The organism is Ruegeria sp. BHSB056 (genome assembly GCF_059613305.1).
In genome coordinates this window covers 1-84,798 of sequence record NZ_JBXWSG010000005.1, presented here as the reverse complement: position 1 = coordinate 84,798, position 84,798 = coordinate 1, and the positions used below count along the sequence as shown (strand labels likewise).

The window sequence follows — 84,798 nt, the reverse complement described above, 5'->3', positions numbered from 1 at the left end:
GACGCATATTCTGTTGCAAGCAGGTGTGGGCGGTTTGGCTGGAGCTGTTGCGGCTTATGCGCGAAAAACCTGGGGCGACGCACCGAAGATCGTTGTGGTTGAACCCGAAGTGGCACCTGCGTTGCAGGCCAGCATAGCTGCCGGAGAATGTGTTTTCGCGGATGGCCCGGACAGCATCATGGGGCGTCTGGATTGCAAGGAACCGTCGTTGATCGCGTTAAACGGATTGGCCCGCGATGCAGACCTGTTCCTGACCCTTTCAGATGACGATGTGGCAGCAAAGCTTGACGCGATGGCTAAGATCGGGCTGGCCACCACGGCATCCGGTGGGGCAGGCCTTGCGGCGGTTATGAACGAAACCGCACGGAATGCCATGGGGATCGACGAACACTCACGCGTGTTATGCTTTCTGTCGGAGATCGCGGAATGAGAGGGTTCGATCAGGCAGAGTTCGAGGCGCGCACCAAACGCGCGCAGGAGCCGATGGGAGCCGCGGATTTGTCGGCGCTGCTGCTGACGGCGGACAATGACTTACATTATGTTACCGGCTATCTGACCCGATTTTGGGAAGGCCCAACCCGACCATTGAACGGATGCGCGTCGTTCTCGGTGCGCGTCGCATCACCGGAGATCAGGGTATCCTCCGCCGGTTGCGCATGGTCAAATCTGAGGCTGAAATTGCCATGACCCAAACAGCCTGTGATATTGCCGGACGCGCCTTCACCCGCGTGTCCGAGATGGCCCGAGCCGGGGTGCCTCTGAACACGGTTTTTCGCCGCTTCCAGATGCTCTGCCTTGAGGAAGGGGCCGATTGGGTGCCGTATCTTGCAGGCGGGGCAGAGCAGGGTGGCAAAATGATGTAATGCCACCTGCAACTTCCGCACCGCTGGACCTTGGCGATGTACTTATGCCGGATACAAGTCTGGTTTGGGATGGGTATTTCAGTGATTTTGATCGCAATTGGTCTGATCGTGTTACAAACCGATGAAACGTTGGAGCCTGAGTTCAGCTCGTATTTTTTTGGACCGCAAATATCCAATCTAGGTAACGCGTATTCCCAGCGGGATTGAGGTGACGACGGAAAGCCTTGCGGAAATGGAGAGGGCACTGCCAGCTGCCGCCGGATTGCTGCCCAGTGCGCGACCTTATCGCGTGGTCGGATACGGGTGCACGTCTGCAAGCTCGGTTATCGGGTCCGACCGTGTGGCAGAACTTGTCAAGCAGACCTGTCAGGCTGCTGAGGTTACAAACCCTTTGCGTGCTGCTTTGGCCTGTGCGCGACACTTGGATGTTTCGAAATTCGCGCTGCTGTCGTCCTATATTGAAGAAGTAAACGTACCCCTGCGCCGGGCATTTGCCCAAGGCGGAGTGGAGATGGATGTTTTTGGGACATTCGGGGAATCAGAAGAGGCCAAAGTTGTTCGGATTTCGGTGCAATCCGTCATCGACGCCGCCACGAAACTGGGCTCGGACCCGTCGGTTGATGCGGTTTTTCTGAGTTGCACAAACCTTCGCACGCAAAAGGCTATTCCCGAGATACGCGCACGGATTGGCAAGCCAGTTTTGTCGAGTAATCAAAGGCTTGCGTGGCATATGCGTGTTCTGAACGATACCTGATGAGATATTATGTCCGGATATTGTACAACAAAACCGGAATTCATTGTTGCAATGTGAACATCGCTTGGTCTTAACTGTCGGATACAGATCAATGAAATCCGCAGAAGACGGGTAATCATTTGACGTAACAGGGGGTCTTGTGGCCGATACAACGAACGACGCCGCGTTTGTCGAATTCCAACGCGTACAGAAGTCTTATGACGGCGAGAACCTCGTCGTAAAAGACCTAAACCTTGCAATGCCCAAAGGTGAGTTTCTGACAATGCTTGGGCCGTCAGGCTCGGGCAAGACGACTTGCCTTATGATGCTCGCCGGATTTGAAACTGCCACACATGGCGAAATCCTTCTGGGCGGCAAGCCCATCAACAATATCCCACCTCACAAGCGCGGTATTGGAATGGTTTTTCAGAATTACGCTTTGTTCCCGCATATGACGGTGGCCGAAAACCTCTCGTTTCCACTGGAAGTCCGTAAACTGGGCAAGTCGGAGCGGGATGAAAAGGTCAAGCGCGCTCTGGACATGGTTCAGATGGGTGCCTTTGGTGGCCGACGTCCCGCTCAGCTTTCGGGGGGACAACAACAGCGGATAGCTCTGGCACGTGCCTTGGTATTCGAACCCGAGCTGGTCTTGATGGACGAGCCATTGGGGGCATTGGACAAGCAGCTGCGTGAACATATGCAGTTCGAAATCACGCGTCTGGCCCATGAGCTTGGGATCACAACAGTCTACGTGACCCACGACCAGACCGAAGCACTGACCATGTCGGATCGTGTGGCCGTCTTCGACGATGGCCGCATTCAACAGCTGGCGCCGCCTGATCAGCTTTATGAAGAGCCGGAAAACAGTTTCGTCGCGCAATTCATTGGTGAAAACAATACGTTGGAAGGTGTTGTTAAATCAATCGATGGCAACACTTGCGTCGTACGCCTGGATGATGGCTCGGAAATCGACGCTGTTCCGATCAACGTCCACAAGGCAGGCGACCGGACCAAAGTCTCGATCCGCCCCGAACGTGTGGAGTTCAACAAAGACCGCCTGCGCGCTGACGCGCATACTTTGAAAGCAAGGGTCGAAGAGTTCATTTACATGGGCGACGTATTCCGGTTCCGCATGTCCGTTGCCGGAAACAACGAATTCATCGCCAAAACTCGAAATGCGCCTGATGCCGTACGCCTGAGCCCCGGTCAAGAGATCGATATTGGCTGGCTGGCACAGGATTGTCGTGCGCTCGACGCATAGACCAAACCGCGCGGGACAAGTGCGGTTAAGCTGAGGGACCGGCCGGTGAAAACCCGTGCATCGGCTGACCACCACATAAAACGGGATGAACTGGGAGTAACACATGAAACCAACCAAGATCATGCTCACTGCGGCTGCAATTGCGACGGCTGCGGGCACTGTTTCAGCCGAGGAGATGACCATCGTTTCCTGGGGCGGTGCCTATTCAAAGTCGCAGTTGAAGGCGTATCACGAGCCCTATTCGGAAAAGACCGGTATCACCATTCTGAACGATGACAGCTCGGCCGAAGCCGTTGCCAAACTGCGCGCTATGAACGAAGCGGGCAACATCACATGGGACGTGGTTGACGTTGTGGCGGCGGACGCGATCCGCCTGTGCGACGAGGGTCTGGCCCTCGAGATCGATTTCGACAGCCAATTGGCAGCAGCTCCGGATGGCACGCCCGCCTCTGAGGATTTCGGCGACCTGCTGGTCAGCGACTGCTTTATCCCGCAGATCGTCTATTCGACTACGTTCGGCTATCGTACCGATCTGGTAGGTGACACCCCACCAACCGACATCTGTGCGGTGTTCGATCTGGAAACCTACCCGGGTAAACGCTCGCTTGAGAAACGCCCGATCAACAACATGGAATGGGCGCTGCTGTGTGACGGTGTCGCCAAGGATGATGTCTATGACGTTCTGGCAACGTCGGAAGGTCAGGATCAGGCCTTGGCCAAGCTGGATACAATCAAAGACAGCGTTGTCTGGTGGTCTGCCGGTGCGGACACGCCGCAACTTCTTGCTGACGGTGAAGTTGTTATGGGTTCGACCTATAATGGTCGTCTATTCAGCGTGATCGAAGAGCAGAAACAGCCGGTCGCAATGCTGTGGGACGCGCAGGTGTTCGATCTGGACGGCTGGATCATTCCTGCCGGTCTGAGCGATGAGCGCAAGCAGCGTGCGCTCGACTATATCATGTTTGCAACCGACACCCAGCGTCTGGCGGATCAGGCCAAGTACATCTCGTACGGTCCGGCCCGCGCCTCGTCGGCTCCGCTGGTAGGTCAGCACGCCGATCTGGGGATCGACATGGCCCCGCATATGCCGACCGATCCGGAAAACGCCAAGAACACGTTCTTGTATAACTACGAGTTCTGGGCGGATTACCGTGATGACATCGACGCCAAATTCCAGGCGTGGCTGGCGCAATAAGCGTCTGATTTCATGACACAGTCGGGGGCGGTGCGCCGCCCCTGAACCAAGACAGATCCAAGGGGCTCCAATGACTGACGCAAGCCAAAACGCCGGACCCATGCTGGCAGCGGATGGAACACCGCTCAAGCTATCGCTGGCACGCTCGTTGCGGCGGCAAAAGCTGCGTGCCTTGCTGTTGATCGCTCCTTTGCTTCTGTTCGTTCTGTTTTCCTTTATTGTTCCAATAGCTGCGATGCTATTCCGTTCAGTAGAAAACAACATTGTCTCCGACACTCTGCCTCTTACCGTAGAGGCGCTTCAAAACTGGGATGAACAATCTGGAGAATTGCCGGGCGAGGGCGTGTATGATGCCTTTGTGCGGGACATGATTGTTGCGATTGACAATAAAGAGCACACACGCCTTGGTTCGCGTTTGAACTACGAAGAAACCGGTATGTCTTCGATGTTCCGCAAGTCAGGTCGTCAGATCAAGAAACTGGATCCTGAAACGGATGGTCCGTTCAAAGAGCAACTAATAGATATTCACGACGGATGGGGCGATACACAAACGTGGCGCGTGATCAAAACCCATTCGCCGAAGATCACCAACGGGTATTTTCTGAATGCGGTAGATATGCGCAGAACCCCCGACGGCGCGCAGGCACAACCCGAAGACAAGCAAATCCTTGTTAAGCTGTTCGGTCGAACGCTGTTTATGTCTCTGGTAATAACGGGTGCCTGTATCCTGCTGGCTTATCCGGTCAGCTATTTGCTGGCGACGTTGCCGATGCGTGTCTCAAATCTGCTAATGATCCTTGTGCTTCTGCCGTTCTGGACGTCACTGCTGGTGCGGACGTCGGCGTGGAAGGTGATGTTGCAACAGCAAGGCGTGATCAACGAAACGCTGGTCTGGCTGGGGTTGGTGGCTGACGATGCACGATTGGTGATCATCAATAACCAGATCGGTACGATCACCGCAATGACGCATATCCTGCTGCCATTCATGATCCTGCCCATGTATTCGGTGATGCAGACCATTCCGGAATCCTACACGCGTGCCGCGAAATCCATGGGTGCGACCAACTGGACGACGTTCTGGCGCATCTACTTCCCTCAATCCATTCCGGGTATCGGCGCGGGTTCAATCCTCGTGTTCATTTTGGCGATTGGCTACTACATCACGCCTGAAATCGTGGGCGGTACCAAAGGTGTCTTCATCTCGAACCGGATCGCCTATCACATCTCGTCCTCACTGAACTGGGGACTGGCGGCGGCGCTGGGAACGATACTTCTGGCGGTCGTTCTGCTGCTCTACTGGGTCTACGACAAGATCGTGGGCATTGATAACGTGAAGCTGGGATAATCGACATGGCCGCACTTACTCCGATATCCCGTAAACCTATGTCGATGGTTCTGCCAAGTGTCGCGCTGGCAGGCGCCTTCGCCGGTGTCTTTGTCGGCGCGGGTAATGGCTCGGTTCTTTTGGGCATCATTGGCGGCGCTGTTCTGATTTCTGCGCTCGCTTGGGTCTATATCACTGTTCTGAAGAACGAGAAGATGGCCCGCTGGATCAACATCATTGGTTTTGGCATCGCGGGCTTTTTGATGTCGGGCCCAATGGGCGGAGTACTTGGCCTGCTGGGCGGCTGGTTCTTCGCCTGGTTTACTTATTGGTTGTACGAAGGGCGATACCGGCGCAAGCTATTGCCATACCTGACCGCGCAGCAGGTGTTTTACCACTACCTGTTCCGGGTGATCTGCGGTGCGATCTTCGTCTTCCTGATCACACCGATCCTTGTGGTTCTGCCGCTGTCGTTCAATGCGCAGGATTTCTTTACCTTCACGCCCGAGATGTTGCGACTGGACCCTGAAGGGTATTCACTAAAGCACTACCGTGATTTCTTTACCAACAACGAATGGCAACGCAGCTTCAAGAACTCGCTGATCATTGCCCCGATTGCCACAATCATCTCGGTTTCGCTTGGCACTCTGGCTGCCATTGGCCTCAGCCAGAGCCACGTCCCCGGCCGCCGTGCTATCATGGGCATCCTGATTTCGCCGATGATCGTTCCGCTGATCATCTCGGCCACTGGCATGTTCTTTTTCTACAGCGATATCGGACGGTTCCTTGAAGGGACGCTGGGCATGAACAAGAACTTTGTGGGCTATCTGAAAGTCATCCTGGCGCACGCCGTTTTGGGTATCCCGTTCGTGATCATCACTGTGACCGCCACGCTTGTGAGCTTTGATCGTTCGCTGACGCGGGCGGCTGCGAACATGGGGGCAGGGCCGGTGCGGACCTTCTTTAAGATCCAGATGCCGCTGATTCTGCCGGGTGTGATCTCGGGCGGTCTGTTCGCCTTCATCACCTCGTTCGACGAAGTTGTGGTGGTTCTGTTCGTGGGCTCGGCCAGTCAGAAGACTCTGCCGTGGCAGATGTTCACGGGCCTGCGGGAACAGATCAGCCCGACCATTCTGGCGGTTGCGACGATCCTTGTGGTTCTGTCGATTGCGCTGCTGACCACGGTTGAGTTGCTGCGGCGTCGGTCCGAACGTTTGCGGGGGCTTTCATCCGCTTGACGGAGCATTCTGTCTGATCTAACGATTCACGTGTTCATCTCCGCTGCGATGGCGTCGCGGCGTCTAAGGGGATGATCGGCTCTCGGACCCCGAGACCGCCTGTCCTGAACGCCGGGACATGTGGCCGGGATTTGTCGCCCGGCAAAGATGAGAGACCAAGTGATGACCGACACAACAAAACGCCCCGAATTCTTTACCTGCCACAATGGTTACAAAGCTCCTTTGCCGTTCAGCAAGGGGGAGTATGACCGCCGTCTCAGCAAGCTTCGCAGCATCATGGCCGCACGTGATATTCCTGCGGTTCTGCTGACATCGATGCAGAATATCGCCTACTACTCGGGCTTTCTGTATTGTTCCTTTGGCCGTCCGTATGGCTGCGTGGTCACCCAAGAGGCCTGCACCACCGTTTCGGCCAACATCGACGCCGGGCAACCATGGCGCCGGTCGGTCGAAGACAACGTGATTTATACTGACTGGAAGCGCGACAACTATTGGCGTGCGGTTGCAAGCCTGATCGGCAATGTTAAGCGGATCGGCATTGAAGGCGACCACATGACGCTGGCCGCCCGCGACACCGCCCTGCGGATGCTGGGTACCCCCGAACTGGTTGACATCGCGCCGGATACAATGACCGCGCGCATGGTCAAATCCGCCGAAGAGATTGAATTGATCAAGGGTGGGGCACGCACCGCGGACGTTGGCGGGGCGGCAATCCATGCGGCCATCCGTGAAGGCGCAACTGAGATCGAGATTGCCATGGCGGGCCGTGACGCAATGGAAGAGGAAATCGCGCGCGCCTATCCAGATGCCGAATATCGCGACACCTGGGTTTGGTTCCAGTCCGGGCTGAACACCGATGGCGCGCATAACCCGGTGACAAAACGCGCCCTGCAAAAAGGCGATATCCTGTCGCTGAACACTTTTCCGATGATCTCAGGCTATTACACTGCGCTGGAACGTACCCTGTTTCTGGGCGAGCCGGACGCTGACAGCTTGCGCCTATGGAAAGCCAATGTGGCGGCCCATGAACTGGGTCTGAGCCTGATCAAACCCGGTGCGACCTGTTCAGGCATCACCGCCGAGATCAACCGTTTCTTTGCCGATGAGGGGCTGCTGCAATACCGCTCGTTCGGGTATGGCCATTCTTTCGGCATCCTCAGCCATTATTACGGGCGCGAGGCCGGTCTGGAACTGCGCGAGGATATCGACACCGTGCTGGAACCTGGCATGGTCGTTTCAATCGAGCCCATGCTGTGGATCCCCGAAGGGCAACCCGGTGCAGGGGGCTACCGCGAGCATGATATTCTGGTGGTGGGCGAAGACGGCGCCGAGAACATCACCGGCTTCCCATATGGGCCTGGCCACAACATCATCGATGCCTGATACAAAGAGGGGGGAGCAAACGCTCCCCCCTTTTATTTCTCGCGACCGGCGCGTTCGTGAAAGATAAAACCCAGGAAATTCAACAATAGCTGCGCGGCCAGTATCTGCGTGCTTTCGCTGGGGTCATAGGCTGGCGCCACTTCGACAAGGTCAATGCCGACGACATTGCCGCGCCTAGCGAGGCCCTGAAGGATTTCCAGTACGTCATAATACAGAAACCCCCCATGACTTGGCGTCCCCGTCCCTGCCGCGATAGAGGGGCAAAAGGCGTCGATATCTATTGTCACATAGTACCGAGCACCTTCAGGAATTCGCTCAAGAACAGCCTCGGTTCCCAGCTTTCTCACCTGACGCACGGACAGGATGTCTGATCCACGTGTGCGCGCGTCCTCGTATCCTTCCTTGGCGGTTGACGAGACGTTTCGAATACCCAACTGGGTCATCCCTGAGACATAGTCTTTCTCGATCGCCCGCCGCATGGGGTTGCCGTGGCCATTGGTGACACCGTGACGCTCGTCCACGAAATCCAGATGCGCATCAATTTGAACCACGTGAATCGGGCCGTTTTGTGTACAATCATCTTCAAACGCGGAAATGCAGGGGATGTTGACAGAGTGATCGCCGCCGATCACAAGCGGCAGCGCCCCGGCGGTCAGGATTTTGCGGACACCACAGGCGATGTTTTCGTGGCTGGCCTCGGTCATTGTGTGGACGATATCCGCATCCCCCAAGTCCACGATACGCACGGAACTGTCCAGATAGGTTGCATCGTCTTCGTGGTCAAATGCTCCAGCATGTCCAAAACTGAACAGGGTCGAAGCCTCGCGCACGGCCCGAGGGCCGAACCTTGCCCCGGCGCGCCATTGGGTGCCGAAATCAAAGGGGGCACCAAGGACACAAACATCCGCATCAATATTGTCCCAATCCTCGACATACGGAGATTTTCCAAAGGTCGATATTCCAACGAAAGGTAGGTTCAGTCGACCTGACGCATATCCATGATCCTGCATTATCAATCCTTTCAGTGGCCTTGCCGCCCTGTGTGCAATTGAACATGAGAAGGCGGTGCAATGAAATTGGTTTTCTTCGTCCAATACATGTCTGACGTTCAGGCAGATCTGATCCGGTGCGTTCTTTCCGTTTAGCTGTTGGTCGTTTCGCCACAAACGAAATTTCGGTGGGACGCGCTGGGGTACCGCATAATTATTCACGGCAGCGCGCGATTTTGCGGGCGATACACAGGCCCGGCGAAACGCTGTTGTCATGGGCGCAGGTGTTCTATTTCCGACGGCTCATACATTACACCTGCCGCACAAGTTGCGAGCCGGGCGCAATCGTTGGCGGTGCGCTGTTCAGGGCGTCGCGCGCAAAACCGGCGGCAGCCTTGTACTTGGCCATGAAACTGGCCCTTTCAGCCAAGGGAATGACCGTTTCAATATCGTCGAACACACCGCCACAGCGGTCATTGACCAAATTCAACAGGCCAAAAGGTCCGGCACCCCGATTGCGAAGGACAAGGTCTGACACCGGACTGCACAGCGTCTCATCATAAGCCGCCAGCGCGGTTGGACTCACGCCATGCTTGAGCAAGCTGGCCCCCAATAAGCGGGCGTCCATGATCGCCTGGCTGGCCCCATTTGAACCGGTAGGGTACATCGGGTGCGCGGCGTCTCCGATCAGGGCAACCGGCCCGTCAACCCACGTTTCAACCGGATCGCGGTCGATCATCGGGTTTTCATATGTCACATCCGCACCGCGGATCAGGGCAGGAACATCCAGCCAGTCATAGGTCCATCCGTCAAAGTGGTGCGCGAAATCCTTGGCCTCGACCTGCCGGAACCACCCGGTTGCCGCATGCGCGGCCGGGTCATCGTAAGTGACTTCGGCAATCCAGTTTATCAGGGCCAAGCCGGTTCCGGGGTCGGGGTGCGAGATTGGATAGATCACCATACGTTTCTTATGCGTACCCAGTCCGACGAATGAGGAGCCCGTGCGCACGGGCTTTGCCAATGTTGTGCCGCGCCACATGACGGCACCTCCCCAATGGATCGGAGGTTGGCTTGGATGCATTTGGGCGCGGATGGCTGAATGGATACCGTCGGCGCCGATCAGAATGGCACCCGTTTCGTGGGTGGCCCCTTTATCAGTTTGCAGCCGCACTGTAACCGTCCCGTCCGCATTGGTCTGGTACCCCGTGGCCCGAGACCCAAGGCGCACGGCATCCGGGCCTGCGCGTTCGATAAACCGCTGGTAAAGCGCCATGTGAAACGCGCCGCGATGCACTGCGTATTGCGGCCAGTTGTAACCGGCGAAAGTTCCGCGCGGTTCCGAGTAAATCTCGCGCCCGTTCAACCCGACAAGCGCCCATTCCTGCGCAGGGACGCCGAACCCGTCCAGATCCTGAGCCGTGAAACCCAGATCGTACAACTCGCGCACGGCGTTGGGTTGCAGGTTTATTCCGACACCCAGCGGGCGCAGTTGCCGAACGCTTTCAAAGACGGTGCAGTCGATGCCAATCTGATGCAGTGTCAGTGCCAGCGACAACCCGGCAATTCCACCACCCGCGATAAGCACTTTTGGATCTGTCATGTTGTGTGCCTTTCAGTCCGATTGGTGGCGGGAATTGGTTGTCGATAATCGGCGCGTGTGGATAAACCCTCAACCACAAATGCGTTTGATCCGTTCCGGGGATGGATGAAGGCTCGCGGCGTTGCGCAGCCGCGCCCGTAGGCAGATCAGAGCGGTATCAATCGTCGTTTGCATGAACCCATGCGCCATCGCCGCGCTGTCACCCTGCTTCAGCTTTCTGCGAGCGGATTGCCAAGTGTCCAGTGCGTCCGAAATCGCATTGCATGTCCAATGCTCGGCTTCTTGTGCAACAAATTCGGCAAAGGCGTCGCCCGCAGGCCCTGCGGCCAGACGTGTTGCCAGCATACGCGCGTGTATGCCGTTGGCCCCTTCGTAAATCGAGGTAATTCGGGCATCACGATAGGTCTGCTCCAGCCGGTATTCGCGCAAATAGCCATAGCCGCCCAGTACCTGCATACCCAATTCGGCGGCCTTGATACCGGCTTCGGTGCAATAGACCTTGGCAACCGGGGTCAGAAAATCAACCAGGTCAGGTGACGTAGCCCGTTCCATGGTGACAAATGCAAGATGTGCAAGACTGCGGCTACTCATTGCCAGCCAGTCGATTTGATCCAGCATTCGGCGGATGTCGGCATGCTGATCCAGTTTCGCCGGTTGACCGTCGGCATTGCGTCCCTGCACCCTTTCACTGGCATAATCACTGGCAATGTCATAGGCCCGCGCGGCGTGCGCGACGCCCTGCAGGGCGACATCAAGCCGGGCGTGGTTCATCATGGTGAACATGGCCATCAGGCCTTCACCCTCGGCTCCGATCAATTCGGCTCTGGCCCCATCAAATGCCAGCTGGCACGTGGGTGAGGCATGCAGGCCCATCTTTTCCTCGATGCGCGTTACGGTAACGTGGTTGCGGCTGCCGTCAGTGCAGGTGCTGGGGCATAGAAACAGCGATAAACCTTTGACGCCGTCATCGGACGTGCGCGCAAGCACAAGATGCAGGATGTGATCGCTCACGTCCTGGTCACCGCCAGAGATAAAGATTTTTTCGCCCGTGATCTTCCATCCATCCTCAGCAGGTTCCGCCCGGCAGCGCACGCGTGAAAGGTCGGACCCGGCCCCGGGTTCAGTCAGGCACATGGTGGCCAGAGTTTCACCCGAGGCCAGAGAGGGAACGTACCGGGATTGCTGATCCTTTGTACCAAAGCGCAACAAGGTACGCACCGCGCCCGGAACCAATCCCGTAACCATCTGAAGGCTGTGGTTTGCGCCAGAAAACACTTCGGAAGTGATGGCCAGTATCAGGGCACCAAGCCCTTGACCGCCATATTCCTCAGGCACGGTGAGTGAGGGCCAGCCCTGTTCCGAATATGCTGCGTAAACTTGGCCAAAGCCGTCGGGCATGGATACGCGACCGTTTTCCAGCGAGCATCCCTGCCTGTCTCCCGGCTCGTCCAGCGGGGCAATTTCACCTTGCGCGAAGGCCGCAAAATGTTCGCCGATCTCACCAGCCAGGTCAGCGTCCCAATCTGGAAGCTCGGTTGCCCGGGCAACGTGGTTCAACGTGAATAAGATATCCGCAAGCGGGGCTTCGAATGGCTTCATGGTCATATCACCCGACAGTTAGCGATTCCGACGGCCACGACGCGGCCCGGTTCTGGCGGTTCAGCACAGTCGAAGTTCAAAGTGACTGGGTAGGGCAGCATCACGGGGTTAGTCCCAGCAGGCGCGCGGCATTGCCTTTGATGATGTCCGGGCGCAGTTCGTCCTTGATATTGATCTTCTCGAAATCCGACAGCCAGCGTTCAGGAGTGATCATTGGCCAGTCGGACCCAAACAGGACCTTTTTCCTGAGGATCGAGTTGCAGTATTTCACCAGAATCTCGGGGAAGTACTTTGGTGACCAGCCGGACAGGTCGATATAGACGTTGGGCTTGTGCTGCGCCACGGACAGAGCTTCTTCCTGCCAGGGAAATGACGGATGGGCGAGGATAATCTTCATATCCGGAAAATCGACGGCGACGTCATCCATGAACATCGGGTTCGAGTATTTAAGCCGCATTCCGTTACCGCCGCGCATGCCCGAACCGACACCGGTTTGGCCTGTGTGAAACAGGGCGATGCAGCCTTCCTCCGCGATTGCCTCGTAAAGGTCATAAGCCATGCGGTCATTGGGGTAGAACCCCTGCATCGTCGGATGAAACTTGAATCCTTTGATACCAAATTCGCGGATCAGGCGGCGCGCCTCGCGTGCGCCCATCTTGCCCTTGTGCGGATCGATTGACGCAAACGGGATGAGCACATCGTCATTTTCCGCCGCCAATGCGGCAACTTCTTCGTTCTTGTAGCGCCGATAGCCGGTCTCCCGCTCGGCATCGACCGGGAAGATCACCGCGGCTATGTTTTGCTCGCGATAGTGCTGTGCAGTCTCGGGAACCGTAGGCGGGTGGCTCCACGGGGCGCCAAAGTAATTGGCCATGGTTGCCTGCAGGTCGTCATAGCCATCGTCCGAGTGGCACCCGCAGGGTTCTTCAGCGTGGGTGTGAATGTCGATTGCGCGAACCTTGGTGATATCGACCATCTGTTCGTTCCTTTCTCAGATCTTTACGATTGCCGGATCGGCGTCGTCATAAAGACGCACAAGCAAGTTTTTCCGGCGTGTCAGTATCTTGCGGAAATTGAGGTTCCCCTTGGCGGTCATTTCGCCCTCGGGCATCGAGGCGGGCTCGCTAAGAACAATGGCGCGCCCGACCCGTGTGGAACTGCCCGATAGCTCGCGGGCGCGCTCTGCCAGCCGGCGATGAATTTCACCTTGCAGCAGTTTGCAGCGGTAGGCGCCACTGTCGTCGCTCAGGTCAAATCCTTCCCGCTTCAGCTCGGCAACATCGGGAAAGACCATGACGCCGATCTCATTTCTGTCGGCACCTGTAATGACCAGATCTGAGGCAAGAGGCGCAAGGCAGGTCAACAAGTCCATCCGCAATTGCGCGGCACGCACCCATGTTCCGGTCAGCAACTTGAAATCTTCAGAAATCCGGCCGTCGAATTTCATACCTTTATTCACATCCTGCGGGTCGATGAACCGCATGGCGTCGCCGGTAATGAAAAACCCTTCTTCATCGAAAACACTGGCCGTCTTTTCGGGTTCGTTGAAATAGCCAGGCATCACGTTTGGCCCTTTGATGCGCATTTCGCACCTCATGTCTTCATCCGGGATCAGCTTGAGTGTCACGCCGTTCATCGGAACGCCAACAACCCCGGAACGATCAATGGGCTCGGACTGCATCATTGTAGCGGGCGCTGTTTCGGTCAGTCCCCAGGACGAGGTCATCAGCGGTATCTCACCTTTGACATCCAGCGCCATCTGTTCAAATCCAGACCAGATATCCTGTGGCAGTGACGCTCCCGCATAAAAGATCAGATCAAGTTCTTCGAAGAACCGCCGACGCAGATCGCCATCCCGCTGCAATGCGCCCAGCAGCATGCCGTAACCTACGGGAACATTGAAGCTGAGCGTGCCGGTGACCATAGACAGATTTTCCAGCGTCCGCTCAAACAAACCAGCTACCGGTTTGCCGTCGTCGATGTAGAAGCTTCCGCCGTTGGCGAGCATCATGTTGAAGTTATGTGATCCGCCAAAGACGTGGTTCCATGGAAGCCAATCGACCACACGGGGCGGACGCGTGCGCAGAAATGGCAACGCGTCGGCCAGCATGGTCTGGTTCACGCACATCATGCGTTGGGTCGTGATGACACCCTTCGGGGCCGAGGTTGACCCGCTGGTCATTAAGATCTTGGCGACGGAATCGGGGCCAACCTGTTCATAGGCGGCCTTCAGATTGACACTGGCATCGCCTTTGAGAAGTTCGTCGAATGCTGTGACCTGGCTGTTCCCGCCCTTTCGGCTGGCTACGATTTCGACGCCTTGAAGCGCATCCAGTTCCAGCGCCTCTCGGTATTGATCCGCATCTACGACATAGGCCATCTTCGGGCGCACCAGTTCGATGGCATGGCGCAGGCGGCCATGCGCACCGTGGATCAAGGCGTATTGTTCGGCCACGGGCGCAGTCGGTACGCCAATGTACTGAGCAGCAAGGCTCAGCAGGCCGTGATCCACGCCGTTACCGCTCATGATCAGGATCGGTGTTTCAGACCCCATCCCACGCGCCAATAGCGAGCTTGCGATAGCCCGCACCTTTTCAAGCGTGGCCGCATAGCTTTCCTTGCGCCAGCCCGCGCCGCTGCGTTCAGCAATGAACGTGCGGTCAGGCGCGTCCGAGGCCCAGGCGTGCAGCCAGACACCGGTTTTGTCGACGACAGGACCAAGAGTGTGGTTCGATTTCAACAGGATGGAACCGTCGGCCCGATCTTCGCGCGAAACAGAATGCACCAGGTATTCCGATGTGCGTTGCATGATCAGCCCCTTTTCCTCGCTTTTTCGATTGTCCTCAGGGCATCGAAAACGGTGGTGATGGTTGCGTCATCCAAACCGGCCAGCAGCTTGCCTTCGTGGGCGGTCACTGCGGCGACGGCCTTTTCATATAATTGCCTGCCCGCCAGTGTCGTCCTGAGGGCATAGGCGCGCCGGTCGGTGGGTACCCGGTCGCGGACGATCAGTTCCCTGCGTTCCAGTTCATCAATGATAACAACAAGGTTCGGGCGCTCGATATCCATTGCGTCAGCCAGTTGGGACTGCCGCAATCCGGGGTTATCGACGATGAGAACCAGTGCCGTATACGTCAGCATTCGCAGATCAAAGGGGCGCAGAGTTGTTGTCAGATCTTCCTGCACCACATTAAAGGCCCGTTTCATGCGATACCCGACAAACCCCCGCAGCGTAGCATCGCTAATCGTGTTTGGCGCGCGGTCTTCTGGCGTGTGTTCATGTTTCCTTTTCATGTGTTCACCTGAAGTTCGGGGCGCGCTTTTCAAGAAAGGCCCGCAGCCCCTCCTGCGCATCGGGTGTTGTTTGCGACAGGGCCGCAGCCAGCGATTCAGTAAACAGCCCGTCGTTTTGCGACATTTCATTGATCCGTGCGACCGCCTGAATCATCAGATAGTTTGACAGTGGCGCGTTTCGGGAAATCTTACCTGCCAGCTTTTGGGCCAGCGCCAAAGCCTCGCCCTCACCAACGCTATAATGTGCCAGCCCCAGCGATACCCCTTCATCGGCACCATATTTGCGGCCGGTCAGCATCATCTCGGTCATCCGATCGGCCCCCAGCAGGCGACCGACCCGCGCGGTCGCACCGCCGCCGACAAATATTCCGCGGCGGCCTTCGGGAAGCTGAAATATCGTCGAAGGTTCAGCGATGCGAACATGTGTTGCCGCTGCAAGCTCCAGCCCGCCGCCGATCACGGCACCAAACATGGCCGAGACAACCGCAAGCCCACCAAACTGGATCTTGTCCATGACACTATGCCAGTGGCGGGAATGATGCAGGTTTTCCTCGGCCGAACGATGAACATGCTCGGACAGGTCCAATCCGGAACAATAGTGCCCTTCAGTTCCGGTCAGGATCACCACACGTACATTTTTGGGTGGTGCAGAAAAGAAATCATCCAGCGCGCCCAACAGTTCCTCACACATCGCGTTTCGCTTGTCGGGGCGGTTCATGGTCAGGGTCGCGATGGATCCGTTGACCTCAATGTTCAGGATTTGGCTGTCCATGGGGAACTCCTTACCGGGTCGGCAGACGAACGGCGCCGTCAAGTCGAATAGTGGTGCCATTCAAAAACGGGTTTTCAACGATCTGTTCGGCGAGCATTGCGAACTCGCGCGCTTCGCCAAGGCGGGCCGGGAAGGGAATGTTCGCAGTGATCTTGGCAGTGACCTCTTCCGGCAAGCCTTCCATCATTGGCGTGTGGAACAGGCCAGGTGCGATGGCCATCACCCGAATACCCGACTGTGCGAGTTCCCGTGCGGCAGGCAGGCACATCGAAGCGATTGCCCCTTTGGACGCGGCATATGCCGCTTGACCCAATTGACCGTCCTGCCACGCAACCGACGCCGTGTTGATGATCACACCGCGTTCACCGTCAGCCAGCGGGTCCAGCTCGGCCATGAGTCTCGCTGCGTGGCTCATCATTGTAAGTGCCAAAAAGATTTACGCGCAGAGTTTTCTCGAACACGTCGAAGGACAGCTTGCCTTCGCGCCCGACGATCCTGGCCGCCATGCCGACGCCTGCACAACTGACGGCGATTCTGGGTGCCGACCCGAAATGGGTTATTGCCTTCCCAAACGCGGCACTCACGGCGGCCTCGTCACTGACATCGGCTTGCAGGGCAAGGCCACCAATTTCGTCAGCGACCGCCATCGCACCTTCAGCATTGAAATCCAAAACGGCAACGTTTGCTCCGCTGGCGGCGAAATGCCTTGCCGTTGCAGCGCCCAGTCCGCTTCCGCCACCGGTTACCAAGGCGATACATCCACTTAACTGCATGGTGCTCTCTCCAGTTTGGTATGTTCAATCATTGTTGTGCCTCATATCTATTTTCGGATGAGCCCACCTCGGACCGCTGATGGTGATTTAGCTAGGGGATCAGGAACAGGGTAATGACCGGAAACAGCACCAGGATTATGACCCGAATGATGTCAGAGGTGACGAACCACATCACCGCCTTGTAAGTTTGGGTCATCGGAGTTGAACGATCCATGGCGTTGATAATGAACAGATTCATCCCGACAGGGGGGGTGATCAGCCCGACCTCGACAACGATCAGAACCAGAATACCGAACCAGATGGCCACATGTTCGGGGCTCATGCCGAAATCCAGTGCGCTGATGACCGGAAAGAAGATCGGGATTGTCAGCAGGATCATTGACAGGCTGTCCATCAGACATCCGAAGATCAGATAGAACACCAGGATCAGGCACAACACCATCCACGGGCTGAGTCCAAGCCCAACGACCCAGCCAGACAGTTCCTGCGGTACCTGAGTGAGCGCGAGGAAACTGTTATACAGCCCAGCGCCCAACACGATAAAGAAGATCATCGCCGTGCTTGAGGCCGTGGCAATGATGCTTTCGACGAAGACCTGCCAGTTCAGATTGCCCGAGATCAGAGCGATCAGTCCGGTTCCCGCCGCCCCCACAGCTGCGCCTTCGGTTGGGGTGAACCAGCCAAGATAGATGCCACCGACAACAAGGCCAAAAACCAGCAGGACAGGCCAGACATCCAACAGTGCCCGAACGCGTTCAGGATATGGGATCGCTTCGCGGGTGCCCGCGGCGTCAGGATACATGCGCACATAGATCGAAATCGTGATGATATAGCCGAGCGCTGCCAGAATGCCGGGAACAAAGGCCGCGAGAAACAGCTTGGCGATATTCTGTTCCGTCAGGATCGCATAGATCACAAGGATTACCGAAGGCGGAATCAAAATGCCCAATGTGCCGCCAGCAGCAAGCGTTGCGGTTGAAAACCCGCCGGAATAGCCGTAACGGCGCAGTTCGGGCAGCGCGACACGGCTCATCGTCGCGGCGGTGGCAAGGGAGGACCCGCAGATTGCGCCAAATCCGGCACAAGCGCCGACTGCCGCCATGGCGACGCCTCCTTTGCGGTGGCCCAGCCAGCTTTCAGCCGCTTTGAACAAGGCCGAAGACATGCCCGACAATGTCGCGAACTGCCCCATCAGCAGGAACATCGGAATGATCGTCAACGAATAGCTGGAGAAGGTTGAGTACGTTTCGGTTTTGAGCTTGGCCATGAACATGCTGGTGCCACCCATGGCAAAATAAAGCCCGCCAATCCCGCATAGCAACATGGCAAGGCCAATCGGTGCGCGCAGGAAAATCATGATCAGAAGTACAGGAAAGGACACGTAGCCCAGTTCGAGCATGGTCAATGTGCGGCCTCCCCGCGATAGGGTAGGATATGACGCCCGGTGACAAGCTCGATGACCTGCGCGACGGCGCAATAGACAGCAACAAGTGATGCGACAAGGGCGGCAACAAAGCTTAGCCCATAGGCCCACCAAACCGGAAATTGCAGCAGAAAGGTCGTTTCACCATAGTCCAGCTTGTTTTGCATGCCGACAAACAGGCGCCATGTAATCAAAAGGATGACAAGCGACAGGACGATTTCCCAGAACGTGATGATCACTTTGTTCGCCTTTGCCGGAAGGGCGTTGGTAAATACGTCGACCGTGGCGTGAGAGCCGTAGAGCTGACAGATCGGCAGGAACGAGAATATGGCGAATGCAACGCCGGCCTCGACCAGTTCAAAATCGCCATTCACCGGCCCGACGCCGGATGCAATCAGCGCATTTGCCGCCGCTTCCGACAGTGACGTCAGAATGTCCGAATGGCCCAGCGTGTTCAGGCCGCGCCCCAGCACGCTGACACAGGTCAGCAGGACCAGCGCAGTCAGAACCACACCGCCGAGAACGGCCATGAAGCGCGCGATGCGCTCTACCAGTTTCTGCATGATCAGCTCCAAAGGGATTGCTCTCCCAGCGGGAAATAGCGCCGGAAGAGCGACCGGATCAGTTGTCCGAGTATTGCGAAATCAGTTCGAGCGCGCGGGCGCGCAAGCCGGTTCCGTCCAGACCTTTTTCATCCATCTCGGCGATCCAGGCGTCGGTGGTCGGCTGCGAAGCTGCCTTCCACTCTGCAACCTGTTCCGGGCTCAGCGTGATGATGTTGTTGCCGCGTTCCATTGCCTGCTTGTGCGGTCCGTCATCATCGGCCTGCATCTGCTTGCCTGCGAAGGCCGAGAATTCAGCGCCCGAGTTGGCGTCGATGACGGCCTTCAGATCATCCGGCAGTGCATCCCAGCGGTCCTTGTTCATCGCGAAGATGAAGGTGGTGGTGTATAGCGTGTCATCGCCAAAAGTCGTGTGGTTTCCGACCAGTTCGTTGATCTTCAGGGCGCCGGTTACTTCCCAGGGAATCACAGTGGCGTCGATCACGCCTTTGGACAGCGCTTCAGGTACCGCAGGAACGGGCATGCCAACCGGGGTTGCGCCAAGCGAGCTGAAAAGGCCGTTGGTTACGCGTGTCGGTGCGCGTAGCTTTACGCCATTCAGGTCCTCGATGCTTTCGATCGGCTCCTTTGAATGGATCAGACCGGGCCCGTGCACCCAGAGCCCGAGAACTTTGAACTGCTTGAAGTCATCGTCCATCATGGTTTCTTCGGCCAGATCCCAATAGGCGCGTGAGACGGCTTCGGCATTGGTCATAGTGAACGGCAGTTCAAACACTTCGGTCCGGGGAAAGCGGCCCGGCGTATATCCGGACACCGTCCAGACAATGTCGGCCACACCATCAATGGCCTGGTCGATCAGTTCGGGGGGTTTGCCCCCAAGCTGCATGGACGGAAACCTTTGAATTTCGATCCGGCCATCCGAATCCGCTTCGACCTTGTCGGCCCAGACATCCAGAACGTTCTTGGGTACGTTGGCTTGTGCTGGCAGGAATTGGTGCATCCGCAGTGTCACTTCGGCCGCAATGGCAGTGGTTGACATGGCGCCAAAAGCAATCGCCGCCACTGCAGATTTGAGTATGGTTCTGCGCAAGTTGGTCATGGTCTCCTCCCTAGATGACCTATGAGTATCATCCCCTGTTCATGATTGCTCATATTAGTTATGTTTTATAACGATTTTGATCCACTTTCTTAGTGTTTGGTTTCAGGTCCTTTTCGGAAAACAGAATGCTCACACATGTGAACCTTTTCGTCGAAACGCTACGCAACAGACAGGTTTTGCGCGGACGCCAAGTTATCCTCTCAGGATTACATTGCCCTCGGTTGGCTCAAAGGTAAATTGAGATTTCTTAGATTATAGTTTCTGTTTTCGGTAACTAAAGTGCGAAAACGGTGGTTTTGCTTTCCTTGTTTCAATTGGACCAGCGCCCGCAGTGGAATTCAAGACCGTGTGTTATCGTCGGTGGCAGCTTCAACTGCCTTGCCTGCGAGCTTCAGGAAAGTTTCGCGTTCATTCGGAGTTAGCCCTTCGAGGATCTCGCTTTGCAGGTCAATTACGACTGGCGCAGCTGCCGCTAGGATGTCTTTTCCTTTTTCGGATAAGGTGACCTCTCGCGCGCGTCTGTCACGTTGACTGACCGAGCGTTTGACGTAGTTTTTCTGCTCCAGCCGGTCGATAACCCCGCCGATTGTTGCGCGGTCATAGGCGATTTTCGCCGCGATTGTGGCCTGATCAATGCCGGGTTCGGCGCGAATTGTTTCAAGTGCTGCGTACTGAACGGATGTAAGGTCGATCCCGGCCTCCTGCATCCGGACCGAGAACACGTGGGTTGAAATCTGATTGAGCCTGCGGATGAGGTGGCCCGCCATTCCGTAAATGCTCATTCAAAACCTCCGAAATCACTTTAAGCCGTCACTTTTTCCAGAACTACCGCGGCAATTAGTGAGTGTACATATCTTTGTTGACAAGAATTAGTAAGTATAGTTATTAAAATTGCGTGAACCTGCGGAGGAGGGGGCAATGCAATATTACGTTGATGGATTTCGTCCGGGTGATCCGGATATCAAACCGGCTGCGTTCGGTCACCACAACCACCCCGCAACCATCCCCGAAAAGGTTGATGTTCTGATAGCGGGTTGTGGACCGGCCGGGCTTTGCCTTGCGGCGCAACTGGCCGGGTTTGCAGCAATTTCGACAATGATCGTGGATCAAAAGCCGGGTCCGATGGAGAAAGGCCAGGCGGATGGCGTCAACGTCCGCTCGATGGAGATGTTTCAGGCGTTTGGTTTCGCTGAGAAAGTGAAGCGTGAAGCATATTGGGTCAACCAAACGGCATTCTGGACGCCCGATCCCACAAGCCCGGGCCACATCCGCCGGGCGGGCACGGTGCAGGACGTGGCCGACGATCAATCCGAGATGCCACATACCTTGATGAATCAGGCCCGGATTCATGAGCTGTTTCTGGACGTGATGAGAAACGCTCCAACGCGGCTGCAACCCCATTACGGGCTTCGTGTCAGCGATTTGACGATTGATACCGGTTCCACGGATCACCCTGTCAGGGCAGAGCTTGAACGCCTGGGCGAAAATGGCGACGTGGTTGAACGGCTTACAGTACGTGCGAACTATGTCGTAGGCTGTGACGGTGCACGCAGCAATGTGCGCAGGGCTATCGGGGGTAAGCTGCAAGGCGACGCCGCACACCAGGCGTGGGGCGTTATGGACATATTGGCGAATTCCGATTTTCCCGATTTGCGGCGGAAATGCCTTGTTCAATCGGCTTCGGAAGGAAACGTTCTGATCCTTCCGCGCGAGGGCGGATACTTGTTCCGAATGTATGTCGAGCTTGACAAGCTGAACCCGGATGAGCGGGTCGCCAACCGCAATCTGACAGCTGACCATATCATCGCTGCCGCGAACCGGATCATGCGTCCTTTTTCCATCGACGTAAAAGAAGTCGTTTGGTGGTCGGTCTACGAGATTGGGCATAGGTTGACCGACAAGTTCGACGATGTCCCGCAGCATGAAATTGCAACACGCACCCCGCGCGTGTTCACGGCGGGCGACGCCTGCCACACGCATAGTCCCAAGGCAGGTCAGGGGATGAACGTGTCGATGGGCGATACTTTCAACCTGGGCTGGAAACTGGTGCATGTGCTGACGGGAAGATCAAAGCCTGATCTTCTTCACAGCTACTCGGCCGAGCGTTTGCAAGAGGCCAAAAGACTGGTCGAAACCGACCATAAATGGGCCCGGATCATGAGTGCACCACCAGGCGAGTCAGAGCTTGACAGCACTGATATGCCCCGATTTCAAAAACAGTTTATCGAAAATCTGGAATTCACCGGCGGGCTATCTGTTCACTATGGGCCTTCGGACTTGGTCGCCGAACCGGTTCACCAGCATCTGGCGCGTGGGCTGGTAATAGGCAAGCGATTTCATTCCGCACCAGTTGTCCGGCTTGCGGATGCCATGCCCATGCAATTGGGACATGTGGCCGAAACGGATGCGCGTTGGAGGCTCTATGCCTTCGCTGGACAGGGAGACGCAGGTACGCAAGGCGGATCGATCCATCGGCTTTGCGAGGCTTTGCAAAGCGATTCGAACTCTCCGCTCCGACGGTTTACGCGCCCATACGAAGACATCGACGGTTTGATAGACCTTCGGGCCATCTTCCCGCAGGATTTCAAATCGCTGAATTATGAAGATATGCCGTCTCTTTTGAAACCCGAGAAGGGCAGGTACCGCCTGCGCGACTTCGAAAAGGTTTTTTGTGTTGATCACAAGAGGCGCGAAGACATCTACGAAATGCGCGGAATTGACCGGATAAAGGGCTGTATGGTCGTCGTCAGGCCGGACCAATATGTGGCGCATATCCTGCCATTAGAGTGTCACGCTGACCTGTTTGACTTCTTCTCCAGGCTGTTTGTTTCGGGCGGCGGTTGATAAGTGCGACGTCTTAGACCGCAATGGACAGAGGCTCCGGGGGGAGAATGGATTGTTGCATCGGTGCATGGTTCGGCAAGATTACCGCCTGGGCAAATCTGGATTGGCGCTTGAAGCCGCCCGTGTCGCAGGAAGGCTCTCTAGCCAGTCAGCTAAGCGCGGGTATTTCAGGACGCGTTTAACGCGGCCAGAACCTCGGTGCTCACCACAACACCGTCAGCCTCGGCTGCCGCCCGTTTGGCCAGACGCCCATCACCCGGAACACGGGCGTTCCCATTGCCGACAATTTCTGCGCAAATGCGCGCGATATATTGATTGAAGTCCGCGTTGCCGAACCGCGTCGGATCAATCGCTATCAGTGTCGCACCGCCTTTGATGTTAAGGGCTCCGAACGTCTCGCGTTCTTGATTGTCCACGGAAAGGGTTCCACCAGCCAGGGCGGCACCCAACACCTCAACCATGAAAGCGATTGCGGCGCCCTTGTGCTCGCCAAAAGGTAACAGGCTGCGGGTTTCCAGGATGGCGTTCGGGTCCGTACTGGGTTGGCCGTCAGGATCCAGCCCGGCGGGGCGGGGCAGGTCGTGCCCCTCGGCTGCGGCCATGCGGATATCCATCAAAGCAACCATTGAAGACGCCTGATCCCAGACTATCGGCGCACCGTCCTCGCGCGGGCAGGCAAAAGACATCGGGTTGGTGCCAAAAACCGGGCGCACCCCGCCTTGCGGCACCACCATGGACAATGAGTTGATCACGGCGAAAGCTACCAGACCAGCCTCGGCCAGCGGTTCGGTGTCAAACCGCAACGCGCCCAGATGGTGGCAATTTGCGCAGGTGAACGCGGCAATGCCGTATTCCTGCGCCATTTCGATCAACGTGTCGCGGGCTTCTGCTGCGGCGACCTGATAATATCCGTTATCGGCATCACCGCGCAGAACGCCCGGGGCAGCCTTTTCTATCTTGGGTTTCGCATTGCCGTTTGCATAGCCCGAGGTGAAGCTTTGGACATAGACCGGTAGCATACGCAATCCGTGGCTGCGCGGTCCGTCCCGCTCGGACCGGGTAACAATGTCGGCCAGAATATCGCTGCCCTGTGCGTTTACACCAGCAGAAGCTAGTACGGATTTCGCCAGCGCCCGAACCTCGGCAAGAGAAAGCGTTTTGGTCGATTGTTCGGTCATCATTTCAAATCCAGTCTTTTTACTTCAGGGGTTAGGCACGCGCACGCGCGTTGGTGGGATCAACGGCGCAAGTATCGATCACCTCGGCATCGCGCATTTCGTTATGGACCAACACCTGCATCCTTGTACCCGGCGCGGTCATATCGTTTGGTACAAGTGCCATCGCTATGTCGTGGTTGCAATAATAAGAGAACCCACCCGACGTAACGCGCCCGATCAGTTCACCGTTTGCATAAACACCCTCATCGAACATCACCGAAGTTTCGCCAAAGGGAAGTTTCAACGTGACCAGCCGTTTGTGATTGCCCTCGCTTCTCTGCTTCTCCAGCGCCGCTTTTCCGATGAACTCGCGCCCCTCGGTGACGACAAACCGATCAAGGCTGGCCTCATACGGTGTCATGTCCTTGCAAATCTCGCGGTTGATGGCGCGATAGGATTTTTCAAGGCGCATGGACTCCAAAGCCTCAAGACCGAAGGGTTTTACACCGGCTTTCAAAAGCAGGTCGACAAGATGGCGGTTATACCCGACAGGATGGTGCAGTTCCCAACCCAGCTCGCCTGTGTAAGATACCCGAAGCAGGTGTACGTCTTTGGCATAGCCCACTTCACCCTTTTGCGCATAGAGCCAGGGAAAAGCAGGATTCGACAAATCGTTGTCGGTCAATGGTTGCAAAATCTCGCGCGCCTTGGGACCGGCCAGAGCGATCACACCCAACTGTTCCGAAACGTCTTCAAGGATAACCGATTGATCTTGTGGTAACAGACGTTGCAGCTGATCCCAGTTATAGGCGCGCCAATTCGGGGTCGAGACCAGATAGAAATCATTCTCGGCATAGCGGACAACTGTGTATTCCGCATCCATGCCACCTTTTGGGTTCAACAAGAGCGACAGGCTCATCCGACCCACCTTGGGCATTTTGTTTGCCATCAGACCGTCCAGCCACCGCGCTGCGTCGGGTCCGCGTACAGTAAACTTGGTCATCGGCGACATCTCGATGAACCCGGCCTCTTCGCGGGTGGTACGTACTTCCTCCTGAACGCGTTCCATGTGGTTGGTGCGGCGGAAAGAATGTTCGGGGATCGCCTCTTGCGGCGGTTTGGCGAACCAGCGCGGGAATTCATAGCCGTTGAAGCTGGTCCAGACTGCGCCATGCGCCGTCAGCAGATCGTAAGACCCCACGGTTTTCATTGGGCGCGCGTCCGGGAAATCTTCGCCGGGGATGTGCGCGTTCATATGTGTGCCCCAGGTTTCGCGAACCTTGTCCATGGTCCAGCGTTTGGAGGCGTAGTCAGAGAAACGACGCGGATCCAGCTCCGACATGTCCATGCCCGGATCACCGTCGACGATCCAGCGAGCCAGCCGTTCGCCCACGGTGCCGCCCCACAGAATGCCACCGGGCATCCCTTCGGCCAGCCACAGGTTTTTGTACCCCGGCGCTGGCCCGGCAAGTGGCAATTCGTCCGGCGTCATTTGGAAGGGGCCGCGCGTGTTGGCCTTGATGCCCACCTCGCCAAGAACTGGCACCCGTTCGATTGCCCGTTCCCATTGGGTTTCCACGGCATCGAAATCCTCGGGCAAGAGGTCTGCGCCAAAGTCAGGCGGCACGCGGTCTTCGGCAAACAGCTTCAGGTCCTTGGTGAATTCATAGGGCCCGAACTGAATGCCACCGACATCTTCGCGCAGGTATGCGCCGTAATCCTCATCCCGCAAGATCGGGAACTCGGGCAGCCCCTGCGCGCGACGTTCCTTGAGCAGTGGAACGGTTTCCGTGGTCCAGTATTGGTGAACGATGGGAATGCAGGGCAGGTCCAGCCCAACGCGCCGGGCATTTTCGCGGGCATAGTTTCCGGTGGCAAAAACCAGGTGCTCGCACGTGATCTCTCCCTGATTGGTGGTCACTTTCCAATGTCCGCTTTCCAGCTTTTCATACGCCTGTGCTTCGGTGTTTTGAAAGACCTTGGCACCTGCGTCCCGCGCCAGCTTTGCCATTGCCATGGTTATGTCGGCCGGGTTCACATAGCCGTCCTCGGTATGCAGAATACCGCCACGAATATGCTCGGACTGGTTCAGAAGGGGATGAACATCGGCAATTTCCGCCGGCGTCAACAATTTGCAGGGCACACCGGCGGCCTCGGCAATCGAAATATATGACTGGAATTCATCCCAACGTTCCTGGGTGTTGGCAACGCGCAGCTGACCCACTTTGCGCAAGCCTACCGATGCACCTATCTTCTGTTCGACTTCGGAATAGATGCGGATGGTTTCCATCGTCATCTTCGACACGTTATGGGACCGCACGAAGGTGACCAGCAGACCGGCCGCATGCCAGGTCGAGCCTGAGGTCAGCGTGGTTCGTTCCAGCATCACCGCATCGCTACAGCCGTGCTGTGTCAGCCCATACAGAATGGACGCGCCCACACATCCGCCGCCAACGACAACAACTTTGGCATGTGATTTCATTCGCCGATTTCCTTCTTGCGACTGATCATGGTGTCAGACGCTCTGCCTGCCCGAAATCAGTAAGATGAGAACGTTCCGAAGTTTTTACGGAAACATAGCGCCAGACAATCGCAAAAAATTTCTCCTGCGGCTTAGTTCAGGTCACCTCTTACCGGGCCCCTTCGTATTGGTCGCTGTCTGGTTCCCGGTCATTCAGTGCTGTCCAGAACGGCATCAATTTTTATGTGCCTTGTCTTGTTTCACCCTGTTATGTTAGCGCAAACTATGCCAGTGAAACCTGATGCCTTTGCAAAACTGGGTTTCTGTTGCCTACAGTATTGCGGCTTACAAGTGGGAGGAACAGGTGTATCTCGGTCTTGATTTGGGGACGTCAGGTCTTCGGGGAATTGTGGTCAGTGAAGACGGCGACGTCGTTGCCGAGGCCGAAGCGAGCGTGAACACATCGACACCGCATCCGGGCTGGTCAGAGCAGGAACCTGCGGATTGGGTTGAAGCGTGTCAAAAGGTCGTTGCCCAGTTGCGCGGGCAAAACGGCGCTGCGTTTTCGGCAGTGCGGGGCATTGGTCTGAGCGGACATATGCATGGCGCAACGCTTCTGGACCGACAGGGTCGCGTCTTGAGGCCCTGTATCCTTTGGAACGACACAAGGTCTGCCCGTGAAGCTGCCGAACTGGATGCGCTTTCCGCGATGCGATCGATCACCGGAAACATCGTTTTTCCCGGCTTCACTGCGCCTAAACTGGAATGGGTGCGCAGGCATGAACCTGACGTTTTTGAAAAGACGGCCAAAGTCTTGCTCCCCAAAGATTATTTGCGCTTCTGGCTGACCGGAGATTACATCAGCGACATGTCCGATAGCGCGGGTACCGCGTGGTTGGACGTCGGATGCCGCGAATGGTCGGAAACAGCGCTTGAACTCAGCCACATGCGTCGGGATCAGATGCCCGTACTGGTCGAAGGCAGCGCCGCCGGGGGCGAGCTGAGGGCGGAGATTTTGCAGCACTGGGGCCTGACCGGACCCGTTGTTGTTGCCGGCGGGGCAGGCGACAACGCGGCGGCGGCCTGTGGTATTGGAAGCACCGCCGAAGGCAGCGGTTTTCTATCACTGGGAACGTCGGGTGTGCTGCTGGTTGCCAAGGACAGTTACGCGCCCGCACCGGAAACGGCGGTTCACTGCTTCTGCCACGCGGTGCCGGAGCGCTGGATTCAAATGGGTGTCATCCTGTCGGCGACCAACAGCCTGAACTGGCTGTCCCGGAATCTCGGCCAATCCGTTGGTGCACTCGCATCGGCGTTGCCGGATACCGTTGCCGGGCCGTCGAAGACATTGTTCCTGCCATACCTGTCGGGGGAACGTACCCCTCATAATGACAGCGCCATTCGGGGGGCGTTCATGGGGCTGGATATTGCGTCAGATCCAGCGGATCTTGCACAGTCCGTGATGGAAGGTGTCTCGTTCGCGCTGCGTGATTGCCTTGAAGCCCTCAGGAGCACTGGAACAAAGCCTGAAAGCCTGATGGTCGTCGGTGGGGGTGCACGATCCCGGTTCTGGGTCGAGACGCTGGCAACTGTTCTGAACATTCCGCTTGCCTTGCCCAAAGGCAGTGAATTCGGAGCCGCCATCGGAGCGGCGCGCCTTGCTGCCTGTTCAGTAAATGGTGCAGACCCGGCGGAGCTCATGACATCGCCAGAAACCTCTGAAATTGTTCAGCCGCGCGCGGGGTTATTCGACGCCTATGAGGCTGAATATCAAAGATACCGCCGGTTCTATGCCGCTCTATCCCCCCTGTCTGCGCCATGATGAAGGGCGTCACTTCCCTACCCATCGAACAGGTTGTTTTGGAAGATGGTGCGATGTCGGTTTCCCTGCTGAGCTATGGGGCGATCACACAAGGGTGGTGGATCGGTGAAACGCCCTTGATCCTGGGCTATCCAAACCCGCAGGAATATCTGACCGACCCTTATTACATAGGCGCAATCGTGGGTCGCGTCGCCAATCGGATCGGTGGCGCAAAGTTTAAAATGCAGGATGCCGCTTGTCGCTTGACGGCGAATGAGGGGGAAAACACGCTGCATGGCGGTGTGGTCGGGCTGTCACGCAGCCACTGGATTATCAGGAAGACCAAGCCGAACCGTGCGGTTCTGTCCTTGACGTCACCTGACGGCGCTGACGGTTTTCCCGGAGAAATCAGGTTCGAGATTCATGTCGAGCTGGCTTTTCCACGGCTGACTTACACGATCACCGCATGGCCGGACCGGCCTACACCGATCAGCATTGCGCAGCACAATTACTATACTCTGGGGTGCCAAAGCGGTATTCTTGACAGCCGTTTGACCCTGAATTCCAAGCGGGTACTGGAACTGGACGACAACTCCATTCCGACAGGCGTCGTGAATGAGCTTGAAACGCAAGCGCTGGAATTCTCATCCCCGCGCGTTATCGGTGATGAAGGGCGCGGCCTTGACCACTACTTCGTGTTTGAAAAGGCGGGCAATTTCGATCGACCGGTTGCCACAGTCGAAACACCGTCAGGTTTGCGCATGAATGTTTACTCTGATCAGCCCGGCGCGCAGGTCTATTCCGCCGCGCATCTGTCTGATCCATTCACGCCATGCGTAGGGCTTTGCATTGAACCGTCCGGTTACACGGACGCTGTGAACCACCCCTTGTTTCCGTCCGTCATCTATTCTCCGGACAATCCGTATAAACAAGTTCTGACGTTGGAAATCGCAGAGGATCAGGCATGAAAGTTGCGATATCGGTGTATGCTCTGGCCTTTTGCGTGACACTGTCGGCGGCGCAGGCGCAAGACCTCGGGCCGCTTCCTCAATTTGTAGAACCGGACCTTGCCAAGGTCGAACTGGGACAGTTGCTGTTTTACGACCCGATCCTGTCGGGGAACAAAAACATCAGCTGCGCCACGTGTCATCATCCGAAACTGGGAACGTCAGACGCTCTGTCTCTGGGTATCGGCGAAGGCGGTGTGGGGCTGGGGGCAGCGCGCAGGCTTGATCAGGAAAACATGCCCGAGCAGCGCATTCCCCGAAATGCACCGGGTCTGTGGAACCTAGGGGCGCTGGAATTCACCACCTTCTTTCATGACGGGCGTCTTGAGGCAGACCCGTCACAGCCTGACGGGTTCCGAACGCCCTTGGGCACAGATATGAGGCCCGGCTTCCAATCTGCACTGGCCGCGCAAGCGATGTTCCCGGTCTTGTCGGCTGACGAAATGGCCGGCCACTATTCGGAAAACGAAGTGAGCAAAGCTGTGCGTCTTGGTTTGCTGACCCAAAAGGACGGCGCATGGGATCTTATCGCGGCACGTGTTGCCGCAATCCCGGAATACAGGACGCGCTTTGACCAGCTCGTACCCGGAGAAGAGATCACTTTTACCGCAATCGCCAATATCATTGCCGATTTCATCGCCACTGAATGGCGCGCTGACAACAGCCTGTTTGATCGCGCAATGCAGGGGAAAGAGGCGCTGTCCGAGCAGGCACAAATGGGGCTCGACCTTTTTTACGGCAAAGCCGGGTGCAGCACCTGCCATTCCGGTTGGTTCCAGACGGATCATGGATTTCATTCTATCGCCATGCCGCAAATTGGGCCAGGAAAAGCCGCCCGGTTCGAGAACCATGTTCGCGATGACGGGCGATTGCGTGTGACGGGCAATGTGGATGACGCCTTCAAATTTCGCACGCCATCCTTGCGCAATGTGACTCTGACGGCACCTTATGGTCACAACGGAGCCTACGCGCGGCTTGAAGATGTTGTCCGTCATCATCTGGATCCGGTCGCAGCTTTGCGCAGCTACTCGGTCGAAAAAGCGGCGTTGCCAGAGTTTCCGGGCGCGGAAGATCAAAAAGCCTTGCTCGACCCCACGCTGACCGAGGCGATTGCGGCGTCGAATGATCTGCCCCCAATCAGCCTGAGTGATGATGAGGTAAACGCCATTCTGAGTTTTCTCAGCACATTGGAAGACCCGGCAGCCAGGCTGGGTGTGCCCGCGCGCGTGCCCAGCGGTTTGCCCGTAGATCAATGATCAGCGGTCGATGCGAAGCACTTGATTGCTTCTGAAGGTCTGCCAATCACCAACTGTACCGTCCGGCCAGATAACCCGCAGCTCCAGTTCGTCCGCGTTGCCCAGACCAAAGTGGTGAAGCCCAGAGATGCCACTTGCGTGACCACCGCCAATGGTCACTTCCCGCGTTTGGACTCTGTCGGAGGTTTTGACTTCGATGAAGCTGCCGACAGCTGCGCGGTTGGGACGATCCTGGCCAAGATCAACCTGAACCCAGTTTCCAAGCTGTTGTTCGTTCTGAAATATCTCAAGCTCTGACCCGCGATTGACCACCACCAGATCAAGTGATCCATCCCCATTCAGGTCGGCCAGGGCCCCACCGCGGGACTTGCCCATGGAGGCGACACCCGCCGCTGAGGCAGCTTCAAAAAACTGGCCATTTGCAGATTGCAGCAACAGGTTGTTGGGGTCGGTTTGCGCCGCATCGGGCATCTGTTCGACATTGCCCTTGGCGACAAATATGTCGTCGCGCCCGTCGTTATTGACGTCGCCGAACTGCGCATGCCAGCCGGTTGAGGGGCGACCATCGCCACCAACATGCGGCCTGTGCGCCGTTGTCCCCCGGTCATAAGTCGCGTCGCGCCATGTCGGTCCCTCGACCGTGGGATCAAAGATCTGAAACTTCTGGTCCCCCATCGAGGTCAGGTAAACATCCGGGAAGCCGTCCCCTGATATATCCCTTGATGCAATCCCCATGCCCCAGATCGAATAGGGCAGCCACCCATCTTCCGGCGCGTAAAGGCGTGGCGTGTCTTCCATAGCCCAAAGCTGCTCTTGCCCGCCGCGTACATAGTAATGGCGGTCGTTACTGACACGCAGGTCCGCGCGCCCGCTGCGCGCCCAGTCGGAAAACAGTATGGACAAGGAACAATGTCCCGGTACCAGGTGGAGAGGTGGGCCATAAGCCGTCCCTTCGGGGCGATACAAAAGCGTCGGCCCGCAGGCTTCAAACGGGCCATCGGGATTGGTTCGGTCGACATATGTTCCAAAAGCCAGTGTCGGCAGGGATTGACCGCTTTCCCAAGTGGCGGAAAAACCGGTGGTCCAGTGTTCCTGAGACTGGAAATTCAACGAGGTGAACGGTTCGAATGCGCAATTCGCCTTGCCACGCAACAAAACGTCTTCGCCAACGCGTAAAACCGCCAAGTCCACAAATCCGTCCCCGTCGATATCCAGTGGGTAGGCGCCGGTCACGCCGGTCAGGGACAGCGCGCTTGGCGTTTCTGGCCGAAAATTGACATTGGGTCCTGATGTGTTGACAAACAATTGCGCCGGATTGGTTCCCCCTGCGGCAAACAGCTCGGGCCGATCATCGCCGTTGCAATCGAAAACGGCGACGCCTCCGCCGACGAAGTGCTCCCATCCTCCGTCGTAAACATGGCTGGGGACGTCGATACTGTGAAACTGCGGCAGGCTGATGTCAGCCATGGCGGTGGAAGCTGTCGCAAGCAGGATCGTCAGTTCAACTCGCATTTTCCGCCAGTTCCCTGACTTTCAGGATCGAGACTTGTTCGATCCCATAGGCTGCTGCCCCTTTTGCCCACATTGAATCCCCCCAATGGTTTACGTTGATTTCAGGCAGTGGCGCGTCAACGCTGACAACACCGTTATTGATGCGGGTCATCACTGCGTCGGAATGCAGGTATTCAAAGCTGCCTCGGGTGCCGGACAGAATGATGCATTCCGGGTCGAACAGATTGATCAGGTTGGAAAGCCCCATTCCAAACATCTGGCCAGCGCGGGACAGAACTGAAACGGACCGGGCATCACCGGATTGGGCGGCTGCGTGAATATCAGCAAGAGTGTGCGGGTCAGTTGCCTGGCTGGCAATGGTTGCCTCGCGGATCAGGGCATATTCCCCAACATAAGCTTCAAGGCATCCGCGTTGCCCGCACTGGCACAATGCGCCATCCAGCTGAACTTTGACATGCCCGAATTCCGCGCCGCAGCCGCGCTCGCCGCGATAAAGCTTGCCATCCAAAACAATGCCCAGACCAATGCCGTGTTCTATCGTGACAACCAGAAAGTTCTTCAACCCCTTGCCAAGACCGAAAAGCTGTTCGGCCTTTGCAACCAGATTGGCGTCATTCTCGATAAATGCTGGGCAGGGGAGCGTTTGGGACAGAAGCGGGCTCAGATCCACGTTGCGCTCTGTCAGCGAAGATGACCAATGTACAAAATTCCGCTCTGCGTCGACCAGTCCGGCAATCCCGATGCAGACGCCGGAGACCTCTGTCAGGGACCTGCTTGCAGAGGCGCAGGCCTGTTCCAGCGCCGCGTATATCTTTTTTGCAAAAGCCTCCGGGGCCATCCGGGCCTCTTCCAGCGGGTGAGTGTAAGAGGTGATCTCGGTGCCTTCAAAATCGACCAGGATGACTGAAATCTGGTGCCGGGCCACTTTCACACCGGCAATCAGGTGACATCCGCCATGCAGTTTCAGCAACACACGTGGTCTGCCGCGGCGCGCGGACTTAGACGGTGTTTCGCCTTCGATTTCCTGAATCAGACCAGCTGAAAGCAGATCTGACGTTGCCGTTGTCACTGTCGCCGGGCTGGTCTCAAGCGCGCTTGCAATGTCGATCCGCGATATCGCCCCGGTCGACCGGATTTGTTCCAGCACGCGCAAACGGGTGATGTTTCGTTGATCCGTAGCGTTTGAAGAAACCTTGCTTTTCAGCATCCTGCCCTCGCGAATCTGATGATTTCCCAAGCGTAAGCGGTTTTTCTTCTTTCGGGTAGCATAAATATTTTACTGACTGAAATAAATATGCTACTCAGAATTGTGAGAGCCACGAATCATGAAGCGATGGCTCGATAAACCGGGAGGAAATCATGAAACGAATTCTCAGCGCTTCTGCTGTGGCCGTCCTGATGGGGACGGTTGCGTTTGCAGAAACCACGGTCGGTGTCAGCTGGTCGAACTTCCAGGAAGAGCGCTGGAAAACCGACGAAGCGGCAATCAAAGCCGCGCTTGAGGCGGGCGGTGCCGAATATATTTCGGCAGATGCGCAATCGTCGTCGGCCAAGCAGTTGTCGGATATTGAAAGTCTGATCGCCCAGGGCGTTGATGCGCTGATCATTCTGGCGCAGGATTCCCAGGCTATCGGTCCAGCTGTTCAGGCAGCGGCCGACGAAGGTATCCCAGTCATCGCGTATGACCGTTTGATCGAAGATGATCGGGCCTTCTACCTGACCTTTGACAATGTCGAAGTCGGTCGTATGCAGGCGCGCGCGGTGTTCGACGCCATGCCCAAGGGCAACTATGTGATGATCAAGGGCTCGCCCACCGACCCGAACGCGGATTTCCTGCGCGGTGGTCAACAGGAGATCATTCAGGGCGCTGTTGACAGTGGTGACATTGTGATCGTGGGCGAAGCCTATACCGATGGCTGGCTGCCTGCGAACGCGCAGCGCAACATGGAACAGATCCTGACCGCCAACGAAAACAAAGTCGATGCTGTGGTCGCGTCAAATGACGGAACCGCAGGCGGTGTAGTTGCTGCACTGACCGCGCAAGGTATGGACGGTATTCCGGTGTCGGGTCAGGATGGCGACCATGCGGCGCTGAACCGGGTGGCCAAAGGCACACAAACCGTCTCGGTCTGGAAAGACGCACGCGAACTGGGCAAAGCCGCAGGTGAAATCGCGGTCGCGCTGAGTGGTGGAACGGCTGCGGCGGACGTCGAAGGCGCGGTCAGCTGGACTTCGCCCGGTGGGACTGAGATGACGTCTGTCTTCCTGGCGCCTGTGCCGATCACAAAAGACAACCTGTCCGTTGTGGTCGATGCTGGCTGGATTCCGCTGGAAGACCTGTGCCAGGGCGTCGAGAACGGCCCTGCACCCTGCAACTAAGTCAAGTCTCCAAACCATAACGTCTCTGGCCCGCAAGGCCGGGCCAGAGACCATAGCTGAACATGAAAGATCGGATATGACCGAAACTTCGTCTCAGCCGGTACCCCAAAAAGCAAAGGCCAACCTGTTCCAGCAACTGGAACTGGACATGCGGCTATTGGGCATGATCGGCGCCTTTATCATCCTTTGCATCGGCTTCAACATCGTAACGGATGGCCGTTTTCTGACGCCCAGAAACCTGTTCAACCTGTCGATCCAGACCGTCTCGGTCGCGATTATGGCCTGCGGCATGGTGTTCATTATCGTGATGCGCCACATTGATCTTTCGGTCGGCGCGCTGCTGGCGACCACATCCGCCGTCATGGCGATGACACAGACCGAACTTCTGCCGAACGTGTTGGGGTTAGGTTTAAATCACCCGGCGACTTGGGCAATCACCCTTGTTGTCGGCCTCGCAGTCGGAACCTTGATCGGCGCATTCCACGGTTGGATGGTAGGCTATCTGACCATACCGGCCTTTATCGTGACGCTTGGCGGTTTTCTGGTCTGGCGCAACGTCGCCTGGTACATGACCGATGGCCAGACAATCGGCCCGCTGGACAGCACGTTCCTGATATTTGGTGGAACCAACGGGACGTTGGGAACAACGGTCAGCCTTCTGTTCGGCCTTGCCGCCACCGCTATTGCGGTCTGGGCGTTGTGGAGCGGTCGCCGCTCCAAGGCTGCCCATGGGTTCCCTGTGAAACCGGTTTGGGCTGAAACTACTTTGGCGGGGATCGTTGGCATCGCCATTATGGGATATGTCTTGATCGTCAACAGTTACTCGATCCCCACCCGCAGGCTGGAACGTATGTTCGAAGCGCGTGGCGAGACCATGCCTGAAGGGCTTGTTGTGGGTTATGGTATCCCGATCTCGGTTCTGATCCTGATCCTTGTTGCGGTAACCTTGACTGTTGTCGCCCGCAAAACCCGATTTGGCCGCTATATCTTTGCCACGGGGGGCAACCCGGATGCGGCGGAACTGTCGGGCATCAACACCCGCATGATGACCGTCAAGATCTTTGCCCTGATGGGGTTTCTGTGTGCGCTGTCCGCGGTCGTGGCCTCGGCCCGTCTGGCCAACCACTCGAACGATATCGGCACATTGGATGAGCTGCGCGTGATTGCTGCGGCCGTGATCGGCGGCACCGCCTTGTCCGGCGGTATTGGTACGATCTACGGCGCGATCCTAGGCGCGCTGATCATGCAGGCGCTGCAATCGGGCATGGCCATGGTTGGCGTGGACGCACCCTTTCAGAACATCGTCGTGGGCACCGTTCTGGTTTTGGCCGTCTATATCGACATCGTCTATCGCAAACGTCTGGGAGCGAAATGATGCAAGCACAAGAAACACAGAACCAAACTTCGGGCCGTGGGTCCGGCCAGCCTCCGCTTGTCGAAATGCGCGATATCTCGATTTCGTTCGGCGGCATCAAGGCGGTGGACCGTGTCTCGGTCGACTTGTACCCGGGCGAGGTTGTGGGACTTCTGGGCCACAACGGGGCCGGTAAATCTACGCTGATCAAGGTGCTTTCGGGTGCCTATCAGAAGGACCACGGAGAGATCCTGATCGACGGCAAGAGGGTTGAGATCAACAACCCCCGCGATGCGCGTGCAAACAATATCGAGACGATCTATCAGACGCTGGCCTTGGCGGACAATCTGGATGCAAGTTCGAACCTTTTCCTGGGGCGAGAGATGGTCACGCCCTTCGGGTTGGTCAACGATGCCGCGATGGAGGCCGAATGCCGCAAGATCATGGCACAGTTGAACCCGAACTTTCAGAAGTTCAATGACCCGGTCTCGGCGCTGTCCGGCGGTCAGCGGCAGTCGGTGGCCATCGCGCGTGCGGTGTACTTCAACGCGCGTATCCTGATCATGGACGAGCCCACAGCCGCGCTTGGCCCGCACGAAACACAGATGGTGGCGGACCTGATCCAACAGCTCAAGGCGCAGGGGATCGGGATATTCCTGATCGACCATGATGTACACGCGGTGATGGAGCTGTGCGACCGGGCTTCGGTCATGAAAAACGGGCAACTGGTTGGCACTGTCGACATCGCCGATGTCACAGATGACGATCTGTTGTCGATGATCATTCTGGGCAAGAAGCCGGGCGAAAAGACGGAATGAGGTAAACGAGATGACGAGCGGTTTCTTTCAGGGGATCGAGCAGGTCCAGTTCGAGGGCGAGAACAGTAAGAATCCGCTCGCATTCCGTCACTACAACCCGGACGAGATCGTGATGGGTAAGCGCATGGAGGATCACCTGCGTTTTGCCGTGGCGTGGTGGCACTCGTTTGCCTGGGAAGGCGGGGATCCGTTTGGTGGCTCGACTTTTGAACGTCCATGGCATCCGCAAGATGACATGGGCCGCGCTAAAATGAAGGCCGATGTTGCCTTTGAGATGTTCGAGATCATTGGCCAGCCCTATTTCTGCTGGCATGACGCGGATATCCGTCCCGAACAGGGCAGTTTTGCAGAAAACCTGCGAACGCTGAATGAGATCACTGACTATATCGGTGAAAAGATGCAGGTGTCCGGAACCAAGCTGCTTTGGGGCACAGCCAATATGTTCAGCCACCGTCGCTGGATGGGGGGTGCCAGCACCAACCCCGACCCTGATGTCTTTGCATTTGCCGCCGCCACGGTGAAATCCTGCTTGGACGCGACCTACAAGCTGGGCGGCGAAAACTATGTGCTTTGGGGTGGGCGCGAGGGCTACGAGACGCTGCTCAATACCGACATGAAGGCCGAACTGGATCATATGGGCCGGTTCCTGAACATGGTGGTCGAGTACAAGCACAAGATCGGCTTCAAAGGTACGATCCTTGTCGAACCCAAACCGCAGGAGCCGTCCAAGCATCAATATGATTTTGATGCGGCGGCTTGTATCGGTTTCCTGCGCAAGTACGGCCTTGAGGATGAGGTAAAGCTGAACCTGGAACAAGGGCACGCAATCCTGGCAGGACACAGCTTTGAACATGAGATCGCTGTTGCCTCGGCCGAAGGTATGCTTGGGTCCATCGACATGAACCGAAACGATTACCAATCCGGGTGGGATACGGATCAGTTCCCCAACAACACGCCTGAAGTCGCGCTGGCTTATTACCACATCCTGAAAGCGGGCGGGTTTACCACGGGTGGTACCAATTTCGACGCCAAGCTTCGCAGGCAATCCATCGATGCCGAAGACCTGATCGCGGCGCATGTGGGCGGGATGGATATCTGCGCCCGGGGCCTGAAAGCGGCAGCTGCGATGCTTGAAGATGGTGGTCTGGAACAGGCGCTGGCCGACCGGTATGCAGGCTGGAAAACGCCCAAGGCTCAGGCGATGCTAACCTCTGGCCTCGACGAGATTGCAGCGCGGGTGCTTGCCGAAGACCTCAATCCTCAGCCACGCTCGGGGCGTCAGGAAGTGCTTGAGAACTACGTGAACCGCTTTGTGTAATTCCGGTCGGCTGAGCCTGAACTGAAATATTCGGTGTACAAAGCCCCGGAAACGCGTGAGTTTACTTAGGCGTTGTCCGGGGCTTTCCCTTGTCGAACGCAGTGGCATCATGGGCCCGTCCGGGTCGCGCAGGTGGGACGACCAAAGACTTGGTGGAAAAATCGGCAGGTAAGGCAATCTTTCTAAGTGGCAACCTGATGCTGCATGTGACGCGCATGTCGCTGACCACGAGCATTGGATTGATGGCGATATTTGCTGTCGATTTTGTCGATATGGTCTTTATCTCGATGCTGGGCAACGACGCGCTGGCGGCAGCGGTAGGTTATGCCGGAACGCTGCTGTTTTTTACCAACGCAATCAATATCGGTCTGTCGATTTCTGCCGGGGCGCTGGTCGCGCGTGAGTTGGGTGGCGGGCGGGCCGAACAGGCAAGGCAATACGCATCCAGTGTCGCCGTTTTGGGGCTGATCGTCGGGTTGGTTACCTCTGTTCTGGTGCTGCTGAACGTCAGCTTTCTGCTGTCGCTGCTTGGCGCAGAAGGCGAGGTTTTGGGGCTGGCGACGCGCTATGTGTCGATCATTCTGCCGACCATGTGGGTGATGTCGATTGCGATGGCAGCGATGGCTGTGCTGCGCGCCCACGGCGATGCGCGACGATCAATGATGGCAACGATTTACGGCGGCGTTGTGAATGCAGTTCTTGACCCGATTTTGATCTTTGCCGTCGGGCTGGGGTTGGATGGGGCCGCAATCACCTCGGTCCTGGCGCGGCTATGCATGTTGGGGGCGGCGTTGTGGCCTGCACTTCGGGTGCATCAGGGATTTGCACGACCATCGCTGAAACAGGTGGCACAGGATTTTCGGCCCGTGCGGGCCATCGCAATCCCTGCCGTTCTGACGAATGTCGCCACGCCGATCGGGAATGCCATCGTAGTGCGGGAAATTGCACAGTTTGGAACGGATGCGGTTGCGGGCATGGCGGTGATCGGGCGGCTGTTGCCGGTGGCGTTTTCGGTCATCTTTGCGCTGTCCGGCGCGATAGGGCCAATCATCGGGCAGAATTTCGGGGCAGAAAAATTTGATCGCGTGCGTGCTGCGTTTTTGGCCGGGATCAAGTTCACCGCAATCTACGTTCTTTGCATGTCGGCCATTTTGTTTTTACTGCGGTCCCCAATTGCGAATTTGTTCGCAGCCCAGGGGGAAACGCGCGTACTGATTTATCTGTTTTGCGGCCCGCTGGCATTGGCTTCGTTCTTCAACGGTGTGATTTTTGTGACAAATGCCAGTTTCAACAATCTGGGCCATCCGGTCTATTCCACATGGATAAACTGGGGTCGTCACACCATTGGCACATGGGTGTTTGCCACGATTGGCTCACAAATCGCCGGGGCGTCGGGCGTTCTGTTGGGTCAGGCTTTTGGGGGCGTAATCTTTGCTGTCATAGGATGGGTTCTTGTCGCGCGCGTCGTTGCGCGGCTGGAACGTGTGCAATCGCCCGAGCCTTTTACCGATCAGGGGCGACTTCACTCGCTGTTCGGGCGTCGCGGCTGGTAAGCGATCAGGTCAGTTCCCCTGATTGCGCGCCTCCAGCCGTTCCAGGTTGACCACGGTCGACAGCATCAGGCGATCATGGCTCCAATCCCGTGTCTGCTGGATTGAGGCCGACCCCAGAGCCAAAAGCGCACCAAAGATCAGCGTCATTCCAAGGAACACTGCCGGTAGGGCAGGTACCGATGGCTGAACATCGGTCAGCGCGATTACACGTTGCCGCAACACGCGCTTTGCCTTGCCGCCTGTCACAAAGGCAACATTCAGAACGCGTGGGCTGTTGGTTGAGATTGTCCGGGCGCAATAGTCCAGCAGGCACGCCGTGTATTCCCGCGCATCAATCCGTTTGCGCGCAACAACCGACTGGTCACAGGCCAACTCGCGCAGCCGGCCGAACTGATACTTGAGCATCAGATAGGCCGGGTTCCAGAACAACAGCGGCCGCAGCAGCTCAAACCCCAGTTCCCATTCAACGTCACCCGTACGGATATGCTGAAACTCGTGGGCAAGTGCAAAACGCAACTCGCGCGGGGTGTCCAGCAGATGGCTCGGCAGAACGACGTGGCGGCGGCGAAGTCCTCGCACGGCAAAGGGCACAGTGATGCGATCGGACAGTCGAATATCCACCTTGGCGGACCGCCGCCAAAGAAAACTGGAATTGACAGTCTGACGGATCGTCATTGCGTCCCGCAAGGCACGCGCGGCGTACATGGCTGCGATGCAGGCAAGTATGGCGGTAACGAGGGTGATCACGGGCTGCCGCCCGGAAAATGCCAGATCAACCCATCTTTCGCGGGTGTTCAGCAATGCTTCGAACTGCGTGGCAGGCATTGCGATGTCGCCGCGCAGATAGGCTGCAACAGCGATATCGCCAAGGGCCACGGCACTGCCCGGCCATGCGTAAGTCGCCAGCGACGAAACGCCAACCGCCAGAAACGGACTGGCAAGGACACAGATGCACAAGGTCTTGAGCGCCCGCAACTGTGCGACATAGCCGGTGCGCAGGGCGGTGCGGCTTAGGGCTGTGCGAGTCATCAACCAGATGACCGCCGAAAAGGCCAGCACGATGTTGAGTTCGATGAATGCGTCGAGAACCGGTCTAACCGCTGTCATTTTGCAGTCTCCTCTCTACCAGTGCTCGAATTTCCTCCAGGTCGGTTTCGCTCAGCCCCGCGTCGTCGACCAGCCGCGCCACCAGTGTGGCGGGGGTGTCGTCGAAAAGCGTGCGCGACAGATTTTGCAGCGAACGGGCCTGATATCTGTCCTTTTCCAGAAGAGGTGTGTAGATCAGGGTTTTTCCAGATTTGTGACTTTCCACAAAACCCTTCTCATCCAGAATGCGCAGGATCGTGGCCCCGGATGTATAGGCCAGGTTGCGTTCTGACGGCAGGCGGTCCAGGACATCACGCACCGAGCCTTGCCCGAGCGCCCAGAGCTCGTTCATGAACTCCAGTTCGACCTCGGTCAGCAGATTTGTTGTCTTTTTCTTTCGCATCGGTCTCGGTGTCGTCATCGTTATTATGCCTGACAGACAAGCATCCTTTCGCGATTTCTCAAAGTCTAAACTTTCCAGAAAACAAAAACGCCCCAGCCAATGGACAGGAACAGCGGTGTCCAGACGGGTTGCCCGACCAATCCAAGCCACGCCAGGAAAATATATGCGGCCCCCAGAAGGGTGATGAACAGGCGATCCCCCAGCGTGGTTGTCAGCCCCAGAACCCCGCGCCGTTCAATTCCGTCGCGGAATTTGAAGCCTTCCAGCAAGCCAATGCATGCTATGGCCGAGAAGATACCGACAAATACGGCCAGCGTGGCAGGTGTCCATGCCATCCAGAAATCAGGCCAAAGGGGGTCCGTCCAAGAGAACCCTTTTTCGGCCTCCTGTCCGACGTTGCCCCATCCGGCCTTGGCCTGGGCAAAGGCTGCTGAGGGCAAGAAGGGCAGGGTGAGAAGCAGTTTTCGCATGTTGAACCTCACACACGTCCCATCGCGAAGCCACGCGCGATGTAGTTGCGAACAAACCAGATGACGATGGCACCGGGGATGATGGTCAGGGTGCCCGCGGCGGCCAGCAGCCCCAATTCGTACCCGGCACTGGATGCTGTGCGGGTCATCACGGCAGCGATGGGTTTGGCCTCAACCGCGGTCAGGGTCTTGGCCAGCAGCATTTCTACCCATGAGAACATGAAGCAGAAGAACGCCGCGACACCGACACCTGCCTTGATGTTGGGCAGAAAGATCGTCACGAAGAAACGCGGGAACGAATATCCATCCACATAGGCGGTTTCATCCAGCTCCTTTGGGATGCCACGCATGAAGCCTTCCAGAATCCACACCGCCAGTGGCACGTTGAACAGCGTATGGGCCAAAGCCACGGCCAGATACGTGTCGAAAAGGTGGATCGACGAATAAAGCTGGAAGAATGGCAGGGCGAACACGGCCGCCGGAGCCATACGGTTGGTCAACAGCCAGAAGAACAGCTGCTTGTCACCGAGGAACCGATAGCGTGAGAACGCATAAGCCGCAGGCAGGGCAACGCAGACAGAAAGCACTGTGTTCAGAGTCACATAGGTGATCGAGTTGATGTAACCCCAGTACCAAGTTGGGTCTGTGAAGATGGTGATATAGTTTTCCAGCGTAAAAGTCTGGGGAAACAGGGAAAAGCCCGACAGGATCTCGTTCGTTGTCTTGAAGGACATCGCCACCAGCCAATAGATCGGCAGCATCAGGAACGCGATATAGAGGATCGGGATGATGGACCGCTTTTTCATTCTGCGTCGTCCTTTGTCATCAGAGTGTAGAAGAGCCACGACACCAGCAGAGTGATGGCGAAGTAGATCAGGCTCATCGCTGCCGCCGGGCCAAGGTCGAACTGCCCCAGTGCGATCTTCACAAGGTCAATCGACAGCAGGGTGGTCGAGTTGCCGGGACCGCCCCCAGTCAGAACAAAAGGCTCGGTATAGATATTGAAGCTGTCCATGAACCGCAGCAGAACCGCGATGGTCAGAACCGTCTTCATCTTGGGCAACTGGATGTAACGAAACACCGACCATGGGCTGGCGCCGTCGATCTTGGCGGCCTGATAATAGGCGTCCGGAATCGATACGAGGCCCGCATAGCACAGCAGCACGACCAGCGAGGTCCAGTGCCAGACGTCCATGACGATAACGGTTACCCAGGCCGACAGCGGCTGTTGCGTCATATCATAGTTGATGCCCAGCACGTCATTCAGGAAATATCCCAGCAATCCGATCTTGGGCAGGGTGAAGATGTTCCACATCGAGCCAACCACATTCCAAGGGATCAGCATCGGCAAGGCCATCAGCACCAGACAGACCGGCACCCAGAACCCTTTGCGCGGCATCGACAGGGCGACGATGATGCCCAAGGGCACCTCGATCAGCAGGATCAGGAAGGTAAACAGGAATTGCCGTCCAAGTGCTGCCTGAAAACGGTCGGATCGCAGGATCTGTTCGAACCAGCCCAAACCTTCCCAGAAGAACTGGTTGTTGCCGAAGGTTTCCTGCACCGAGTAGTTGACCACCGTCATCATGGGCACCAGCGCGTTGAACGCCACCAGCGCAAGTACGGGCAGGACAAAGAACCATGCCTTTTGGTTTTCCGTTCTCATTGCGCCCGCTCCTGAGTTGCAATCCAGCCGTCGCGGTAGATGCGGGATTGTTCGGGTTTGAATTGCAAGAAGACCTGTGATCCCGGTTCCGGTACAACGTGTTCGGTCACGACCTTGAGGGCGGTGTTGCCGACCACTGCGCTGACCACATAGTGGCGGCCGATATCGGCGACCTTGGTCACATGCGCCGGAATGCCGGTGTCGCCGAAACCAACATATTCCGGGCGGATACCCAGATCGGTGCGTCCGCCGTCACCGTGTGTGGGACCTTCCAGCATGACCTCGTGTCCTTCAAAAACGGCGCGGTCGCCTTTTGCTTCACATGGAAGGACGTTCATGCCCGGCGAGCCGATGAAATGGCCGACAAATGTGTGCTGTGGCCGTTCAAACAATTCGACGGGTGTTCCGATCTGAACCACTTCACCGTCTTGCATTACCACCACCTCGTCGGCGAAGGTCAGCGCCTCTGTCTGGTCGTGTGTCACGTAGATCATTGTGGCCTGCACGCGCTGATGCAGCTCTTTCAGCTTGGACCGCAGTTTCCATTTCAGGTGCGGGTCGATCACGGTCAGCGGTTCGTCGAACATCACCGCATTCACATCGTCGCGAACAAGGCCGCGACCCATCGAGATCTTCTGCTTGTTGTCCGGGCTCAGGCCTGATGCGCGGGTGTTCAGCATATCCGTGACGTCCAGCATCTCGGCGATTTCCAGAACACGGCGCTTGATGGTTTCGGCGTCGACACCCCGGTTCTTCAACGGGAAGGCCAGATTCTCGCCCACGGTCATCGTGTCGTAGATCACCGGAAACTGGAAAACCTGCGCGATGTTGCGTTGGTCCGGGGGCAGGGCGGTGACGTCCTGATCATCGAACAGAATCCGGCCTTCCGAGGGGGTAAGAAGACCGGATATGATGTTCAGCAGCGTGGACTTGCCACAACCTGACGGCCCCAACAGCGCATAGGCCCCGCCATCGCGCCATGTCACGTCGATTTCCTTAAGGGCATAGTCCTCGGAGCCTTTTGGCGATGGCATATAGCTGTGTCGAAGGTTTGAAAGCTTGATCTGTGCCATGTCAGGCCACCCTTTTGCCGTCTTGGCTGAAGTACCGGCAATGCGCCGGGTTCATGTAGAAACTGTGATCTTCGCCGACCTGATAAGGATGCACACCAGCGGCGAGTGAAACCCAGGCTTCGTCACCATGCTGGAAATGCGCGCTGGAATCCGAACCTGACAGTTCGGTCACGATCACACGTCCGGTCAATTCGACATCGGCGTCAGACGTACGGAATGGCGTCACGCGATGAGGGCGAACGGCGATCATATATTCCCCGTCGGCCATGCCCGAGGCTGCCCAGCCGACATTGCCTGCCAATTGCGCCCGGGCGCTGGAAACAGTGATACGGGCCACATTGATAGGCGGGTCCGAGAATACACGCGCCGCGGCGATGTTTTCCGGATTGCGATAGATGTCGGTGGTTGGGCCGAACTGGGTCACACGGCCGTCTTCCATCAGTGCGGTGTAGCCCCCCAACAGCAATGCCTCTTCTGGCTCCGAGGTGGCGTAGACAACGACGGCCCCGCGACCAGCGAACAGATCGGGCAGTTGTTCGCGCAGCTCTTCGCGCAGTTTATAATCAAGGTTCGCCAGCGGCTCATCCAGGAAGACGGCGCGGCTTTCTTTTGCGATGGCACGCGCCAGCGCGGTTCGTTGTTGTTGCCCGCCCGACAGCTCGTGTGGGCGGCGGTGCAGCATGGGGCGCAGTTGCAGCAGATCGGCGGCCTCTTCCACGCGGCCATCGATCTCCGATTTAGCCATGCCAGCCACGCGCAGGGGCGAGGCGATATTGTCGAATACAGTCATATGCGGGTAGTTCACGAAGAACTGGTGCACCAGGCTGATCTGCCGCTTTTGCGTGTTCAACCGTGTCACGTCCTGTCCGTCCATCAGGACCTTGCCCGAGGCGATCGGGTCCAACCCGGCCATCATTTTGATCAGTGACGTTTTTCCGGAACCTGTCGCGCCCAATAGCACGTTGAAATGGCCGGTTTGCAGCGTCAGGTTGGTTGGCTTGATATGGATGACGTTGCCGACCCGTTTGGTCGCGTCTTGAAGTTCGATCATCTGGGAAACTCGCGGGGCATTCAGTGGTAGGCCGGGCTTTAGCCCGGCCTACGATGTTGCATTTACTGGGACTGCCAGCGCTTAACCAGTTCGTCATAGTTGACGGTCTGGCCCTGCGGCTTTTCGTTTTCCAGCTTGGCCTTGGGCGAACCCGCTTTTTCCAGCCAGAATGCGTCGTCCTGCGGTTCATTCAATCGCGGGCCACAGCCACCGTAGACACCGGCGCTTTCATCCGCGGCCTGCATACGGGCCATGGTGATGTCCATCTCTTCGGCCAGACGGTCCATCGCCTCTTGCGGTGTGAAGGCGCCCGAGTTCACGTCACCGATCTGCTGCCACCAGATCTGGGCCAGCTTTGGATAGTCCGGTACGTTGATGCCGGTTGGCGACCATGCCACGCGGTCAGGCGAGCGATAGAATTCGACCAGTCCACCCAGCTTGGATGCGCGTTCCGTGAACGACTCGTGATTGACCGAGCTGTCGCGGATGAAGGTCAGACCCACATGGGACTTCTTCACATCAACAGTCTTGGACGTCACGAACTGAGCATAAAGCCAGGCTGCCTGCGCACGATCCGAGGGGGTCGATTTCAGGAACGTCCAGGAACCCACGTCCTGATAGCCAACCTTCTGGCCTTCTTCCCAGTAGGGGCCGTGCGGGCTGGGCGCCATCCGCCACAGCGGCGTGCCTTCGTCATCCACGGTGTTGTTGCCTTCGGACTTCGGCTTCACCATGTCGGCGGTAAAGGCGGTGTACCAGAAAATCTGCTGGGCCACGTTGCCCTGGCTCAGTGCCGGCAGCGACTGATAGAAGTCATAAGACGCCGCACCCGGAGGCGCGTAGGCCCGCAGCCATTCGTCCCATTTGCGGATCGCATAGACCGCAGCCGGACCGTTTGCAGCACCACCGCGCGACACCGAGGCGCCGACCGGGTTACAGGTGCCCGCTTCCATGCGGATGCCCCATTCGTCAACCGGAATACCATTCGGCTCGCCCTTGTCACCAGCACCGGCCATCGAAAGCCAGGCGTCGGTCATGCGCCAGCCAAGGTCGGGCGCGCGCTTGCCGTAGTCCATGTGGCCGTAGATCGCAACGCCGTCGACTTCTTTCACGTCATTGGTGAAGAACTCGGCGATGTCTTCATAGGCCGACCAGTTGACCGGAACGCCCAGATCATAGCCGTATTTCTCTTTGAACGCGGCCTTGTTGGCCTCGTCATCGAACCAGTCCTTGCGGAACCAGTAAAGGTTCGCAAACTGCTGGTCGGGCAGCTGATACAGCTTGCCGTCCGGCCCGGTGGTGAACTGAATGCCCATGAAGTCATCCAGATCGATTGTCGGCGAGGTTGTCGCCGCCCAGTCGCCGCCCATCATGTCGGTCAGCGGATAGGCCAGTTGCAGACGTGAGTGGGTACCAATCAGGTCACTGTCGTTGACATAGCCGTCATACAGGTTCCGACCTGTCTGCATCTGGGTCTGAACAGCCTGGACCACTTCGCCTTCGCCAAGGATCTGGTGATTGACCTTGATGCCGGTGATTTCTTCAAACGCCTTGGTCAGAACCTCCGACTCGTAGGAATGCGTCGGAATACCTTCGGACAGGACGTTGATTTCCATGCCAGCGTAGGGCTGTGCAGCTTGGATAAACCATTGCATCTCGGCCATCTGTTCGTCTTTCGACAAGGTCGATGGCTGGAATTCGTCGTCGATCCAACGTTGTGCTGCGGCTTCGTCGGCCCAAGCGGACCCGTGCCCCGCAATGACGGCAGCCGCCGCCACTGCGGAAAGTAGATGTCTCCGCATCTGTCTCCTCCCAAAAATTATGGTTCTCCGGCGGGAACCGGATGCAGAACAGCATCAGCGATTTTTTGCGTATGTGTCAAACTAAATTTTTAGTAATTGACGTTCAGGCACTCCGGAGCCGCATGAATTGAATTTGTTTCCACCGCTGTAAATGATTGTAACTATATAATTATGTTATCGAAATTTCAAAATTTCTCCGCGAGGGAAATAGGGAACTCCACTGAGACCTATTGCAAGCAAGAGATGACAGAGGGTGCGTTGAATTGCATCCGCGTTGCGAGAGGCATGGACACTGATCCGGCACTCGTGAGAAGTCAGGCAAACCAGCTTCCCGGATCATTACTGCTGAAACTCAGTGCTCACATGGCACCAATCCGTTCCGACAAAAGGCCAGTTGTGGCAATGCGGATGTAGCACTGCCTTGCCGTTCACGGTATTCCGTGTCCATATAAAGAAAATCTCCGGAGCCGGTTCGTGAAGAAGAATACCCTCAACACCCATCGTGAGCTGGAATTGCTTGATGCCCTCAGACGTTTGGGTGGAACGGCCCGGAATTCGGATCTGGCGAATATGCTCGGCGTATCCGAAGAGACGGTGCGCCGAACGATCAAAGCCTTGTCAAAGGCGGGTACGGTCGAACGCGTTCATGGCGGAGCTTACCTTGCCGGAGTGCAGGGCGCCCCCAACTTCTTTCACCGGATATCACAAGACGCTGATGAAAAGCGTTTGATCGCCGGGCATACCGCGAAACTGGTTCGCGATCAGATGACCGTTTTCCTGGATGTGGGATCGACAACCGCTTTCGTCGCGGAAGAGCTGCGACAGGTCAGCAACCTCACGGTTGTCAGCAACTCCATCGGTGTCGTGCAGACCTTGGCCGGGGTCAACGGAAACCGTGTGCACCTTTTGGGGGGCGAGTTGCAGATCGATGAAAGGGGGACGTTTGGTCACGTCACCCACAAGCAGCTGCAACGCTATGCTTTTGACATCGTGATCCTGAGCACGGACGCGATTTCCGACAGCAAAGGGTTTCTCTACCACAGCGCGGTCGAAGCGGATCTTGCATCGGTGGTGGTCAGGTGTGCGGACCAGGTTGTCATGGCTGCAGCACATTCCAAGTTTGGTGAAAGGGCACCTTATGTGGGGCCGGATCCTCGGCTGGTGCATTCGCTGGTCACGGATGCTGTGCCAAAGGGTGGGGTGGCCAGATTCCTTGACCGTTGGGGCATCGAAATTCAGATCGCTGATGACAGCTAGGTTGCTGTTTCCAGACGCGGCCCGGATGATCTTGCTGCTTTGGGATGGAAGAAGCTAAGGAAGAGTGGCAGCCCGTAGGGGAATCGAACCCCTCTTTCCAGGTTGAAAACCTGGCGTCCTAACCGATAGACGAACGGGCCACTTGGTATACGGTCACAAGCGCAAATGGCAGCCCGTAGGGGAATCGAACCCCTCTTTCCAGGTTGAAAACCTGGCGTCCTAACCGATAGACGAACGGGCCACGCTGGCTTGTGGAGGGCCTTTTACGGTTTCGCCGTGACCCCCGCAAGCGTAAAAACGCAGGGATGGGAAAGTTTTTTAGCGCACCAAAGCCGCGTGTTAACGGGCTTCTGCTGCGTCCTCCAGCCTGAGCTGCACAGATTGGCGCCCGCCCCAGGTGTTGACCTCTAACCGACCCGCAAAATGAAAGCGCGCACCGCCGTGGTTTGACAGTTTTTCGCCCATCGGCCCATCAAAAGCACCAAAGGCAATCGCATCCAGCGCGCCGCCCATTCCATCGGTCAGCGACAGTTTCAGATGCGATTCACCGACCCGTTTTGCAAAGCGAACCTGCAGGTCAGGCAGCGCATAGCGCGGGGCAGGGGCACCGGCACCAAACGGTCCGGCCTGTTCAATCAGCTCGATCAGATCCACGGTTGCTGCACCGGGCATCAATGCGCCATCCAGTTTCAAATCCGCAGGTCCACCCTGGCCCGCCCCTTGTCTGGCCAGCAGCTCGCTCAGGCGCTCCATTGCGGGTTCCAGCTGATCGCGCATGACGGTCAAACCCGCGGCCATCTTGTGGCCGCCTCCTTTGACCAGCAACCCTTCGGCCGCCAATCGCTGGATTGAAGCCCCAAGATCGACGCCGGAAACCGAGCGGCCCGAACCCTTGCCTTCATCCCCGTCAAAGCCGATCACAATTGCCGGTCGATTGGCCGTCTCCTTCAGCCGAGAGGCCACGATACCAACGACACCGGGGTGCCAGCCTTCGCCTGCCGCCCAGACCAAAGGGGCGTCCAAGCCACGCGACTCGGCCTGCGCCAGCGCGGCGGCACGCACCGCGTTTTCAATGTCTCGGCGCTCGGCGTTCAAGGCATCCAGACGTTCGGACAACGCCTGCGCCTCATGCAGGGAATCGGTGCTCAGCAAGCGCGCGCCCAAATCGGCCTGACCGATCCGCCCACCGGCATTCACGCGGGGCCCAAGCAGAAACCCCAGGTGATAACTGTTCGGCGCGGTATCCATGCGCGAGATATCAGAGAGCGCGACAAGGCCGGGGCGCTGCCGCTGTGCCATCACTTTCAGCCCCTGTCGCACGAGGGCGCGGTTGGCCTCGATCAGTGGTGCCACATCGGCAACGGTCGCCAGGGCCACCAGATCCAGAAGGGCCATCAGGTCCGGTCCCCTTGCGCCTGCGTCACGCAGCTGCCGACCGGCCTCAACCAGCATCAGAAACACCACGCCCGCCGCGCAAAGATAACCAAGATCGCCGCTTTCATCCTGTCGGTTTGGGTTCACCACTGCGATACAATCGGGCAGCGTCTCGCCCCCCAGGTGGTGGTCGAGAACGATCACATCCGCACACCTAGCCGCCGCAATCGGATCATGGCTGAGCGTGCCGCAATCAACGCAGATGATCAGGTCATGCGTAGCCGCAAGCTTCTGCATCGCGGGAACGTTGGGGCCGTACCCTTCGTCGATCCGGTCCGGTACATAAAGCGTCGCCTGCACGCCCATCTGCCGCAGCCAGACCAGCAGCAACGCGGCAGAACTGCCGCCATCGACATCGTAATCCGCAAACACCGCAATTTTCTGACGATTGCGGACGGCATCCAGAAAGCGCGCGGCGGCAATTTCCATATCCTTGATGGCCCGCGGATCAGGCAGCAATTCCTTCAGTTTTGGGTCAAGAAAGCCGGGTGCCTCAGATACCGGCACGCCGCGCCGGGCCAGAACCTGACAAACGGCACGGGGCAGGTCGGTTTGCTGCGCCATCATCTCGGCCGCCCGCTCAATCTCGGGGCTGGGTCCAACCCAAAGCCGTCCCGTCAGTGATTGCTCGACTCCAAGAAAACTCATTGCTCGCCTCTTATGCGCCAAGGCCGGACCCTTGCGGACCCGGCCTCTTCACCTTTTCAGAAATACTCTCGCCGAAGGCAACGGCGCAAGCCGTTATGTATTGTCATGCGGCCATGTCGGCGTGCGGTAGGACATGCGGCGCACCGACCCGGTCTTGGACCGCATCAGCAGCGTCGTGGTTTCCACCCAGCCGGGCTCGCGCTTGATCCGCGGCAACAACGAGCCACCGGTCACGCCGGTGGCGGCAAAGATCACATCTGCCGTCACCATCTCATCACGTGCATAAACTCGGTCCAGATCGGTGATGCCTGCCTTTGCGGCCCGGCCACGCTCGTCATCGTTACGGAACAACAGGCGGCCAAAGATCTGCCCGCCCATACATTTCAGCGCAGCGGCGGCCAGCACACCCTCGGGCGCGCCACCCTGGCCCATATACATGTCGATGCCGGTTACTTCGCTTTCAGCGCAATGCATGACACCCGCCACGTCACCATCAGTGATCAGACGGATCGCAGCACCGGTTTCGCGCACTTCGGCAATCATCGCTTCGTGGCGCGGACGTTCCAGAATGCAGACGGTGATGTCGGCGGCTTTACATCCCTTGGCCGTGGCCAGTGCTTCGACACGCTCGCGTGGCGACATGTCCAGATTGACGACACCTTCCGGCAGCCCCGGGCCAACCGCCAGTTTGTCCATATACACATCCGGCGCGTGCAGCATCGAGCCGCGCGGGCCCATGGCGATGACGGTCAGTGCGTTTGGCATGTCCTTGGCAGTTAGCGTGGTGCCTTCCAGCGGATCCAGAGCAATATCCACACCGGGGCCATTGCCGGTGCCAACCTCTTCGCCGATGTACAGCATCGGCGCCTCGTCACGCTCGCCTTCACCGATGACAACGACACCTGCGATATCCAGCAGGTTCAGCTGTTCGCGCATCGCATTCACAGCGGCCTGATCCGCGGCTTTCTCATCGCCCCGACCCACCAGCGAAGCCGAGGCCAGCGCAGCCTGTTCCGCCACCCTGGCCAGCCCCAGAGACAGCAGGCGGTCATTGAAATCGGTCTTGGCAGCACTCATGTTTCTGTATCCTCTGGTCAGTATAGCCGTGTCTTCCGGCATAGCTTGCGTTTCATGCAGGCCGCAAGGTCAAACCGCTTCAATCCGCAATGCAACGGGGTCGCCTGCCACCACATCGGTTTCGCGGAAACCCTCCAACGCGACGTCCAGCGCCGTTCGGGTGGTTTTATGGGTGACGATCAGCACAGGGGCTGTGCTTTCGGCATGAGCGTATTGGCGCATCCGGTCAATTGACACCCCGGCATTGCCCAGAATGGCCGCAACCTTGGCCAATGCACCAGGTTTATCCAGCAGGCCCAGCCGCAGATAATACGGCGCAGGTCGGCCGGTGACGGCGGGAACTGCGGTTTCAAGCGTGGTCGCCGGGCGGCCAAAGGTCGGGATTTGCAATCCGCGCGCCAGATCGCAGACATCGCCCATCACAGCGCTGGCTGTCGGGCCTTCACCCGCGCCGGGGCCGCGCAGAACAACCTGCTCAACCGCGTCGCCTTCGATCACGACCATATTGGTGCCGCCTTCCAGCTGGCCCAGTGGCGAGTCGCTGGGTACCAGGCAAGGCTGCATGCGTTGCTCCAGCCCGCGCGCGGTGCGCTGCGCCACGCCCAGCAATTTGATGCGAAAGCCCATGTCTTCGGCCTGATCGATGTCGTCCAGGCTGATCTGCTGGATACCCTCAATCTCGATCCCGTCGAAATTTGGCTTGGTCCCAAACGCAATCGAGGATAGCAGAGCCAGCTTGTGCGCAGCGTCGATACCTCCGACATCCAGATTGGGGTCGGCCTCAAGGTATCCCAATTCGGCGCATTCATCGAAAAGCGCGTTGTAGCCCTGACGCTGCGACTGCATCCGGGTCAGGATGTAGTTGCACGTCCCGTTCATAACACCCATCACGCGGGTGATCTCGTTGCCCGCCAGACCTTCGGTCAGGGACTTGATCACAGGGATACCACCAGCGACAGCGGCCTCAAACCGGATCACTCGACCGGCGGCCTCGGCCTTTTCGGCCAGTTCCTGCCCGTGGATGGCCAGCAACGCCTTGTTGGCCGTGACCACATCCTTGCCGCTGGCCAATGCTGCTTCGACCGAGGCTTTGGCAGGACCGTTCTCCCCACCCATCAATTCGACGTAAACGTCTATGTCGTCGCGTTTTGCCAGTGCAACCGGATCAGTTTCCCAGGCATAATCCGACAGGTTCACGCCACGGTCTTTGTTCGGGTCGCGCGCGGATACTGCCACGATTTCAATCGAACGGCCTGTACGGGTCTGCAACAGCTCTGCATGGCGGCGGACGATCTTGACGACACCCACGCCGACCGTTCCCAAGCCCGCAATTCCCAGCCGCAGTGCCTGTGTCATGTCATGGGTCCTTTTCCGCTCGAATTTTCTGGTATCGGATGCTTGTCCAATCAGCGCTGCCTTAGCGGGTTCAGGCCAAGGGTGCAATCCGTCACCGGGGATAGTGGAGTTGATTTATGACGCGTCAGTTGGTTTGCGCGTTTTGCAACGCCTGTGCCTTTTGGGCCAAGGTATTGCCGCGTTGTGTCAGTTCGTCTTCGACGGCTGCCGCCTGATGGATCGGATCCACCGGTGGCCCTAAGGTTTCCTGCAACGGAACAAGGCGCGGGTAGGGGGCGGATCTGACTGCAGCCGGTTCGCTGCCTTCCAGCTCGGGAATGTCCGCACAGGCGGCGCAAAACAGAATAAGTGGCAAAACGGGCAGCAGTTTCATGTCGCAGGCTTTTCGGTCTTTGTTGCCTCACCGTGATGCACGTTTTGACGACATCGTTCAAGCGGGGTTCTATATGAACATCTGTTCATATACTGTGGATCCATGGCACGCACTCAAGGCTCACATTCCGATATAACCGGCCCGCGTATCCGCAAGGCCGCGCTGCACCTGTTTGCCCGTTACGGGTATGCCGCTGTCTCGATGCGGCAGATTGCAAAAGAGGTCGGCGTGCAGGCAGGCGCGCTTTATAATTACACGCCCGACAAACAGAGCCTTTTGCACCGGTTGATGCGCGAACACATGCAAGACTTGTTGGCGGCGCTTGACGCATTGGACAGTTGCGACGATACCGAAGACGCTTTGCGCCAGTTCATCGGCTTTCACATCCGCTTCCATCTGCAACGACCGGACGAAGTTTTTATCGCCTATATGGAGTTGCGGAACCTTTCGCCCGAAAACTTTTCTGAAATTGAAGACTTGCGGCGCCAGTACGAAAACGTGCTGGAAAGCATCCTTGATTCAGGGCAGCAGGCCGGACATTTCGCAATTTCAGACACGAAGATTGCGACGCTTGCCGTGATAGCCATGCTGAACGGCGTGATGACCTGGTACCGTTCGGGTGGTCGCCTGTCACTGGACGAGGTCGAGGAGATCTATTGGAAGATGGTGCACAAGGCAGTGACGGTCTGACAAGGTCAAACCGTCACACTGTTAGTGCGCGGGGCGAATGAACGTGCCATTGCGCAGCTCGCGAAATGCCTGTTCCAGTTCGGCCCGCGTGTTCATCACGATGGGGCCATGCCAAGCGACGGGTTCGTTGATCGGAGCCCCAGAGATCAGCAGGAACCGCACGCCTTGGGGGCCAGCCTGAACGGTGATTTCATCGCCCGTGCCAAAACGGACAAGCGTGCGATCCCCTGACATGTCGCGGATATTGACCTCTTGCCCGGCGATTTCCTTTTCCAGCAGCACACCTGTCGGCTGCGAGGCATCGGCAAAGGCGGCCTGACCCTGAAACACATAGGCGAAAGCACGGCGGTACGTATCGATCCGGAAAGTTTTCTTCACACCCGCCGGGACAGAGATATCCAGATATTGTGGGTCAGCAGCTATCCCGTCTACGGGACCGGTCTTACCCCAGAACTCACCCACGATCACCCGCACTGTCGTGCCATCGTCATCGGTGATTTCGGGGATGTCCTTGCTTTGGACGTCCTGATAGCGCGGGGCGGTCATCTTCTGGTCCGAGGGCAGGTTGCCCCACAATTGGAAGCCGTGCATCTGGCCCGAGATGTTGCCGCTTGGCATTTCCTGATGCAGGATACCGGATCCTGCGGTCATCCATTGCACATCACCGGCGCCAAGCGTGCCGGTGTTGCCCAGCGAATCCGAATGCTCGACCGTGCCGGTCAGGACGTAAGTGATCGTTTCGATCCCCCGGTGCGGGTGCCAGGGAAAACCGGCCTGATAATCCTGCGGTCGTTCATTTCTGAAATCATCAAACAGCAGAAAGGGATCCAGTTCGGACGGGTCCTGAAACCCGAATGCGCGGTGAAGTTTCACACCAGCCCCTTCCATTGTGGGGATGGCTTTGCGTGTTTCCAACGTCGGTCTAAGGGACATGTTTGCCTCCGTGTCGTCTGGGCAGCATGTAATCTCTGCGCCAAGGCAGTCAATTTGCATGAAATAACCGGACCTGTGCGAAATTGTTTTGCAGCCAAACCCCTGTTGTTTCCGGCGCAAAATGGCTAGATCGAAGCGGATCAGACAGGAGACATCCATGCAGGACGAAGTGCTGGCAACAATTCAGGCCTCATCCCCAAGACGATGGACCGGGGTAGGGATGCTGACAACGGTTGGAATGCTGGTTACCTATGTCGCGTTGGCATCGCCACCCGAACCGGTTTGGCAGGTGTTTCTGTTTATCGTTGGCGGTGCATCGCTTTGGTTGGCGCTTCGCGTCTGGCGCGCCACAGAAGACTGTATCGAACTGACGCGGACCGAGTTGCGAACAGGATCGGGTCAGGTTATCGCGGAAGTGGCCGATATTGAAACGGTGGATAGGGGTGTTTTCGCGTTCAAACCGTCAAACGGCTTTCTGATCCGAACGCGAAACAAAGCAGTGAACCGCTGGGCTCCGGGGTTGTGGTGGCGGGTTGGTCACCGGGTTGGCGTGGGCGGCATGACATCTGCCGCCGAGGCCAAGTTTATGTCCGAAATTTTATCCGCTATTTGTGCAGACGAACGGGGTCTGGGTTAAGTTACATGCAACTTCGTTTGTAAAGCGGGGACGGGTAAAGATGAAGTTCTCAAAGGTGATACCTGTCGCAAAATCCCAGCCCGGTCTGAACGTGGGGATGTATTCATTGGACGTTTCAACCAGAATAACAGTGTCCTGATTGGGCATCGGTGGCAAGCGGTCTTCGATTTCTCCGATCTTGTCGTCGTCCCACTCATTGTCAAAGCCGCGTACCGTTGACCAGCGAACGTAGTGGCGATCATCGTCCTCATCGTAAACAATCAGTGAGACCCGCATTTTCACATCTGACCGGTTATTGACCATCTTTCCTGCCAAATCGTGCAGCGAGTCGATATACACATCGGTCACAGCCTGCGTTTCACGCGAAATCAGATCGCTGATCGTATAAGCTGCCTTCAGGTTGGACGCGCTTTGACGAAACCCCTCGAATGCAGTGAACGTGAACGTGATCGTCCATAGCATCAGTGGAAAAATCATGAGGGCTTCAACGGTCAGAATGCCGCTTTCGTCTTTTTTGAAGACTTTGACGCGATTTTTCAGGTTTTGGAGTACAGACATGATCTTACAGTGGCTCCTGTACGAATGCCGTCGTTGCGGTCACCGCGTAGTGACCTGATGCGTCCGGGACAAGTTTTGCGATGGCCGATGCCTCAAGAACCGGATCAATACGGAGACAGGCCCGCAGGATCATCAATTCGTTGGATTGGCCACTTTTGAAATCCAGAACCGGTTTGGGATCTTCGGAACTGTCCGTACAGGGGATGTTGTCCGAAAGCACAATTCCAGCGAACGCGTCCTGTTTGATCATTTGCAACCGCAAGTTACCCTTGCAATCCTGAATGCCGGAAACATCGCAAATCCGATCCCGGATCACGTCGTGATTCCAGTTCGTACCTGTACCTAACCGAATATCTCTTACGATCAGGTCAACCCCACGTTCCAAAGCGGCATGTCGCATTGTGATGATAGACAGCTCACCACCAGCCACAAGAAGCGCCAGAAAACAGGGTATGAGCATGACAAACTCAATTGTCGCATTTCCGGCCTCAGAGCGCCGAAACATGCGGAGCCTGGAGAGTTTCTTTCCGATCATTGGGTTAGCCTCAATTTGCGGATCGACGATGCGATTGATTCAAAGGCTTTCTCAAGGTTCAGGCCACTTACGTCATAGACGTGGCTGTCAGAGCTGGCACAGTCTTTCAGGGTCCTGTACCCACTTCTGGGTGCCTCGAATGCGATACCGTAAACGATGATACCCTGATCTTTGGCCGCATCACAAATGTGCTTGGTGCGCTGGTTCTTGGCCGATGTTTCGACTTTCGCATAGGCCTTGGAATACCATTCAGCCCAACCGCTGGACTGCCAGTAATAGTTGTCGCGTGCATTCGAGGCCAAAGAAATTCGATTGAAGAGTTCAGGATATGTCAGCCGAACGGCAGTCCCGAGTTCTTCGTTCAAAGGTGTCTCTGGCTCCGGATTCCCGTAGGGATGGTCCGCCCACACGCCCTGCTGAGGCCAGAAAAAGTTCGGACGCCCCTGAGAATGATACACAGTGTATTCTTCGGCTTCCGAATTGTACCAGACGTCTGACATGCCTTCGCGCAGCGACGGATTAAGCATGTATTGATCGGTGTTCTGACCATCGGTCATAACAATAGCGATCTTCAGAACGTCGGTACCATAGTTCGACGGGCGGACCGAGAATCTTGATGGCACAATCGTTGTACCTGCATAGGACGGATCCTGTTCCAGTGACAGGTCGCGAACAATTCCGCGCATACTCGGGTCCAGCAGGGCAGTTCCCCACTTCATCCCAATATCGATTGACGTGTTCCCACCGGGCGTGAGGGACGCAATCTGTGCAAGCAGCTTGTTCATATTGTCGGTGACAGGGGTGATCGCACTTCCCGCACGTACAGGACAAACAGGCAATCTGATTGATCCTTCAGAATAAGTGAACGGATCGAAATGCGCGGTGCGTTCGAGGGTGTCATCCCGTTCCAGATCAGAATCGCTGTACTGTTCCGGAATAAAGTTTACGCAGTGCGAATAGCTGTGTTCTTGGGTGACATTCGTGAACTTGTCCAGGATTGGCGCACCCGCGTTAACCTGCGTTGCATATGGAACAATCGAGATCGAAATCTGAGTTTCGTTAGGTTTGTCCAGCATGAGCCTAACAAACTCTGACGCAGCTTCTCTCAAAACTGCGATTTTCGTCTTTGATGGTGTGGCAGACGAGCGCGACATGGAGCCGGAGATGTCGAGAACCAAAGAGATTTCAACAGCGCCAATGGATTCTTCGGCTGCACTGCTAGATTTCAGGCTCAGTTTTGGAACGCCGCCATACCGCAGGTAACGCGTTGTCAGGACAGCCTCAGCAGTAGCAGAAACTTTCTTGGAGCCAAAACCTTCAACTACTGTCGTAACAGCGTTTAAATCACTCAGTCCGGCTTTGGCCATATAGGAATCGACAATCTGCTTGGCAGGAAGGTCCTGGTCCAAGTCTGCAGCAGCAAGCACGGCGCGATCCAGAGTGGACTGTAGGCTGGCACGGTCGCGTTCATACTTCATAAGATCCATCGACATACCGGTAATCGCCAGCATCAGGACCACCATGAACAGTACGAAAATAGTGAAGACACCATCTTCATTCCGAGCGAATTGCTCTAAATTGAACGTTTTGCGCTTCGGTTTCGAGCCGTCGTTACAAAGCAAGGAATTTAGCATTCTGGTTACTCCGCCTCACACGTCGAATTCGTGCGTCAAAGAAAAAGAGATTTGGAACAAAGTTAATTTTCAAACGTGGCGTGAATTGGGCGAAAAAGGCTTGGTTTTGGCCTTTTTACGCGCCGAAGGGGTATAATTTGGACCGTTTCAGGTGATCTGTCGATGAAATGAAAACAATTCGTTAAGGAGTTGGCCGATCTGAGCGACTCACCCTAGGGCAACTAAGCATGCGTTCATAAAATGATTAAAAAAAGTGCATTGTTTGATTGCAGCAGGCCGCCAGTGGTGCGACAAAACGTCGTGACGTATCGTCATGTACCGCTACGGAGGATTTTATGACCGGCATCAAAGAACCCAGCTTTCGTCAAAGTGTTGACCTGATGTTCAACAGGGCCGCAGCCCTGATGGAACTGCCGCCGGGGTTGGAGCAAAAGATCCGTGTCTGCAACGCAACCTATACAGTTCGATTCGGTGTGCGGCTGCGTGGTGAAATCCATACCTTCACCGGTTACAGGTCTGTCCACTCGGAACATATGGAGCCGGTCAAGGGCGGTATTCGATATGCCACTGCGGTTAACCAGGACGAAGTTGAAGCTCTGGCTGCGCTGATGACCTATAAGTGCGCTCTCGTTGAGACGCCGTTTGGTGGCTCCAAGGGTGGGCTTTGCATTGATCCACGAGAATACGAAGAACATGAACTGGAACAAATCACGCGGCGCTTTGCCTATGAGCTTGCAAAGCGAGACCTGATCAACCCATCGCAAAACGTGCCTGCGCCCGATATGGGCACTGGCGAGCGTGAAATGGCTTGGATGGCTGACCAATACGCACGGATGAACACAACGGACATCAATGCGCGCGCCTGTGTGACAGGAAAGCCGCTGAATGCCGGTGGTATCGCGGGGCGGGTCGAGGCGACCGGGCGCGGCGTTCAATACGCGTTGCGCGAGTTCTTCCGCCACCCTGAAGACATCCAGAAAGCAGGTTTGTCAGGTAAACTGGATGGAAAGCGCATTATCGTGCAGGGGCTTGGCAATGTAGGTTATCACGCAGCCAAGTTCCTGAGCGAAGAAGATGGCGCGCGCATCACCGGAATCATCGAATGGGACGGCGCGCTATTTAATCCCGACGGCATTGACGTCGAAGCCGTGCGTCAGTGGATTGTCAAACATGGCGGCGTAAAAGACTATCCCGACGCGACCCATTCCGCTGAAGGTGCAGCAGTGCTGGAGGCCGATTGCGACATTCTGATCCCGGCGGCATTGGAAGGTGTCATCAACCTGTCGAACGCCGATCGGATCAAGGCGCCGCTGATTATCGAAGCTGCCAATGGTCCGGTTACCGCCGGCGCGGATGAAGTCCTACGCAAGAAGGGCACAGTGATTATCCCCGACATGTATGCAAATGCGGGCGGTGTGACGGTTTCTTACTTCGAATGGGTCAAGAACCTTAGCCACATCCGCTTTGGCCGGATGCAGCGTCGTCAGGAAGAATCGCGCCACGAACTGATCGTCAGCGAGTTGGAAAGGCTAGACCGGTACCTGGGGGATGCGTGGTCGATGTCGCCGGACTTCAAGGCCAAGTACCTCAAAGGCGCGGATGAGCTTGAGCTGGTGCGCTCGGGCCTCGACGACACGATGCGTATTGCCTACCAGTCGATGCGTGAAGTGTGGCACAGCCGCGACGATGTCGAAGACCTACGTACTGCAGCCTATATCGTGGCGATCGACCGCGTTGCGAAAAGCTACCGCGCGAAGGGGCTCTGAAGCAGGCGGGCGGGGTGATCATTTCGCCCCGCCGGTACGCGCCGCGGCTTGAATGTCGATGGCGGCCCGTTAGTTTGACGGATAATAGACACTCAGAGAAACGAATCCCGGAGACCTCCATGTTGCGTATAGCCATTGTCGCGGCTCTGCTGGCCACCCCTTTGGCCGCTCAGGAAACCAAGGAACAAAGCTGCAAATATCAGGCGGATGTGGTGGCAGCGATCCAAAAGGCGCGGCTGGACCGCGTAAAAGAACGCGATGTGGCGCAAGCCGTGGCGGATAGCGGCCCGACATGGCCCGAAAACTACAATGCTGCAATCCCGCTGATCACGCCTTGGGTTTATGAGCAAAAGATGCGGGACGTGCGCAAAAAGGATCTGGGCGCCGCTTGGCTTGAGCTGTGTTTGCAGCAATAATCCACAGCCCGGACATTTCCCTGTGGACAACCGCGCGCCATCCCCTTGGCGCGCGTTCCTGTTTCTGTCAGGTTTGACTCATGTCATTGCCCCCCGGATTTCTGGACGAATTGCGCACGCGGCTCAGCCTGTCTCAGGTTGTCGGGCGCAAGGTCATGTGGGATCAACGCAAGTCCAATCAGGGCAAAGGGGACATGTGGGCGCCTTGCCCGTTTCATCACGAAAAGACGGCCTCGTTCCATGTCGATGATCAGAAGGGGTTTTACTACTGCTTCGGCTGTCATGCCAAAGGGGACGCGATCAGTTTTGTGAAAGAGACCGAGAATGTCTCGTTCATCGAAGCTGTCGAGATTCTGGCCCGCGAAGCCGGGATGCCGATGCCTGCGCGCGACCCGAAGGCGCAGGAAAAACAGGACCACCGCACACAGCTGGCTGATGTGATGGAACAGGCGGTGCAGTTCTTCCGCCTGCAACTCAAGACCGGGGCAGGAGCCGCCGCACGAGACTACCTCGCGCGCCGCGGGTTGAACGCGCAAGCGCTGGACCGGTGGGAGATTGGATTTGCTCCGGACGATTGGCAGGCGCTGTGGGACCATCTTCGCGGCAAGAACGTGGCCGAGGATCTGATCCTTGGGGCCGGGCTGGCCAAACCTTCAAACAAAGGCAAAAAGCCCTACGACACCTTCCGCAACCGCATCATGTACCCGATCCGCGACCCGCGCGGGCGTTGTATCGCGTTTGGCGGCCGTGCGATGGACCCGAATGACAACGCGAAATACCTGAACTCACCCGAGACCGAGCTGTTCGACAAAGGGCGCAGTCTTTACAATCAAGGCCCGGCACGACAGGCGGCAGGTAAGGGTCAGCCGCTTATCGTGGCCGAAGGCTATATGGACGTGATCGCGCTGGCCGAAGCAGGTTTTGGCGCGTCGGTTGCCCCTTTGGGAACGGCCATCACCGAACATCAATTGCAACTGCTGTGGCGGATATCGGACGAGCCGATCATTGCGCTGGACGGCGACACGGCAGGTCTGCGCGCTGCGATGCGGGCGGTTGATCTGGCTTTGCCGCTGCTCGAAGCTGGAAAGTCGCTGCGGTTTGCCCTGATGCCAGAAGGCAGAGACCCCGACGACCTGCTGCGCGCCGAAGGGGCAGGCGCTGTGAAGGCCGTGCTGGATGGTGCCATTCCGATGGTCAAGTTGCTTTGGCAGCGCGAGACCGACGGCAAGGTGATCGACAGCCCCGAACGCAAGGCGGCCTTGGACAAGTCCCTGCGCGAGAAAATCAAGCTGATCCGCGACCCATCGATACGGGCGCATTATGGGCAAGAGATCAAGGACCTGCGCTGGCAATTGTTCCGCCCGCAACGGCAGCAGCAATCCCGGCAATGGCAACCGCGCGGCAAATGGGTGCCGCCAAAACAGCCTGCCACGCCCGGCGCGCGGTCCTCGTTTCTGGCCTCGTCCGAGAATGCCGAGATTCAACTGCGCGAAGCGGCCATTCTGGCGATTGCCGCGCTTAACCCCCGAGTCGTCGTGCAGTTCGAACACCAACTGGAAGAGATGGAATGCCGCGACCCCGATCACGCCGCATTGCGAACTGCAATCCTGCGCCACGCGATCGATGACCCGGACAATCTGAAGGACCATATTGCCGAAACTTTAGGGCCAGAAGCCCTTGAAAACCTGCTGGCCCTTCGCCATGTCGCCGTAATCCCCTGTGTGTTCAAACCAGGCGACGTTGAGAAGGCCGAGATGACACTGGCCGAAGAACTCGCGAAAATCAAAGCGCTCCGGGGGTTGGATGCCGAGATTGCCGAAGCCGCCGAGGAGATGTCCGATCTGGCCGATGAGGCACTGACATATCGGCTGGCGCAAGCGGCAGAAGAACGCAACCGGACAAGCCGAAGCCAGAATGAAGACAGGGCCATATTCGACATCGCCGACAACGGGGCGCGAATCAACCGCGACGAGAAAGACGCGTTCGAGGCGATTATGTCCGGCATCAAATTCGAGCGGAAACGCCGGTAAAATGGTGTTTTCGTAAGGCACTGGAAAAGAAAAACGGGTAAATGGGTGGCCGAATCACTTCTACGCGCTAATGATTCGGATCAAACGAATCACCCATCCCTGCAGGAGCATTGAATGGCCGCCAAAGACACGACCGAAGATCGCAAATCCGACGAGCAGGACCAGGAAATCTCGCTGGACATGAGCCAGGCCAACGTCAAGAAGATGATCGCCGAGGCCCGCGAGAAAGGTTACATCACCTACGATCAGCTCAATCAGGTTTTGCCGCCCGATCAGGTCAGCTCGGAACAGATCGAAGACGTTATGTCTATGCTGTCCGAGATGGGCATCAACATCATCGAAGATGAAGAGGCTGAAGAAGAAGAGAACAAGGGCTCGACCGAACTGACGACCACCGAAAGCAACCGCGAGGTTGCGTTGGCCGGGGCTGCCACCGAAAAGCTGGACCGCACCGACGACCCCGTTCGCATGTATCTGCGCGAGATGGGTTCGGTTGAACTGCTGAGCCGTGAGGGCGAGATTGCCATCGCCAAGCGGATCGAAGCAGGGCGCAACACCATGATCGCTGGTCTGTGCGAAAGCCCGCTGACCTTCCAGGCGATCACCATCTGGCACGACGAATTGCTGTCCGAGGATATTCTGCTGCGGGATGTCATCGATCTGGAAACCACATTCGGCAACCAGCTGGACGAAGATGGCGACGCGCCAGTCGTTGACGCGTCTGCCGTGCAGGCTGCGAAACCCGCGAAAGAGGCCGGGCCGGAACTGGATGCCGATGGCAACCCGATCACCAGCGACGACGACGATGACGAAGACGATCAGGCCAACATGTCGCTGGCCGCGATGGAAGCGGCGTTGAAGGATCAGGTTCTGACCACGCTGGAGCGGATCTCAACCGATTTCGCGATGCTGTCCGAAATGCAGGACAGCCGCATTTCGGCCACCTTGAACGAAGACGGCACGTTCAGCGAAAAAGACGAAGAGACTTATCAGAAGTTGCGGGCCGAGATTGTGCAACTGGTGAATGGTCTTCACCTGCACAACAACCGGATCGAAGCGCTGATCGACCAACTTTACGGTATCAACCGTCGCGTCATGTCGCTGGACAGTTCGATGGTGAAGCTGGCCGATCAGGCACGGATCAACCGTCGCGAGTTCATCGACGAATACCGCGGGCGTGAACTGGACCCCAACTGGCTGGCCGAAATGGCGGAAAAGCCGGGCCGGGGCTGGCAGATGTTCATCGAACGCTCGACCGCGAAGGTCGAAGAACTGCGCAACGACATGGCTCAGGTCGGCCAATATGTGGGTCTGGACATCAGCGAATTCCGCCGCATCGTTCAGCAGGTCCAGAAGGGCGAAAAAGAGGCGCGGCAGGCCAAGAAAGAAATGGTCGAAGCCAACCTGCGTCTGGTGATTTCGATCGCCAAGAAGTACACGAACCGCGGCCTGCAATTCCTTGATCTTATTCAGGAAGGTAATATCGGCCTGATGAAGGCGGTAGACAAGTTCGAATACCGCCGCGGCTATAAATTCTCGACTTATGCGACGTGGTGGATTCGTCAGGCTATCACGCGTTCAATCGCGGATCAGGCGCGCACAATCCGTATTCCGGTTCATATGATCGAAACGATCAACAAGCTGGTCCGGACCGGTCGCCAGATGTTGCACGAGATCGGCCGCGAACCGACACCTGAGGAACTGGCCGAAAAGCTGCAAATGCCGCTTGAGAAGGTTCGCAAGGTGATGAAAATCGCCAAGGAGCCGATTTCGTTGGAAACTCCGATTGGTGACGAAGAAGACAGCCAGCTGGGTGATTTCATTGAGGACAAGAATGCTGTGCTGCCTCTGGACAGCGCCATTCAGGAAAACCTCAAGGAAACCACCACACGGGTCTTGGCCTCGCTCACCCCGCGTGAAGAACGTGTGCTGCGGATGCGTTTCGGCATCGGTATGAACACCGACCACACGCTGGAAGAGGTGGGTCAGCAGTTCAGCGTGACCCGCGAACGTATCCGCCAGATCGAAGCGAAGGCGCTGCGCAAGCTGAAGCATCCCAGCCGATCCCGAAAACTTCGGTCCTTCCTGGATCAATAAGTATCAAGGCGCCTCACCCGAGGCGCCTTTTTTCATTCCGGACACACTTCACGATGGCCTGTTCTCCCATCACATTGGCGGGAATGCACAAGGGCTGGACCTTCTGTCCTTCTATATCCGTTCTGTCCACTCATGGGACGGGCCGGGGCGAGGTTTTTCAAGCTGATGACCCCCGGTCTCACGTCCGTATCGGGTGTTCCAATCGCGTCTTGAACGCGCTGGGCGGCTGGCCTGTCCAACGTTTGAAAGCGGTCGAAAATGCGGCCTGATCGGCATAGCCCAGCGAATAGGCGATTTCGGACAAGGGCATTTCATTCTTGATAAAGGTCTGCGCCAGGTCGCACCGCAGATCGTCGACAACATCGCGATAGCTGGTGCCTTCGTCCCTGAGGCGCCGACTGAAGGTTCTAAGGCTCATCCCCAGATCAGCCGCGAGGCTTTCGGCTTGCGGGATTGCGCCGGGCAGGGATCGGGTAACCAGCCCTTCGACCTTGGCACGGGTCAGATGTTTGGGAGCGCCTCTCTCAGAAAGCAGGCGATCTGCATATTCCAGCAAATGCTCTCTGAGTTGGGGGTCATAAGTCGGTACGGGCAGGTCCAGCGCTGAAAGAGGCAGGATAATCTCGAGGTTCTCGGCCCCAAAGGTCACGGGAAAACCGGCAAGCTTTTCAAATCTTCGGGCGTGGTCACCGACCCTGTGCTGAAACCGAATTTCTATCGGATAGAGATTGACTTGCGTCAGGTTCCGCATTCTGGCCAGGGCAGCAAATATCAGGAATTCGGTGCGTCTGTGATACCGCGCAAATCCGGGATCCTTCCACTCGGCTTCCAAGGTCGCAAAATTACCCGCGACGCGCAGGTTAAGCGCGATGGCAGGGTCGATGATGCCGTGAAAGCGCGAGAGGTTCTCCATCACCTGTTTCAGGTCGCGGGAATACTTGCTGATATAGGCGGTCACGGTCGAGGCTGACGTAACCTCAAGCCCCGTGCGGGCAGCAAACGTGACGTCGTGGGTGGCGTCACATGCATAACGGATAAACAAAGCCTCGGTTTGTACGCTGTAGGTAGTGACCGGCGGTGCGATATCCTGAGGGCGCAGCCCTGCCATTTTCAGGACATCGCAGGACATGTCGCCATTTCCGGAATAGCGGTCCAGCGCCTGAACAAACAGATGAAGTCGGCCGATATCGACATCCATCGCGAAACAGTACCTCAAATTTTCAATTACATACACAAACTATTGCGGAATTGTCTTTCAGGATCGACGGTGCTGACAAGTGGATTTCACACAGAAACAAGCCGTCGGTGGCAGTTTCTCGAAATTTTTTGACCGGTATGGACAAGCATCGCCATGTGCAACGAACCAATTCAGTGGTGTTGCCGGGTCCAGACCTTTATGGGGATGAGGTCAGAGCCTCGGGGAAATCACCAGCCTCTGGTTAAGGCTCCCCGGCACGCCCCCACACCTTTCATACATGTCGCATTGCTTCGCTCAGGTGGTTTTGTCAGGCTGGCTTTAAGTCAATAGTTCCGGTGTAAAACCTTGCAGGATATTTTTGAGAATACAGCGGTTTATGACAAAAACCTAATTGTGTTTGACGGCGAATGCGTGCTGTGTTCGGGGTTTTTCCAGTTTATGCTGAAACGTGACCAGCGCCATGTTTTTCAATTTGCAACGGCGCGGTCCCCGCTTGGGCAAAAGCTATATCGTGATCTCGGCCTTCCCACTCAGGATTTTCAAACAAATCTGGTGGTCGTGAATGGCGCTGTTTTTCAGCATCTGGATGCGTTTGCAGCGGCGATGCGACAGTTGCGCGGCCCATGGTCGCTGTTATCAATGTGTCGGCTTCTGCCTCGGCTCATCAAGGATCCGGCCTATCGCCTGATCGCACGAAACAGATACGCTTTCTTCGGGCGTTCCGAGACATGTCTGGTTCCAAGTCCCGATATCAGGGCTCGTTTTGCCGAAAACGGGTACTAGCGATGGGCGATCCCTTTCTTAAGGCGATAGGATCGACCGAAAGGTTGCCAGAGGCGGTTCGAGTTTTGCACATGAGCGAGGGCTGCTTTGCAGGACGCTGCGATATCGAACGTGGCAAAGGGATATGGGCTGCCCTTGCAACACGTCTGGCCGGGTTTCCGCAAAGCGGCAAAGACGTCCCCGTCTCCCTGCACATTGATACTGATGGCGAATTCTGGTCATGGGATCGGAATTTCGCGGGCCACAAAACACGATCAACTCTGAAATATGATACGAAAAGAGAGTGTGTCCGTGAATCTTTTGGCGCGATCTCGATCTGGTTACAGCCCGTTTGGCGGGAAAATGGGATGCATATCAAAATCCTCCGCCTGACCGTGTTTGGCATCACGATGCCATCTTTTACCTTGCCGCGATCAAGAACGCGCGAATGGCAGGACAAAGCGGGGCGCTTTCGGTTTGATGTGTCTGCAGACGCGCCGGGACTGGGAATGTTGATCAGATACCAGGGCTGGCTCACGCCGGTTCACGCATCGCACGAGACGGACTAAACAGAACGTGAGCGACCCTGTGCCGACGAAGCTTATGGCCTAACCTTTTTGAGACACACAATCAGGGAATTATAACAATGAAACATACACGGACATTTGCCGCGCTTGCCGCCCTGGCGTTCAGCATTCCAATGACGGCTGACGCGGCGCCGCACGGTTATCGGACCGAGCCGATAAACGCCACTGACTTTGAGGTTATTCCGCGAGGCGACCGGCGCACCGAAGGATACTGGTGCGCCGCAGCGGATTATGCTCGGCGTACATTGGGCGCGGGCTGGCGCGATCCGATCTACGTGTTGCGCGGGTATGGGCCAAGCGTCACCACCGGGCGTAAGACGGCGGTTCAGTTTTCGATCAAGCCGCCCCAGAATGTCGATGTACAGCCAAGCAGTTTTGTTACAATCGGTTTTCAACCTGGCGACAGCATGTCTGTACAAGGCGCGAATGCCAGGTGTAACTATCGACCGTTCTATAACGACTGACAGAACGGCGAGACACCGCGAATGCAGACTGAATTTGCAATCCGTACAAAAGGATCAGGGCTATACGAATTCACGTCTGAAGTGACGCATTGGCTTGGGCAGGTGGCGACGGATGGCTTACTGACGCTTTTCGTTCGCCACACCTCCTGTTCATTGCTTGTTCAGGAAAACGCGGACCCCGAAGTTCAAGCTGATCTTCGGGCGTTTTTCGAAAGGCTGGTGCCGCCATCCGATCACCCGTCAATGTCGTATCTAAGGCATACTTACGAAGGCCCCGATGACATGCCAGCGCATATAAAGGCTGCGCTGTTGCCGGTATCCTTGTCGATACCTGTGGTGCAGGGTCGCCCGTGCCTTGGAACATGGCAGGGGATCTATCTGTTTGAACACCGCACGGCACCACACCAGAGACGGATTGCAGCACACCTGACCTGACCCTTTATCTAGCGGTTGAAATTTCCGACTACCCAAACCCTAGTTGCTGCCCTATAGTTGTGGATAAGTAAGTCGCAGCACTTACAAAAAGAGGCGGAACAAGGGACGAGGAGACGGCGGATGCGCTGCCCGTTTTGCGGAAATATCGATACTCAGGTAAAAGATTCACGCCCGGCAGAGGACCACGTGGCAATCCGCCGACGTCGGTTTTGCCCAGCATGTGGCGGGCGGTTCACGACCTATGAGCGTGTGCAGCTGCGTGATCTGGTTGTCATAAAGACCAATGGTAAACGCGAAGATTTCGACCGCGATAAACTGGAACGTTCGATCCGCATCTCGATGCAGAAACGGCCAGTTGATCCCGAGCGGATCGATCAGATGATTTCGGGTATTGTGCGCCGGCTGGAAAGCATGGGCGACACGGATATCCCGTCCCACAAGATCGGTGAGATCGTTATGGAAGCTCTGGCGCGGATCGATACCGTCGCTTATGTTCGCTTTGCGAGTGTGTACAAGAATTTCCAGGCGGCCGATGATTTCGAGGAGTTTGTCCACGAACTGCGACCGCCGCAGCCTTCGACGGACGAGTGAGCGAAACAGATAAGCGATTTGTGGCGCTGGCCCTGTCACTGGGGCGGCGCGGCCAGGGGATGTGCTGGCCAAACCCTGCCGTGGGTTGCGTTATCGTGCGCAAAGGCCGGATTGTCGGGCGCGGTTGGACCCAGCAGGGCGGTCGCCCCCATGCCGAAACCGAGGCTTTGGCGCAAGCCGGGCAGGCCGCACATGGCGCGACCGCCTATGTGACTTTGGAACCCTGCGCCCATCACGGCAAAACACCCCCCTGTGCCGAGGCTTTGATTGCTGCGGGTGTCGCCCGTGTCGTGGCAGCCGTGGAAGACAGCGATCCGCGTGTAGCAGGGCAGGGCTTTGCCAAGTTGCGCGAGGCCGGAATTAAGGTCGTAACCGGTGTCCTCGCAGAGCAGGCGGAACGTGATCTGGAAGGCTTCTTCCTGAAAACCGAGCAGGGCCGACCTTTTGTAACCCTCAAGCTGGCCAGCAGTTTTGACGGGCGGATCGCAACTTCGACCGGGCACAGCCAATGGATTACCGGGCCACAGGCGCGCCGCGTCGTCCATGCCATGCGCGCGCGCCACGATGCGGTGATGGTCGGTGCCGGCACGGCGCGGGCCGACGACCCGTCACTGACGGTTCGGGACCTTGGCATTGATCATCAGCCCGTGCGCGTTGTGGTTTCGCGCCATATGGACATATCCCTGATGGGGCATTTGGCTCGCACGGCATCAAAGACACCTGTCTGGCTCTGCCATGCGCATCACCCGGACGCCGAGCGCGCGAAAGCCTGGGAAAGACTAGGTGCAAAGCTGATCCCCTGCGCGTTGAAAGATCATCAGATTGACGCGGTCGATCTTCTCCAACAGTTGGGACAAGCCGGTCTGACCAGCGTCTTCTGCGAAGGTGGGGCGGCGCTGGCAGCGTCGCTGCTGGCCGAGGATCTGGTGGATGAACTGGTCGGATTTACCGCTGGGTTGACCATCGGTGCCGAGGGGCTGGCGGCAGTTGGAACATTGGCGTTGACGACACTGGACGTCGCGCCACGGTTCGAACTGATTGAAGCGAAAGTGGTGGGTGGCGATATCCTGCACCGTTGGCGCAGGGCGTCGGACTAGCGTTAGCGCCACAAGTGCGCATGTGTCGCAAACACACCCTGAAGTTTTGACAGAACACGATTGAACGGACCGGTCGGAACACAAGTGCCCTGCGCCAGACGTTCAACGGCAACCTCGACGGGGCAGGGTTGCCCTGTGACCGGGTCGAAATAACGAGGGTAATCAATCAAGGTGGCATGGACGAGGCCCATCAACGTCGGTCTTGCGCCACGCCGGGCGGGAACAGCCCCCAGATCCGTGGTCAGCCCCCAACCCGCATAAAAGGGCGCGCCCAGAGTTGTAACCTGCACGCTGCGCAGCAAAGCTTCGAACCCCAGAAGCGATGTCATGGTCCATACTTCCTGCACGTGCGGCAATAATGATGCGGGGTCTGTTTGGGTTACGACAATGTCTGCAATCGCCTCGGCATCGATCCTGCCTTCGCGCAGACCCGCTTCGACATCGGGGTGAGGTTTGTAAATCAGGATCGCATCGGGATTGGCGTCGCGCACAGCTTTCAGCAGGTCCAGATTGTTGCGACCCGCGCTTGTTCCCAACAGGATTGAGGCGTCGTCCTCGACCTGTCCGGGCACAAGAATTCGATGGCCTTCGGGCAGGGGGCAGGCGGGATTGCCGGTATTGTATTTGCTCAAGCCTGCGGCCAAAAGGTTCTCGACGAGACGCTCTGCGCGCAGGTCCTGATCTGGCCTCAACGTTTCACGCAAAGTGATCAGCTCTTCCAACTGGCTGGGTTTTGTCGGGTCGTAATAGATACCGATCTCGTCCGTCACTAGCGACAGTGGCGGGACCAGTTCCGCCCCAAGCCCGCGTGAACGCAGGAACCCGTCTTCGACCCGAACCGCCCCTTCGGTGTTCCTTGCCTGGCTGGCCCAGACCATGTGGGGGCGGTCCGGCGTGCCGGCTTGAGATGCCGTAAAGCGCAGCTTTCCATGTTGCCCGAAAAACTGTTGCAGATGCCTGCGTTTCCACAAGCGCATCCCGGATGCCGTCCAGCCGTTCTTGTCCTGTCGCCAGGCGCGGGTCTGTGCCTCTAACGTGTCCAGCACCCTTTCCAGCTCGCACAATTGATCGCGATAGGGATCGTACCAAGTCGGGTACAGCAGCATGGCGGCCGCGAACAATTGCGCCCGTGTCAGACTGCGCTGGCGGCGCGGAACGGGTCTGTCATCCTGCGTCAGGCCCCATCCGGCATAGAAAGGTTGGCCGAACACACGCGGTTTGTGGCCCGCCAGAATTGCCTCGAACCCCAGTTGCGAGGACACGGTGTAAACAGCAATAGCCCCTTCAAGCAACGGCCATGGGCTGATCGGATCGCTGAACCGCGATATCCGGTCTGACAGGTCCTGATCGGTGAAATGCCCCTGACGGTGACCCGCCAGTGTTTCAGGATGTGTCTTGATCAGGATACGCGCGCCGGGGTTTTCCTCCTGCGCCAAGACAAGCATTTCAAGGAACCGGGCGCGGTCCGCTCCGCTTGCAGTAACCGACGCATCGCCGACCGTCTGATCGATCACCAGAACATAGCCCGGATCGGGTGGATCAAGATCGAGATCGAAGGCGGAATATTTGCTGAGGTTAAGCTCTCTGATCCGCGTGATCGCGGCGCGGGCACGGTTCAGCAGGGCCGTGTCATCCAGAGGGTGCGTGGTCAGCACTGTCTCAAGTTCAGACGGCGTGGCGGCATCGAAATGCAGGCCGGAACGATCGAGCAACAGCCCCAAGGGGGGCTCGCCATTCCGGCCCGGGTGCAGAGATCTGAGAAAGGCGTCCTCGACCCGCAGAACCGGGGCAGCGTGTTTTTCGGCGATCTTAAGGCCGCGATGTGCTGTCGGGCTGTTGCCCCAGACGCCTACGCAATCGCCTTCTTTCGGAAATCCCAGACGAATGTCGTAACCCGAAAGCGACAGAATACGTCTCAGACGTTTCTGGGTCAGAAAGCCGCCGTTATAGACAAACAGCCGATTTTGCCCGCTCCCGGTTGACGTGTCGGGATCGGGCCACATGCATCAATTGCCGGTTAGCGTGGCAACGTTTGCAACGGGCGTCAGACCGCCTGCGATAAGTGAGATCGACTTGCTCCACTGCGCATAGGGCGCTTCGGTCACGTAGATTGTATCATCATCCCGGATCACGAAATCGCGCGCAATGAACAGGCCGTTGGGGGCTGTCAGGTTCAGTAGGTAGATCATGCGCTGATCCCCTTTGAGGTCGGCGCGTCCGGTGATACTGCGGGCGACATCCTGACGTTCCTTGCGCAGAATGAATATTCCCGTTGGATCCGAGGAAAGCGTCAGCAGACCACCGACCTGCGCCAAGGCTTCCAGAGCCGACAGGTCCTGGCTTTCAAATGCCACGCGCGATTGGCCCCCGGTTGCGCCAAGGGCGATATACGATCTGCTGTCCTCTTCCACCAGAATGCGGTCGCCACCGCGCAGGGCGACGTCCAGCTTGGGGTTGCGGAACAGGTCCTCGTACCAAACGGTACCCTTCTGATCGCCCCGGATCAGGGTCACCAGCGCGATGTCCGACGCGACCGAGACCCCGCCCGCCTGGGACAACATACCAAGCAGCGATCGGGTTGGCCGTTCAATCGGATAAATGCCCGGTGCGGCGACCGTGCCCGTCAGCGAGACGGTGGACCCGTCACCCGCGACGCGCCGTACTTCGACCTGCGGGTCCGGCGTTTGTTCCTGAAGCTTGTCTGTGATCAGAACGCGCAGCTGTTCCGGCGTGTTTCCCGCGGCCCGAATCCGGCCTGCATAGGGGACAAATATAAATCCGTCACTATCGACCTGAACCTCGTTCAACGCGGTCGCAAGACCGGTTTCGCCTGACAGCAAGCCATCGTCGACGTTTTCCCAGATGGTCAGCCCCAGCACGTCACCAGGGCGGACGGTATCTGCGGTCAATGTCTGGGCACTGCTGAAGGAGGACGAAAAGCCATACTGAGGAATGGCGGACGTCGCGCGTGTGACATTGTCGTCAACTTCAACGACATATGCGTTGCCCCCGTTTTGAACTGAACCGGCCAGAATTTCGGATTTGTTCGGTCCGGATTTTGGCAACTGGCACGCAGCCAGCAGACCAATTGCAGCCACAAGGGACACACCCCGCATCCATCGCCTAGGAGAGACTTTCACCGCCCGATATCCTCAGTCTTTTGTAGTTGCGTGCAGATTAGCTGGTAAGTTGCTTAACTTCCAGTCACACACCACCCGTTTCATTCGACGACTTTCAACTGTGTCGTTCGCGCCTCGTTCGTATTCAGGACCGATTGGTAAGGATCGTTGGTGTCCAAAAGCATATCCACGGCGCGGCGCAGCAGCTGACGGCGGCCTCGTCTTGAATAGAACCCGCCGGGTACCTGACTGGTTTCCAGAAGAAATTGCCGATAACAGCGATAGGCTTCGGCATCCGGGTGGCGGGGATCGGCGAAAAACGCTGCGATCGGCTGCTGTGAGACGAAATCGGGCTTGTCGTAAACCGAACGCCCGAAAATGCGCAATGGAATACCCCGCCACAGGACCTGCTGTCCGGCGGTGGAATTCACGGTGACGGCTGAACTCGCCTCATCCAGCAATCTGGCCAGCTTGCCGCCCGGCACATAATGAACACGGTTGTCGATGCCATGTTTTCTGGCAATTTCGCGGGCCCGGCGTCGCAACGGTTCGCGATGGTTTTCCAACGGGTGTTCCTTTACCACCAGCCTGTGATGGGCAGGCGCGCCTTGCGCAAATCCTTCGATTACCAGCTCAAGAAATTCACACATGCCCGAAAAGCTGGAATGAGCCTGCACCGAGCTGTCATGCCCAAGCTGCAACAGTACCAGATGATAGGGGTATCCGCCCCATCTGACCCGCGCGGTCGCCACACTTCGCTGAAGGTGGTGAAAAGGTATCAAAAACAGTCGCTTGAGGTACAATCTGAATTCTTGCGAGACAGGTAATTCCCTGTGCGGTTGAAAGTTGCGGTAGCGACTGTTCAGGGCCATCACGAACCAATGATAAAGGGCGCCATAGAAGATATGGTGCCGCATGTCTCCCCAATGCGACGGGGGCGGCGGCGCCTTTCGGTCGGACAGGGCCAAGGCCTGGCGCATTTGCTGAACGTCCAGCGACATCAGCCTTGAGTTTCCATTTGATCCGTCCCGCTCATAAGTCACCCACCAGGGGCGCAGATACCCCTCCTCGAATACATGTAAGGTAACTTTGCAAGACCGCGCGATTTCGACCGCACGCGCATGTATGGGTCTGGTGTCGCCATATAGAACAATATCCGTAACTGCTTTTTCAGCGATCAACGAGGACAGTGTTGCAGGCCAGTTTTCCGGTTTGTCCTGAAACGGGATGTAGCTTGCCTTGTCAAACCAGAACGCCTGATCGCCTGCATTGAACCCAACCCGCCAGACCCGAGCCCCCGTGGCGCGCAACATACGCCCCAAGGCCGGGAAAAAAGGTCCGTGCGGGCCCTGAAGGAACAGGAAGACCCGATCATGAGACCTTGAAGGCGGGTGCGGCATCCGAACTGCTCGTATTGTTGTTGTTGCCAAAACTATGCCCGTTTGGTGGGTGTACGGCAAGGCAGGGCTTGCCCGCGCGGCCCGTTGGCCTTACCTCGACGGTGAAAGTCAGGCACAGGTTAGGAACTGAGGGTTAACGGAATGTTTACAGGGATCGTCACCGACATGGGCACCGTCGCCGAGCTAAAGCAGCAGGGAGACCTGCGTGCGCGGATCAGGACCACCTATGACACTGCGGGCATCGATATCGGGGCCTCGATTGCCAGTGACGGTGTGTGCCTGACCGTGATCGCGTTGGGCGACGATTGGTATGACGTCCAGATCAGCGCGGAAACCGTTTCGAAAACCAATCTCGACACCTGGGCTGTCGGCAAGCGTGTCAATCTGGAACGCGCCCTGAAGGTTGGTGACGAACTGGGCGGTCACATCGTTTCGGGCCATGTGGATGGCGTAGCCGAGGTGATCGCGATCAAGGAAGACGGCGACAGCACCCGCGTCACCCTGCGCGCGCCAAAAGATCTTGCACGGTTTATCGCGCGCAAAGGGTCGGTGGCACTGAACGGCACATCCCTGACGGTCAATGACGTGACAGATTGCGATTTTGGCATCAACTTCATTCCACACACCAAGGAGGTCACCACTTGGGGTGACGTGCAGGTCGGTGACAGGGTCAATCTTGAGATCGATACGCTGGCCCGTTATGTGGCGCGTCTGGCCGAAATGTCCTGATACGATACGTCGCGTCGGAACAGACCTGCGCCGTTTGTGGACTGGTCTTTGTGCCCTTAGTGGTCTATTCCGCCGTTCAAACATGCCATGCGAAAGGCTGCCCAATGAGCTTTGAGACACCCGGCCCGGTCGAGGCCCGGCTGCGCGACGCGATCAGCCCGATCGAAGACATTATTGAAGAGGCGCGTGCGGGCCGGATGTATATTCTGGTCGACCACGAAGATCGCGAAAACGAGGGCGATCTGGTGATTGCTGCCGAGTTCGCTGATGCCGAGGCCATTAACTTTATGGCCACCCATGGCCGTGGCCTGATCTGTCTGCCGATGACAGCAGAACGTGTCGAAGCGCTTGGGTTGCCGATGATGGCAGTGAACAACTCGTCCCGGCACGAAACCGCATTCACCGTGTCCATCGAAGCGCGCGAAGGGGTCAGTACCGGGATCTCTGCCGCCGACCGTGCGCTGACCGTGGCAACTGCGATCAACGAGCAGAACACGATGGCCCATATCGCAACGCCCGGCCACGTCTTCCCCTTGCGCGCCAAGCGGGGCGGGGTGCTGGTGCGTGCCGGTCATACCGAGGCTGCCGTTGATATCTCGCGTCTGGCCGGTCTGAACCCCTCGGGCGTGATCTGCGAGATCATGAAACCCGACGGCACCATGGCGCGTCTGCCCGATCTGGTTGAGTTTGCGCAAGAGCACAACATGAAGATCGGCACGATCAGTGACCTGATCGCCTACCGGTCGCGCAATGACAATCTGGTGGTCGAAACCTCGCGTCAGATGGTGACGTCAGAATATGGCGGCGAGTGGGAGATGCGGCTGTTCACCGATCAGACCCATGGCATCGAACATGTGGTCATGATCAAGGGCGATATCACAACACCCGAGCCGGTGTTGACCCGCACCCACGCCCTGCACGAGGCCCCCGATATTCTGGGTCTTGGTCCGAAATCCTCGCGCGAACTGCCGCGCGCCATGGAAAAGATTGCTGAAGAAGGACGGGGCGTGGTCTGCCTGTTCCGTCAACCGCGCAACTCGCTATATGCAACGGGCGACGAGGGGCCGCGCACAATCAAACAAACCGGTCTGGGGGCGCAGATCCTGTCCAAGATGGGAATTCAGGAACTGGTCCTGCTGACCGACTCGCCGCAAACCGTATATCTGGGGCTTGACGCGTTTGGCCTGTCCATCGTCGGCACCCGTTCGATTCTGAAGGAAGACTGATCATGGCTGCTCAAGACGAACATGGCGTTCTGCCGACACCGACATTTGACAAGCCGGTCAAGCTGCTGATCGTGGCGGCGCCGTTTTATCGTGCGATTGCCGATAACTTGATCGAGGGCGCGAAGGCCGAAATCGAAGCCGCGGGTGGAACCTGCGAAGTGGTCGAGGTACCCGGCGCGCTGGAAATCCCAACCGCCATCGCTATGGCCGACCGTCAATGCAACTTTGACGGCTACGTCGCGCTGGGTTGCGTCATTCGCGGCGAGACTACGCATTACGAAACTGTTTGCAACGACTCCAGCCGGGCCATCCAGTTGATGGGCCTACAGGGCCTGTGCATCGGCAATGGCATTCTGACTGTGGAAAACGACGCGCAGGCCGAAGTCCGCGCGAACCCGAAAAAGATGAATAAAGGGGGTGGGGCTGCTGCTGCGGCCTTGCATCTGATCGCGCTCAGCCGTAAGTGGGGCTCTTCCAAAAAGGGCGTTGGTTTCAAACCGCCGTCCGAGTCCATCCTCGTGGCGGGCGACAGCAACGGACCCTCGACAGCATGACCAAGACAGACGCGCCGAAACCGGCCAACCAGAAACGCCTGATGAAATCCGCCGCCCGGCTTTATGCCGTGCAGGCGCTGTTCCAGATGGAACAGTCCGGGCAAACGACCGAAGCTGTCGTGAATGAGTTTCTGGATCACCGTTTTGGCGCTGTCTATGAGGGTGAGGAAATGTTGGACGGTGATATCAGCGTCTTCCGCTCGTTGGTCGACAATGCGGTGAACTATCAGGCGGCCATCGACCAGATGACGGACCGTGCGCTGGTCGCCAAATGGCCGATCGCTCGGATAGACCCGACCTTGCGGGCGCTGTTCCGTGCGGCTGGGGCAGAGCTGACCCAAAGCGACACGCCGCCAAAGGTTGTCATCACTGAATTTGTTGACGTTGCGCGTGCGTTTTTCCCGGAAGGCAAAGAGCCGAAATTCGTCAATGCTGTGCTGGATCATATGGCCCGCGAGGCACAGCCCGAGGCATTCTGACGCCTTTACGAGAACCAGATATGCGCTAACTTGAATGTCATAGCGCAAAGAGGTTCGCCATGCCCAAACTGATCCGCCTTTATATCACGCAAGTTGCCTGGGGCTTTGTCATTTCGGCTGTGTTTGTCGGCGTCCTGTTGGCGCTGAATGTCGCAAACCTGCGCCATCTGATAACCAGTTCGGAAATCGGTCTTATCGCTTTGGTGATGATCTGGTTCATGAACGGCATTGTCTTTGCCGGTGTCCAGTTCGCCTACAAGATCATGAGCATGGCAGAAAAGCCGCAAGGCCCGCGCCGGGGTACCCCTGTTGTACACAGCTTTGAACCGGCGGTCGCAAAGCAGGAAGCACCCGCAGGGCGCTGAATCTTCGGGGAAAATGTGGCGGGACCACCAAACAACCGTGTGGTTTGATTCCCGAGGACCTGTATATACAGGTGGGCGCCAGGTAATCAGGCCAGGACCTGAACAGAGCCAGCCCCCTCGGAATTGCTTAAGGCCACCAGAATGCTACCTGTCACAAGAAGGGCAGAACCCGCCACGCGCTTAAGTAGGGCGTCTGACGGGTTCGCACAAGGGGTCAGGCATCAACAGTTTCGTGCAATGCCGTGCGCACCTTGCCAAAGTGCTCGTCCCAACCCTTGTCCAGTGCCAGGATCAGGCCAAAGGCATCGGCCCCCTGCGGCAAACCTTCATGCCGCAGGTCAAGGCGCGTCCCGCCTGCGACGGGTTCCAGGGTCCATTTGACTACGCTCACAGCGTCGCCCATCGGCTTTACGGTGAACGTGTATTCCAGATATTTGGGAGGGTTGGCGACGCGAACCTCACCCCAAATCAACAGGTCGCCGCTTGTCGTGCCAAACATCTCCAACTTTTGACCCGCGGACAGAGGGTGTTGAGGTTTGTGGAACCATTCCGCCAGACGATCCGGGTCTGTAAGATAAGCCCAAACCGTTTCCGGCTCGGCCCTCAGAAAGATCGATTTCTTCAGAACTGCATCGGTCATTTCGATTTCCTTTCAACAGCTTCCTTGAGAGAGTTGAGGCGATCGTCCCAGAACTGGTCAAAATATCTGAGCCAGTCCAGAACGGGGGCCATGCCTTGTGGTTCAAGACGGTTAATGCGTTCGCGGCCACGGGTTTCAACGGTGATCAAGCCGCCGTCGGATAGGACCGTCAGGTGTTTTTTGACCGCGGCCCGGGTCATGTCGAACCGGTCTGTCAACTGCCCGATGGTCATGTCCTGAGACGAGAGCAATTGTACAATGTCCCTACGCGTGGGATCGGCAAGCGCACGGAACGCGTTTTGAGTTCGGTTATCCATAAGCAACTCCAGATGGGATACCATTTGGTATCGCATTAATACGATACCAAATGGTATCATGTCAAGCGCGATGCAGTACTTTACTTTTGTTCACCAATTGTTCACATTTGGGGAATGTTGTTAGATTTGCAGCCCGGACAGAAGCTCGCGCGTGGCGTCGCTCGCCACCTTGCCGCGCATGGTTTTGTTTCTGTTGAAGAATTCGTTCCGGCACGTGGTCTGCGTGTCGATGTGATGGGGCTGGGTCCCAAAGGTGAGCTTTGGGTTATCGAATGCAAATCCAGCCGTGCCGATTATCAATCGGATGCCAAATGGCAGGGCTATTTGGAATGGTGTGACCGATTCTTCTGGGCCGTGGATACCGAGTTTCCGACCGATCTGTTACCTGATGAAACGGGCTTGATCATTGCCGACGCCTATGATGCCGAGATCGTGCGCATGGCGCCCGAGGACAAGCTTGCCCCGGCGCGGCGCAAGAAGATGATCCAGAAATTTGCAACAGATGCAGCACGCCGACTGCATGCGCTGCGCGATCCGCGCTTGTAAAAGCTCAGCCTTTGACGGCGAGGGCGGCCTGTATCGCGGCGCGGATCTCGTCGGCGATTTCTTCGGCTTCCTCGGGGTCGAAATCCATCGGAATCTCGATGCCGTCGGCTTCGATGAACAAGCGTACCATCCCCTGATCGGTCGGACCGATTTGCAGGTTGGCCTGAATATCGCGTTCGGTATTGATGCCCATCTATGCCTCCGAGACTGAGCATTCGTGCTAGCGCGCACGGGGTTGAGAATCAAGTCACCTTTGCGGTCAGATAAAACATGGAAAATGTGGTTCTCAGAACGTTTCGCCCCGATGATGCCGCGTGGCTGGTCGAACAGCACGGGTTGCTCTATGCGCGCGACGAAGGATTTGATGACAGCTTTGCCCCATTGGTTGCGCGCATCCTTGAGGAGTTCATTGCCAACAATGACCCGTCCTTTGAAAAAGGCTGGATTGCTGAACGGGCTGGGCAAAGATTGGGTAGTATTTTCAGCGTGCGTGTTGACCAGACAACCGCCAAACTGCGCCTCTTCCTGCTTGTCCCCGAAGCGCGCGGACTTGGGTTGGGGAAACGGCTGTTACAGACCTGTACAGACTTCGCACGCGAGGCTGGATATCGGGAAATGGTTTTGTGGACCCATGAAAGTCATACGGCTGCCTGCGCGCTTTACAGGGCGTTTGGCTGGGAACTGATCGACAGCAAACCGGTGCATTCCTTTGGCGTCGATCTTGTCGAACAAAGCTGGAGAATTAGGCTTTAATCCTCTTGCATTCCCCCGGCGCGTTCGGTACATCGCCCCTCACAAAGTGCCGCCTTAGCTCAGTTGGTTAGAGCGCTGGATTGTGGATCCAGAGGTCCCCTGTTCAAGCCAGGGAGGCGGTACCATTCCCCCAAAATCGACTGTCCGTGTTCGCACCGCCAAGCGTATTAAAAGCGTTGTGTAGGCTTGAACGCCGGAATGTCCGGCGCGATGACCTTTAGCGCGCCAGGTTCAGTTTGAACCGCATTTTTGCTCGTTTGGCGGTGGGCAGGTGGCGGTTCAGGCGTTTGTTGATCAGGCCAAATCCCCCGACAATTACCAATGTCAGCAGGATGAAATAGAACGCCAGAATTGGATAGGGGATGAACGGGTTGAACGTTTTGTCCGCGAAATAGCTGGCGTAATAGAGCGCGTCGCCACGTTGTTGCCAGGCCGGAAAGGCCGAGAAGAAGACCAGTGTGGTGGCATGGAACAGAAAGATCGCCTCGTTTGTGTAGGCCGGCCAGGCCAGACGCAGCATGGTGGGCCAGACGATCCGCCGAAACCGCGACCATCCCGACATGCCATAGGCATCTGCTGCTTCGATATCTCCCTTGGGGATCGAGCGCAGGGCACCATAAAAAATCTCACCCGAATAAGCGGCAGTGTTCAGGAACAACACGATCAGCGCCCCCAGCCAGGCCGAGGTAAAGGCGTCGAACATCGGATATGTTTTCTTCAGCGACAGGAAGAAGAAATAGGCAAAGAAGAACTGGATAAAGAGGGGCGAGCCCCGGAACAGAAAGATGAACCATTCGGCAGGTTTGCGCAGCCATTTGTTGGTCGAGGCTTTGCCGACGGCCAGCGCGGTGGCCAGAAAGAACCCGGTCGCCAGCGCCATGACGCCGAAATAGATGTTCCAGATCATGCCCGAGCCGATCAGGGTGAACTGTTCGCACAGGGTGAAATCGGTCTTGGGCAGCAGGCGTTCGCCAAAGCCAAGCGACCGCAGGCCGTAATCCTGAATGGTCTGGATGCAGCTCATGATCGGGCTCCTTGGAAAGGAGATTGCGGGCGCGAAGGAGATTGCTGTGCAATCGCGTGCGGCACCCGGTTGCGGTCTTGAACGCGGATCATCATGCCGTGGTCTCCTTGCGCAGAAGCTCTCCGCCGGAAGTGGCCTGTCCGTGGGACAATCGCCGCATCAGTTTTTCCAGCCCAATTTCCGAGAAACGGGTCATGCCAAGGTAGAAGATCAGCAGGAACAGGAAATACCACATGCGCCAATCGCCATGTGGATATTGCGTGAATTTCGAGGTTTTGGTGCCGCCAAGTTCGCGCGCCCAATACACGATATCTTCGACGCCCAGCAGGAAGAGCAGGGGTGTCGCCTTGATCAGCACCATCCACAGATTGGACAGGCCGGGCAGCGCGTAAACCCACATCTGAGGTACGAGGATTTTCCAGAAGGTCTGGCGGCGATTCATGCCATAAGCTTCGGCCGTTTCCAGTTGCGCATGTGGTACGGCGCGCATTCCGCCGAACAGGACATTGGCCGCGAAAGCACCAAAAACGATAGAGAAGGTGATGATCGCAAGGAAAAACCCATAGGTTTCATGCACCCATTCAGGCGCGGTTCCGAGTGGCAGCTTGGCGGCCTGACAAACGAGGAAGTCATTGCCCTGGCGGATTGGGTCGGTCCAGTCCGGGCACAATATCTTATGCCGCGTCCACTCAAACGCCTGATCCAACGCGATGACGAAGAACAGGAAAAACGCAATGTCGGGCACGCCGCGCACAATCGCGATATACCCTTTGCCCAGCCAGCTGAGCGGGGGGAAATGCGAGCGCGCCGCCATGGCACCTGCAAACCCGAAGCCAAGAGCGACAGGGGCGGTCACAGCCAGCAAGGCCAAAACCTTGATGAAAGACAGGTAGAACGACCAGTGGACGCCATTGGTCAGGTAGCATGAAAACCAGCGGAACGTGCCCAGCGTGTCAGGATCAGCGCAGTACGAGAACATATGGCGTCTTTCCAACGTCTGTTCCGGCTAGGCCGGAAGCGGCCCGGCGCCAAAGCACCGGACCGGGATTGGTCAGGTCTTAGTTGGTGACGACCGAACCGTCAGTACCGTACGTGGCGGTGCTTTCACCGAACCACTTGATCAGCATCTCGTTCAGCGTGCCGTCAGCTTTCATCGAAGTGATGGCTTCGTCGAACTTGCCGCGCAGTTCACCGTCGCTTTCACGCAGGCCCATGCCGACGCCGCCGCCCAGCGGAACCGGATCGCCGATAAAGACCAGCTCACCGCCCGATTCCTCGACCAACGGCACCAGATAGTCGCGGTCGGCCAGAACGGCATCGGCTTCGCCGTTACGGACGGCTGCAATGGTTTCTTCCGGGGTCGCGAATTCGACCAGGGTTGCACCAGATTCGGCAACGTGGCCCGCCTGGATCGTGGCGGTTTGCGCAGCAACGACACCGCCGGTTACGTCTGCCGAGTCAGAGGTCGCGACATAGGCCGAAGCAGTCGGCGGGTAATAGTCTTGGGTAAAGTCGATGACCTCATCACGTTCGGCTGTGATCGACATACCGGCGATGATGGTGTCGTAGTTGCCCGAGACCAGGTTCGGAATGATCGAATCCCAGTCGTTCTTGACCCATTCACACTCCAGGTTAGCGCGTTTGCACAGCTCGTCGCCGACTTCACGCTCGAACCCGTCGATTTCACCTGCATCGTTGATGAAGTTGTAAGGAGGGTAGGCGCCCTCGGTGCCCATGCGGACCGTGTCGGCCATCGCGATACCAGCAGTCAGCGCCAGGGCTGCAGTGGACAGAATCAGGTTTTTCATTGGTTACTCCCCAGTTTGGTTCTTTTCTTGAAGTTAAGCCGCCTGAGTGGCGGAGAGAAAGCCCCGAAGCCGCTCAGATTCGGGTGACGTAAAGATATCTTCGGGCAAACCTTCTTCCTCGATCAGGCCCTGATGAAGAAATACCACGTGGCTCGAGATATCTGCTGCCATTTTCATGTCATGAGTCACAATAATCATGGTGCGCCCTTCGGCTGCCAGATCCTTGATCACCTTGATCACTTCCTGTTCCAGTTCGGGATCCAGCGCCGAGGTCGGTTCGTCGAACAACAACGCCTGCGGTTCCATGCACAGCCCCCGTGCGATCGCGGCGCGCTGTTGCTGACCGCCGGACAATTGTGCCGGATAGGCGTCACATTTGTCGCCAATACCAACTTTCTCAAGGTATTTGCGCGCGCTGTCTTCCACTTCGGCCTTGTCGCGGCCCAGAACGGTCACAGGGGCTTCCATCACATTTTGCAGGATGGTCATATGCGCCCACAGATTGAACTGCTGAAACACCATCGACAGGTTGGTGCGGATGCGCAGAACCTGCTTGGGGTCCGCGGGGCGACGCCCATGGCTATCGCCCGACCATTTGACAGGCTCGCCTTTGAACAGGATTTCACCCTGCTGGCTGTCTTCCAACAGATTGCAGCAGCGCAGCAAAGTTGATTTTCCTGACCCCGACGACCCGATCAGCGAGACCACGTCGCCGCCATGCGCTGTGATATCCACCCCCTTCAACACTTCCAGATTGCCGAAGCTTTTGTGAAGGTTTTTGATTTCGATGACGGGAGCGATTTCTGTCACGGGCAGTCCAGTAGTTTGTGGTGTTGGTGCGGTAATAGGGCCGAAAAAATTGCTCAATGCAATGCGCAATTCGCAAATTCAGGGTCGGAAACAGCCAAATTGACCAAATGCACCGGACAATTTGGTCATCAGATTATCCGCTGTGCGCATGGCGGTGGCGGGGTCGGTACGGACAGGTACTCCTCCGCCGGGATGTCGACCAGCCCGTGAATGTGCAGCGTTTTGCGGTCGTGTTCGGTAAGGCTGTTTATCGCAGCTCGAACTGCGTCTGCGACCTGATCAACGTTTTGGTCGGGTCCGGTAATATAGGGCAGGGTCGGTGTCGGAGAGGTTTTTGCCAGTTCGCGCAGGCTTTCGCCCAGATCGGTATGTTCCTGCAACATCATCCAGGTCAACGCATCCAGTGCGGCGAAATCTGCCTTCCCGTCCGATACCGCCTGCGCCGACAGCGCGTGACCGCCTGTCTCCAACAGCGACGCAGGATGCAGGTTCTCCCGGGACAGATGTGTGATCGGTGCCGCCCAGCCGGATTGGGACAGCGCTTCGTTATACGCGAAGATACCGTCAGTCATGCCCGCCAGCGTGCGGTTGTCGTCGCGCCGCGCCACAAAGACCGAGCAATAATGCCCGGCAGGACAACCGGGAAGGCCGTAATCCGGGGTGCCCACCAGTTGAACCCGATCATGCAAGCGTGTGCGATAGGGCATTCCACAGGTCTGTGCCAGCACCAGATCGGGATCAAGCCAGACCTGCCAAACATCGGCGCCTCGGGTCAGCTGTTCCGGACCATGTCCCAGATGCGCACGAATCAACCCCCAGAACCGGTCATTGGCGGCCTGAACCTCGGGCATGTCGTACATGCCAAGCATGGCTATCAAGATTTGGCAGCCTTTTGCCGGGCCAAAGCCGAATCTACGTCGCTGACCCCCAGCAGGCTGACAACCAGACGCAGCAGCGAATCCTCCTCACCCGTACGGTGGCCATCAGCCAGGGCCACTGACCACAGCGCCTGAACCACCGCCAGCCGGTTTTCATAAGCGACTGCTTCCTTGATGGCGCGGGTAAAACGGACTGTGTCGGGGGCTTCAGCCTCCAGATCTTCGGCACGGGCGCGCAAAGCCGCGCTTTCGAATGGGGACAAACCGTATCGTTCAGCCGAGATGCGGTCGATGCGCGCCATCTCGGAATCAGAATAATCGTTGTCAGAACGTGCCAGTCGCACCAGCAGGGCCGTCAGGGCCAGGCGGGCATCATCTTCGACAAGCGGGTCGGGCTTGGGCTGTGTGAGCCTGGAAAGAAAGTCACTGAACATGGGTTAGATATAGCGGGCGCT

The 84,798-nt window shown here is 57.2% G+C and carries 81 protein-coding genes, 3 tRNA genes and 1 pseudogene; 38 read left to right on the top strand and 47 right to left on the bottom strand.

Features of this window, described 5'->3' with window-relative positions:
• The 8 genes from AC2FND_RS02705 to AC2FND_RS02670 all read left to right on the top strand — a co-directional run.
• Window positions 1-430 (top strand): pyridoxal-phosphate dependent enzyme (locus tag AC2FND_RS02705; RefSeq protein WP_496767744.1); only part of this gene is annotated, 430 nt, incomplete at its 5' end.
• 163 nt (window positions 431-593) lie between these two features.
• Window positions 594-863 carry a hypothetical protein gene (locus AC2FND_RS02700; RefSeq protein WP_496767742.1) on the top strand — a complete coding sequence of 90 codons (270 nt, stop codon included), beginning with the start codon at window positions 594-596 and terminating at the stop codon, window positions 861-863.
• A gap of 208 nt (window positions 864-1,071) precedes the next feature.
• Window positions 1,072-1,617, top strand: coding sequence for a maleate cis-trans isomerase family protein (locus AC2FND_RS02695; RefSeq protein ID WP_496767740.1), 546 nt, complete (start codon window positions 1,072-1,074; stop codon window positions 1,615-1,617).
• Between the two features lie 139 nt (window positions 1,618-1,756).
• Window positions 1,757-2,857 (top strand): ABC transporter ATP-binding protein, encoded by a 1,101-nt coding sequence (locus AC2FND_RS02690; protein ID WP_496767739.1) that lies wholly within the window; start codon window positions 1,757-1,759, stop codon window positions 2,855-2,857.
• Window positions 2,858-2,960: 103 nt separating this feature from the next.
• Window positions 2,961-4,052 (top strand): extracellular solute-binding protein, encoded by a 1,092-nt coding sequence (locus tag AC2FND_RS02685; RefSeq protein WP_496767737.1) that lies wholly within the window; start codon window positions 2,961-2,963, stop codon window positions 4,050-4,052.
• A 70-nt stretch (window positions 4,053-4,122) separates the two neighbouring features.
• Window positions 4,123-5,397, top strand: a complete 1,275-nt coding sequence (locus AC2FND_RS02680) for an ABC transporter permease (protein ID WP_209504364.1) — start codon at window positions 4,123-4,125, stop codon at window positions 5,395-5,397.
• Window positions 5,398-5,402: 5 nt separating this feature from the next.
• The gene (locus AC2FND_RS02675) at window positions 5,403-6,614 is read left to right on the top strand and encodes an ABC transporter permease (RefSeq protein WP_496767735.1); all 1,212 of its coding nucleotides are present in this window, start codon (window positions 5,403-5,405) and stop codon (window positions 6,612-6,614) included.
• A 162-nt stretch (window positions 6,615-6,776) separates the two neighbouring features.
• Complete coding sequence (locus tag AC2FND_RS02670) at window positions 6,777-7,997, top strand: aminopeptidase P family protein (RefSeq protein WP_496767734.1); 1,221 nt, start codon at window positions 6,777-6,779, stop codon at window positions 7,995-7,997.
• Between the two features lie 32 nt (window positions 7,998-8,029).
• Here AC2FND_RS02670 and speB read toward each other — a convergent pair whose 3' ends face one another.
• From speB to AC2FND_RS02610, 12 genes and pseudogenes are all read right to left on the bottom strand, one after another.
• Window positions 8,030-9,007: an agmatinase gene (speB, locus tag AC2FND_RS02665; protein WP_496767732.1), complete on the bottom strand. Its 978-nt coding sequence runs from the start codon at window positions 9,005-9,007 to the stop codon at window positions 8,030-8,032.
• A gap of 289 nt (window positions 9,008-9,296) precedes the next feature.
• Entirely contained in the window at window positions 9,297-10,586 is a 1,290-nt protein-coding gene (locus tag AC2FND_RS02660; RefSeq protein WP_496767731.1) for a flavin-dependent oxidoreductase, read from the bottom strand.
• A 69-nt stretch (window positions 10,587-10,655) separates the two neighbouring features.
• A complete protein-coding gene (locus AC2FND_RS02655; protein WP_496767730.1) occupies window positions 10,656-12,185 on the bottom strand; it encodes an acyl-CoA dehydrogenase family protein in 1,530 nt (509 codons plus the stop codon).
• A 100-nt stretch (window positions 12,186-12,285) separates the two neighbouring features.
• Window positions 12,286-13,161 carry an amidohydrolase family protein gene (locus AC2FND_RS02650; RefSeq protein WP_209595748.1) on the bottom strand — a complete coding sequence of 292 codons (876 nt, stop codon included), beginning with the start codon at window positions 13,159-13,161 and terminating at the stop codon, window positions 12,286-12,288.
• Window positions 13,162-13,176: 15 nt separating this feature from the next.
• Complete coding sequence (locus AC2FND_RS02645) at window positions 13,177-14,994, bottom strand: feruloyl-CoA synthase (RefSeq protein ID WP_496767728.1); 1,818 nt, start codon at window positions 14,992-14,994, stop codon at window positions 13,177-13,179.
• Window positions 14,995-14,996: 2 nt separating this feature from the next.
• Window positions 14,997-15,479 carry a MarR family winged helix-turn-helix transcriptional regulator gene (locus tag AC2FND_RS02640; protein ID WP_496767727.1) on the bottom strand — a complete coding sequence of 161 codons (483 nt, stop codon included), beginning with the start codon at window positions 15,477-15,479 and terminating at the stop codon, window positions 14,997-14,999.
• Window positions 15,480-15,483: 4 nt separating this feature from the next.
• Window positions 15,484-16,251 carry a crotonase/enoyl-CoA hydratase family protein gene (locus AC2FND_RS02635; protein WP_496767726.1) on the bottom strand — a complete coding sequence of 256 codons (768 nt, stop codon included), beginning with the start codon at window positions 16,249-16,251 and terminating at the stop codon, window positions 15,484-15,486.
• A gap of 10 nt (window positions 16,252-16,261) precedes the next feature.
• Window positions 16,262-17,024: pseudogene (locus AC2FND_RS02630) on the bottom strand (SDR family NAD(P)-dependent oxidoreductase).
• Between the two features lie 91 nt (window positions 17,025-17,115).
• Window positions 17,116-18,429 (bottom strand): TRAP transporter large permease, encoded by a 1,314-nt coding sequence (locus AC2FND_RS02625; RefSeq protein ID WP_496767725.1) that lies wholly within the window; start codon window positions 18,427-18,429, stop codon window positions 17,116-17,118.
• On the bottom strand, window positions 18,426-19,010 hold the full coding sequence (locus AC2FND_RS02620; RefSeq protein WP_209595766.1) for a TRAP transporter small permease: 585 nt from the start codon (window positions 19,008-19,010) through the stop codon (window positions 18,426-18,428). The genes AC2FND_RS02625 and AC2FND_RS02620 overlap by 4 nt, the downstream gene beginning before the upstream one ends.
• A 58-nt stretch (window positions 19,011-19,068) precedes the next feature.
• Window positions 19,069-20,109 (bottom strand): TRAP transporter substrate-binding protein, encoded by a 1,041-nt coding sequence (locus AC2FND_RS02615; protein WP_496767723.1) that lies wholly within the window; start codon window positions 20,107-20,109, stop codon window positions 19,069-19,071.
• A 338-nt stretch (window positions 20,110-20,447) separates the two neighbouring features.
• Window positions 20,448-20,891: a MarR family winged helix-turn-helix transcriptional regulator gene (locus AC2FND_RS02610; protein ID WP_496767722.1), complete on the bottom strand. Its 444-nt coding sequence runs from the start codon at window positions 20,889-20,891 to the stop codon at window positions 20,448-20,450.
• Window positions 20,892-21,027: 136 nt separating this feature from the next.
• On the opposite strand from AC2FND_RS02610, the gene AC2FND_RS02605 reads away from it, so the two are divergent.
• A complete protein-coding gene (locus tag AC2FND_RS02605) occupies window positions 21,028-22,953 on the top strand; it encodes an FAD-dependent monooxygenase (RefSeq protein ID WP_496767721.1) in 1,926 nt (641 codons plus the stop codon).
• Between the two features lie 167 nt (window positions 22,954-23,120).
• Here AC2FND_RS02605 and AC2FND_RS02600 read toward each other — a convergent pair whose 3' ends face one another.
• Both AC2FND_RS02600 and AC2FND_RS02595 read right to left on the bottom strand, forming a co-directional pair.
• Window positions 23,121-24,134, bottom strand: coding sequence for an Ldh family oxidoreductase (locus AC2FND_RS02600; RefSeq protein WP_245222448.1), 1,014 nt, complete (start codon window positions 24,132-24,134; stop codon window positions 23,121-23,123).
• Between the two features lie 28 nt (window positions 24,135-24,162).
• The gene (locus AC2FND_RS02595) at window positions 24,163-26,592 is read right to left on the bottom strand and encodes a GcvT family protein (RefSeq protein ID WP_496767719.1); all 2,430 of its coding nucleotides are present in this window, start codon (window positions 26,590-26,592) and stop codon (window positions 24,163-24,165) included.
• Window positions 26,593-26,935: 343 nt separating this feature from the next.
• Here AC2FND_RS02595 and xylB point away from each other — a divergent pair, with 343 nt between their 5' ends.
• From xylB to AC2FND_RS02580, 3 genes are read left to right on the top strand one after another with little or no spacing between them, the layout of a single operon-like run.
• Complete coding sequence (gene xylB, locus AC2FND_RS02590; protein WP_496767748.1) at window positions 26,936-28,393, top strand: xylulokinase; 1,458 nt, start codon at window positions 26,936-26,938, stop codon at window positions 28,391-28,393.
• Window positions 28,390-29,340: an aldose epimerase family protein gene (locus tag AC2FND_RS02585; protein WP_496767717.1), complete on the top strand. Its 951-nt coding sequence runs from the start codon at window positions 28,390-28,392 to the stop codon at window positions 29,338-29,340. Before xylB ends, AC2FND_RS02585 begins: the two co-directional genes overlap by 4 nt.
• A complete protein-coding gene (locus AC2FND_RS02580; protein ID WP_496767715.1) occupies window positions 29,337-30,635 on the top strand; it encodes a cytochrome-c peroxidase in 1,299 nt (432 codons plus the stop codon). Before AC2FND_RS02585 ends, AC2FND_RS02580 begins: the two co-directional genes overlap by 4 nt.
• Here the strand turns inward: AC2FND_RS02580 and AC2FND_RS02575 are convergent, their stop codons facing one another.
• Both AC2FND_RS02575 and AC2FND_RS02570 read right to left on the bottom strand, forming a co-directional pair.
• Window positions 30,636-32,147, bottom strand: coding sequence for a CRTAC1 family protein (locus tag AC2FND_RS02575; RefSeq protein ID WP_496767713.1), 1,512 nt, complete (start codon window positions 32,145-32,147; stop codon window positions 30,636-30,638).
• Entirely contained in the window at window positions 32,137-33,354 is a 1,218-nt protein-coding gene (locus AC2FND_RS02570) for an ROK family transcriptional regulator (RefSeq protein WP_496767711.1), read from the bottom strand. The genes AC2FND_RS02575 and AC2FND_RS02570 overlap by 11 nt, the downstream gene beginning before the upstream one ends.
• Before the next feature lie 152 nt (window positions 33,355-33,506).
• On the opposite strand from AC2FND_RS02570, the gene xylF reads away from it, so the two are divergent.
• The 5 genes from xylF (at window position 33,507) to AC2FND_RS02545 (ending at window position 39,569) form a co-directional block, all read left to right on the top strand.
• A complete protein-coding gene (gene xylF, locus AC2FND_RS02565; protein ID WP_267364640.1) occupies window positions 33,507-34,526 on the top strand; it encodes a D-xylose ABC transporter substrate-binding protein in 1,020 nt (339 codons plus the stop codon).
• Between the two features lie 76 nt (window positions 34,527-34,602).
• Window positions 34,603-35,901, top strand: a complete 1,299-nt coding sequence (locus AC2FND_RS02560) for a sugar ABC transporter permease (protein WP_496767709.1) — start codon at window positions 34,603-34,605, stop codon at window positions 35,899-35,901.
• Complete coding sequence (locus AC2FND_RS02555; RefSeq protein ID WP_480481611.1) at window positions 35,901-36,698, top strand: ATP-binding cassette domain-containing protein; 798 nt, start codon at window positions 35,901-35,903, stop codon at window positions 36,696-36,698. Before AC2FND_RS02560 ends, AC2FND_RS02555 begins: the two co-directional genes overlap by 1 nt.
• A gap of 10 nt (window positions 36,699-36,708) precedes the next feature.
• Window positions 36,709-38,016, top strand: a complete 1,308-nt coding sequence (xylA, locus tag AC2FND_RS02550) for a xylose isomerase (protein ID WP_496767708.1) — start codon at window positions 36,709-36,711, stop codon at window positions 38,014-38,016.
• An 89-nt stretch (window positions 38,017-38,105) separates the two neighbouring features.
• Window positions 38,106-39,569, top strand: a complete 1,464-nt coding sequence (locus AC2FND_RS02545; RefSeq protein WP_496767707.1) for an MATE family efflux transporter — start codon at window positions 38,106-38,108, stop codon at window positions 39,567-39,569.
• Between the two features lie 9 nt (window positions 39,570-39,578).
• Here AC2FND_RS02545 and AC2FND_RS02540 read toward each other — a convergent pair whose 3' ends face one another.
• The 8 genes from AC2FND_RS02540 to AC2FND_RS02505 all read right to left on the bottom strand — a co-directional run bounded on the left by AC2FND_RS02540 (window position 39,579) and on the right by AC2FND_RS02505 (window position 47,120).
• A complete protein-coding gene (locus AC2FND_RS02540; protein WP_496767705.1) occupies window positions 39,579-40,676 on the bottom strand; it encodes a M56 family metallopeptidase in 1,098 nt (365 codons plus the stop codon).
• Window positions 40,663-41,058 carry a BlaI/MecI/CopY family transcriptional regulator gene (locus AC2FND_RS02535; protein WP_209595788.1) on the bottom strand — a complete coding sequence of 132 codons (396 nt, stop codon included), beginning with the start codon at window positions 41,056-41,058 and terminating at the stop codon, window positions 40,663-40,665. Before AC2FND_RS02535 ends, AC2FND_RS02540 begins: the two co-directional genes overlap by 14 nt.
• 65 nt (window positions 41,059-41,123) lie before the next feature.
• Entirely contained in the window at window positions 41,124-41,528 is a 405-nt protein-coding gene (locus tag AC2FND_RS02530; RefSeq protein WP_496767703.1) for a DUF2160 domain-containing protein, read from the bottom strand.
• An 8-nt stretch (window positions 41,529-41,536) separates the two neighbouring features.
• Window positions 41,537-42,334, bottom strand: coding sequence for a carbohydrate ABC transporter permease (locus tag AC2FND_RS02525; protein WP_155139158.1), 798 nt, complete (start codon window positions 42,332-42,334; stop codon window positions 41,537-41,539).
• A complete protein-coding gene (locus AC2FND_RS02520) occupies window positions 42,331-43,194 on the bottom strand; it encodes a carbohydrate ABC transporter permease (RefSeq protein ID WP_480505704.1) in 864 nt (287 codons plus the stop codon). The genes AC2FND_RS02525 and AC2FND_RS02520 overlap by 4 nt, the downstream gene beginning before the upstream one ends.
• Window positions 43,191-44,267, bottom strand: coding sequence for an ABC transporter ATP-binding protein (locus AC2FND_RS02515; RefSeq protein ID WP_496767701.1), 1,077 nt, complete (start codon window positions 44,265-44,267; stop codon window positions 43,191-43,193). Before AC2FND_RS02515 ends, AC2FND_RS02520 begins: the two co-directional genes overlap by 4 nt.
• Before the next feature lies 1 nt (window position 44,268).
• Complete coding sequence (locus AC2FND_RS02510; protein WP_480899559.1) at window positions 44,269-45,318, bottom strand: ABC transporter ATP-binding protein; 1,050 nt, start codon at window positions 45,316-45,318, stop codon at window positions 44,269-44,271.
• Window positions 45,319-45,380: 62 nt separating this feature from the next.
• Entirely contained in the window at window positions 45,381-47,120 is a 1,740-nt protein-coding gene (locus AC2FND_RS02505; RefSeq protein WP_480476378.1) for an ABC transporter substrate-binding protein, read from the bottom strand.
• Between the two features lie 474 nt (window positions 47,121-47,594).
• Here AC2FND_RS02505 and AC2FND_RS02500 point away from each other — a divergent pair, with 474 nt between their 5' ends.
• On the top strand, window positions 47,595-48,377 hold the full coding sequence (locus AC2FND_RS02500; protein ID WP_480476380.1) for a DeoR/GlpR family DNA-binding transcription regulator: 783 nt from the start codon (window positions 47,595-47,597) through the stop codon (window positions 48,375-48,377).
• 65 nt (window positions 48,378-48,442) lie between these two features.
• On the opposite strand, the gene AC2FND_RS02495 is transcribed toward AC2FND_RS02500, so the two are convergent.
• The 6 genes from AC2FND_RS02495 to AC2FND_RS02470 all read right to left on the bottom strand — a co-directional run bounded on the left by AC2FND_RS02495 (window position 48,443) and on the right by AC2FND_RS02470 (window position 53,265).
• A tRNA-Glu gene (locus AC2FND_RS02495) sits at window positions 48,443-48,517 on the bottom strand.
• Window positions 48,518-48,543: 26 nt separating this feature from the next.
• Window positions 48,544-48,618: transfer RNA gene (locus AC2FND_RS02490), tRNA-Glu, on the bottom strand.
• A gap of 98 nt (window positions 48,619-48,716) precedes the next feature.
• Window positions 48,717-50,459: a single-stranded-DNA-specific exonuclease RecJ gene (recJ, locus tag AC2FND_RS02485; protein ID WP_496767700.1), complete on the bottom strand. Its 1,743-nt coding sequence runs from the start codon at window positions 50,457-50,459 to the stop codon at window positions 48,717-48,719.
• A gap of 93 nt (window positions 50,460-50,552) precedes the next feature.
• Window positions 50,553-51,536, bottom strand: coding sequence for a class II fructose-bisphosphatase (gene glpX / locus AC2FND_RS02480; protein ID WP_209504329.1), 984 nt, complete (start codon window positions 51,534-51,536; stop codon window positions 50,553-50,555).
• A gap of 69 nt (window positions 51,537-51,605) precedes the next feature.
• Entirely contained in the window at window positions 51,606-52,892 is a 1,287-nt protein-coding gene (locus tag AC2FND_RS02475) for a homoserine dehydrogenase (protein ID WP_209504328.1), read from the bottom strand.
• Window positions 52,893-53,016: 124 nt separating this feature from the next.
• Complete coding sequence (locus AC2FND_RS02470; RefSeq protein WP_209595804.1) at window positions 53,017-53,265, bottom strand: hypothetical protein; 249 nt, start codon at window positions 53,263-53,265, stop codon at window positions 53,017-53,019.
• A gap of 102 nt (window positions 53,266-53,367) precedes the next feature.
• Between AC2FND_RS02470 and AC2FND_RS02465 the strand changes: the two genes are divergently transcribed.
• Window positions 53,368-53,955 carry a TetR/AcrR family transcriptional regulator gene (locus AC2FND_RS02465; RefSeq protein ID WP_496767698.1) on the top strand — a complete coding sequence of 196 codons (588 nt, stop codon included), beginning with the start codon at window positions 53,368-53,370 and terminating at the stop codon, window positions 53,953-53,955.
• Between the two features lie 21 nt (window positions 53,956-53,976).
• Here the strand turns inward: AC2FND_RS02465 and AC2FND_RS02460 are convergent, their stop codons facing one another.
• Entirely contained in the window at window positions 53,977-54,888 is a 912-nt protein-coding gene (locus AC2FND_RS02460; RefSeq protein WP_480583471.1) for a pirin family protein, read from the bottom strand.
• A gap of 157 nt (window positions 54,889-55,045) precedes the next feature.
• Here AC2FND_RS02460 and AC2FND_RS02455 point away from each other — a divergent pair, with 157 nt between their 5' ends.
• The gene (locus AC2FND_RS02455; protein WP_496767696.1) at window positions 55,046-55,525 is read left to right on the top strand and encodes a hypothetical protein; all 480 of its coding nucleotides are present in this window, start codon (window positions 55,046-55,048) and stop codon (window positions 55,523-55,525) included.
• On the opposite strand, the gene AC2FND_RS02450 is transcribed toward AC2FND_RS02455, so the two are convergent.
• From AC2FND_RS02450 to AC2FND_RS02440, 3 genes are all read right to left on the bottom strand, one after another.
• A complete protein-coding gene (locus AC2FND_RS02450) occupies window positions 55,487-56,083 on the bottom strand; it encodes a TadE/TadG family type IV pilus assembly protein (RefSeq protein WP_496767695.1) in 597 nt (198 codons plus the stop codon). The genes AC2FND_RS02455 and AC2FND_RS02450 overlap by 39 nt on opposite strands.
• Before the next feature lie 4 nt (window positions 56,084-56,087).
• Window positions 56,088-56,543 carry a pilus assembly protein gene (locus tag AC2FND_RS02445; RefSeq protein ID WP_324170032.1) on the bottom strand — a complete coding sequence of 152 codons (456 nt, stop codon included), beginning with the start codon at window positions 56,541-56,543 and terminating at the stop codon, window positions 56,088-56,090.
• A 71-nt stretch (window positions 56,544-56,614) separates the two neighbouring features.
• Entirely contained in the window at window positions 56,615-58,252 is a 1,638-nt protein-coding gene (locus tag AC2FND_RS02440) for a pilus assembly protein TadG-related protein (RefSeq protein ID WP_496767694.1), read from the bottom strand.
• Window positions 58,253-58,587: 335 nt separating this feature from the next.
• Here AC2FND_RS02440 and AC2FND_RS02435 point away from each other — a divergent pair, with 335 nt between their 5' ends.
• The 4 genes from AC2FND_RS02435 (at window position 58,588) to rpoD (ending at window position 64,561) form a co-directional block, all read left to right on the top strand.
• On the top strand, window positions 58,588-60,018 hold the full coding sequence (locus AC2FND_RS02435; protein ID WP_209595808.1) for a Glu/Leu/Phe/Val family dehydrogenase: 1,431 nt from the start codon (window positions 58,588-58,590) through the stop codon (window positions 60,016-60,018).
• 119 nt (window positions 60,019-60,137) lie between these two features.
• Window positions 60,138-60,434 (top strand): hypothetical protein, encoded by a 297-nt coding sequence (locus AC2FND_RS02430; RefSeq protein ID WP_152457544.1) that lies wholly within the window; start codon window positions 60,138-60,140, stop codon window positions 60,432-60,434.
• Between the two features lie 80 nt (window positions 60,435-60,514).
• Complete coding sequence (gene dnaG / locus AC2FND_RS02425) at window positions 60,515-62,464, top strand: DNA primase (RefSeq protein ID WP_496767692.1); 1,950 nt, start codon at window positions 60,515-60,517, stop codon at window positions 62,462-62,464.
• A 114-nt stretch (window positions 62,465-62,578) separates the two neighbouring features.
• Window positions 62,579-64,561 carry an RNA polymerase sigma factor RpoD gene (gene rpoD / locus AC2FND_RS02420; protein WP_209504318.1) on the top strand — a complete coding sequence of 661 codons (1,983 nt, stop codon included), beginning with the start codon at window positions 62,579-62,581 and terminating at the stop codon, window positions 64,559-64,561.
• Between the two features lie 178 nt (window positions 64,562-64,739).
• On the opposite strand, the gene AC2FND_RS02415 is transcribed toward rpoD, so the two are convergent.
• Window positions 64,740-65,759 (bottom strand): helix-turn-helix domain-containing protein, encoded by a 1,020-nt coding sequence (locus AC2FND_RS02415; protein WP_496767691.1) that lies wholly within the window; start codon window positions 65,757-65,759, stop codon window positions 64,740-64,742.
• 438 nt (window positions 65,760-66,197) lie between these two features.
• Between AC2FND_RS02415 and AC2FND_RS02410 the strand changes: the two genes are divergently transcribed.
• From AC2FND_RS02410 to ribD, 6 genes are all read left to right on the top strand, one after another.
• Entirely contained in the window at window positions 66,198-66,542 is a 345-nt protein-coding gene (locus AC2FND_RS02410; protein WP_496767746.1) for a thiol-disulfide oxidoreductase DCC family protein, read from the top strand.
• Window positions 66,543-66,544: 2 nt separating this feature from the next.
• Window positions 66,545-67,090 (top strand): DUF4166 domain-containing protein, encoded by a 546-nt coding sequence (locus tag AC2FND_RS02405; protein WP_496767689.1) that lies wholly within the window; start codon window positions 66,545-66,547, stop codon window positions 67,088-67,090.
• A gap of 77 nt (window positions 67,091-67,167) precedes the next feature.
• Window positions 67,168-67,572 (top strand): hypothetical protein, encoded by a 405-nt coding sequence (locus tag AC2FND_RS02400; protein WP_496767688.1) that lies wholly within the window; start codon window positions 67,168-67,170, stop codon window positions 67,570-67,572.
• 21 nt (window positions 67,573-67,593) lie between these two features.
• Window positions 67,594-68,007 (top strand): secondary thiamine-phosphate synthase enzyme YjbQ, encoded by a 414-nt coding sequence (locus AC2FND_RS02395; RefSeq protein ID WP_496767687.1) that lies wholly within the window; start codon window positions 67,594-67,596, stop codon window positions 68,005-68,007.
• 120 nt (window positions 68,008-68,127) lie between these two features.
• Window positions 68,128-68,598 carry a transcriptional regulator NrdR gene (gene nrdR / locus AC2FND_RS02390; RefSeq protein ID WP_209504313.1) on the top strand — a complete coding sequence of 157 codons (471 nt, stop codon included), beginning with the start codon at window positions 68,128-68,130 and terminating at the stop codon, window positions 68,596-68,598.
• On the top strand, window positions 68,595-69,695 hold the full coding sequence (ribD, locus tag AC2FND_RS02385; RefSeq protein WP_496767686.1) for a bifunctional diaminohydroxyphosphoribosylaminopyrimidine deaminase/5-amino-6-(5-phosphoribosylamino)uracil reductase RibD: 1,101 nt from the start codon (window positions 68,595-68,597) through the stop codon (window positions 69,693-69,695). Before nrdR ends, ribD begins: the two co-directional genes overlap by 4 nt.
• 2 nt (window positions 69,696-69,697) lie before the next feature.
• On the opposite strand, the gene AC2FND_RS02380 is transcribed toward ribD, so the two are convergent.
• The 3 genes from AC2FND_RS02380 to AC2FND_RS02370 form a co-directional block, all read right to left on the bottom strand.
• A complete protein-coding gene (locus AC2FND_RS02380; protein ID WP_496767684.1) occupies window positions 69,698-71,698 on the bottom strand; it encodes a capsule polysaccharide biogenesis protein in 2,001 nt (666 codons plus the stop codon).
• A 3-nt stretch (window positions 71,699-71,701) separates the two neighbouring features.
• Window positions 71,702-72,835, bottom strand: coding sequence for a polysaccharide biosynthesis/export family protein (locus AC2FND_RS02375; protein ID WP_348540319.1), 1,134 nt, complete (start codon window positions 72,833-72,835; stop codon window positions 71,702-71,704).
• Between the two features lie 80 nt (window positions 72,836-72,915).
• Window positions 72,916-74,214, bottom strand: a complete 1,299-nt coding sequence (locus tag AC2FND_RS02370; protein ID WP_496767682.1) for a capsule polysaccharide biogenesis protein — start codon at window positions 74,212-74,214, stop codon at window positions 72,916-72,918.
• 141 nt (window positions 74,215-74,355) lie between these two features.
• Between AC2FND_RS02370 and AC2FND_RS02365 the strand changes: the two genes are divergently transcribed.
• From AC2FND_RS02365 to AC2FND_RS02345, 5 genes are all read left to right on the top strand, one after another.
• Window positions 74,356-74,943, top strand: a complete 588-nt coding sequence (locus AC2FND_RS02365; RefSeq protein ID WP_496767680.1) for a riboflavin synthase — start codon at window positions 74,356-74,358, stop codon at window positions 74,941-74,943.
• 104 nt (window positions 74,944-75,047) lie between these two features.
• Window positions 75,048-76,169, top strand: coding sequence for a 3,4-dihydroxy-2-butanone-4-phosphate synthase (gene ribB / locus AC2FND_RS02360; protein ID WP_209504308.1), 1,122 nt, complete (start codon window positions 75,048-75,050; stop codon window positions 76,167-76,169).
• Between the two features lie 2 nt (window positions 76,170-76,171).
• On the top strand, window positions 76,172-76,723 hold the full coding sequence (locus AC2FND_RS02355; protein ID WP_480493476.1) for a 6,7-dimethyl-8-ribityllumazine synthase: 552 nt from the start codon (window positions 76,172-76,174) through the stop codon (window positions 76,721-76,723).
• Entirely contained in the window at window positions 76,720-77,202 is a 483-nt protein-coding gene (gene nusB, locus AC2FND_RS02350) for a transcription antitermination factor NusB (RefSeq protein ID WP_480481565.1), read from the top strand. Before AC2FND_RS02355 ends, nusB begins: the two co-directional genes overlap by 4 nt.
• A gap of 59 nt (window positions 77,203-77,261) precedes the next feature.
• A complete protein-coding gene (locus AC2FND_RS02345) occupies window positions 77,262-77,567 on the top strand; it encodes a hypothetical protein (RefSeq protein WP_267365294.1) in 306 nt (101 codons plus the stop codon).
• Between the two features lie 214 nt (window positions 77,568-77,781).
• Here AC2FND_RS02345 and AC2FND_RS02340 read toward each other — a convergent pair whose 3' ends face one another.
• Entirely contained in the window at window positions 77,782-78,207 is a 426-nt protein-coding gene (locus AC2FND_RS02340; protein WP_496767678.1) for an SRPBCC family protein, read from the bottom strand.
• Complete coding sequence (locus tag AC2FND_RS02335) at window positions 78,204-78,524, bottom strand: ArsR/SmtB family transcription factor (protein WP_480476940.1); 321 nt, start codon at window positions 78,522-78,524, stop codon at window positions 78,204-78,206. The genes AC2FND_RS02340 and AC2FND_RS02335 overlap by 4 nt, the downstream gene beginning before the upstream one ends.
• Before the next feature lie 114 nt (window positions 78,525-78,638).
• On the opposite strand from AC2FND_RS02335, the gene AC2FND_RS02330 reads away from it, so the two are divergent.
• A complete protein-coding gene (locus AC2FND_RS02330) occupies window positions 78,639-79,070 on the top strand; it encodes an MmcB family DNA repair protein (RefSeq protein ID WP_480481559.1) in 432 nt (143 codons plus the stop codon).
• A gap of 4 nt (window positions 79,071-79,074) precedes the next feature.
• Here AC2FND_RS02330 and AC2FND_RS02325 read toward each other — a convergent pair whose 3' ends face one another.
• Complete coding sequence (locus AC2FND_RS02325) at window positions 79,075-79,263, bottom strand: DUF6324 family protein (protein ID WP_117869403.1); 189 nt, start codon at window positions 79,261-79,263, stop codon at window positions 79,075-79,077.
• A 77-nt stretch (window positions 79,264-79,340) separates the two neighbouring features.
• On the opposite strand from AC2FND_RS02325, the gene AC2FND_RS02320 reads away from it, so the two are divergent.
• Together AC2FND_RS02320 and AC2FND_RS02315 are read left to right on the top strand one after the other, a co-directional pair.
• Window positions 79,341-79,823, top strand: a complete 483-nt coding sequence (locus AC2FND_RS02320; protein ID WP_496767677.1) for a GNAT family N-acetyltransferase — start codon at window positions 79,341-79,343, stop codon at window positions 79,821-79,823.
• A gap of 48 nt (window positions 79,824-79,871) precedes the next feature.
• Window positions 79,872-79,948, top strand: a tRNA-His gene (locus AC2FND_RS02315).
• Window positions 79,949-80,040: 92 nt separating this feature from the next.
• Here AC2FND_RS02315 and AC2FND_RS02310 read toward each other — a convergent pair.
• The 6 genes from AC2FND_RS02310 to AC2FND_RS02285 form a co-directional block, all read right to left on the bottom strand.
• Window positions 80,041-80,847, bottom strand: a complete 807-nt coding sequence (locus AC2FND_RS02310; protein WP_209595834.1) for an ABC transporter permease — start codon at window positions 80,845-80,847, stop codon at window positions 80,041-80,043.
• 91 nt (window positions 80,848-80,938) lie between these two features.
• Window positions 80,939-81,826 (bottom strand): ABC transporter permease, encoded by an 888-nt coding sequence (locus AC2FND_RS02305; protein ID WP_496767675.1) that lies wholly within the window; start codon window positions 81,824-81,826, stop codon window positions 80,939-80,941.
• A 79-nt stretch (window positions 81,827-81,905) separates the two neighbouring features.
• Entirely contained in the window at window positions 81,906-82,655 is a 750-nt protein-coding gene (locus AC2FND_RS02300; RefSeq protein ID WP_496767674.1) for a transporter substrate-binding domain-containing protein, read from the bottom strand.
• Window positions 82,656-82,688: 33 nt separating this feature from the next.
• Window positions 82,689-83,465 carry an ABC transporter ATP-binding protein gene (locus tag AC2FND_RS02295; RefSeq protein WP_267365283.1) on the bottom strand — a complete coding sequence of 259 codons (777 nt, stop codon included), beginning with the start codon at window positions 83,463-83,465 and terminating at the stop codon, window positions 82,689-82,691.
• A 128-nt stretch (window positions 83,466-83,593) separates the two neighbouring features.
• Complete coding sequence (locus AC2FND_RS02290) at window positions 83,594-84,343, bottom strand: phosphate/phosphite/phosphonate ABC transporter substrate-binding protein (protein ID WP_496767672.1); 750 nt, start codon at window positions 84,341-84,343, stop codon at window positions 83,594-83,596.
• Window positions 84,340-84,777 carry a tellurite resistance TerB family protein gene (locus tag AC2FND_RS02285; protein WP_209504296.1) on the bottom strand — a complete coding sequence of 146 codons (438 nt, stop codon included), beginning with the start codon at window positions 84,775-84,777 and terminating at the stop codon, window positions 84,340-84,342. The genes AC2FND_RS02290 and AC2FND_RS02285 overlap by 4 nt, the downstream gene beginning before the upstream one ends.
• Between the last annotated feature and the right edge of the window lie 21 nt (window positions 84,778-84,798).

Excerpts from the sequence above, each read along its gene's own strand:
- AC2FND_RS02380 (WP_496767684.1), bottom strand. The coding sequence starts at position 71,698 with ATGTGGCCCGATCCCGACACGTCAACCGGGAGCGGGCAAAATCGGCTG.
- AC2FND_RS02680 (WP_209504364.1), top strand. The coding sequence starts at position 4,123 with ATGACTGACGCAAGCCAAAACGCCGGACCCATGCTGGCAGCGGATGGA.
- AC2FND_RS02465 (WP_496767698.1), top strand. The coding sequence starts at position 53,368 with ATGGCACGCACTCAAGGCTCACATTCCGATATAACCGGCCCGCGTATC.
- AC2FND_RS02340 (WP_496767678.1), bottom strand. The coding sequence starts at position 78,207 with ATGACCGATGCAGTTCTGAAGAAATCGATCTTTCTGAGGGCCGAGCCG.
- AC2FND_RS02395 (WP_496767687.1), top strand. The coding sequence starts at position 67,594 with ATGCAGACTGAATTTGCAATCCGTACAAAAGGATCAGGGCTATACGAA.
- AC2FND_RS02660 (WP_496767731.1), bottom strand. The coding sequence starts at position 10,586 with ATGACAGATCCAAAAGTGCTTATCGCGGGTGGTGGAATTGCCGGGTTG.
- AC2FND_RS02570 (WP_496767711.1), bottom strand. The coding sequence starts at position 33,354 with ATGCTGAAAAGCAAGGTTTCTTCAAACGCTACGGATCAACGAAACATC.
- AC2FND_RS02600 (WP_245222448.1), bottom strand. The coding sequence starts at position 24,134 with ATGATGACCGAACAATCGACCAAAACGCTTTCTCTTGCCGAGGTTCGG.
- AC2FND_RS02645 (WP_496767728.1), bottom strand. The coding sequence starts at position 14,994 with ATGCAACGCACATCGGAATACCTGGTGCATTCTGTTTCGCGCGAAGAT.
- AC2FND_RS02685 (WP_496767737.1), top strand. The coding sequence starts at position 2,961 with ATGAAACCAACCAAGATCATGCTCACTGCGGCTGCAATTGCGACGGCT.
- AC2FND_RS02455 (WP_496767696.1), top strand. The coding sequence starts at position 55,046 with ATGCAGGACGAAGTGCTGGCAACAATTCAGGCCTCATCCCCAAGACGA.
- AC2FND_RS02670 (WP_496767734.1), top strand. The coding sequence starts at position 6,777 with ATGACCGACACAACAAAACGCCCCGAATTCTTTACCTGCCACAATGGT.
- AC2FND_RS02615 (WP_496767723.1), bottom strand. The coding sequence starts at position 20,109 with ATGACCAACTTGCGCAGAACCATACTCAAATCTGCAGTGGCGGCGATT.
- speB (WP_496767732.1), bottom strand. The coding sequence starts at position 9,007 with ATGCAGGATCATGGATATGCGTCAGGTCGACTGAACCTACCTTTCGTT.
- recJ (WP_496767700.1), bottom strand. The coding sequence starts at position 50,459 with ATGAGTTTTCTTGGAGTCGAGCAATCACTGACGGGACGGCTTTGGGTT.
- AC2FND_RS02505 (WP_480476378.1), bottom strand. The coding sequence starts at position 47,120 with ATGCGGAGACATCTACTTTCCGCAGTGGCGGCGGCTGCCGTCATTGCG.
- AC2FND_RS02325 (WP_117869403.1), bottom strand. The coding sequence starts at position 79,263 with ATGGGCATCAATACCGAACGCGATATTCAGGCCAACCTGCAAATCGGT.
- AC2FND_RS02650 (WP_209595748.1), bottom strand. The coding sequence starts at position 13,161 with ATGGTCGATATCACCAAGGTTCGCGCAATCGACATTCACACCCACGCT.
- xylF (WP_267364640.1), top strand. The coding sequence starts at position 33,507 with ATGAAACGAATTCTCAGCGCTTCTGCTGTGGCCGTCCTGATGGGGACG.
- AC2FND_RS02520 (WP_480505704.1), bottom strand. The coding sequence starts at position 43,194 with ATGAGAACGGAAAACCAAAAGGCATGGTTCTTTGTCCTGCCCGTACTT.
- AC2FND_RS02475 (WP_209504328.1), bottom strand. The coding sequence starts at position 52,892 with ATGACACAGGCACTGCGGCTGGGAATTGCGGGCTTGGGAACGGTCGGC.
- AC2FND_RS02620 (WP_209595766.1), bottom strand. The coding sequence starts at position 19,010 with ATGCAGAAACTGGTAGAGCGCATCGCGCGCTTCATGGCCGTTCTCGGC.
- AC2FND_RS02450 (WP_496767695.1), bottom strand. The coding sequence starts at position 56,083 with ATGTCTGTACTCCAAAACCTGAAAAATCGCGTCAAAGTCTTCAAAAAA.
- AC2FND_RS02415 (WP_496767691.1), bottom strand. The coding sequence starts at position 65,759 with ATGGATGTCGATATCGGCCGACTTCATCTGTTTGTTCAGGCGCTGGAC.
- ribB (WP_209504308.1), top strand. The coding sequence starts at position 75,048 with ATGAGCTTTGAGACACCCGGCCCGGTCGAGGCCCGGCTGCGCGACGCG.
- AC2FND_RS02410 (WP_496767746.1), top strand. The coding sequence starts at position 66,198 with ATGCTGAAACGTGACCAGCGCCATGTTTTTCAATTTGCAACGGCGCGG.
- AC2FND_RS02310 (WP_209595834.1), bottom strand. The coding sequence starts at position 80,847 with ATGAGCTGCATCCAGACCATTCAGGATTACGGCCTGCGGTCGCTTGGC.
- AC2FND_RS02320 (WP_496767677.1), top strand. The coding sequence starts at position 79,341 with ATGGAAAATGTGGTTCTCAGAACGTTTCGCCCCGATGATGCCGCGTGG.
- AC2FND_RS02525 (WP_155139158.1), bottom strand. The coding sequence starts at position 42,334 with ATGAAAAAGCGGTCCATCATCCCGATCCTCTATATCGCGTTCCTGATG.
- AC2FND_RS02560 (WP_496767709.1), top strand. The coding sequence starts at position 34,603 with ATGACCGAAACTTCGTCTCAGCCGGTACCCCAAAAAGCAAAGGCCAAC.
- AC2FND_RS02435 (WP_209595808.1), top strand. The coding sequence starts at position 58,588 with ATGACCGGCATCAAAGAACCCAGCTTTCGTCAAAGTGTTGACCTGATG.
- AC2FND_RS02430 (WP_152457544.1), top strand. The coding sequence starts at position 60,138 with ATGTTGCGTATAGCCATTGTCGCGGCTCTGCTGGCCACCCCTTTGGCC.
- AC2FND_RS02540 (WP_496767705.1), bottom strand. The coding sequence starts at position 40,676 with ATGACAGCGGTTAGACCGGTTCTCGACGCATTCATCGAACTCAACATC.
- AC2FND_RS02510 (WP_480899559.1), bottom strand. The coding sequence starts at position 45,318 with ATGATCGAACTTCAAGACGCGACCAAACGGGTCGGCAACGTCATCCAT.
- AC2FND_RS02580 (WP_496767715.1), top strand. The coding sequence starts at position 29,337 with ATGAAAGTTGCGATATCGGTGTATGCTCTGGCCTTTTGCGTGACACTG.
- AC2FND_RS02675 (WP_496767735.1), top strand. The coding sequence starts at position 5,403 with ATGGCCGCACTTACTCCGATATCCCGTAAACCTATGTCGATGGTTCTG.
- AC2FND_RS02285 (WP_209504296.1), bottom strand. The coding sequence starts at position 84,777 with ATGTTCAGTGACTTTCTTTCCAGGCTCACACAGCCCAAGCCCGACCCG.
- AC2FND_RS02335 (WP_480476940.1), bottom strand. The coding sequence starts at position 78,524 with ATGGATAACCGAACTCAAAACGCGTTCCGTGCGCTTGCCGATCCCACG.
- AC2FND_RS02355 (WP_480493476.1), top strand. The coding sequence starts at position 76,172 with ATGGCTGCTCAAGACGAACATGGCGTTCTGCCGACACCGACATTTGAC.
- glpX (WP_209504329.1), bottom strand. The coding sequence starts at position 51,536 with ATGAGTGCTGCCAAGACCGATTTCAATGACCGCCTGCTGTCTCTGGGG.
- AC2FND_RS02460 (WP_480583471.1), bottom strand. The coding sequence starts at position 54,888 with ATGTCCCTTAGACCGACGTTGGAAACACGCAAAGCCATCCCCACAATG.
- AC2FND_RS02535 (WP_209595788.1), bottom strand. The coding sequence starts at position 41,058 with ATGCGAAAGAAAAAGACAACAAATCTGCTGACCGAGGTCGAACTGGAG.
- AC2FND_RS02605 (WP_496767721.1), top strand. The coding sequence starts at position 21,028 with ATGCAATATTACGTTGATGGATTTCGTCCGGGTGATCCGGATATCAAA.
- AC2FND_RS02300 (WP_496767674.1), bottom strand. The coding sequence starts at position 82,655 with ATGAAAAACCTGATTCTGTCCACTGCAGCCCTGGCGCTGACTGCTGGT.
- AC2FND_RS02640 (WP_496767727.1), bottom strand. The coding sequence starts at position 15,479 with ATGAAAAGGAAACATGAACACACGCCAGAAGACCGCGCGCCAAACACG.
- AC2FND_RS02330 (WP_480481559.1), top strand. The coding sequence starts at position 78,639 with ATGTTGTTAGATTTGCAGCCCGGACAGAAGCTCGCGCGTGGCGTCGCT.
- AC2FND_RS02370 (WP_496767682.1), bottom strand. The coding sequence starts at position 74,214 with ATGCCGCACCCGCCTTCAAGGTCTCATGATCGGGTCTTCCTGTTCCTT.
- AC2FND_RS02515 (WP_496767701.1), bottom strand. The coding sequence starts at position 44,267 with ATGGCACAGATCAAGCTTTCAAACCTTCGACACAGCTATATGCCATCG.
- AC2FND_RS02610 (WP_496767722.1), bottom strand. The coding sequence starts at position 20,891 with ATGAGCATTTACGGAATGGCGGGCCACCTCATCCGCAGGCTCAATCAG.
- AC2FND_RS02585 (WP_496767717.1), top strand. The coding sequence starts at position 28,390 with ATGATGAAGGGCGTCACTTCCCTACCCATCGAACAGGTTGTTTTGGAA.
- AC2FND_RS02575 (WP_496767713.1), bottom strand. The coding sequence starts at position 32,147 with ATGCGAGTTGAACTGACGATCCTGCTTGCGACAGCTTCCACCGCCATG.
- AC2FND_RS02345 (WP_267365294.1), top strand. The coding sequence starts at position 77,262 with ATGCCCAAACTGATCCGCCTTTATATCACGCAAGTTGCCTGGGGCTTT.
- AC2FND_RS02440 (WP_496767694.1), bottom strand. The coding sequence starts at position 58,252 with ATGCTAAATTCCTTGCTTTGTAACGACGGCTCGAAACCGAAGCGCAAA.
- AC2FND_RS02655 (WP_496767730.1), bottom strand. The coding sequence starts at position 12,185 with ATGAAGCCATTCGAAGCCCCGCTTGCGGATATCTTATTCACGTTGAAC.
- AC2FND_RS02470 (WP_209595804.1), bottom strand. The coding sequence starts at position 53,265 with ATGAAACTGCTGCCCGTTTTGCCACTTATTCTGTTTTGCGCCGCCTGT.
- AC2FND_RS02700 (WP_496767742.1), top strand. The coding sequence starts at position 594 with ATGCGCGTCGTTCTCGGTGCGCGTCGCATCACCGGAGATCAGGGTATC.
- nusB (WP_480481565.1), top strand. The coding sequence starts at position 76,720 with ATGACCAAGACAGACGCGCCGAAACCGGCCAACCAGAAACGCCTGATG.
- AC2FND_RS02405 (WP_496767689.1), top strand. The coding sequence starts at position 66,545 with ATGGGCGATCCCTTTCTTAAGGCGATAGGATCGACCGAAAGGTTGCCA.
- nrdR (WP_209504313.1), top strand. The coding sequence starts at position 68,128 with ATGCGCTGCCCGTTTTGCGGAAATATCGATACTCAGGTAAAAGATTCA.
- dnaG (WP_496767692.1), top strand. The coding sequence starts at position 60,515 with ATGTCATTGCCCCCCGGATTTCTGGACGAATTGCGCACGCGGCTCAGC.
- AC2FND_RS02305 (WP_496767675.1), bottom strand. The coding sequence starts at position 81,826 with ATGTTCTCGTACTGCGCTGATCCTGACACGCTGGGCACGTTCCGCTGG.
- AC2FND_RS02400 (WP_496767688.1), top strand. The coding sequence starts at position 67,168 with ATGAAACATACACGGACATTTGCCGCGCTTGCCGCCCTGGCGTTCAGC.
- AC2FND_RS02365 (WP_496767680.1), top strand. The coding sequence starts at position 74,356 with ATGTTTACAGGGATCGTCACCGACATGGGCACCGTCGCCGAGCTAAAG.
- AC2FND_RS02445 (WP_324170032.1), bottom strand. The coding sequence starts at position 56,543 with ATGCTCATACCCTGTTTTCTGGCGCTTCTTGTGGCTGGTGGTGAGCTG.
- AC2FND_RS02595 (WP_496767719.1), bottom strand. The coding sequence starts at position 26,592 with ATGAAATCACATGCCAAAGTTGTTGTCGTTGGCGGCGGATGTGTGGGC.
- rpoD (WP_209504318.1), top strand. The coding sequence starts at position 62,579 with ATGGCCGCCAAAGACACGACCGAAGATCGCAAATCCGACGAGCAGGAC.
- AC2FND_RS02635 (WP_496767726.1), bottom strand. The coding sequence starts at position 16,251 with ATGGACAGCCAAATCCTGAACATTGAGGTCAACGGATCCATCGCGACC.
- xylA (WP_496767708.1), top strand. The coding sequence starts at position 36,709 with ATGACGAGCGGTTTCTTTCAGGGGATCGAGCAGGTCCAGTTCGAGGGC.
- AC2FND_RS02555 (WP_480481611.1), top strand. The coding sequence starts at position 35,901 with ATGCAAGCACAAGAAACACAGAACCAAACTTCGGGCCGTGGGTCCGGC.
- AC2FND_RS02530 (WP_496767703.1), bottom strand. The coding sequence starts at position 41,528 with ATGCGAAAACTGCTTCTCACCCTGCCCTTCTTGCCCTCAGCAGCCTTT.